We start from the raw sequence: 114,028 nt of genomic DNA, 5'->3' as shown, positions 1-114,028 counted from the left end.
GAACGTCGGCGCATCGCTCATCGGCGGTCGCGGCTCACGGGGCCGATGCGGGCGGAATGCCGATCTCGGTCAGCACCGGGCGCGTGCTGTCGGCGCGCAGGAAGGCGATGAACGCGCGGGCGGCGGCGGACTCTCGGCCGGCAGCGGTGATCACCGCGACATAGCGGGCCGGCGTGTACAGGCCAAGCGGCAGCGCGGTTCTGGAACCGGTGTTGCGGTAGGCGGGGGAGACCAGCAGCGGCACCGGAATCAGGCCGATGTCGACCTGCGCGGCTTTCACCGCAGCGGCGGCAGCGGCCTCGTCCGGAAACGGCCGGAATTTCTTTTCGGCGGTGTCCAGCACGGTCAGGCGTTCCATCACGCTGCGGATGATGCCGCCGAACGGCGAGGTGGCCGGATCGCCGATCGCGATGCCGGTGATGTAGTCGGCGATGAACAGCGGCGCGCCCCGGCCAGTGTTGATGCCCGGCGTGTTCGAGTAGATCGCCAGCAGGCCGTCGCCGAGCACCGTCAGGCTGTCGCCCGGCGCGCCTTGTGCCGCTACCAGCGATTCGGCGGAGGCGCGGCTGTCGAGCAGCAGCAGCTGCGGTGCGCCGGAGCCGGCATCGCCCGCCTTGACCAGCGTTGCCGCCGGCGCGATCTGCCGCGTGATCGCCACCTCCGGATACGCTTCGGCAAAGCGCTGCTGCAGCACCTCGGCGGCCGGCCCCAGGCTCGGCACCACGCCGATGACCAGCGCCTCCGGCGCCGCTGCCGCGATGCCGGCAAAGGCCAGCGACAGCGCGGCGACCAGCGTGCGGATCAGCGTCATCGGTCGGGCCTCGTGTGGATGTGGGCGCGGGGGTTCGGGCGGCGAGTGTGCCAGCGGCCACCGAGGTCGTCATCCAGACCAGTGCACGCGCCGTAAGCTGCGGCAATGCCTGCCGAAATCCGGATTGCCATGCGCCTGCTCGCCACCCTGTTGTCGACGCTGCTGATCGCCGCTGCCGCCCGGGGCGCTGCGCCCGCCCCGTCCGCCGCCGGGGATTCGCCGCTGCCGCCTGCCAACGCGGTCGCCACCTTCGCGGGCGGCTGCTTCTGGTGCATGGAGCCGCCGTTCCGGAAGCTGCCGGGCGTGCTGTCGGTGGTCTCCGGCTACAGCGGCGGCCACGTCGACCAGCCGAGCTACGAGCAGGTGTCGCGCGGCGATACCGGCCATGCCGAAGCGATCCAGGTGATCTACGACCCGGCGCGCATCGGCTACGCCGATCTGCTGGCGGTGTTCTGGCGCAACATCGACCCGACCACGCCGAAGCGGCAGTTCTGCGATCACGGCGACCAGTACCGCACCGCGATCTTTTTCCACGACGAGGCGCAGCGCAAAGCGGCGGCGGCATCGCGCGATGCGCTGGCGGCATCCGGTGTGCTGCGCGGCGCGCCGATCACCAGCGAAATCACCGCCTTCACGGCGTTCTGGCCGGCCGAGGCCTACCACCAGGATTACGCCCGCAAGCAGGCGCTGCGCTATCGCATCTACCGCAGCCAGTGCGGGCGCGACCAGCGGCTGCAGCAGTTGTACGGGCCGGCCGCCGGCAAGGACGAATAGCCTTCAGGCACGCGCGGCGGTCGACCCGCGTTCCACGCAGCGGCCGCTCAGCACCAGCTTGCGCACCGGCAGGTTCGGTGTCTGCAGGCGTTCGAACAGCAGCGCCATCGCCTGCCGGCCGATGTCCTCCACCGGCTGCTCGATCACCGTCAGCCCCGGCTCGACCAGTTCGGTCCAGACCTCGTTGTCGAAGCCGGCTAGTGCCAGATCGGCCGGCATCGCAAGGTTGGCCGCCCGCGCGGCGCGTAATGCCGCCGACAGGAACAGGCTGTTGCTGACCACCAGTGCCTCCGGCCGTGCCGGGCTTGCGAACCAGTCCGCCAGCGCCGCACGGGCGGCATCCGCGGATGGTGCGCAGAGCCGGAAATCGGCGGCCAGCCCGGCCGCCTGCATCGCCGCGACATAGCCGTCGCGGCGCTCCAGCCCAGTGACGCTGGCATTGCCGAACAGCCCGCCGATGCGCCGGTAGCCGCGGCCGATCAGATGCCGGACCAGCTCGGCCATCGCGGCGGCGTTGTCGAGCACCACGCAGTCGTACAGTCCGGCCGGGCTGGCGCGGTCGATCAGCACGGTCGGGAACTCCAGCCGGCGGCGGCCGAGCTGGTCCAGCGTGCTGCGCGTCGGCGCGAAGATCAGGCCGGTGATCCGCTCCTCCTGCATCAACTGCAGGTACAGGGCTTCGCGCGCCGGGTCTTCGTCGGTATTGCAGAGGATCACCCGCATGCCGGCGCGGTAGGCGCTGTCTTCCACCGCCCGCGACACCGCCGTGAAGAACGGATTGCGCAGATCGGCGACCACCAGGCCGATGGTGCCGCTCTGCTGCGAGCGCAGCCGCCGCGCCGCCAGGTTCGGCCGGTAGCCGGTGGCCTTCACCGCCGCCTCGACCTGGGCGCGCAGCTCCTCGCTGACCGGCCCGCCGGACAGTGCCCGCGACACCGTGGCCGGTGATACGCCGGCAGCTTTGGCGACGTCCTTGATCCCGACCGTCATGGCGCGTTTCAGAAATCGTTTTCAAAAATGAGCGACGGATTGTCGAACAATAATTCCTGAAAATGCAATGGGATGTTGATTTTTCGTTGAGACGTCGCTGGATCGTCGCTTGACAGTCGTTATGAAAACGATTTCATTAACGCCACAACGAGACGTGCACGGAGGAGTTCTGACATGTCCATTCACCTTACCGAAGGTCTGCTGTCCGGCGAACGGGTTCGCCTCGGCGCACGCCCGGCCGACAAGCAGCAGGCGATTGCCGAGGCCGCCCAGCTGCTGGTGGCCAGCGGCTGCGTCGATGCCGCCTATGCCGACAGCATGGTGCGCCGCGAAGCGGTGGCGAACACCTTCCTCGGCCACGGCGTGGCGATTCCGCACGGGCTCGGCGAAGACCGCCACCTGGTGCGCCGCAACGGCATCGCGATCCTGCAGGTGCCGGCCGGCGTCGAATGGAACCCCGGCCAGCGCGCCCATCTGGTGGTCGCGATCGCGGCGCAGTCCGACGCCCACATCGCGATCCTGCGGCGGCTGACCCGGCTGATCCAGGACGAAGCGACCCTGGCCCGGCTGGCCAGCACCGACGACGCCACCGCGCTGATCGCCGCGCTCGACGACCCGCCGGCCGCCGCCGATGCCGGCCGCGCGGCCGAGGCGGTGGACCTTGCCGAAACGGTCGAGTGGACCGTCGGCTATCCGGCCGGCCTGCATGCCCGGCCGGCGTCGCGCTGGGTCGAGGCCGCGCGGGCCCATGCCGCGCGGATGCAGGTCCGCCACGGCCACGAAGTGGCCGACGCCAAGAATCTGCTGGCGCTGCTGCAACTCGGCGCGCGGGCTGGTGACCGCCTGCACATCTCCGCCGAAGGCCGCGATGCCGCCGCCGCGCTGGCCCGCTTCCGCGCCGTCATCGACAGCCTCACCGCGCAGGAAAAGGCCGATGCCGCGCTGGCCGCGCAGCGCGCCGCCCAGCCGAAGGCCGCCGGCTGGACGCCGCCCGACGCGCCGGTCTGCATTGCCGGCATCGGCGCCAGCCCAGGGCTGGCGATCGGCGTCGTGCACCGGCTGGCGGCCGATGAAGCGCCGATTCCAGACCATCCGGTCGCGCTGTCCGAAGGCGGCACCCGGCTGCACGAAGCGCTGTGCGCGACCCGCCAGCAGTTGGAGGCGCTGGCCGACGACACCGCGCGCCGGCTCGGCGCTGCCGATGCCGCGATCTTCAAGGCCCACGGCGAGCCGCTCAACGACACCGACCTGATCACGCTGACCTGCCAGCTGATGGTCGAAGGCCACGGTGTCGCCTGGTCGTGGAACGCGGCGGTCGAGCGGCTGGCGGCGAAGCTGTCGGCGCTCGGCAACGCGGTGCTGGCCGGGCGGGCGGCGGACCTGCGCGATGTCGGCCGCCGGGTGCTCGCCAACATCGACCCGAGCCTGGTCCGCGACGCGCTCGGCAGCCTGCCGCAGCACTGCGTGCTGCTCGCCGCCGACCTGTCGCCGTCGGACACCGCCACGCTCGACACCACCAAGGTCATCGGCCTGGCCACTGCGCAGGGCGGGCCGACGTCGCACACCGCGATTCTGGCCCGCACGCTCGGCCTGCCGGCGCTGGTCGGCGCCGGTGCGGCGCTGCTCGACGTTGGCGACGGCACGCCGGCGATCGTCGATGGCGGCAGCGGCCGGCTGTATCTCGATCCGTCGCCGGCGGCGCTGGACTCGGCCCGCGCCAGCATCGCCGAGCAGGCCGCGACCCGCGCCCGCGAAGCCGAAGGCCGCCGCCAGCCGGCGCTGACCACGGACGGCCACGCGATCGACATCGGCGCCAACATCAACCTGCCGGAACAGGCCGCCACCGCGCTCGAACAGGGTGCGGAAGGCGTGGGCCTGATGCGCACCGAATTCCTGTTCCTGGAACGCGCCCGCACGCCGAGCGAGGACGAGCAGTTCGCGATCTACGTGGCGATGGCCGAGGCGATCGGCGGCCGGCCGCTGATCGTCCGCGCGCTCGACATCGGCGGCGACAAGCAGGTCGCCCATCTCGACCTGCCGCACGAGGACAACCCCTTCCTCGGCGTGCGCGGCGCGCGCCTGCTGCTGCGCCGTGCCGATCTGCTGGAACCGCAGCTGCGCGCGCTGTATCGCGCGGCGAAGGCGGGCGCGGCGCTGAAGATCATGTTTCCGATGATCACCTCGGTGCCGGAGATCCAGCGCTTGCGCGCGATCTGCGAGCGCATCCGCATCGAACTGGCGGCACCCATCGTGCCGCTCGGCATCATGATCGAGGTGCCGGCGGCGGCCATCGAAGCCGATGCGCTGGCCCGCCATGCCGATTTCTTCTCGATCGGCACCAACGACCTCACCCAGTACACCTTGGCGATCGACCGCCAGAACCCGGAGCTGGCTGCCGAGGCCGACAGCCTGCACCCGGCGGTGCTGCGGCTGATCCGGATGACCGTCGATGGCGCGGCCCGCCACGGCCGCTGGGTCGGCGTCTGCGGCGGGCTGGCCGGCGATCCCTTCGGCGCCGCGCTGCTGGCGGGCTTGGGCGTGCAGGAGCTGTCGATGACGCCGCGCGAGATCGCCGCCGTGAAATCACGACTGCGCGGCAGCCGCTTCGATGCGCTGAAAGGTCTGGCCGAGCAGGCGCTGGCCTGCGAAACCGCCGCCGAAGTCCGCGCGCTGGACCGGAGTGCCGCATGAGCGCGCCGGTCATCACCGTCACCCTGAATCCGGCGCTCGACCAGACCATCACGCTCGATCGCCTGCGCCTTGGCGAGGTACACCGCGCGCAGGCATCGCGGATCGAGGCGGCCGGCAAGGGCGTCAATGTCGCGTCTTGTCTCGCCGACTGGGGCATCGCCTGCACCGCCACCGGCCTGCTCGGCGCCGGCAACGCCGAGCCGTTCGCAAGCCTGTTCGCCGCCAAGGGCATCTGCGATGCCTTCGTGCGCTGCCCGGGCGACACCCGCACCAACGTCAAGCTGCTCGATCGGGAAGCCGCCGACACCACCGACATCAACCTGCCGGGCTTGCAGGTCGAGGCGGCAGCACTCGATGCGGTGCGCGCGCAGCTGGCCGCGCACGGCGGCGCTGGCAGCCTCGTGGTGCTGGCCGGCAGCCTGCCGGCCGGGCTGCCCGATGACAGCTACGCGCAGCTCACTGCCGACATCGCCCGGCGCGGTGGCCGCGTGCTGCTCGACACCAGCGGTGCGCCGCTGGCAGCGGCGCTGGCGGCGCAGGTACAGCCATACGCGATCAAGCCCAACCGCCACGAACTCGAAGCCTGGGCCGGCCACGCGCTGTGGACGCGGCGCGAGCTGATCGCCGCTGCGCAGGCATTGCTGGCACGCGGCATCCGGCTGGTCGCGATCTCGCTGGGTGCCGATGGCGCGCTGCTGCTGCGCGATGACGAGATCGTGCAGGCGCAGCCGCTGCCGGTCGCGGTCGGCAGCACCGTCGGGGCCGGGGACGCGATGGTCGCCGGCCTGGTCGCCGGGCTGCTCGCCGAGGCCTCGCTGGAAGACCTGGCGCGGCTGGCCACCGCGTTCGCTGCCGCCAAGCTCGGCGGCATCGGCGCCCATCTGCCCGCACGCGAAACCGTACGGGCATTGGCTGCCGAGGTTCGCGTCGATCGTCTGCAATCCACGCCGCACGGAGTCACGCCATGAGCACCACCATTGCCGTCATCGGCGCCGGGACCCGCAGCACCCATGCCGTGCTTGCCGCCGAGGCGCTGCGCCGCGCTGCGCAGCAGATCGGCGCGGCCTTCACCGTCGAGGTGCGCAGCCATCAGGGCGTGCTCAATGCGCTTGCCGATGCCGATATCGCCACCGCCGGCCGCGTGCTGCTGGTCGGCGACGAGGATCTCGATGCCGGCCGCTTCGCCAGCCTGCCGAGCCGCAGCGCCAGCATCGAAGAGGTGCTCGGCGATGCCTCCGGCGTGCTCGCGCAGCTGCCGGAGCCGGTCGCGAAAACCGTGGCGCGGCCGGCGCGGATCGTCGCCATCACCTCGTGCCCGACCGGCATCGCCCATACTTTCATGGCTGCCGAAGGCCTGCTGCAGGCGGCGAAGGCGCTGGGCCATGAGATCCGGGTCGAGACCCAGGGTTCGGTCGGCGCTCGCGATGGTCTGAGCGATGACGAGATCCGCGACGCCGATGTCGTGGTGATCGCCGCCGATCGCGAAGTGGACCTCGCGCGCTTCGTCGGCAAGCGGCTGCTGAAGTCGGCGACCAAGCCGGCGATCAACGATGGTCAGGCGCTGCTGGCGCGGGCGCTGGCCGAAGCGACGATCCATCACGGCCAGGCCACCGCTGCGAAGAAGGCCGACGCCGGCAGCCGCAGCGGCCCGTACAAGCATCTGATGACCGGCGTGTCGTTCATGCTGCCGTTCGTGGTGGCCGGCGGCCTGCTGATCGCGCTCGCCTTCGCCTTCGGTGGCATCTACGCCTACGACGACGCTCATCGCGGCACCTTGGCGCATGCGCTGTTCCAGATCGGCGGCAAGGCCGCGCTGGTGCTGATGGTGCCGGCGCTGGCCGGCTGGCTGGCCTATTCGATCGCCGACCGGCCGGGCATCGCGCCGGGGATGATCGGCGGGCTGGTGGCGGCCAATCTCGGCGCCGGCTTTCTCGGCGGCATCGCGGCCGGCTTCATCGCTGGCTACGGCACCGACTGGCTGAACCGGAAGATCCGGCTGCCGCGCAACCTCGAAGGTCTGAAGCCGGTGCTGATCCTGCCGGTGCTCGGCACTTTGCTGACCGGGCTGTCGATGATCTACGCGGTCGGCGGGCCGGTGGCCGAGGCGCTGGCGGCGCTGACCGCCTGGCTGCGTGGCATGCAGGGATCAAGCGCGCTGCTGCTGGGCCTGCTGCTCGGCGGCATGATGGCCTTCGACATGGGCGGGCCGGTCAACAAGGCGGCCTATGCGTTTTCCACCGGTCTGCTGGCCAGCGAGGTCTACAGCCCGATGGCGGCGGCGATGGTCGGCGGCATGACCGCACCGCTCGGCGTGGCGCTGGCCACCCGGCTGTTCGCCGACCGCTTCACCGCCGAGGAACGCGAGGCCGGCAGTGCTGCCGGCGTGCTGGGCCTGGCTTTCGTCACCGAAGGCGCGATCCCGTTCGCGGCCCGCGATCCGCTGCGGGTGATTCCGTCGCTGGTGCTGGGATCAGCCGTGGCCGGGGCGATCTCGATGGTCGTCGGCGCCGAACTGAAGGTGCCGCACGGCGGCGTGTTCGTGCTGCCGATTCCGAACGCGGTGACCCATCTCGGCGGCTATGTCGCGGCGCTGCTGGTTGGCACCGTGCTGACCGCAGTCGCGCTTCGCATCCTCAAGAAGCCGGCCGCCGTCGCCGCCTGATTCCTTCCTGACGGCGGGCCACGCCCGCCACGAGCGCATCCATGAACCTGTCATTCGGGCGCCGCCTGGCGGCGCTGCTGGCCCTGCTGTGCCCGCTGTCGGCGTTCGCCGGCCTTTACGAGGAACGCGGCTATGCGCTGCTGGCGAGTTACACCGGCGAATCGGCTTTTCTGGTCGATGGCGGCCAGCGGCGCGGCAGCGCCTATGCCGGTCAGTTCTTCGTCGGCGCCGAGGCCGACGCCGGCCGGCCGTTCGGCTGGACTGGTGCGAAGCTCAAGCTCTATGTCGCCAGCCGGCATGGCGACAATCTGGCGATTGACGAGATCGGCAACAGCGTGTCGGTGCAGGAAATCTGGGGCGCGCAGACCGAGCGGCTGGCCAATCTGACGATCGAGCAGCGGCTGTTCGACAACCGCCTGACCGTCGAGGCCGGGCGCACGGTGGCCAACATCCATTTCCTCGGTTCGGAGCTGTGCAGCTACTTCCAGACCAATTCGGCCTGCGGCAATCCGACCTTCGTGTTCCGCACCAGCGGCTTCACCTACTGGCCGGTGTCGAGCTGGGGCGGCTACGCCAAGGCCTTCATCACGCCGCAGGTCTATGTCCATGCCGGCGTCTTCGAGGTGAACCCGTTGCAGGCCCGCGACAACCAGCATGGCCTGAACTGGGGCATCGCCGATGCCACTGGCGTGATCGCACCACTTGCCATCGGCTATCGCAGTACCGCATCCACGGCGCGGCTGCCGGCGTTCTACGAAATCGGCGGCTGGCGCGACACTTCGCGCTATCTCGATCCGCTACGCGATGACTCGGGCAACGCGGCGATCCTCAGCGGCCAGCCGTATGCCTCGCGCAGCGAGCGGTCGGGGCTGTTCGCCCGCTTCGAGCAGCAGCTGACCCGCCCCGACCGGATGAGCCCGCGCGGCCTCGTGGTCTTCGGTGCGGCTTTGTGGGGCACGTCCGGCGAGCTGAGCCAGGATCGCTTCCTGGAACTGGGCTTCGTGCAGAAAGGCACCTTCGCCGGCCGCCCGCTGGACAGCCTCGCCTTCGTCATCAACCGCCAGCGCTACAGCGGCGCAGCACTCGAAAACCTGCGCCTGCAGCGGGCCGCGCTTGGCGGTGGCGATGGACCTGCCCAGGATCAGTATCTGATGGAGCTGAGCTACGGCGTGCAGCTGACCCAGCTGCTGAGAGTCGCGCCGAACCTGCACTACATCATTCACCCGGACGGTTTCAGCGCGCCGACGCGGACCCGCAACCTGGACGACGCGCTGGTGGTCGGCCTGCGCGTCGACCTGTCGCTGACGCCGGCGATCGAGGCGATCAGCCACTGATCGGGCGCTAGGTCCTCAGTGATTGCGGCCCTGGATTTCCAGCGCCAGCCAGCGCAGGCCGTCGGCCTTGTCGCCCAGCGCATCAAGCGCGGTGCGGGCGTCGGCAAAGGTCGATTCGGCCAGCGCCTTGGCGGTGTCGAAGCCGAGCAGGGCGGGGTAGGTCGACTTCTCCTGCGCCACGTCCTTGCCGGCGGTCTTGCCGAGCTGTTCGGTGGACTGGGTGATGTCGAGCACGTCGTCCTGGATCTGGTAGGCCAGCCCGAGCAGGCGGCCGTAGCTTTCCAGCGCCGTGGTCACGGCCGTGTCAGCTGCGGCCAGTGCCAGCGGCATCTTCAGGCAGGCGAGGATCAAGGCGCCGGTCTTGCGCGCGTGCAGCGACTTGAGCCGTTCCAGCGGGATGCGCTGGCCTTCCGATTCGATGTCCACGGCCTGGCCGCCGACCATGCCCATCGAGCCGGAGGCGTGGCCGAGTGCTGCAATCACGCCGAGCAGGCGCCGCGCGGCTTCGCCATCGGCCGGGATCTCGCGGGTCAGCGTTTCGAAGGCCAGCGTCTGCAGCGCATCGCCGACCAGCACGCCCATCGCGTCGTCCCAGACCTTGTGCACGGTCGGCTGGCCGCGCCGCAGGTCGTCGTCGTCCATCGCCGGCAGGTCGTCGTGAACCAGCGAATAGGCGTGGATCAGCTCGACCGCGACCGCCGGCGCATCAAGCTGCGCGGCATCAAGGCCGAGCGCTTCGCCGGCGGCATAGACCAGCAGCGCACGCAGGCGCTTGCCGCCGTTGCAGGTGTAGCGCATCGCTTCGTGCAGCGCGGCCGGGTCGGTGCCGAGCGGCGGCAGCGCGCGATCGAGCGCGGCATCGAGGCGGCTGCGGTAGGCGGGCAGGCGATCGGCGAAGCGGGCAGCGTGGTTCAAGTGCGGAACTCGGTGGTGGGGCGCCGGCCGCGTCGCTGACGGGGCTGCGCGAAGCTGCCAAACTTCCGGTCGAAGTCCGTCTGGCCAGCGTTTCAGGGGCGCGAAGTGTGAACCGAACGGACAAGCCCGAACAAGCATCCCGCCTCCGTACGCCATGACCGCTGCCGCGCAAGCCTCCGTCGAATCCGTTCTCCAGTCGCTGATCCGCGATGTGCCGGATTTCCCCAAGCCCGGCATCGTGTTCAAGGACATCACGCCGCTGCTGGAAGACGCCGTCGGTTTCCGCGCCTGCATCGATGCGCTGGCGGCGCGGGTGTCGGCGCATCGGCCGGATGCGCTGGTGGCGATCGAATCGCGCGGCTTCATCTTCGGCGCACCGCTGGCCCTGCATTTGGGTCTGCCGCTGATCGTGGTGCGCAAGCCGGGCAAGCTGCCGCGGGCGACCGAATCGGTCGCCTACCAGCTCGAATACGGCGAAGACCGGCTTGAGGTGCATGCCGATGCGATCCTCGCCGGCCGCCGCTACGCGCTGGTCGACGACGTGCTCGCCACTGGCGGCACGGCGGCCGCCGTGATCGGCCTGATTCGCCGGCTCGGCGGCCAGGTGGCCTGTGCGGCGTTTCCGCTGGAACTCGGCTTTCTCGATGGCCGGGCGCGGCTTCACGAGGTCGTCACCGAAAGCCTGGTCCGCTACGGCTGATGCCGTGTCCCCCGGGCGTGGTGTCACGCAGGCGAGACAGCCGGCCGCCGGGGTTTGGACGCATCGCGATGCAACATTGCTAGAATGCGGCGCAGAAATGATCGGCGGGCTTGCCTGTTTCGCATGAAGATCCACGCCGTGACTTGCACATGAACCGCTCGATTCGGCGCTGGGAACCGACATCGCGGCGCGCGCTCCGATCCGGCTGCCGGCCAACGCCTCGACTTTCTTGATGACGATTGAGCACACCACCACGGACGCGCTGCTGATCGCGTCCGCGTTCCAGGCCCACATCCTGCCCGGCGTGTCGCGCACCTTCGCGCTGACCATTCCGCAGCTGCCGCAGCCGCTCGGCGGCGTGGTGTCCAACGCCTACCTGCTGTGCCGGATTGCCGACACCATCGAAGACGAGCCGGCGCTGTCGTCGGACGACAAGGTGCGGCTGACCGAAGCCTTCGCCGATCTGGTCGGCGGCCGCGGTTCGGTGCCGGCCTTCGTCGAGGAACTCACCGCCAAGCTGTCGTCGGCCACGCTGCCGACCGAAGTCGAACTGGTCCGCAACACCCAGCTGGTGCTGACCATGACCAGCAGCTTCGAACCGGCCGCCCGCGCGGCGATCGAGCGCTGCGTGCGCATCATGTGCCGTGGCATGCACCGCTATTCGATGCAGGCCGGCCCGCAGGGGCTGCGCGATCTCGATGATCTCGGCCGCTATTGCTACTACGTGGCCGGCGTGGTCGGCGAAATGCTGCGCGACCTGTTCTGCGCCTATGCGCCGGACACCGCCCGCCGTCGCGATGATCTGGCGCGCTACGCCGTGGCCTTCGGCCAGGGCCTGCAGATGACCAACATCCTGAAGGACATCTGGGAAGACCGCGCCCGCGGCGTCAGCTGGATGCCGGCGCGCGAGTTCGCGCAGCACGGCATCGACCCGGGCCGGCTCGACCCCACGCGCCAGGACCCGGCGGTGACCCGCGCGCTGCACGAGCTGGTGGCGGTCACCCACGCGCAGCTCGGCTACGCGCTGGAATTCACCTTGGCGATCTCCGCCAATGACACCGGCATCCGCAAGTTCTGCGCATGGAACATCGGCATGGCGCTGCTGACCCTGCGCAAGATCGTCGCCACGCCGGGCTACCGCACGGCCAATGACGTCAAGATTTCGCGCAAGTCGGTGATGTGGACGATGGCGCTGACCTCGATCGGCATCCGCAGCAACACCTGGCTGCGCTTCCTGTTCAAGCGCGCCGCCAGCGGCCTGCCGCGCGTGGCGACCTTGCCGGCCCAGGCGCCGCTCGAAGCCTGAATCGGCGCGTGGCGGCTGCGGCCGTGCGCGCCTTTTGTTTCTTTCGCTGACCGAAGACCTTCCGAACGATGAACGCACCGACTGTCGTCCGTCTCCGACGCAATCCGCGCCAGCTCGCCGCCGAGGCCGAGAGCCGCCTGCACCAGGCGATCGACGCCGCCCGCGAGGCGCTGCTGAAGCTGCAGAAGCCGGACGGCGAGTGGTGCTTCGAGTTCGAGGCCGACTGCACGATTCCGGCCGAATACATCCTGATGATGCATTTCATGGATGAGATCGACGAGCCGCTGCAGGCCAAGATCGCGACCTTCATCCGCGCCCAGCAGGTGCTCGATGGCCCCGACGGCGGCCATGGCGGCTGGCCGCAGTACCGCAACTACGACCGGCCGGGCGCGATCGACCTGTCGTGCACGGTCAAGAGCTACTACGCGCTGAAGTGCGCCGGCGACGACGAGGACGCGCCGCACATGGTGCGCGCCCGCGCGGCGATCCTGGCGCTGGGCGGCGCAGCCAAGGCCAATGTCTTCACCCGCATCCTGCTGGCGATGTTCCAGCAGGTGCCGTGGACGGCCGCGCCGTACGTGCCGGTGGAAATCGTGCTGTTCCCGCGCTGGTTCCCGTTCGAGATCTACAAGGTTGCGACCTGGGCGCGCGCGGTGATGGTGCCGCTGTTCGTGCTGTGCAGCCTGAAGGCGACGGCCAAGAACCCCCGCGGCGTGCAGATCGCCGAGCTGTTCGTGCGGCCGCCGGAGCAGGAAACCCAGTGGTTCCGCAACGACACCCTGTTCGCCAAGGTTTTCCTCGGGCTCGACAAGTTCGGCCGGACGATGGACCGCTTCGCGCCGAAGAAGCTGCGCGAGCTGGCGATCAAGCGGGCCGAGAACTGGTTTGTCGCCCGCCTCAACGGCGAGGACGGCATCAACGGCATCTTCCCGGCGATGGTCAATGCCTACGAGGCGCTGGCGCTGCTCGGCTACCCGGCCGAACACCCGCTGCGCGCGACCTGCCTGAAGTCGATCCAGAAGCTGATCCAGTTCACGCCTGAGGGCAGCGCCTACGTGCAGCCGTGCCTGTCGCCGACTTGGGACACCGGCTGGGCGATGATGGCGCTGCTGCACGCCGATTCGCCGGACGGCAGCAGCCGTGCCAAGACCCGCGAAGCACTGAAGCGCGCCGAGAACTGGCTGCGGCCCCGGCAGATCCTCGACCACGTCGGCGACTGGATCGAAAGCGCGCCGGACAAGACGCTGCGGCCGGGCGGCTGGGCGTTCCAGTACTGGAACGAGTACTACCCGGATCTCGATGACACGGCGGTCGTCGCCGGCGTCATGCACCTGGTCGGCCGCGAGCCGAACGGCAGCAATCACAACGACGAGGCCGTGTCGCGCGCGGCCGAGTGGCTGCTCGGCCTGCAGTCGAAGAACGGCGGCTTCGGCGCCTACGACGCCGACAACACGCACTACTGGATCAACGAGATCCCGTTCGCCGACCACAAGGCGATGCTCGACCCGCCGACCGAGGACGTCACCGGCCGCGTGCTGGCCTATCTCGGCGTGCTGAAGCGGCCGCAGGATCGCCCGGCGATCAACCGCGCAATCCGTTACCTGAAGAAGGCGCAGCAGCCGGACGGCTCCTGGTGGGGCCGCTGGGGCACCAACTACATCTACGGCACCTGGTCGGCGCTGGCCGGCTTGGCGCTGGTCGGCGAAAAGCCGGACGCCCCGTACATCGCCCGGGCGATCCGCTATCTGGAATCGAAGCAGAACCCGGACGGCGGCTGGGGCGAGACCAACGACACCTATCTCGATCCGAAGCTGAGCGGCACCATGCCGCGCCCCGGTCCGAACGGCGGCGAGCTGATCTCGACCCCGAACAGCACCGCCTGGGCGCTGCTGGCGCTGATGGCCGTGCACGGCGTCGAGCATCCGGCGGTCGCTGCCGGCATCGACTGGCTGATCGCCAACCAGCATTCCGAAGGCCGCCACGAAGGCCTGTGGCATGACCCCGGCCACAACGCGCCGGGCTTCCCGCGTGTGTTCTACATGAAGTACTACGGCTACGACGCCTACTTCCCGCTGTGGGCGCTGGCGCGTTATCGCCAGCTGCGCGGCCGCCGCGCCACGGCGTGATCCGGCAGCCGCGGCGATGACGCAAGCTCGGGTTGGCGTCGTCGTGGCGCTGCTGTCGGAAGCCAAGGCACTCGGCCTGCGCCATCCGCAACCGGGTGCCAACGAGGTCGACGGCCTGCGGGTGTTCGTGTCCGGGATCGGCGAAGCCGCTGCCGCGATGGCCGCGCAGGCGCTGGCGGATGCTGGCTGCTGCGCGCTGCTGAGCTTCGGCACGGCTGGAGCGCTCGATGCCGCGCTGCAGCCCGGCGATGTCGTCTGTCCGACCACCGTGCTGTTCATGGATGGCCACCAGCTCGACACCGATGCCGGCTGGCGCGCCCGGCTCGCTGCCTGCTGCGCCGAGGCCGACATCAGCCTGGTTGACGGCCGCCTGCTGACCACCCGCCAGACCCTGCTGAACGCCGGCATCAAGTACCTGGCGCGCACCCAGAGCCAGGCGGTGGCGGTGGATCAGGAAAGCTCGGCGGTCGGCGACGTCGCCAAGGCGCGCGGCCTGCCGTTCCTGGTGCTGCGCGCGATCGTCGACGACGCCGAAGCCACCTTGCCGAACGCGGTGATCGACGGTGTCGACGCCTATGGCCGGCCGAAGCCGGCCAGCATGATCGGCGGCCTGCTGAAGGCGCCGTGGCAGATCGCCAAGCTGCCGGGGCTGGCGCGCTCGTTCAACGCCGCGCAATCCAGCCTGCGCGAGATCACCCGCGCCGCACCGGCGTTCGCCTTCCATTCCTGAATCGACGATGCCCCAGCTGCAGACCACTGCCCTTGTCACCGGCGCGACCGGCTTTGTCGGTTCCGCCGTCGCCCGCCGCCTGCTCGCCGAAGGCTTCACGCTGCGGCTGCTGAGCCGGCCGAACTCGGATCGCCGCAATCTGGCCGGCCTCGAGGCGACGGTCGTCGAGGGCGATCTGACCGATCCGGCTTCGCTGAAGAAGGCGGTGAAGGGCTGCGATGCGGTGTTTCACGTCGCCGCCGACTACCGGCTGTGGGCGCCGAATCCGGACGAGCTGTACCAGGCCAATGTCGACGGCTCGCGGGCGCTGGTAGCGGCGGCCCATGCGGCAGGCGTGCAGCGCATCGTCTACACCTCCAGTGTGGCCGTGCTCGGCATTCCGAAGGACGGCCGGCCGGGCGACGAGGACACGCCGGTCACCGTCGCCGACATGATCGGCCACTACAAGCGCTCCAAGTATCTGGCCGAGGAAGCGGTGCGCGAACTGGCCGCGAAGGGCGCGCCGGTGGTGATCGTCAACCCGTCCACACCGATTGGCCCGCGCGATGTGAAGCCGACGCCGACCGGCCGCGTGGTGCGCGATGCCGCCGCCGGCAAGATGCCGGCCTTCGTCGACACCGGCCTGAACGTCGCCCATGTCGACGACGTCGCCGAGGGCCACTGGCTGGCCTATACGCGCGGTGTGATCGGCCAGCGCTACGTGCTGGGCGGGGAGGACATGAGCCTCAAGCAGATTCTCGCCACCATCGCCGACATCACCGGCCGCCGTGCGCCGACGCTCCAGCTGCCGCATGCGGCGGTGATGCCGGTGGCGCGTGCGGCGGAATTCCTGGCCCGCTTCACCGGCCGCGCGCCGGTGGCGACAGTCGAGGAAATCCGCATGTCGAAGAAGCGCATGTACTTCTCCTGCGCGAAGGCCAGGCGCGAACTGGGCTACGCGCCGCGCCCGGCGCGCGCAGCACTCGAAGACGCCGTGGCCTGGTTCCGCGACAACGGTTATCTCTGATCGCCGGGCCGCTTGCGCCGCCACGCGCGGCGCAGCTCGGCCCACTGCCAGCTCAGCAGCGCCGGGATGCCGTAGCCGAGTTCCCGTGTCCGCTTGGCCAGCGACAGCGCTACTGCCGCATCGGGCGGCACGCCGAGCAGCCGGCCGAACAGCACGAAGCCCATTTCCTGCACGCCGAGCCCGGCCGGCACGAAGAAGGCGAAATGGCGTACCGACAGGCCCAGCGCTTCGAGTGCGATCGCCGCCAGCGGGCTGATCGGCTGGCCGAGCAGCTGCAGCGCCAGCCAGACCTCGAAGCTGCCGGCGACCATGCCGGCCAACTGCCACACGAGGCTGACCAGCAGGTCGCGCCGGCGCGCAAACAGGGCCAGCAGTTCAGTGTCCAGCCGCGCGGCATCGCCGAACAGCGCCGCCACGCGGCTCTCTTCGCCGAGCATGCCGATCATCGCCCGCTCGATCCGCGCGAACACCGCGCCGTGGCGCAGCAGCGCGTACAGCAGCAGCGGCACCGGCAGGGTGGCGGCCAGTCCGCCGAGCAGCGCGCCGGCCAGGTCGCCGCCGTCGAGCGCGATTGCCAGACACAGCCCGGCAGCGACGAACAGGTAGACATTGACGATGGTCAGCAGCGTTTCCATCACCACGCTGGCGGTCACCGCTGCGCCATCCGGCACCCGCCACAGGGTCAGCCGGATGCCGACCACTTCGCCGCCGACGCCGCCGACCGGCAGCAGCCGCCCCACCGCTTCGCGGACCGAGGCGATCCACCACAGGAACGGCAGATGCGCCCTGACCCCGGCATCGCGATGGCGCAGCAGCACGCGCCAGCCCTCGGCATCCAGCGCGATCGGCAGCGCATGGAACGGCACCAGCCACAGCAGCCCCCAGCCGGCGGTGGCCAGCAGCGCGAGGATTTCCGCGCTGCCGCCGTGCACCACCAGGCCGATCAGCAGCGCCAGCCCGAGCAGGCCGAACAGCGCCGGCAGCCAGCGGCCGATCACGGCGCGAGGAAGTCGGCCCAGCGGCCGGTGACGATGCCGCGCGCGGCGATCGCGTCGCGGACTCGGGGCGACAGCAGGGCCGCCAGTTCGTCGTCGTGCCGGTAGCCGGCCATCGTCGCGGTCAGGCCGCGGCGGGTCGCAGGATGCAGGTAGATCTCGTGCAGGCCGGGCGGCAGCCGGTCGATCGCCGACAGCAGCGCGGCTTCGTCGGTGGCGCCGGTCGAGGCCAGTCCGGCCAGCGTGTCGTTGCTGGCCACGCCAGCGCGGTGCAGCCGGCGCCGGGTCAGCGCGATCCACGGCGTCAGCCACGGCGCGCTGCCGGGCTCGTGCGGCAGGCGGACTGCCTGCAGGCCGAAGTCGCGGCCGATGTCGAGCATCAGGCCGAGCACCGTCGGGTGCAGGTGGAAATGCTTGTGGGTGTCGGCGTGGTCCAGCACCAGCCCGGTGGCGGCGAAGGCCTGGAACTGGGCCCGGATCTCGATCGCCAGCTGGCGGCGGATGCGGGGCAGGAAGAAGTAGCGGAAACCGTCGCGGACCATGTGGTCGCCGAAGCGGCCTTCGGCGTCGACCAGATCCGGAATCAGCCGTTTCGGCGACACCGCCCAACCGTCGGCCAGCACCAGGTGCAGGCCGACGCCGAGTGTCGGCAGCCGTCTGGCGATCGCCACCGCGCCGGCGGCGGCGGGCGCGCCGACCATCAGGCTGGCGCTGGTCAGTTCGCCGTCGACATGGGCCTGCTCGACGGCCTCGTTGACCGCGTCGTCGAGGCCGAAATCGTCGGCGGTGAGGATCAGCCGGATCACGCGCCGCTCGGGCCGCAGCGGAGTTACGGTCAGGCCGCGCGGGCGCGCAGGAAGCGGAAGAACTCGATCCCTTCGCGCAGCCGCCGCTTCATCATGTCCCAGTCGGTGAGCATCTCGCGGACGATTTCCCAGATCTTCGACGGCCGGAAGTAGAAGCGCCGGTAGAACACTTCCATCGCCGCGAAGATCTCGTCCTTCGACAGGTGCGGATAGCTGATCGCCGCCAGCTGCACGCCCTGCGAATTGACCAGGTTCACGGCCTCGTTCTCGGCCAGCCAGCCGTTGTCGACCGCCTGCCTGTACAGCGTGGTGCCGGGGTAGGGTGCGGCCAGCGAGACCTGGATGGTGTGCGGGTTGATCGCCTTCGCCCACTCGATGGTCTTTTCGATGGTGTCGCGCGTTTCGCCTGGCAGGCCGAGGATGAAGGTGCCGTGGATGACGATGCCGAGGCGCCGGCAATCTTCGGTGAAGCGCTCGGCGATGTCGGTCTTCAGGCCCTTCTTGATGTTGTGCAGGATCTGGTCGTCGCCGGATTCATAGCCGACCAGCAACAGCCGCAGGCCGTTCTCCTTCATCAGCTTCAGCGACGCGTACGGCACGTTGGCCTTGGCGTTGCAGCTCCAGGTCCAGCCCAGCTTGCCGAGGCCGATGGCGATCTCGTGGACACGCGCCATGTTCGAGGAATCGGTGAAGGTGTCGTCGTCGAACATCAGCTCCTTCACTTCCGGCATGTTTTCCTTGATCCAGGCCGCCTCGGCGATCACGTTGGCGGCTGAACGCACCCGGTAGCGGTGGCCGCCGACGGTCTGCGGCCACAGGCAGAACGTGCACTTGGAACGGCAGCCGCGGCCGGTGTACAGCGACACGTAGGGGTGCTGCAGGTAGCCGATGAAGTAGTTTCGGATGGTCAGATCGCGCTGGTAGACCGGCGCCACGAACGGCAGCGCGTCCATGTCCTCGATCGTCGCGCGCGGCGGGTTGTGGGCCAGCTGGCCATCGGGCCGTCGGTAGCTGATGCCGGTGATCTCGGCCCACGGCCGCTGGTTGGCGGCCAGTTCGGCGCAGGTGTAGTCGAACTCCTCGCGGGCGACGAAATCGATCGCCGTCGAAGCCTTCAGCGAGCCGGCCGGATCGACCGCGACCTTGGCGCCGACCAGCCCGATGAGGATGTCCGGGCAGCGCGCCTTCAGCAGTTCGGCGAATTTGGCGTCGGTCGGGAACGACGGCGTGGAGGTGTGGATGATGACCAGCGCGTAGTCGCTGGCCAGTGCCAGCGTGGCCTCGACCGACAGCTCATCGGCCGGCGCATCGACGACCCGGCTGCCGGGCACCAGCGCGGCCGGCTGGGCGAGCCAGGTCGGGTACCAGAAGCTCTTGATCTCCCGCTTGGCCTGGTAGCGCGAGCCGGCGCCGCCATCGAAGCCATCGAACGACGGTGCTTGCAGGAACAGCGTTTTCAGCGGAGCTGAATCGGGGGCAGGCATGCGGCGGTCCTTCAACTGCGGAGGCGGGGAGCGGAGGGCGCGATCTTCATCGGACGGCCTCGCCAGTGCACGCCGTTGCCGGCCAGCGCCAGCGCCCAGAGCAGCAGCGAAAGGCTGTCGCGCAGCGGCACCAGCAGCGCGCCGACCCGCTGTGCAGCCGGCGGGCGTCGGCCATCGAACCGTAGCATGAGGCGTGCCGCGAGCGCGGTCAGCGCCAACGCCGTGGCGGCCGTGCCGCCGCCGGCCAGCAGCCAGCCGGCGGCGGCTACCGGCGTCGTGAAGCAGATGAAGGTGAAGGCGTAGCCGAGCGGTTCGATGCGCCGGATCGAGCGCAGCCAGCGCAGTTCGCGGGCGGCGAGATCGGCGAACCGCACTTCGATCACGTCGGTGCTGACTTCGCATTCCGACAGCACGGTGCGATAGCCGGCGCGCCGGCTCAGTTCGCCCAGCCACCAGTCGTCGGCCACGTGGCGGGACAGCGCCTCGAAGCCGCCGCTGGCGACCAGCACGTCGCGGCGCAGCGCCAGCGTGGCGCCGAACGAATGCCGATGCGCGCCAAAGGCGCGGCCGACGCAGACGGCGGCGGCGAACCAGTCATCGATGAACTGGCTGCCGAGCCGCGACCACAGGCCGCCGACCGGATGCCCGCCATACAGGCAGGTGACCACGCCAACGCCGGGGTCGGCGAGCGGCGCCGTGGCCCGGCGCAGCAGGTCCGGCGGGGCATCGATGTCGCTGTCGGCCAGCAGCAGCCAGTCGTGGCGGGCATGCGGCAGCAGGTTGATCAGGTTGGCGACCTTCAGGTTGATGCCGTGGCAGCGCTCGTCGATGACGATGCCGATATCCAGCGCCGGGAATTCCCGCGCCAGTCGCGTGACCACCGCCAGCGCTGCGTCGCTGGCCGCATGCAGCCCGAACAGCACCTGGAATTGCGGATGGTCCTGCAGGCAGAAGCTGCGCAGGTTTTCATACAGGCGGGGCTCGCTGCCGGCCAGCGGCTTCAGCACGCTGATCGGGGCCCCGGCGGGCGGCGGCGGAATGGTGGCGGCGCGACGCCGCCACTGCTGGCGGGCGGCCAGCGCCAGCACCGCGTAGGCGGCGGTCGCCAGCAGCAATGCGTGGCCCAGCGTCGGAAGGATCGGCAAAACGGACAAGGGCCAGTGCAATTCGGGGAAGACCCATCGTACCGAAGGCCTCGGTCACTGGCCGTGACCGGCCGTGATCAGGATCACATTGGCCGCTGCGAGGGGTTCATGCCCCGAACCGGTGCACGATCGTGCGGCTGTTGATATGACCCCCAAGTCGCTGATTAAACGAATGTAAGCGGAGCTTCATAGGGGTCCCATATTCGTTCTTGTCGCCACCGTCCTGTAAACTTTCGGCCTGTTCACGACTGCTCCGATTGCCCTCCGTGCGCCGCTCCGTTCCGGACCGCGTCGCACTTCCGCCGGTTTTCCTGCCCCATGTACCACTCATGAGCGTCATGTCCACGACGCTTGACGCCGACCTTTGTGCTGCCGCCCAGGCACATCCCAACATCGCGCTGATCAAGTACTGGGGCAAGCGCGACGTGCCGCTGAACCTGCCGGTCGTCGGCTCGCTGTCGATCACGCTCGACACGCTGTGGACGCGCACGACGGTCCGCTTCGCAGCCGAGCTGCCCGCCGACCGCCTGCGCCTGAACGGCCGCGAGGACGCCAAGCAGCTGCGCAAGGTCAGCGCCTGTCTTGACCTGCTGCGCGCGCGCGCCGGGACCGGCCTGCGCGCCGAAGTCACCAGTTACAACAACTTCCCGACCGGCGCCGGGCTGGCGTCGTCGGCATCCGGTTTCGCCGCGCTGGTGCTGGCCGCCGATGCCGCACTGGGGCTGGGCCTGCCGCCGGCAACGCTGTCGGAATTCGCCAGACGCGGCTCCGGTTCGGCGTCGCGCTCGATCTTCGGCGGCTATGTCGAATGGGCGCTCGGTGACCGCGTCGATGGCGAGGATTCGGTCGCTCGTCCGATTGTCGACGCGGCGGCCTGGCCGCTGCGGGTCGCGGTGGCGATCACCTCGACGGCCGAAAAGGCCATCGGCTCGACCGAGGGCATGAACCGCACGGCCGACACCAGTCCGTACCAGCGGGCCTGGATCGACACCCAGGAAGCCGATCTGGCCGAAGCGCGCGCGGCAATTGCGGCGCGCGATTTCGAGCGGCTGGCGGCGATCTCGGAATTCAGCTGCCTGAAGATGCACGCGCTGGCGATGGCGGCCCGGCCGGGCCTGCTGTACTGGAATGCGGCGACCATGGCGGCGATGCACGAAGTGCGGCGGTTGCGGGCGACGGGCGTGCCGGTGTTCTTCACCGTCGATGCCGGCCCGCAGGTCAAGGCGATCTGCCTGCCGTCGGCAGCGACCCAGGTGGCGGCGGCGCTGCGCGAGATTCCCGGCGTGCTGAACGTGCTCGAAACCGGGCTCGGCGGCCCGGCGACGCGGATCGCGGTCGCCGACGCGGTTGCGGCATGACCCTCGTCGCCAGCGCGCCCGGCAAGCTGGTGCTGCTCGGCGAATACGCGGTGCTGGAAGGCGCGCCGGCCATCACCATGGCCGTCGACCGCCGGGCCACGGTGCAGGTCAAGCCGCGCACGGACGCCCGCTGCGAGGCGCGGGCGCCGGACGTGCTCGAGGCGCCGCTGCGCTTCGCCATCGGCGCCGACGGACTGCCCGACTGGTCGGCGGCTGGCGCTGCAGCAGCCCGGCTGAATCTGGTCGACGAGGTGCTGCGCGGGCTGGCTGCCGAGCAGCTCGGCGTGGCCGCCGGCAGCGGCTTCGACCTGGCGCTCGACACCTCGGCGTTCTTCGACGGCGGCGGCGCCAGCCGCGCCAAGCTCGGGCTCGGGTCGAGTGCCGCGCTGACCGTGGCGCTCGCCTCGGCGCTGGTCACGCATGCCGGTCATCACCAGGCGGCGCGCGATCGCGCCGTCTGGCTGCACCGGTTGCTTGCTCTGCACCGCCAGTTCCAGGGCGGGCAGGGCAGCGGCGTGGACGTGGCCACCAGTCTTTACGGCGGCGTGCTGGCCTACCGGCTGCCGGGCGGAGATGCCGCGCCGCTCACGCGGCCGCTGGCCTGGCCGGCGGCCGTGCACCGCGCCTTCATCTGGTCCGGCTGCTCGGCCTCGACGCCGAAGTTCCTGTCGATCCTGCGCGACTGGCGTCGCCAGAGCGCCGGCCACGAGGCCGAGTACCGCGCCCGCATGGGCACGTTGACCGCGACCGCCGAGGCCGCCGTCACGGCGATCGAACACGGCGACGCGGCCGCCTTCATCGACCATGCCGGCGGCTATGCCCGCGAGCTGCGCGCGCTCGGTGCAGCCAGCGGCGTCAGCATCTGGTCGACCGAACACGAGGCGATTGGCGCCATCGCCCACGCCCATGACGGCGTCGTCTACAAGCCTTGCGGGGCCGGCGGCGGCGACGTCGGCGTGGTGTTTGCAATGAACCCGGACGATCTCGCGGCCGCCGTCTCCCGGCTGGCGGCCGCCGGATTCGCCCATGTGCCGCTGACCGTCGATCCGACCGGTTTGCGGGTGACGTCCACGGAGAGTGAAGAAGCATGACTGCAGAAGCCCAGCCTGCCGCGCCCGGCGCGGTGCCGGCGTCGAACCCATCGCCCGACAAGTCGCGAATCCCGGAGTTCTACAAGCTGTCGGTCAGCGATCGCGTGCGGCTGATGCGCGAGCGCGGCTGGGTGTCGGAAGCCGACTACCAGCAGATGATCTCCGGCGATCACACCTTGTCGCTGCACCGCGCTGACAAGATGATCGAGAACGTCGTCGGCGTGATGGGCCTGCCGGTGGGCCTGGGCCTCAACTTCCTGATCAACGGCCGCGACTACGTGGTGCCGCTGGTGGTCGAGGAGCCGTCGATCGTGGCGGCCCTCTCGTCCTGCGCCAAGCTGGTCCGTGCCTCCGGCGGCTTCACCGCCGAGATGGACGAATCGCTGCTGATCGGCCAGATCCAGGTAGTCGACATTCCCAACGTGCCGCGCGCGCAGTCGGCGCTGCTGGCGCGCAAGGCGGAACTGCTGAACCTCGCCAATTCGCTGCATCCGCAGATGGTGGCGCGCGGCGGCGGCGCCCGCGACGTCGAACTGCACGTCTACCCGCGACCGGACGGCCACGGCGACATGCTGATCGTGCATCTGGTCGTCGACACCTGCGACGCGATGGGCGCGAACCTGGTCAACACCATGTGCGAAGGCCTGGCCGCGCTGGTCGAGCAGGTCACCGGCGGCAAGGTGTTTCTGCGCATCCTGTCGAACCTCACCGATCGCTCGCTGGTGCGCGCGCGCTGCGTGATTCCGGTCGACAAGCTGGCCGGCAAGGGCTTTTCCGGCGAGGAAGTGCGCGACGGCATCGTGCTGGCCACCGACTTCGCGAGCGTCGATCCGTATCGTGCGGCGACCCACAACAAGGGCGTGATGAACGGCATCGATGCCGTCGCGCTCGCCACGGGTAACGACTGGCGGGCGATCGAGGCCGGCGCCCACGCCTATGCTGCGCGCAGCGGCCGCTACACAAGCTTGACCCGCTGGTACAAGGGCGACGATGGCGCGCTGGTCGGCGAGATCGAGATCCCGATGAAGGTCGGTACCGTCGGTGGGCCGCTGCAGTCGAACCCGACGGTGGCGCTCAACCACCGCCTGCTCGGCGCCCGTTCGGCGCGCGAACTGGCGATGGTGATGGGCACGGTCGGTCTGGCGCAGAACTTCTCGGCGATCCGGGCGCTGGCCACCGAAGGCATCCAGCAGGGTCACATGACCCTGCACGCGCGCTCGGTGGCGCTGGCAGCCGGCGCGTCGCCGGAGATCTTCGAGACGGTGGTCGAGCGGCTGATCGAAGGCGGCGACATCAAGATCTGGAAAGCGCAGGAAATCGTCGTGCAGGTGCGCAAGGCCGCGCGCCAGGAAGCCGGCGAGCCGGAAGCGGCGTCGAATGCGCCGCGTTCGCAGGGCCACGGCAAGATCATCCTGCTCGGCGAGCACGCGGTGGTCTACGGCAGCCATGCCATCGCTGCGCCGGTGCCGCTGGCGATCGAGGCGTCCGTGCAGGACGGTGACCGCAACAGCGCCAATCCGGGCGTCGACCTGATCATTCCGCGCTGGGGCGTCGAGTCGCGCCTGCACAAGGACCCGGCGCACCGCGATTCCTTCCAGCGCAGCCTCGGCATCGTCTTCGACAAGCTCGGCCTGACCGAGAAGAGCCTGCGCATCGAGGTGTTCCCGAATGTGCCGCGCGGTATGGGCCTGGGCGGCTCGGCGGCGATGGCGGTGGCGGTGATCCGCGCGATCGACACCCATTTCAAGCTCGGCCATACCGACGAGGAGATCAACCAACTCGCCTTCGAATGCGAGAAGGTGGCCCACGGCACGCCGAGCGGCATCGACAACACGGTCGCTACCTACGGCAAGCCGCTGTTGTACCGGCGTGCCCATGAAGGCAAGCCGCTGCTGATGCAGACCCTGTCGCTGGCCCGGCCGATTCCGCTGGTGGTCGGCATTTCCGGCAAGGAAAGCCTGACCGCGAAGACCGTCGGCGGCGTGCGCACGGCCTGGCAGAAGAACCCGGAGCTGTACGAGAACATCTTCCGGCAGATCGATGCGCTGACGCTCCAGGGCGTCGAGGCGATCCAGAACTACCAGCTCGAACGGCTGGGCGATCTGATGAACGTCTGCCACGGCCTGCTCAATGCGCTGCGCGTGTCGAGCTGGGAAATCGAGGAAATGGTGCAGATCTGCCGCGAGCAGGGCGCGATCGGTGCCAAGCTGACTGGCGGCGGTGGTGGCGGTTCGATCATCGCGCTGGCCCCGGAACACCCCGAAAGAGTCATCGGCGCGCTGCGCGATGCCGGCTATTCGGGCATGGAGGTGCGCATTGGCTGACAACACGGCAGGCATGAAGAACACGACGCTGAATCCCGGACACCAGATCGTCTCGTTCGACGACGAGCCGCTGATCCTGGTCGACGAGCAGGACAACGAGGTCGGCTTCCTACCTAAGGCCGAGGCTCACGTCGGCCAGGGCACGCTGCACCGGGCGTTCTCGCTGTTCGTGTTCAACAGCGACGGCGAACTGCTGCTGCAGCGGCGCGCGGCCGGCAAGCGGCTGTGGGGCCAGTTCTGGTCGAACACCTGCTGCTCGCATCCGCGTCGCGGCGAGACCATGGACATCGCGATCCACCGGCGGCTGAAGGAGGAACTCGGTTTCGAGTGCCGCTTCGACTACCTGTTCAAGTTCCAGTACCAGGCGCAGTTCGACGAGACCGGCGCAGAGCACGAGCTGTGCTGGGTCTACGCCGGCCGCAGCGACGTGTCGCCGGTGGTCAACGCCAACGAGATCTCGGCGGTGCGCTACATCGCGCCGGACGCGCTCGATGCCGAGATCGAAACCCGGCCGGAGCAGTTCACGCCGTGGTTCAAGATCGAATGGGCGCGCATCCGGGCGCAGCATGCCGGCGTGTATGCGCGGCAGCCGGCGGCGTCTTTGGCATAAAATGCGCGATTCGCGGGCTGTTTCGAGTCGCACCTGAGCCGCAACATTGGCGCCGGTGAGCCTTGGCTCGCCGGCCTTCACCTGAAGCCTCGCAGCCACGCGAGTGCGCTACCGCAATTCGGAGAACACATGGGCGTTCCGCTTATCCAGCAGGTCACCGTCGCGCGCTACCTTCTCGGCAAGAAGCTGAAAGGCGAGAAACGCTACCCGCTGGTGCTGATGCTGGAGCCTCTGTTCCAGTGCAACCTGGCCTGCGCCGGTTGCGGCAAGATCGACTACGAGAAGGACATCCTGCAGCAGCGCGTCAGCGTCGAGCAGGCGCTGCGGGCCGCCGAGGAATGCGGCGCGCCGATGGTCTCGATCCCGGGCGGCGAGCCGCTGATTCACAAGGAAATGCCGCAGATCGTGGCCGGCCTCGTGAGGATGAAGAAGTTCGTCTACCTGTGCACCAACGCGATCCTGCTGAAGAAGCACATCGACGAGTACACCCCGAGCCCGTACCTGACCATGTCGATCCATCTCGACGGCATGGAAAAGCGCCATGACGAGTCGGTGTGCATGGAAGGCGTGTTCGTCAAGGCGGTCGAGGCGATCAAGATGTGCGTCGAGCGCGGCTTCCGCGTGACCATCAACTGCACGCTGTTCTCCGGCGAGCCGCCGCAGGAGATCGCCGATTTCTTCGACTACGCGATGAGCCTCGGCATCGAGGGCATCACCGTGTCGCCCGGCTACAGCTACCAGCACGCGCCGCGACAGGACGTGTTCCTGGGCCGCACCGCCTCGAAGCAGCTGTTCCGCGACGTGTTCAAGATCGGCCGCGAGCGCAAGAGCCAGTGGAAGTTCAACCAGTCGCCGATGTTCCTGGACTTCATCGCTGGCAACCAGGCCTACCAGTGCGAGCCCTGGGGCACGGTGACCTACAACGTCTTCGGCTGGCAGAAGCCCTGCTACCTGCTGGTCGATGAAGGCCATTGCAGCTCGTACAAGGAGCTGATGGAAACCACCAACTGGGAAGCCTACGGCGTCGGCCGCAACCCGAAGTGCGACAACTGCATGGCGCACTGCGGCTTCGAGGGCACGGCCGTCAACGACACCTTCGCCAACCCGCTCAAGGCGGCCAAGGTGGCGCTGCTCGGCCCGGACATCGATGGCCCGATGGCTCCCGACCTGCCGGTGCTGTACGGCAACCGCGCCGATGCCTCGGCGGTCAAGGTGCCGGTCAGCGCGATCACCGTGAAGAAGAAGGCCAAGCCGGCAACCGAAAAGGCCGGCCACTGAGCACGACGGCCGTCGTGCACTGCGCGGCGGCCGATGCTCGCTAGCAATCGCCATGGATTTCGCGTTCTGGTTGGCCGTTCCCGCGGCTGTCATGTGGTTCGGCCTGTGGCTGACGCCGTGGCGGCCGTGGAGCGTTCGCGAGCAGCTCGAGCCAGCCGCTCCCGGGCCGGCGTCGCGGCTGGGACCGGCGGAGCTGGACCAGGTCACCGTGCTGATTCCGGCACGCAACGAGGCCGAGGTCATCCAGCGCACGCTCGATAGCCTGCAGGCCCAGGGGGCGGGCCTGAAGATCGTCGTCATCGACGATCAGTCCGATGACGGCACCGGCGACATCGCCCGCCGCTATCCGAATGTCGAGGTCATTTCCGGTCAGCCGCTACCCAAGGGCTGGGCCGGCAAGCTGTGGGCGCTGGAGCAGGGCAAGGGTCGGGTGACCACCGCGATGACTCTGCTGCTCGATGCCGACATCGCGCTCGAACCCGGCATGCTGGCGGCGCTGCTGGCCCACAAGCGGGCGAGCGGCGCGCACTTCGTGTCCCTGATGGCCGATCTGCGCCGCACCTCGTTCTGGGATCGCCTGCTGCTGCCGGCCTTCGTCTACTACTTCAAGCTGATCTACCCGTTCGCGGTGTCGAATTCGCCGTCGAAGTGGGTGGCCGCCGCCGCTGGCGGCTGCGTACTGGTCGATACCGCCGCCCTGCACAAGGTCAACGCCTTCGAATGCCTGAAAGAGGCGCTGATCGACGACTGCACCTTGGCCCGGCGGATCAAGGATGGCGGCCACAAGACCTGGATCGGCCTGTCACGCGGCGTCATTTCCCTGCGCCCCTACGGCACCCTGAAGAGCGTGCACGACATGGTCGCTCGCTCGGCCTTCACCCAGCTGCGCTATTCGAACCTGCTGCTGCTGGTCGTCACCACGCTGTTCGCGATGGCTTACTGGCTGCCGCTGGTGGCGCTGGCGCAGGGCTCGTGGCTGGCGGCGGCGGCGCTGCTGGCGATGTGCGCGGCCTATGTGCCGACCCTGCGTTATTACGGCCTGTCGCCGGTCTGGGCGCTGGCCTCACCCCTGATCGGGGCGCTGTACCTCGCGATGACCTGGAGCTCCGCGCTGCGCAGCTGGCGCGGCGTGCGCTCCAAATGGAAAAACCGCACCTACGAAGTCCACTCGTGACCGACGTCGGGCGCCTGGAGAAGAGAGAAACAACATGAGCAAGGCAGAGTTCGGCATCAGCGCTTTCGCAGCCTACGTGCCGCCGTACCGTGTGGACCTCCGTGAATGGTGCGAGTGGACCGGCAACAGCTGGGACAAGACCCGCGCGGTGATCGGCGAAAGCTTCCGCGTGCCGGGTGTCGAGGAAGACGTCTACACGATGGCCGCCAATGCGGTGCTGGCGCTGATCGACCGCAATGCCGTCGACCCGGCCAAGATCGGTTATCTGGCGCTGGGCACCGAGTCGAGCGTCGACAACGCCACCGGCGCGGTGATCGTCCGCGGCCTCGTCGACCGCGCGCTGGCCGCCAACGGCAAGCCGCGCATCGCCCGCGACTGCGAGGTGCCGGAGTTCAAGCAGGCCTGCCTGGCCGGCGTCTACGGCATCAAGGGCGCGATCCGCTATCTCGCCCACGACGGCTACGACCGCCAGGCCGTGGTGGTTGCCGCCGACATCGCCGAGTACGAGCGTGGCTCGAGCGGTGAGCCGACGCAGGGTGCGGGTGCCGTGGCGATGCTGCTGGAGCGCGATCCGAAGATCGTCGCGCTCGACCTGCGCAACGCCGGCAGTGCCTCGACCTTCCGCGGGCTGGACTTCCGCAAGCCGTTCCAGCGCTACGCCGGTCAGACGCCGAGCGTCAGCGGCCGGCTGTCCGACTTCCCGGTGTTCAACGGCAAGTACTCGACGGCCTGCTACGTCGACGAGACCATGTCGGCGCTCGACCAGCTGCTGACCAAGCACGGCGGCGCGCGCGGCCGCTACTTCCGCGAACTGGAAGCGGTGTTCATGCACCGGCCGTACCACAAGATGCCGGTCACCGCCTGGGCGATGGGCTACCTGTTCGCGCTCGGCGCCGATGGCGCGCTGGGCGTCGACGAGCTGAACGACTACTGCGCGCGCGCCGGCGTCGACCCGGCCGCCGTCGCCGCCGAAATGGCCACCGTGCCGACCCGCGCCTTCGAGGCCGATTTCGACGGCACGGTCGCCGAGCCGTATCCGCTGACCGCCGCGCTGCTCAAGGCCTTCCGCGAAACGCCGACCTACAAGGCAGTGGTCGACGACAAGATGCGCCTGGGTGCCAAGCCGATGATGGCGATGGGCAACCTGTACTCGGCGGCGCTGCCGGGCTGGCTGGCGGCGGGGCTGGAGGAAGCCGCCAATGCCGGCCGCGATCTGGCCGGCCGGGAAATCCTGCTGATCGGCTACGGCAGCGGCGATGCCTCGGAAGCGATTCCGGCGCGCGTGGTGCCGGGCTGGCAGGACGCCGCCAAGCGCATCCACCTGGCCGGCGCGCTCGCCAGCCACGTGCCGCTGGCGCAGCCCCAGTACGAGGCGCTGCACGAAGGCCGTCCGGCGCCGGGCCTGTCGCCGGCCTGCACCGGTGTGCGCATCGACCACGTCGGCGAGCGCCGCACCGGCGCGCTGCAGGATTACGGCATCGCCTACTACACGCTGCCGGTCTGATTGCGCATCATCCAGGCCGGTCGCCGAAGCGCGCGCGGCTGTCACCGAACTGTCATTCGGCCGGTCCGTGTTGCGCAGGGGCGCGCCCGCAGCAGCCGCGAGATGCCTTGAAAGCGCCGTCCTTCAAGGCTTTCGCGGGCTTGTCATGATTCTGTCATCGAAGCGCGAAAGACTGCACCCATGCCGCGCTTGCACACGCTCGACGGCGCGCGCCGATTCGGGTGCGCTCGGGCGCAGGATCGTCGCCGCGGTGGCGATGGTCGGCGGCATGTCCCTCATATCCGGAGATACACCTTGAGATTCCCCCGCGCAGCCCTGCTGCCCAGCCTGATCGCCAGCCTGCTGACGATCGCCGCCTGCTCGAAGTCCGCCCCGACTGCTCCCGCCGCCGTTGCCTCGGGCGACAAGGACATCTCGGGCGCCGGCTCGACTTTCTTCTACCCGATCGCCTCGAAGTGGGCCGATACCTACAAGAAGGAAACCGGCACCGGTCTGAACTACCAGTCGATCGGCTCCGGTGGCGGCATCAAGCAGATCAAGTCGAAGACCGTCACCTTCGGTGCGTCCGACAAGCCGCTGAGCGTCGAGGAACTCAACGAAGCCGGCCTGATCCAGTTCCCGGCCATCATCGGTGGCGTGATTCCGGTGGTGAATCTTGAAGGCGTGACCCCGGGCCAGCTGGTGCTGGACGGCAAGACGCTGGCCGCGATCTTCGTCGGCAACATCAAGAAGTGGGATGACGCCGCGATCAAGGCGCTGAACCCGGACGTCAAGCTGCCGTCGGCCGACATCGCCATCGTCCACCGCTCGGACGGCTCGGGCACCACCTTCCTGTTCACCGACTATCTGTCGAAGGTCGACGACAACTGGAAGGCCAAGGTCGGCGCCAACTCGGCCGTCGAATGGCCGGCCGGCATCGGCGCCAAGGGCAACGAAGGTGTCGCCGGCGTGGTCAAGCAGACCGCCGCCTCCATCGGCTATGTCGAATACGCCTACGCCAAGCAGAACGCGATGTCGCACGTGCGCCTGAGCAACAAGGCCGGAAAGGTCGTCGAGCCGGGCATCGAGTCGTTCCAGGCCGCTGCCGCCAATGCCGACTGGGCCGCCGCCCCGGGCATGAACCTGGTGCTGACCAATGCCGAAGGCGATGCCAGCTGGCCGATCACCGGCGCCGTGTTCGTGTTCTTCCACAAGCAGCCGGAAAAGCCGGAGAACCTCGCCTCGGCGATCAAGTTCTTCGACTGGGCCTACGCCAAGGGTTCGGCCGAAGCCATCGCGCTGGACTATGTGCCGATGCCCGAAGCCGTCACCACGCTGGTGCGCCAGCTGTGGAAGGACAGCCTGAAGGATTCCGCCGGCCAGCCGCTGTATCGCTGAGCCCTGCGGTCGCGAAAGGGAGGCCGGTGCGAACCGGTCTCCCTTCTTTGTGTAAAGTCTCGCCCGGACCCCTCCGTGAACCAGGTCGCCTCAGTGGCAACGCCCGCCCCCGCGAATTCCATCACCGCGTCTGCGCTGCGTCGTCACACCCTCTGGGATGCGGTGCTGAAGCACGGCACCCGCTCTGCCGCGATCACCGTGCTGCTGCTGCTCGGCGGCGTCATCGCCACGCTGGTGCAGGGCTCCTGGTTGAGCCTGTCGACCTTCGGCCCCGGCTTCCTGACCACCGAGAAGTGGAACCCGGTGTCCGAGGAGTTCGGCGCGCTGGCGCCGATCTACGGGACCTTGCTGACCTCGCTGATCGCGATGCTGATCGGCATCCCGATCTCCATCGGCATCGCCATCTTCCTGACCGAACTCTGTCCGCCGCGCCTGAAGCGCGCGATTTCCACCGCCATCGAACTGCTGGCCGGCATCCCGTCGATCATCTACGGCATCTGGGGCCTGTTCGTGCTCGCGCCGTTCCTGCAGGCGCATGTCCAGCCGCTGATGATCGAAGCCTTCGCCGGCGTGCCGCTGCTTGGCAGCCTGTTCGCCGGGCCGCCGTACGGCATCGGCATCTTCACGGCCGGCATCATCCTGTCGATCATGGTGCTGCCGTACATCACCTCGGTGACCCGTGATGTCTTCGAGACCGTGCCGCCGACCCTGAAGGAATCGGCCTACGCGCTCGGCTGCACGACCTGGGAAGTGGTGCGCAAGATCGTGCTGCCGTTCACCTCCACAGGCGTCATCGGCGGCATCATGCTGGGCCTCGGCCGCGCGCTCGGCGAAACGATGGCGGTGACCTTCGTGATCGGCAATGCCCACAAGATCGCCGGCTCGATCCTGGCGCCGGGCACTACCATCTCGGCGTCGATCGCCAACGAATTCACCGAGGCCGAGACGGCGCTCTACACGTCAAGCCTGATCTCGCTCGGCCTGCTGCTGTTCCTGATCACCTTCACGGTGCTGGCGATCGCGCGGCTGATGCTGCTGCGCCTACAGCGACAGGCGGGGAAATAAGGCCATGCAGAACTTCGACATGGGCCGCTACCACCGCCGCCGCCGGCTCAGCAGCCTGCTGATGATCGGCTCCTGGTGCGCCGCCGTCGCCGGCCTGGCGATCCTCGGCCTGATCCTGTTCACCTTGTTCTGGCGCGGTGTCGGCGGCCTGAACCTGGCTGTGTTCACCGAATCGACGCCGCCGCCGGGCGCTGCCGGCGGCCTGCTGAACGCCATCTTCGGCTCGGTGATGATGACCGTGCTCGGCACCGCGCTCGGCACGCCGCTCGGCATCCTGGCCGGCACCTGGATGGCCGAGTACGGCCGCAACTCGCGGCTGGCGACCACCATCCGCTTCATCAACGACATCCTGCTGTCGGCGCCGTCGATCGTCATCGGCCTGTTCGTCTACGAGGTGATGGTGGTGACGATGGGCCACTTCTCGGCCTGGGCCGGCGGCTGCGCGCTGGCGCTGCTGGTGCTGCCGGTCGTGGTGCGGACCACCGAGGACATGCTGCTGCTGGTGCCGGACGGCCTGCGCGAAGCGGCCAGCGCGCTCGGGTCGCCGCGCTGGATGGTGATCTCCAAGGTCTGCTATCGCGCCGCCAAGGCCGGCATGATCACGGGCGTGCTGCTGGCCGTGGCCCGCGTCACCGGTGAAACCGCGCCGCTGCTGTTCACCGCGCTGAATAACCAGTTCATGTCGACCGACATGAACGCTCCGATGGCGAACCTGCCGGTCGTCATCTTCCAGTTCGCACTGAGTCCGTATCCTGAGTGGCAGCAACTGGCCTGGACGGCGGCCCTGCTGATCACCGTGACCGTGCTGATCCTGAACATCGTGGCGCGCGCGCTGTCGTCGACCCGCCTCAAGAAAGACTGAAAACGCCTGCCATGAACGAAAGCGCCCCGATGACCGTCGGCACCCAGAGACCGCACCTGCAGCCGCGCGATCCGATGGCCAACCGCGCGTCGCTGACCGAGAAGATCTCGGTGCGCGACGTGCGCTTCTACTACGGTGATTTCCTGGCGCTGAAAGGCATCTCGATGCCGATCTACGACAAGAAGGTCACCGCGCTGATCGGCCCCAGCGGCTGCGGCAAGTCGACCCTGCTGCGGATCTTCAACCGCATGTACGACCTCTACCCGAAGCAGCGCGCCGAGGGCGAGATCCTGTTCGAAGGCAAGAACCTGCTCGACCCGAAGCAGGACCTGAACCTGCTCCGCGCACGCGTCGGCATGGTGTTCCAGAAGCCCACGCCGTTCCCGATGTCGATCTACGACAACATTGCCTTCGGCATCCGCCTCTACGAACGGGTGCCGAAATCGGAACTCGACGATCGCGTCGAAACCGCGCTGAAGCGCGGCGCGCTATGGGACGAGGTGAAGGACAAGCTGAACCAGAGCGGGCTGGGCCTGTCTGGCGGCCAGCAGCAGCGCCTGTGCATCGCCCGTTCGATCGCCGTGCGGCCGGACGTGCTGCTGCTTGACGAGCCGACCTCGGCACTCGACCCGATCGCCACGGCGAAGGTCGAGGAGCTGATCTACCAGCTGAAGAGCGACTACACGATCTGCATCGTCACCCACAACATGCAGCAGGCGGCCCGCGTCGCCGACTTCACCGCCTTCATGTACCTCGGCGAGCTGATCGAGTTCGGCGAGACCAGCCAGGTCTTCACCAAGCCGAAGCAGCCGAAGACCGAGGACTACATCACCGGCCGTTTCGGCTGAGCGATCCGCGCGCGGCGCTCACCACAGCGCCGCATGTTCCTCGACCACGCCGTAGCCAGACACCTGCGCAGCGCCGATACGTCCTTCGAAGCGGCCGAACGGCTGCGCGAAGCGGCTCTTCAGCAGCAGCGCGTTCAGGTGCTCGGCGCGCTGGCCATCGGGCGTGAAGCGCAGGTCGACGACGCCGTCGACGGTGCTGACCCGCCACGGCCGGGTCAGGTCGCGGCGGTCGTAATCGAAGCAGGCCTGCGCCAGCGGCTGCAGTTCGCCGTCCAGCCACAGCGCGTTCTCCAGCCCGTTATTGAAATGGGCGACCAGGTTCAGGCCGACCCGGCTCCCATCGTCGGTGCGGCCGTCAAGGCTGGCCCAGTTCCAGATGGTGCTGCGCGGCGGGTAGCCGAGCGTGAAATCGACGGCGCTGCTCGACGGCGTTTCCAGCGTCTGGCCGTCGACCGTGAAGCGCAGCGTCGAATTCAGCGCGCACAGCTTCCAGGTGTGCGCGAACGGCCGGCCCGGCGCGCTGCTGACAGCGGTCAGGCCGTCGCCGCCGGCATCGACGTCCAGCTGCAGCTCCAGCTGCGGCCCGCTGTGCTGACAGCGCCAGCCGCCGTTGCCGCGCGGGCTGATCCGCCAGTGCCGGCCGCGCTGCGCCAGCTGCCAGTCGCCGCGCCAGTCCGGCGCGAAGCCGGCCGGAAAGCCGAACGGCACGGCGGCCTTTTCCTCGATCAGCCGTCCGGTATGGCGATCGAACAGGTAGACGAAGGCCGTGGCGACCAGCCCGGCGTCGACGATCGCGAAGCCGACCGCATGGCGCGGCGTGCTGGCCGACAGGTACATCCAGCCCTTGCGCTGCAGCCGGCGGCGGCCACCGCCATCCCAGGCGGCCGTCGACAGGTCGGCGATGGCGCCGCGATAGCGGCCGGACGGCACCGGCCGGCCCTCGCCGGCATCGAGCGCGGGCGGCGCGGCTGGCAGTTCGGTGGTCATCTTCAGTGGGTCTTGGCGACGATCGCCGCACGGATCGCCGGCACGGCGGCCAGCGCCGCCTTTTCGCCGGCCAGGATTGCCCGCTGCTTGGATTCGAAGTCGGCGGCCTTGATGCCGTGCACGTCGGGCGCGATCACCACGTCGGCGGCCGGCAGCTCGGCGCGGCGCAGGCTCGAACCCATGATGTCGAAGGCTTTCAGCACGGTGCCGAGCGTGGAGTCCTCGCGGGCTTCCTCGACCGGTGCGGAGACATCGACGGCGATCACCAGATCCGCACCGAGATCGCGGGCGAAGCGCACCGGCACCGGGCTGACGGTGCCGCCGTCGACGTACTCCTCGTTGTCGATCACCGCCGGCTGGAAGACGCCGGGAATCGCCGACGAGGCGCGCACCGCGAGGCCGACGTCGCCAGCGGTGAACACCGCCGCCTCGCCAGTGCGCAGCTTGGCGGCGACGGCGGCGAAGCGGCGCGGCAGCTGCTGGATCTTGCGCCGGCCGACCTGTTCGTTGACGAAGTTCTGCAGCTTCTCGCCCTTCAGCAGGCCGCGGCTGAACAGCTGCCAGTCGGCGAACGCGGCGCGTTCCAGATCGAAGGTCTTTTCCTGCAGCTCGAAGCCGTTGTAGCCGGCTGCGTACAGCGCGCCGACCACGCTGCCGGCGCTGGTGCCGATGATCAGATCGAACTTGATGCCCTGCGATTCCAGCATCTTGATGACGCCGACGTGGGCAAAGCCGCGCGCCGCGCCGCCGCCGAGCGCCAGCGCGATCTTCGGCGGTACCGGGGCCGGCGCGATCAGCGGGCCGCTCGGCACCTCGACGACCGGCGGCGGCGCGGCCGGCGGCGTGCTGCTGCAGGCGGTGGCGATCAGACTGCCGATGGCGATCAGGGCGGCAAGCAGGCGACGGCGAGGATTCATGGCAGGCGGGAGCGGGGCAGGGCTGCAGTGTAGACGCGCCGCGCGGCGTACCGGTTGCTGCGCGCGCCTGCAGCCGCAGTGGCTTGCGCCGCCGCAGCGCCCGTTCAGGGCAGGCCGAACACCCGCCGGGCGTTGGCAGTGGTCTGCGCGGCCACTGTTGCCGGTGGTTCGCCGCGCGCAGCGGCGACGGCGTCGAGCACGGCCGGCAGGAAGGCCGGCTCGTTGCGGCGATCCTTCGGCTTCGGTTTCAGCGTGCGCGGCAGCAAGTACGGGGCATCGGTCTCGATCAGCAGCCGCGGCGCCGGAATCTGCCGCACGACGTCCTGCAGGTGGCTGCCGCGCCGCTCGTCGCAGATCCAGCCGGTGATGCCGATGTGGCAGTCGAGCGCCAGGTAGTCGGCGCAGGCCTCGGCGCTGTCGGTGAAGCAGTGGACGATGGCGTCGGGCAGCGCCGCGCGGTGTTCGCGGAGGATGGCCAGGAAATCGGCATGCGCCTCGCGCTGGTGCAAGAACACCGGCTTGCCGGCGGCGATCGCCAGTTCCAGCTGGGCGACGAAGGCCTGGCGCTGGGCGGCGCGCGGCGACAGGTCGCGGAAGTAGTCGAGCCCGCATTCGCCGACCGCCACCACGCCCGGTGTCCGCGCCAGCTCGGCGATGCGGGCGCCGAGCGCGTCGTTCCAGTCCGCCGCATGGTGCGGGTGCAGGCCGGCGGTCGCCTGCAGGCGCGGGCCGCCACCGTGGTCGCGGCCGGCGAGGCGGGCCGCCACCTCGTTGCTGGCCACGCAGGAGCCGGTGACGACGATCGCCTCGACCCCGGCGGCCGCGGCGCGCGCCAGCACGGCGTCGAGATCGGTGGCGAAGCTGTCGTGCGCCAGATTGGCGCCGATGTCGATCAGCGCCATGGGCAGCGCGCGCCGGCTGTCTCCGGGGCGGCACAGCGAGCCATCGCCGGGCTCATTTGCCGTCGCTGGGAACAGCGAAGCAGCCGTGCCGCCACAGCACGTTCTGCTCCACCTTCGGCGTCTCGCCCGGCGGCACCGAGCGCTCGAGCATGTAGATGATCTTGAAGGTGTCGAGCTGCTGGCCGTCGCCGTGCGTGCTGTTCCAGTTGCGGCACAGGTAGCGGCCGTAGTGCAGCCGGTTGTTGGCGAACTGCGCCGACCAGATCCGCTCCAGGTACTTGTGCCAGCGGATGTTCCGCCACTCCAGGTTGACCTGCGCCGGCTTGTCATAGCTGACGCCGCTGCGCTCCGGATGCAGCAGGTCGAATTCGGTGCCGTCGCGGAGCCGCGCCGGGATCACGAACCAGCCGTCCTCGCGCGACGGGAACGGCGCGAACATGTCCCAGTACTGGTCGAGCCGCACGGCACGCAGCGGCGGCGTCAGAAACGCGTAGAGCCGCTCCGGCAGCCAGTGGATGGTGCAGAAGTTCCAGGTGCCGAGCACCACCAGCGCGAAGCCGGCCATGAACTGGGCGACCGGGCCGGTCTCGAACGGCCGGTCGTGGAACGGCAGCAGTGCACCGCTGAGCTTGCCGAAGCCGCCCCGGTTGCGACCGACGAAGTCGTAGACGGCATTGCCCGGCGGCACCGCCCATTGCCCGGACAACAGCAGGCCCAGCGGCGCGAACAGCGGCGAGCGCTTCAGCAGGATCACGAAGGCCGGCCACTTGAGGTAGGCGCGGTCGTCGTGATCGATGATCACCCAGGAATAGTTGTCCTCCAGCAGCTTGCGGGCGCGCGGCGTGTCCTGCGCCGGCGCGATCCCGGCCCGGCCGAGCAGCAGCAGTTGCTTGAGGATCAGCACGCTCTTCAGGCAGAAGCCGCAGTCGCGGTCGTAGTAGATGCGCAGGCCATGCGGGCCACGGCGCGCATCGCGGCGGGCGCGCCAGTCGCCGAGGCTGTCCCAGATCCAGCCGCCGGCCAGGGTGGTCAGCGAGGTCAGGCTGATGTACGGGAACGGCCCGAGTTCGAGGCAGAAGATGAAGCCGGTGTGCATCAGCATCAGCTGCAGCATCACCGCGAAACGCAGCGTCCGGCTGAACACCGGCAGGAACACCAGGATCGGGCCGAGCAGTTCCAGCCAGTACACCCAGTGGCTCAGCGCGGTCGTCAGCAGCGGATAGCCCTTCAGCCACTGGCCGAGCGCGGTGGAATAGCCGTCGATCGACAGCGCGTAGTAGACCGCCATGCCGTTGTGCCAGTCCGCACCGCTCTTCAGGATGGCGCTGAAGAAGTAGACCGACATCACCTGCAGCAGCACGCCGGCCGAGGCCCAGGAGCGGTGCCGGTTGTCGACCGGCGGCGGTGTCTGCGACAGCGCGGCGTCGAGGCTGTGGCGCGCCGCCACCGGCAGGAAGATGGCCCAGAACAGCAGGCAGGTCAGCAGGATGTCGCCGCCCAGCAGCACCATCGGGTTGCGGTTCAGCAGGCTGGCGTTGAGCACGAAGGCGACCACCAGGGCCATCCGTGTCCGCCAGCCGACCAGGATCGCCAGCGCCGCCAGCATTTCCGCTGCGAACAGGGCGGCGATGAACCAGGTCTCGCCGTTGGCCGAGTGGAAGCTGATCCGCCACAGGCCGTTGACCGCCAGCAGCCAGTCGCGCGGCATCACGCCGACGTCGGTGTAGAAAGTCCGCAGGTCGACGGCGCGGTTGCAGAGATCGACGAACAGCACGCCGCCGAGCAGCACGCGGAACAGCGCCAGGGAGCGCAGGTCGACGCTGAAGAGCGAGTCGAGTCGTGCTTTGAGCCAGTCGGAAATCATCGGAAAGTCTTGCGAGGCGCAGGTTCGGTGGGGGAAACGAAAAGGGAGCCTTGCGGCTCCCTTTTGCTCAGCTTGCCATCACAGCGGCGCAGCGGATGACCGATCAGGGATTCAGGTCGCCCATCTGGCCGGTGCCGCCATCGAGCCAGCGCTGGCGCTCGAGGTCGTTCTCGCCCGGGATCTGGCCCTGGGCGCCGGCGAAGCCGCCGCCGCCCAGCAGACCGCCGAGCAGGCCACCCAGCAGACCGCCGGTGGTGCCGCCGGTCGTGCCGCTGGTGGTCGCGCCCGGACCCGGGTCGCGGCTTTCGTCGTTCTTCGACACTTCGTAGATCAGGTAGCCGAGGCCGGCGACGCCGACGCCGAGCAGCGCCACGTCGAAGAACTCGATGCCGCCCGAGCCGCCGGCTGCCGGCGCGTCGCCGCCGCCTTCACCGTCGTTCTGCTTCATCGGCGGGCGGATGCGGGCCATGAACGGCACGCCGCCAACGGCGCCGACGCGGTTGCCGCGGGCATCGAAGTCGAGCTGCGCGAGCGGCGGCAGCGCGTTGCCGGTGGCCGACAGCAGGCGGTTGTCGTACGACATCCGCAGGCCGTAGTGCAGCGGCGAGAACGTGGCCTTGGTCGGGTTCGGATGGCCGAAATCGAGGCTGAGGTAGGCGTTCGCCGAGGGCTGCGTGCTGATTCCATCGTTCTGGCCGGCGATTGCGGTCCAGGTACCGGTGAGCAGCAGAGCGGCTCCCGAGATCACGGCGAGCTTGCGCATTGCATCCTTCTCCCTGTCTGGTTTGATTTGTGTGAGCGAGAAACGGAAGGCTCCTAGGCCATTCCGACCGGCGGACTATAGGTTTGCGGTCCGGGGGCTGCAAGTTTGTCGCGGCTGCGCTGCAGCTGCCGTGCGGTTCATGAAGGGAAGGCCGGAGCCGGATCCGCGTCGACGCTGTGCAGCGGCCCGACTGTGGTCGGCGCCTGGTCTAGACTTTCGGCCATGCAAGTCATCCCCGAAGCTGCCCTGAAACCCGGCGCCAGCGCCGACCTCATGCTGTCTGGCCCGGCCGGACGCCTCGAAGCCCTGATCGCCTCGCCGAAGGATCGGCTGCGCGGCGTCTGCGTGGTCTGTCACCCGCATCCGCTGTTCGGCGGCACGATGACCAACAAGGTCGTCTGGACGCTGTCGAACGCGGCGCTGAAGTGCGGCTTGCGCACGGTGCGCTTCAATTTTCGCGGGGTCGGCCGCAGCGAAGGGCTGTTCGACGACACGCTCGGCGAAACCGCCGACGCCTGCGCCGTGGCCGAACAGCTGCAGGCCACGGCGCCCGGTCTTCCGCTGGTCATGGCCGGCTTCTCGTTCGGCGGCCACGTGGCACTGAAGGCGGCGGCGCAGCTGGATACTGCGGCTCTCGTGACGATCGCACCGCCGATGGGCCGCTACCTGAAAACCACCGAACCGCCTGCCCATCCGGGTGTGCCCTGGCTGGCCGTGCACAGCGCCGACGACGATGTCGTGTCGTACGCCGAAACCCGGGCGGCGCTGGCGACCTACGACCCGCCGCCGCAGTTCGTCCATTTCGATGATGCCGGCCACTTCTTCCACGGCCGGCTCGGCGAGGTGGAAGCGGCGGTGCGCGACTTCCTCACGCCCTTGCTGGCCGCCCCCTGAGCAGGAGCCGTTCCCGGTGCTGAACCGTCTGAAGAACCTGCTGGCCGCGCCATCGGCGCCACAGCCGCCGTCCGAAGCCCTGTCGACCGCACTGCTGCTGCTGGAACTCGGGCGCGCCGATTTCTCGTTCGACGACATCGAAATGGCCCGCATCCGCGAGGTGCTGCAGGCGCACTTCGCGCTCGATGCGGCGGCGCTCGATGCGCTGCTGGACGAGGCCCGCAGCCGCGCCCGCGAATCGGTATCGCTGCATGCCTATGTCGGCACGCTCAACGAACGGCTCGATGCCGACGGCAAGCGGGCGCTGATCACCATGCTCTGGCAGGTGGCCTGGGCCGATGGCCGGGTCGACAAGTACGAAGAGCATCTGCTGCGCCGGCTCGTCGACCTGCTGTACATCCCGATGGCCGACTACATCCGCGCCCGCGAAGCCGTGGCGGCAGCGGCCGCAGCGCGCGACGAGCCCGGCGCGTGAGCTCGCAGGCGGCGGCGCCCGCGCTCCGTCGCCGGATCCGGCGGCTGGCCGACTGGCCGATCGCCGCCAAGCTCGGCCTCGGCTTCGGCCTGGTCACCGCGCTGCTGGTGATCAACGCCGCCTCGTTCTTCGTGATCCAGCACAACGAGGAAATCCAGCGCGACTGGACCGGCCACAGCTACGAAGTGATCGAGGCGCTGCGCGATCTCGAAGTGCAGACCCTCAACCAGCAGACCGGCGTGCGCGGCTTCCAGCTCACCGGCGATGCGGCGTTCCTGAAGCCGTACACCGATGGCAGCGAGGCCTACCGCACGGTGCTGCTGCGGCTGCGCGGGCTGGTGGTCGACAATCCGGCGCAGCAGACCCAGCTGGACCGCATCGATGCGGTGATGACCACCTGGAACCAGCAGATTGCCGAGCCGGTGATCGCGCTGGTCCGCAGCCAGGGACCCGGACCGGCCTCGGTGGCGCTGACCATCAAGGGCAAGGCCTATCGCGACGAGCTGCGGGCGATCATCGCCGAGACCCAGGTCACCGAACGCCTGCTGCTCGGCCAGCGCAGCGCCAGCCTGCGCGACAGCGTCGAACTGGCGCGCCGTCTGACCCTGCTGCTGCTGATCCTCGCGGTGCTGATCGCCGCCTACGCCATCCGCAAGGTGCGATCGCTGATCGCCGCGCCGATCGAGACGCTCACCGGCCTGATGACGCGGCTGGCCGACGGCGATCACACCATCGTCGTGCCCGACCAGCAGCGCGGCGACGAGATCGGCAACATTGCCCGCGCGCTCGCCGTGTTCAAGGGCATGGTCGTCGCCACCCACCGGCAGACCTGGGTCAAGACGGCGGTCGGCGAGATTGCGGCCGCGCTGCAGCAAGCGCGCGACGGCGGCGAATTCGCCCGCGTGCTGACCGATGCGCTGGCGCCCCGGCTGGGCGCCGTCGCGGCAGCGATGTACGGCCACGACGCCGGCGACCCGCGTCTGCAGTGCCTTGGCGGTCACGGCCTGCCGGCGGCATTCGCCGGCCGCCGCGACATCCGCGCCGACGACGGCCTGATCGGCCAGTGCCTGCGCAGCCTGAAGCCGCTGCAGATCCACCCGCTGCCGGCCGGCTATCTGAACATCGGCTCCGGCCTCGGTGCCGCCGCGCCGGCCGCCCTGCTGCTGCAGCCGCTGCTGCTCAAGGGGCAGCCGCTGGCGGTGCTGGAAATCGCTTCGTTCGCGCCATTCACCGACGAGCAGCAGCAGTTGCTGGACGAACTGCTGCCGATCGCCGCGCTGTCGTTCGACAACCTGCGCCGGGCGCTGCGCACCCAGGAACTGCTGGCCGAAACCCAGGCGCAATCCGAGGAGCTGCAGGCCTCGGAGGAATCGCTGCGCGTGCAGCAGGAAGAACTGCGCGCCACCAACGAGGCCCTGGAAGCCAAGACCCGCCTGCTGGAAGAACAGTCGACGCGGCTGCGCGCATCGGAAGAGGAGCTGCGGCTGCAGTCCGAGGAACTCAAGGTCACCAACGAATCGCTGGTCAATCGCGGCGCCACGCTGCAGGAACAGCAGCTGATCCTGCAGGAGCTGCAGCGGGAGACGCAGGACAAGGCCGATGCGCTGGCCCGGGCCAGTCAGTACAAGAGCGAGTTCCTGGCCAACATGTCGCACGAGCTGCGCACGCCGCTCAACAGCCTGCTGATCCTGTCGCGCAGCCTGGCCGACAACGACGACGGCCACCTGTCGCCGGACGAGGTGGAATCGGCCAACGTCATCCATGAAAGCGGCACCAAGCTGCTGCAGCTGATCAACGACATCCTCGACCTGTCCAAGGTCGAGGCCGGCAAGCTGGAAGTGGTGATCGATCCGCTGGAACTCGGCGCGCTGGCGCAGACGCTGCGCCGCAACTTCCGCCACGTGGCCCGCGACAAGGGCCTCGCGTTCGAGGTGCGCATCGACGACGGGCTGCCGGGCGTGATCCGCACCGATGGCAGCCGCCTGGAGCAGATCGCCAACAACCTGCTGGGCAACGCCTTCAAGTTCACCCGCAGCGGCAGCGTCGACGTGCAGATCGGCCGGCCGGCGCCAGCCCTTCCGCTGCCGCCGGGGCTGGCGCGCGAGCGCAGCATCGCGATCGCCGTCACCGACACCGGCATCGGCATCCCGGAAGACAAGTTCCACAAGCTGTTCCAGAACTTCCAGCAGATCGACGCCGGCACCAGCCGCCAGTTCGGCGGCACCGGGCTGGGCTTGTCGATCGCCCGCGGCATGGCCCGCCGGCTGGGTGGCGACATCGTCATGAGCAGCCAGTTCGGCAGCGGCAGCACGTTCACCGTGGTGATGCCGGAAACGCCGCCGGCCGAGCCCGCCAGCACCGACGACCGTCGCGCTGCGCCACCGGCCGGGCTGCTGCCGGAAGTGGCGCCGCCGGCGGCAGCGATCCCGCCTGCCGCTCATGCCGCCGCGCCGACACCGGCACAGACCCTGGGGCTGGCGCCGACGCCGACCATCGTCGATGACCGCGAGCTGATCCGCGACGGCGACACTACGATCCTGATCGTCGAGGACGATCCGGCGTTCGCGCGGATCCTGGCCGAGCTGATCCGCCGCCGGGGCTACCGGGTGCTGGCTGCCGGCGATGGCGAAACCGGCCTGCAGCTGGCGCGCGCATTCCGGCCGACCGGCGTACTGCTGGACGTCATGCTGCCCGGCATGGACGGCTGGGCGGTGATCGACCGGATGAAGGCTGATCCGTCGCTGTCGGGCATCCCGGTGCATTTCATCTCGGCTACCGACGACGCCGCGCGCGGGCTGGAAGCGGGCGCCATCGGTTTCCTGACCAAGCCGGTATCGAAGGCTGCGTTGCTGTCGGCCTTCGATCGACTGCTGCACCCGCAGGCCGACGCCTCCGCGCCGGCCCTGCGCCGCGTGCTGCTGATCGACGACGACGAGGCTTCGCGCCGCGCGATGCACACGCTGCTGCACGATGCCGGCGTCGAACTGGTCGACGCGGCCAGCGCCGAAGCGGGCCTCGACGAACTGGCGCGTGGCCGGATCGACGGCATCGTCCTCGACCTGGGCCTGCCCGGCATGTCCGGCCAGGAGTTCCTCGAGGCGGCATCGCGGCGCGGCACGCTGCCGCCGGTGGTGATCCATTCCGGGCGCGAGCTGTCGCGCGAGGAATCCCTGAGCTTGCGGCAGTACACCGATGCGATCGTCATCAAGGGTGCCCGCTCGCCGGAACGCCTGCTCGACGAGGTCAGCCTGTTCCTGCACTCGCTGAAGCCGGCAGCCGCGCCGCCGGTGCGCGAGGTCGACGCCAGCCTGAACGGCCGCACGGTGCTGATCGTCGATGACGACATGCGCAACATCTTCGCGCTGTCGAAAGCCCTGCGCGCCCGGGGCCTGAAGGTGCTGATGGCCCAGGACGGCCAGAAGGCGCTGCGCCAGATCGACGACAACCCGAGGATCGATCTGGTGCTGATGGACATCATGATGCCGGGCATGGACGGCTACGAAACCACCCGCGAGATCCGCACGCGGCCGGCGCTGCGGACGCTGCCGATCATCGCGCTGACCGCCAAGGCGATGCGCGGCGACCGCGAGAAATGCCTCGAGGCCGGCGCCAGCGATTACCTGTCGAAGCCGATCGACGTCGACAAGCTGCTGTCGATGATGCGGGTCTGGATGAGTGCGCGTGCGTAGCGAACATTGCTTGCCACGAGCGCGAATGACGGGCCATGGATGGTCAGGCCGATCTCTCCGAACGCGGCGACCGTCGCGCCGGGGATGGCCGCGCACCTTCGGCAGAACAAACGAGCACCGCTTGCGGCGCGGCTCGCCGCGCATGCAGGTGCCGACGGCAGGGGCGGATGCCGGATGCCGCTGAGCCGCCCTGCCGCCGACGACATCGAGCTGGAGCTGTTCATCCAGGCGCTGCAGCTGCGCCACGGCTACGACTTCAGCGGCTATGCCCGGGCCTCGCTGAAGCGGCGGGTGCAGGCGGTGGCGGCGGCGCGGCAATGCCGGACCATCGGCGAGCTGACCACCCGCGTGGTGCACGACGACAGCCTGCTGCCGGCGGTGATCGCCGGGCTGTCGGTGCCGGTGTCGGAGATGTTCCGCAATCCCTCGGTGTTCAAGGCGCTGGCGGCCGAGGTGCTGCCGGTGCTGGCTTCGTACCCGCACATCAACATCTGGCAGGCTGGCTGCGCCCGCGGCGAGGAGGTCTACACGCTGGCGATCCTGCTCGAGGAAGCCGGGCTCTACGCCCGCTGCCAGATCTACGCCACCGACTTCAACGACGCCGCGCTGGCGCAGGCGCAGGAAGGCATCTTTCCGCTCGCCGAGGCGCGCACCTGGTCGGCCAACTATCTCGCCGCCGGCGGCCAGCATTCGCTCGGCGATTACTGGCATGCCCGCTACGAACACCTGAAGCTCGACGAGCGGCTGAAGCGCAACATCACCTTCGCCAACCACAACCTGGTGGCCGATGGCGTGTTCTGCGAAGCGCAGCTGATCCTGTGCCGCAACGTGCTGATCTATTTCACCAACGCCCTGCAGGATCGGGTGCTCGGGCTGTTTCGCGACAGCCTGGTACGCGGCGGCTACCTGGTGCTGGGCAACAAGGAAAGCATCGCCTTCGCGCCCAGCGCTGCGGAATTCACCGAACTCGATGCCCAGGCCCGGATCTACCGGCTCGGGCCGGCGGCGGCCTGAGCGCCCGCGATGCCGGCGCCCAGCACGGCGGTCGTGATCGGCTGTTCCACCGGCGGCCTACAGGCGCTGTCGACCGTGCTGGCCGGCCTGCGCGGCGATCTCGGCGCGCCGGTGATCGTCGTTTGCCATCGCGGCCAGGACGATGACGGCGCACTGCTCGTCGAACTGCTGGCGCGGGCTTCGACGCTGCCGGTGCGCGAGGCGGTGGAACGGCAGCCGGCGGAAGCCGGCGTGGTGCATGTCGCGCCGCCGGGCTATCACCTGCTGGTCGATGCCGGCGGCTGCTTCATGCTGTCCGCTGATCCGCGCGTCCGCCACGTCCGTCCGTCCGTCGATGTGCTGTTCGAGGCGGCGGCCGATGTCTATGGCGATGGCCTGCTGGCCGTGGTACTGACCGGCGCCAACGACGACGGTGCCGACGGCCTGGCTGCCGTCCGCCGCGCCGGGGGCTACGCGCTGGTGCAGGAACCGGCCGAGGCCGTCGCGCCGCAGATGCCGCTGGCCGCGCTCGGGCGCGCCGGCGCCGACGCCGTGACCGGGCTTGTCAGCCTTGCCACCCGAATCAACGACCGCTGCCCATGACCGACCTCGACGCCCCGCCTGCCGGATCGCCGGCCCTGCCGAAGATCCTGATCGTCGACGACCATGCGCCGAACCGGCTGGCGCTGCGCCGGCTGCTGGCCCGCTCCGGCGCCGAGCTGATCGAGGCCGATTCCGGCAACCAGGCGCTGGCCGCCTGCCTCGATCACGACTTCGCGCTGATCCTGCTCGACGTCAACATGCCGGAGATGGACGGCTTCGAAGTCGCCGAACTGCTGGGCGACGACGAGGGCAGCCGCGACACACCGATCATCTTCATCAGCGCCGCCTACGACGACCTGCACCGGCTGCGCGGCTACGGCTCCGGCGCGGTGGACTACATCGCCAAGCCGGTCAACGAAACGATCCTGAAATCCAAGGTCGCCGTGTTCCTGGAGCTATACCGGCGCAAGTCGGAACTGCAGGACGCGCTGGAGCAGCTGTCGCAGCACATGCGGGCGCTGGAGCGCGAGGTGGCACTGCGCCGGGAAACCGAGAAACTTGCCTGGCACCGCGCCAGCCACGATGTGCTGACCGACCTGCCGAACCGCATGCTGTTCATGGATCGGCTCGACAGCGCCATCGAGCGCAGCCGCCGGCACCAGCGCAAGTTCGGCCTGGCCTACATCGACATCGATGGTTTCAAGCCGGTCAACGACACCCACGGCCATCCGGTCGGCGACGAACTGCTGAAAGCGATCGCCGACCGCTTGCGCGGGCTGCTGCGCACCGAGGACACCGTGGCGCGGCTCGGCGGCGACGAGTTCGCGGTGATTCTCGAAAGCCTCGATGAAGGCGAGGCGGCCGGCCTGCGGGTCTGCGAGGTGATCGTTCACGACCTGCGCCGCCCGTACCGGCTGGACAGCGCGCTCGGGCCGGTGACGGTGACCATCGGTGCCAGTGTCGGGCTGGCGATGTTCCCGCCGCACGGCGACAACCGCGAGCAGCTGATCCGCGCCGCCGATGAAGCGATGTACGCCGCCAAGCGCGCCGGCCGCAACCGCTGCCTGCTGGCCGTGCCGGGCTGAGGCTTTAAGTCAGCGCCTCAGCCCGGCAGGCGCAGCTTGTACAGCGCGATCTCGCAGAACAGGTTCGGCGCGATGCGGATGCTGGCGCCGGCGCGGTGGCTGCGGTCGAGCAGCGCGCGTTCCAGTACCTGCCAGCGCGATTCGCGGCACAGCGCATCGAAATCGGCCAGCGTGCACAGGTGGATGTTCTCGGTGTCGTACCAGTTCGCCGGCAGCGCTGGCGTGTGCGGCATGTGGCCGCCGAGCAGCGCCACGCGGACCCGCCAATGGCCGAAGTTCGGGAAGGTGACGATTACTTCGCGCCCCACCCGCAGCATTTCCGCCAGCACCTGGTCCGGCCGCACCAGCGCCTGCAGCGCCTGGGTCATCACCACGTAGTCGAACGAGCGGTCGGCAAACGCCGCCAGGCCGTCGTCGACGTCGGCCTGGATCACGTTGATGCCGGCGGCGACGCAGGCGGCGACGTTGTCGTCGTCGATCTCCAGCCCGTAGCCACGGACCTGCCGGGTGCGGGCCAGGTGCGCGAGCAGGGCGCCATCGCCGCAGCCGAGATCGAGTATCCGTGAGCCGGGCGCGATCCAGCCGGAAATCAGCTGCAGGTCGGGACGCAGCGGCGTGCTCATGAGGCGCTCTCCACCGCGACCCGGTCGAGGTAGTTGCGCAGCACCGCGTGGTACTGCGGGATCGGCATGAGGAAGTCGTCGTGGCCGAGCTGCGAATCGATCATCGCGTACGACACGTCGCGGCCGGCGGCGATCAGCGCATTGACGATTTCGCGCGAGCGGGCCGGGGAGAAGCGCCAGTCGACCGAGAAACTGATCACCAGGAAACGGGCGGTGGCGGTGCGGAAGGCGCCGGCCAGATCGTCGCCGTACTCGCGCGCCGGATCGAAGTAGTCCAGCGCCTTGGTCATCAGCAGGTAGGTGTTGCCGTCGAAGCGGTCGACGAAGGAATTGCCCTGGTGGCGCAGGTAACTTTCGACTTCGAACTCGACGTCGTAGTTGAAGTTGTACTGGCCATCGCCGTCGCGCAGCATGCGGCCGAAGCGGGCGCGCATCGCGGTGTCGGACAGGTAGGTGATGTGGCCGAGCATCCGCGCCAGCTTGAGCCCGCGTTCCGGTCGCACGCCGGCCTCGATATAGCGGCCGCCGTGGAAATCGGGATCAGACAGGATCGCCTGCCGGGCGATCTCGTTGAAGGCGATGTTCTGGGCCGAGATCCTGGGAGCTGCGGCGATCACCAGCGCGTGGCGCACGCGGTTCGGGCAATCGATCGTCCACTGCATGACCTGCATGCCGCCGAGGCTGCCGCCGATCACCGCTGCCCAGACGTCGATGCCCAGGTGGTCGGCCAGCAGCGCCTGCGATGCCACCCAGTCGCGCACGGTGACGATCGGGAAGTCCGGCCCCCACAGCGCGCCGGTTTCCGGGTTGATCGTCGTCGGGCCGGTCGAGCCGCGACAGCCGCCGAGGTTGTTCAGGCAGACGACGAAGAACTTGTTGGTGTCGATCGGCTTGCCAGGGCCGATCGCCGAATCCCACCAGCCGGGCTTGCGGTCGTCGGCGGAATGGAAGCCGGCGGCGTGATGGTCGCCGGACAGCGCGTGGCAGATCAGCACGGCGTTGGAGCGCGCCGCGTTGAGCGTGCCGTAGGTTTCCACCATCAGCTCGAAGCCCGGCAGCACGCGGCCGCAGGCCAGCAGCAGCGGCGTGGCGATGGCGATCCTGCGGGGCGTGACGACGCCGACCGAATCCGCAGCCACGGCCATCAGTGGAACAGGCCCAGCAGCGCGCGCATCCAAGTGTCCAGCGCCTGGAACAGGATCATTACCGGGATCGGCGACAGGTCCAGGCCGGCGACCAGCGGAATCACCCGGCGCACCGGCTTCAGCACCGGCTCGGTCAGGCTCCACAGCACGTTGGCTGCCGGGTTCGACACGCCCGGCCCGACCCAGGACAGGATCGTCACCACCAGCAGACTCAAGGTGAAGATGCGCAGGCCGAGGCTGATCACCTTCAGCGCCGCCAGCCCGGCGATGGTCGACAACGCCAGCGACTGGCCGTACAGGCTGGCGACGATCCAGATGTCGAGCAGCGCCACCACCGCCAGCACCAGCACGGCCGGCGTGTCGATATTGCGGATGCGCGGCACGAAGCGCACCAGCGGCATCGTCACCGGCTGGGTGACCTTCCAGATCAGCTGGGAGATCGGGTTGTAGAAGTTGGCCTTGACCAGCTGCAGCAGCACGCGCAGCAGGAACGCACAGATCACCAGATCCAGCAGGGTGGTGAACAGGCTGTAGATGACGTTGATGATGGCGCGGTCCTCGTCGGATCGTGGGTCAGATCGTGGCGGCGAGTTCGTCGCCGAGCTGCGCGCCCCGGCGGTCGGCAGCCTGCAGCGCGTCGCCAAGGATGCGGCGGAATCCGGCCGCTTCAAGGCTTTCCAGCGCCGCCTGCGTGGTGCCGCCCTTCGAGGTCACCTGCGCCCGCAGCGTGGCGACGTCGGTCCCGGTGCCCTCGGCCATCTTCGCGGCACCGATGAAGGTCTGCAGCGCCAGCGCCTTCGCATCGGCCGGCGTCAGGCCCAGCGCCACGCCGGCCTCGGCCATCGCTTCGGTCAGCAGGAAGAAGTACGCCGGGCCGCTGCCGGAGACGGCGGTCACCGCATCCATCAGCTGTTCGGTGTCGACCCAGCAGACCTGGCCGGCCGCCTTCAGCACCGTTTCCGCCTGCATCCGCGCACGCGGTGCCGCACCTTCGGAGGCATGCAGACCGGTGATGCCGGCGCCGAACAGCGCCGGCGTGTTCGGCATTGCGCGAACGATCGCGCCGCTCCAGCCGCCGGTGCCGATCAGCGCCCGGAGACTCGCGATGCGGACGCCGGCGCAGATCGAGATCAGCGTGGCGTCGACGGACAGCGCGAGCCCGCGGATCGCGTCCGCGACCTGCTGCGGCTTGGTCGCCAGCACGATGATGTCGGCACCGCCGACGGCGGCCGCGTTGTCGGTGGCGATGACCAGCCCGAAGCGGGCCTGCAGCGCGGCGGCGCGGTCGGCATCCGGCTCGGAGACACGGATCGAGGCGGCCGGATGGCCGGCCGCGACGAGGCCGCCGATCAGGCTGGCAGCCATGTTGCCGCCGCCGATGAAGGCGATGGTGTCGGCGGCCGCGGCAGGCGCGGGCGCAGGGGAGGGCGTCTGGGACATCGGGCTCGCGGGGGAAGGGCACGAAAGAGCGGACGGTATGATACGCGACCCCCGACCCCGATCCGCCCGTCTCCCGCTGGTGTCCGGCCGCGATCCAAGCCGCACCCGGGCGCCGTCTGGCCCCTCGTCATCCAGAGCTTCGAACGCCGTGACCGATTCCGCCGCGCCCGCGTCTCCGCCTTCCGCCGCCAAGTCCGGCCGTTTCGACCGCGAGCGCCTGCTCGCCGACTACAGGGCACGCATCGAACGCGCCCGGGTCTACGACGTGGCGATCGTCTCGGCGCTGGAATTCGCCCCGAAGCTGTCGGCCCGGCTGGCCAACAAGCTGTGGCTGAAGCGCGAGGACACCCAGAGCGTCCGCTCGTTCAAGCTTCGCGGCGCCTACAACAAGATCGTCCAGCTGCCGGATGCGGCGCGCGCGCGCGGCGTCATCTGCGCCAGTGCCGGCAACCACGCCCAGGGCGTGGCGCTGGCCGGCAAACGGCTGGGCATCCCGGCCTGGATCGTGATGCCGCGCACCACGCCTTCGGTGAAGGTCGATTCGGTGCGTGCGCTCGGCGGCAAGATCGTGCTGCATGGCGATGCCTTCGACGATGCCGCCGCCCATGCCGCCGAGCTGGCCGAGACCAAGGGCCTGACCATGATTCCGCCGTACGACGATGCCGATGTCATCGCCGGCCAGGGCACGGTGGCCAAGGAAATTCTCGAGCAGATCGGCGACGGCCCCTGCGATGCGATCTTCGTCTGCACCGGCGGCGGCGGCCTGCTGGCCGGCATCGCCGCCTGGGTGAAGAGCGTGCGCCCCGGCATCAAGGTGATCAGCGTCGAGCCGGACGATTCCGACTGCATGGCGCAGGCGCTGGAAGCCGGCCGCCGGGTCAAGCTGCCGCAGGTCGGCCTGTTCGCCGATGGCGTTGCCGTGCGCCAGGCGGGCGCGGAGCCGTTCAAGGTCTGCAAGGACACCGTCGACGCCTGCCTGCGGGTGTCGGCCGACGAGATCTGCGCGGCGATCCGCGATGTCTTCGCCGAAAACCGCAGCCTGCCCGAGCCGGCCGGCGCGCTGGCTGTTGCCGGCATCAAGAAGTGGGTTGCCGAGACTGGCGATACCGGCAAGACCTTCGTCGCCACGATCAGCGGCGCCAACCTGAATTTCGACCGCCTGCGCCACATCGCCGAGCGCGCCGAGCTGGGCGACGGCCGTGAGACGCTGCTCGCGGTGACCATTCCCGAAAAGCCCGGCAGCTTCCGCAAGTTCCTGAAGCTGCTCGGCCGCCGCGCGATCACCGAATTCAACTACCGCTACGGCTCGGCCGCCGAGGCTCACGTGTTCGCCGGCGTGCATTTCGATGACCGCGCGGCGCGCGACGCGACCATCGAGGCGCTGCGCGGCGAGGGCATGGCGGTCGCCGATCTGACCGACGACGAGATGGCCAAGGTCCATATCCGCTACATGGTCGGTGGCCGCGCGCCGGGACTTGCCGACGAGCGCCTGTTCCGCTTCGAGTTCCCGGAACGGCCAGGCGCGCTGGCCGATTTCCTGTCGGCGATCGGCGCGCGCTGGAACATCTCGCTGTTCCACTACCGCAACCACGGCGCCGCTTATGGCCGCGTGCTGTGCGGCCTGCAGGTGCCGAAGAAGGAACGCAGCGAATGCCGCCGCGCGCTCGACGCGCTCGGCTACGAGTACCACGACGAAAGCGAGAACCCGGCCTACCGGCTGTTCATTGCCGGCGGTTGACGACTGGATTCAGGGCGCGGCGGGCGGCTGACGGGCGGCCCGCCGCAGCACGGTCATTCCAGCGCCAGGATGTGCTCCCAGTGCTCCTTTCGCACCGGAATGATCGACAGCCGGTTGCCCTTCATCAGCAGCTGGAAGCCGGGCAGCTCGGCCTCGCGGGCCTTCAGCTCGGCGAGGGAAATCGTCCGCTTGAGCTTGCGCTTGAACTTGACGTCGACCAGCAGCCAGCGCGGCTCGTCGGGCTTGGCGGTTGGGTCGTAGTGTTCGTGATCCTTGATGAACTGGGTCGGATCGGGATAGGCGGTGGAGGCGATCGTCGCGAGGCCGACGATGCCGGGAATCTCGCAGTTGGAGTGGTAGAAGAACACGCCGTCGCCGACCTTCATGCCGTCGCGCATGAAGTTGCGTGCCTGGTAGTTGCGCACGCCGTCCCAGGCTTCGGTCTTGTTCGGGCGGCCGGCAAGATCGTCGATCGAGAAGCAGTCCGGTTCGGACTTCATCAGCCAGTAGTTCATCGTCAGGTTCGGGGTTTCGGGAATCGGGTCCAGCCGCGTTCGGTGACCACGGCGTCGAGGCGGACATCGAAGGCTTCCATCGGCAGCGCCTCGACCGCCTGGGCGGCGTAAGCGTAGCCGATGCGCTGCGGCCGCCGGCCGACGCGCGGCGCCGCCAGTGCGCGGTCGTAGTAGCCGCCACCGTTGCCGAGCCGGCCACCGTCGGCATCGAAGCCAAGCAGCGGCACCAGGATCAGATCGAAGTGACGCGCGCCGTGCATCGGCCGCCGCGTCACCGGTTCCGGTAGCCGCAACGGGCCGCTGCGGCGCAGGGCGGTCCCGGCGTGGAACGGCACGAAACGCATCCGCCAGTTGCGCAGCGTGACCGGCACCGACAGGCGATGGCCGGCGCGCAGCAGCGCCCGGCGCAGCGGCAGTGTCGAGAGTTCGGAATGCACCGACAGGTAGATGGCGATCCGGCAGCGGCGCGGCAGGCGCTGGACCAGTGCCCGTGCGGCGAGCCGTGCCGCCTTGCGGCGCTCGGCTTCAGGAAGGCGGCTGCGGCGGCTGCGCAGAACGCGCCGCAGCGCTGACTTCTGCGCTGCGGAGGAAAGTGGAAAGGTGTCTCCCGCCTGTGCCGTCATCCGTCTTCGACCTTGAGACGGAGGTCTCAAGTGGGCACCGCACAATACATTCGGGCTTCCCGCTACGGGGCGGGCCTGCACACCCTGCGTCGTTATGGTTCCCGTTGCTGTGAATTAGGCTCAAGGGTTCCTGACGAACATCGAACACCGCAGGAGACACGCGGCAAACATTAGCACGAACCGCCTTGTTTCAAGGCCGGCGGACGCTGCCTTCAGTCGGCCGAATCGAGCGTCTGGTCGATATCGAAGGCCATCTGCTGAAGCTTGTCGACGACTTCCTGGTCGGGCCGTGACAGCGCCGGATCGCCCTTCAGCGCCAGCAGCTCGCGGGCCAGGTTCAGCGCCGTCATCACGGCGATGCGCTCGGCGCCGAGCGCCTTGCCGCGCCGGCGGATCGCGGTCATCCGCTCGTTGAGATAGTCGGCCGATGCCACCAGGCCCTCATGCTCGTCCGGCGGGCAGGTCACCGTGTATTCGCGCGACATGATGCGCACCGTCACGGTTCTCAGGTCCGGCTTGTCGGCGTCGCGGCTCATCGGGCTGGCTCCAGGCTCAGACGTTCGGATCGGCTTCCAGCAGCCGGATACGCTCGACCACCGCCTCGATGCGCCGCTTCAGTTCGGCGTTCAGCGCCAGCAGGCGGTCGCGTTCCTGGATCGCCCGCTTGCGCTCCAGACGCTCCTGGCGGAAGGCGGCGATCAGTCGCTGCACGCGTTCATCGAGATGGGCGACTTCGCTGTGGAGCATGGGCGTACGGTGATGGACGGCGAAAAGTATAACGCGGGCCTGTCTGTCGACAGGCCCGCGTCATGACCGCGAACCGCGTTGCGGATTCGTAAGCGGCCCGCTTACGGCTCCAGGATCACGAAGAACGCGCCCTGGCCGCGCAGCACCTGCAGCAGCAGCTGGCCTTCCTTCTGGGCCGCCAGCCGCTCGAACTCGGCGACGGTGGCGACCGGGCGGCGGTTGACGCTCAGCACGATGTCGTTCGGGCGCAGGCCGTTCTTGGCGGCCACCGAGCGCGGGTCGACCTGGGTGATCATCACGCCCTTCACGCCGGCGGTCTTCGCGGCTTCCGCCGCCGGGCCGGCGAGCGGGCCGAAGGTCGCGCCCTTCAGCGCCGGGTGCAGCGTGTCGGCGGCGGCGGTGCGCTCGTTGTCGGTGTTCTTGCCGACGGTCACGGTCACATCCTTCTGCTTGCCGTCACGCAGGATCTTGAGGTTGACCTTGTCGCCGACCCGCAGCAGGCCAACCAGGTAGCGCAGCTGGCCGAAATCCTTGATCGCCTTGCCATTGGCTTCGATGACGATGTCGCCATCCTGCAGGCCACCCTTGGCCGCCGGCGAGTCCGGCACCACCTTGCCGATCAGCGCGCCCTTGCCGCCCGGCACGTTGAAGGCCTTGGCCAGTTCCGGCGTCAGTTCCTGGCCGCCCTGGATGCCGATGCGGCCGCGCACGACGCTGCCGTTCTCGATCAGCTGCGTCATCACGCTCTTGACCAGGTTGGTCGGGATCGCGAAGCCGATGCCGATGTTGCCGCCGGAGCGCGACAGGATCTGGCTGTTGATGCCGATCAGCTCGCCTCTGAGGTTGATCAGCGCGCCGCCCGAGTTGCCAGGGTTGATCGAGGCGTCGGTCTGGATGAAGTCTTCGTAGCCTTCGCCGAGGCCCTGGCGGCCGAGGCCGGAGACGATGCCCGAGGTCACCGTCTGGCGCAGGCCGAACGGCGAGCCGATGGCGACCACGAAATCGCCCACTTCAAGCTTGTCGGAATCCGAGATCACCAGCGCGGTGAGGTTCTTCGGCTCGATCTTCAGCACCGCCAGATCGGTGTCCGGATCGGTGCCGACCAGCTTGGCGTCGAGTTCGCGGTCGTCGCTCAGGCGCACCTTGATGGTTTCGGCGTCGGCGACCACGTGGTTGTTGGTGATCACGTAGCCCTTGGCGGCGTCGACGATCACGCCGGAGCCGATGCCCTGCGGCGCTTCACGCGGCTGCTGTTGCTGCTGGTTTTCCGGCACATCGAAGAAGCGGCGGAAGAACGGATCGTTGAGCAGCGGGTTCTGCTGCTGCGGCTGGGCCTTGCCGATCACCGCGATATTGACGACGGCCGGCAGCACGCCCTTCAGCATCGGCGCCAGCGACGGAATCTGGCCGGTGGCCGTCGGTGCGGCGAGCAGGCTGGTCGGCACGTCGGCGTGCAGCGGCGCCGGGGCGGTGGTCGACAGGCTCAAGGTGGCGACCGTGGCCAGCACACCGGCAACGCTGGCCACCGCTGCTGTTTTCATGAAAGCGCGAAGGTTCATCATGACTGTCCTGGAAGGTTCCGTTCTGTTGGTCGTTCGGGGGGAACGTGGCGGTGTGACCGTGGCGTACGCGGCAAGTTTCACCTGCGTTTCACGGTATTTTCGTCCTACTGCGGCGGATTCAAGCGCGAGGCATCGAGCCCCGGCATCGCCTGCATCCGCGCTGCCGGTCGCCATGCCGCACGCAGTCCGGCGCCGGCCAGCCGGGTCAGCGAGCCGATCAGCTGCTCGCGCAGGCCGCGCTTGACCCGGAAGTGGATTTCGTAGATCTCGCGCTGCTTGACGGCGTCGAGCAGCAGGTCGTCGCTGGTCTGCAGGCGGTCGACGAGCCCCAGCGCCAGCGCCTGCGTGCCGTACCAGTGTTCGCCGGTGGCGACGCGGTCGATCGCCAGCTGCTGGCGATGGTCGGCGACGAACGATTTGAACAACACGTGGATCTCGTCCAGCTCCTGCTTGAACTTGGCGCGCGCGGCGTCGGTGTTTTCGCCGAACATCGTCAAGGTGCGCTTGTACTCGCCGGCGGTATGCAGTTCGACGTCGATGGCGTTCTTGTCGAGCAGGCGGTGGAAGTTCGGCATCTGCGCCACCACGCCGATCGAGCCGATCACCGCGAACGGCGCGGCGACGATCTCGTCGGCGACGCAGGCCATCATGTAGCCGCCGCTGGCGGCGACCTTGTCGATCGACACCACCAGCCGCAGCCCGCGATCGCGGATGCGCTTGAGCTGCGAGGCCGCCAGACCGTAGGCGTGGACGATGCCGCCGCCGCTGTCGAGCCGCACCAGCACGGCGTCGTCGGGACGGGCGACCTGCAGCAGCGCGCTGATTTCCTCGCGCAATGCGCCGACCTGCGAGGCCTCGATGTCGCCATCGAAATCGAGCACGAACAGGCGCGGCTTCGGCGCGGGTGCTTCGCCGCGCTTGGCGGCCTTGCGTTCCGCCTTCGCTTCCGCCTTGCGCTGCTTGGCCAGCGCCTTGTGTTCGTCGTCGTCGAGCAGGTCGAGGTTCAGCACCTCGGCCATGTCCTTGTAGCGTTCATTCAGATGTTTGACTTCCAGCCGCTCGCCGACCTGGCCGCGGCTCTCGCGGACCACGTTGGCGACCAGCGCGACCACCGCCACGATGGCAACGACCCAGGTCAGGGTCTTGGCGAGGAACAGGCCGTACTGCAGCAGCAGATCTTGCATGGCGTTTCCAGACGCTTGGTTTAAGGAGAACCGGCGGTCACGCGAACGGCGTCAGGCGGGCGGCGACCGGGCAGGCGAGGCGCACCGCCATTTTTCGTCCACTGGGAATGGGGACGATGATCGCGCATTCAATGAAGGGGCATTCGGACGAAGGTTGGGCGCGGCGGCTGCCGGCCGGGCACTGATAAAGTGTCGTCATGAACGAACCCGCCCGACGACTGCTGCCGCTGCACGCCAAGGTTTCCAGCGCGCTGACCCGTGAGGCGCGTTACGAAGGCGCGCTGCCGGTGGCGCGACTCGAACGCCTGCGCGCGGTGACCGCCGATGCCGACGGCAGCCTGCAGGTCGAACTGCAGCTGCTGCGCGACAAGACCCGGGTGCCGAAGCTGGAAGGCCGCGTTCGCGGCGAGCTGTCGATGATCTGCCAGCGCTGCCTGCAGCCGTTCCGCTGGCCGCTTGATGCCGCCATCGACCTGCGTCTGGTGTTCAACGAAGAAGAAGAGAGCCGGGTGCTGAAGGATTCCGAGCCGCTGCTGATCGAAGACGACCAGCTGCCGTTCCACGCCGTGGTCGAGGAAGAGGTGCTGCTGGCGCTGCCGTACGCGCCGCGCTGCGATCGCGACGACTGCGAACCGGGCTGATCGGCGGGCGCAGAATTTTCCTGCCTTTTTCCAGGCAATCAGGGTAGACTGCGCGCCCCTGGGCGTACCCTGAGCCCACCGGAGTTCCCCATGGCAGTCGCAAAATCAAAGAAATCCCGTTCCCGCCGCGGCATGCGCCGCGCCCACGATGCCCTGAGCGCGCCGACCCTTTCGGTCGATTCGACCTCGGGTGAGACGCATCTCCGCCATCACGTCACCGCCGACGGTTTCTACCGCGGCAAGCGCGTGATCGAGCTGAAGACGGCTGAAGTCGCTGACGAAGCCTGAGCTTCGCTGGCAGCGCGCTGAACGGACCTCTCCGCTTCCGCCCGCTGCCCCGGCGCAGTCATGACGGCGCCTGTCCTGCTGGCCCTTGACGCGATGAGCGGTGACCACGGTCACCGTATCGTCGTGGACGCGGCGCTGAGGGCACTGGACGAACACCCGCAGCTGAGCCTGATCCTCGTCGGCGACGAGGCAGTCTTGGCGCGCGAGCTGGCGGCCCACCGGCGCAGCCAGGAATCCCGCATCCGCCTCCAGCACGCGACCCAGGTCGTGGCGATGGACGAGTTGCCGTCGAAGGCGCTGCGCGGCAAGAAGGATTCGTCGATGCGGGTCGCCGTCGACCTGGTCAAGTCGGGCCAGGCGCAGGCAGCGGTGTCGGCCGGCAACACCGGCGCGCTGATGGCGATCGCCAAATTCGTGCTCAAGACGCTGCCGGGCATCGACCGGCCGGCAATCATCTCGCCGATGCCGACGGTCAGCGGCGCCACCCATGTGCTGGATCTCGGGGCCAATGCCTCGTGTTCGGCCGAGCAGCTCTTCCAGTTCGCGGTCATGGGCTCGGCGCTGGTCACGGCGCTGCATGGCGTCGAGCGGCCCAAGGTCGCCTTGCTGAACATCGGCGAGGAAGAGATCAAGGGCAACGAGATCATCAAGCAGGCGGCGGTGCTGATTGCCGGTTCGAAACTGCATTACACCGGCTTCATCGAAGGCGATGGCATCTTCCTGCATCCGGTCGACGTGGTGGTCTGCGACGGCTTCGTTGGCAATGTCGCGCTGAAGGCCGGCGAGGGCGTGGCCAAGCTGGTCACCCATTTCATGCGCGAGGAATTCACTCGCGACTGGCTGACCAAGGCCGTGGCGCTGATCGCCCGCTCGGTGCTGCGCCAGCTGGCCCGGCGCATGGACCCGCGCCGCTACAACGGCGCCAGCCTGGTCGGCCTCAACGGCACGGTGATCAAGAGCCACGGCGGCGCCGATGCGCTGGCCTTCGCCAATGCCATCGAAGTTGCGCTGCGGGCGGTGCAGAACAATGTGCCGGCCCGCATCGCCTCGCTCCTGGCCGAATCGCTGGGCGCGCCGCCGACGACATCCGCGGCCGTCTAGGCGCGCACCGTGAACCGCTTCCGCGCCAACCCCCGGCTGCTGGCGCCGCTGCTGGCCGGCATGGCGATGCTTGGCCCGTTCTCGATCGACGCCTTCTTCCCGGCGTTTCCGACCATGGAAGCCGAGTTCGCGGTGACCCGGGTGGCGATGCAGCAGAGCTTGAGCGTCTATCTGCTGTCGTTCGCAGCGATGTCGCTGGTCCACGGACCGCTGTCCGATGCCTACGGCCGGCGCGGCGTGATTCTCTGGTCGATGCTGCTGTTCGCAGTGGCCTGCGCCGGCTGCGCGCTGGCCGATTCCTACCGGATGCTGCTGGCGTTCCGCGCCATGCAGGGCGTCTGCGCCGGCGCCGGCATGATCGTCGGCCGGGCGATGATCCGCGACCGCCACGATGGTGCCGATGCCCAGCGGCTGATGTCGCAGGTCAGCTTCATCTTCGGCTTCGCGCCGGCCGTGGCGCCGATCATCGGCGGTCTGGTACTCGGGCTGGCCGGCTGGCGGGCGATCTTCTGGCTGCTGGGCGGCTTCACCTTAGCGCTGGTCGTGGCCTCGCTGGCGGCGCTGCCGGAAACCCATCCGCGCGAGCGCCGCACCCGTTTCGCGCTGCGGCCGCTGCTGCGCACCTACCGCAGCGTGCTCGGCGATCGCCGCTTCCTGCTGCTCGGCTTCGCCGCCAGCCTGAATTTCGGCGCGCTGTTCATCTATATCGCCTCGGCGCCGTCGGTGGTGCTGGACCTGCTGAAGCTGTCGGAAACCCAGTTCGCGTGGCTGTTCGTGCCGGTGATCGCCGGGATGATGCTCGGCTCGGCGACCTCCGCGCGGATGGCCGGCCGGATGAGCCCGCTGCGCACGGTCCGCGTCGGCTTCAGCCTGATGGCGATCGGCACGCTGCTGAACCTGGCCGGCAGCATCGGCCTGCGGCCGCAGGTGCCGTGGTTCGTGCTGCCGGTCGGCCTCATCGGCACCGGCGTGACCCTGGCCTTCCCGACGCTGACCCTGCTGATGCTCGACCGCTTCCCGGCCGTTCGCGGCGCGGCCGCCTCGGTGCAGGCCACCATCAGCCTCGGCGTCTCGGCGCTGGTGTCCGGCCTGGTCGCGCCGCTGGTCGATGCCTCGCCGGTGCTGCTGGCCTCGGCGGCAGCGGCGATGACGGTGACCGGCTACCTGCTGTGGACCGGCTACCGGCGGATCACGCCGGACATCGGCCCGCAGGTGCTGTCGGCGGCGCTGGAACCGGCGGTGGCACCGACGCCGTCATCGGCGCACGTCCAGCGCTGAGACGGGCGCTGCGTCGCCGCGCCGGCTCAGTCGCCGCTGAGCAGCAGTTGTCCGTTTAGCGTTGCCGAGCGGCTGCCGTCGGCGCTGCGCAACGGGGTGCCGATCAGCGATAGCGTCCTGCCACCCCGCAGGTCCGGAGGTGAAAAGCTGGCGCCGGCACAGGCGGCAGCGGCGCAACGCAGCGTGTCACCGGCCGCCGCGTCTGACATTTCGACGCTGCGGATGCGGCCGTCCCGATCGGTGCGCAGCCTGATCACGCCGCCGTCGACGTTGCTGAAGCTGTACACCGGCATGCCGTCTTCGCCCTGCGCATAACCATTGCCGCCGTAAGCGCAGAAACGCGTGTAGCTGTTGTCGCTGAAATTCAGGGTGACGCCGGTATCGCAGACGGCGCCGACATTGCCCAGCGCGCCGAGTCGCGCCGTGAGGGTCACCGGTCCGTCCTGCGCGCCATCGTCGACCGGCGCTTCCCGCGCCAGCCGCGTGCCGTCGAGCGTGATCTCCTGCCGGCCGTTGAAATCGGGCCTGCCGAAGCTCAGGCCCGAACAGGCCTCGGCATCGCAGCCGTATTCCGGGCTGCGATGGCCATACTCCACGCGAACGGTGGCGCCGGCCGTGGTGTCGATCAGCAGGTAGGCATCGCGCCCCAGCGAAAACCGGTAGCGGCGCCGGTTGCCGGTCTGGCTGGCCAGCGCCGAATCGGCACAGTGGTGCTCGGTCTTGCCGGCAGATGAGGTGAGCCGTACCTCGCCCTCGCGGCAGGCCTGATCCGGGTCTGGCGGCCCGGCCGGCAGCGTCGGCGCTGGTGCTGGCAACGGCGCCGCCGCTGGCCTTGCGGTCGCTGCGGTCGTCGGGGGCGCAGCCCCCCCGACGGCCGTCAGCGGTTCCGGCGCCGCCGTCCACCAACGAAACGCCGCGACCAGCACGGCAACGGCCAGCAGGGCCGCAACGGTCGATCGCTTCATGGTGGCGTCGGCCTGCGCGTTCGCTGGACGATCAGGGCCGCAGGCCGCTGACCGGCACCAGGAACCGACACTGGCCTTCCTCGCCCCCCTGACGGACGCCGATGGTGTTGGCGACCGCGGTGGTCCTCGGCGGTGTGGTCAGGCGCGCTGCGACGAAATACCAGGCCGAGGTGGCGACGCTGGTGCCGTCCGGATCATCGAAGTTGATGTCGCTGCGGAAGCTGACGTAGTCGTTGTTGCGCGCCGGGTTCAGGCCTTCCGGCGAGCCCGGGTACTGATTGAGTCCTTGCGCAGTGCGGCCGGCCAGCCAGATGCCTTCGTCGGCGCCGTCGAGCCGGTAGGCGATCGAGGTGGCGACGCCGTTGAAGCCGAGGCGGCCGAGGTCGTTGACCTCGAAGAAGTCCGGATCTTCCGCGCCGCAGGTGGCCAGCGGCGGCTGCCAGCGGCGGTTGTTCAGCGTGATGCGGATGCCGAACACGTAGTCGGTGCTGGTGCCGCGCCGCCAGATGCGGTCATCGAGCCGGCCGATCTCGGTGCCGTTGGCGATCACTGCCTGACTGTTGTTCGACGCATACAGCGCCCAGGTATTGCCGCCGAGGCCCGGGAAGGTGCGGACGCCGTTGGTGGTCGTCGGGAAGGCGCCGGTGACCTGGCAGACACCGGCGGTCGGATTGCGATTGGACTCGGTGCCCTGACAGACCTTCAGCACCGGCGTGCCGGCGGTGGTCAGCACTTCAAAGCCGGCGAACGACGGTGCCGCCGCCAGGCTCAGCCCGAGACCCGCGCCGAGGTTCAGCAAACTGCGCACATGCTGTTTCATGACATCTCTCCTGTTGCAGGACGGAAGTCGACCAGGCTCCGGATGAGCGGCCACCCTTTCCGTCGGTAATCGAATGCAGGCTTGGCACTGCGGCCTCGCGGTCGGCAACGGCTGCCGTCGCCGATCGGCCCGCCGCAGCCGCTACCGCTGCCGGGCAGAATCCTCAATCCGGCTTCATGGCTTCAGGCCGTTGAGGTTCACCGAGAACTGGCACTGGCCTTCCTCGCCGCCCTGCCGGAGCCGGATGGCGTTGGCGACGGCGCTGCTGCTCGGCGGGGTCGACAGGATCACGCGGACGAACATCCACGAGGAATTGGCATTGCTCTGGGAATCCGGATCGTCGATGTTGACGTCGGTGCGGAAGTCGACCCAGTCGTTGGCGCGCGTCGGACTCAGGCCGTCCGGGGAACCGGCGTACTGGTTCAGCCCCTGACTGGTCCGTCCGGAAAACCAGGCGCCTTCTTCGGCCGTGCCCTGGCGATAGGCGATCTGCAGGCCGGTCAGGCCGCTGAAGCCGTTGCGGAACATGTCGTTGACTTCGAAGTAGTCCGGCGTGGTGACGGCACAGGCCGGCGAAGGCGGCGTCCACAGCGTGTTGACCATCTGCAGCCGGAAGCCGAACACGTATTCGGTGGTGCTGCCGCGACGCCAGATCCGGTCATCCAGGTTGCCGATCGTGGTGCCGTTGGCGATCACGGCCTGGTTGTTGTTGGTCGCGTAGACCGCCCAGTTGCTGCCGCTCAGGCCCGGGAAGGTGCCGGTGCCGCTGCCGGTCGGAAAATTGCCGGTGACCTTGCAGACGCCGGTGGTCGGATTGCGGTTCGCTTCGGTGCCCTGACACAGCTTGAGCACCGTGGTGCCGCTGTCGGTGATCGTTTCGAAGGCCGCCTGCGCCGGCATTGCCGCCGCAGCCAGGCCGATGCCCGTCAGCGCCAGTCTGGCGCCCAACCCTTGCTGGTTCGTCATCGTCTTCTCCTCGTTTCACGCTCAGGTCTGTCGACGCCGTTCTGGATGAACGGCATCCGCCGTTGGGAAGCTCTTTCAGGATTCATTGGCCGAGCTGGTACGAAACGCCGCCGAAGAACCCGCGCGGCGCACCGGGACCGACAAAGGTGGTGTTCTGGTGTTCGTTCGAGTTGTAGTTGTAGCCACCGGGGCCGATCGCGCCGTTGACACTCGGCGTTTATGGCGTCACCCCGAGCCGGCCGGCGCTGAAGTAGGTCTGGTCGAGCAGGTTGGTGATCCGGGCGAACACCGTGAAACCGCGCGGCAGGCGGTACGAAGCATCGAAGTTGATGACCGCGTAACCCGGCACGTAGCCCTTCTCGGTGAACGGTCGGCCGCCGGTGAAGATGCTGCCGACGCGCGGCACCGGTCCGAAGCCATCGGTGATCTGGTCGCTGCCTTCCGGCTGGTGGGCGTTGTTCTCGTTGCCGCGGACGAAGGAACGCGAGTGGGCGATCGCGCTCAGGCCGAGCTTGAACGACCGGGTCAGCCGCCAGTCGATGCCGGCCGTGAGGTTGTGCAGCGGCACGCCCGGCAGCAAGGCACCGGGATCGACGCGGATCGCTCTGAACGTGCCGCGGCCGTCGTTGGCATCGGCGGTCGGCGACAGCACGTTGCCGGGCACCGAGTTCTGGTTGAAGTCGGCACTCGAGTTGTTCGGGCTCAGCACGTAGAACTCGGACTCGAAGGTGGCCGAGGTCAGCGAATAGCTGGCACGCAGATCGAACGCGCCGGCGCTGCCCTTGATGCCCAGCTCGAAGCCTTCGCGGCGGGTCTTGTCGATGGTGTCGAAGAAGCTGCGCGTCGGCGAGGCACCGGCGAAGTAGATGTCGTCCTTCAGGTCGGTGCGAAACACGCTGGCATTCCATTCCCAGGCGCCGAACAGTTGTCCGCGCGCGCCGACTTCGGCCGACAGCGAACGGATCTGCGGCAGGTAGGGATCACCGGACAGGGCGGTGGGCAGCGCGCAGGTCGGGCCGACCTGGCTGCGCGGCGCGGTCTGCGGCGGCACATAGACGCCGGTGACTGGATCGATGAAGCCGGGTGCGGTCTGTACCGGCGTCGGGTCGTAGGCGCAGCCCAGTTCGATCACCGACGGCGCCCGCGCACCGCGGCTCAGGTTGACGTACAGGTTCACCGTCGGGATCGGCAGCCAGTTCAGGCCGAACGAAGGATTAAACGAGTAGAAGCCGAACTTCTCCCGCGTAACGTCCTGGGCTTCGCGCGCCAGGTTGTTGGGGATGATCGGTCCGAGCGTGTCCGGGCAGGAGGCCAGGTCGTTGCTCGGGCAGAGGATGAACGTCGGCTCGCGGTTGAGGACTTCGTGGATGTCCTCGCCGATCCGCGCGGTGACCTGGTTGTCGACCTTGTTGATGTTGTAGCGGGCCGACAGGGTCACGAACAGATTGTCGCGGGCGCTCCAGGTCTCGCTGAAATAGGCGCTCCAGGTCCGCGACGTGCCGTTGAAGGCGTTGATGGTCAGCGGATTGGCGGCCGCGTAGTAGAGCGGATCGATATTGTCCGGATCGAGGTAGACGCGGCGGTTGTCGTCGATCAGCGCCAGTTGCTGGGTGGCGCGGTAGCGGGCCCGGCTGTCGTCGTACGAGGCTCCGACCAGCAGCTTGTGATCGGCCAGGTTCAGGTTCCACTGCAGCGCGCCGCCGTAGGTCAGCTGGCCGATCCGGGTGCGGGTGTAGACGCCGTTCGGCGTGCCTTCGACGACCCCGGCGGCATCTCCGAGAACGCCGTTGCTGCCGAAGCCGTAGGCCCCGTTGCGTGCCGTGCCGAGGCGGCTGACGTTCCGGCACAGACCTTCCAGGAACGGATCGTTCAGCGGTGGCTGCAGGCCGCCGCCGGTGACCGTGTCGCGCAAGCCGTCGCCATCGACATCGGCATAGCGGCAGACCGGGTCGTCCGGATTGGTGATGACGCGATTGGCCTGGTTGCCGCTGAAGAAGAACTCGTCGAAATCGTCGTAGGCATCGCCGTTCAGGCTCTTGCGGCGGCTGTCGCGGCGATACAGCTGGGCGGTCAGGCTGGACCGGTCGGTGAGATCGAACAGGCCGGACAGATTGATCTGAGACGCGCGATTGCGGGTTTCGTCCGGCGAGGTGAATACGGCTGAACGGTCGTTCCGGAACATCTCGATCGGCACCAGGCCGTTGCCGATCAGACGGTTCCCGGACACCAGCGCGCTGGCGGTGACCGTGCCGACATCGAGCCGGTAGTCGGCGCGGCCGAAGCCCTGCACCAGCCGGCTTGGCGAGTTGTCGCGCCAGCCGTCCTCATCGAAGTAGTGGACGGCACCGAAGCCGGCCAGCGGCCCCTGGCTGCCGCCGGCGGCGACCTGCAGCTGGCGTCGCCCGAACGAGCCGGCCAGCGCATCGGCTTCGATGCCCTTGGCGGTGAAGCCGCTCTTCGAGCGCAGGCTGATCGCGCCGCCCAGCGTGTTCAGGCCGAACACCGGGTTCGAGCCGGGAAACAGATCGAGCCGCTCGATCGCGTTGGTCGGCAGCAGATCCCAGTTGACGATGTCGCCGAACGGTTCGTTGACCCGTACGCCATCGAAGAACACCGACAGGCCCTGCGGCGTGCCGAGCTGCGGGCCGGCGGTGAAGCCGCGGAAGGTGACGTCGACCTGAAACGGATTGCCCTGGTAATCGTTGACGGTGACCGACTGCAGGCGGTTGTTGAAGAAATCGGCGATGCCGATCGAATGCGAGGCGCGAATCTCCTCGGCGGTGGCGCTCTGGATGGCGCTGGGAATCTGGTCGCGCGTCAGGTTCAGGCCGGGCAGCGGGCCGACCGCGACCGGCGGCCGTTCACCTTTGACGTCGACCGGGCCCAGTTCGATCTTCGCCGGGTCTTTCGGGCCGTCGGTGGCCGGCGGCGGCGCGTCGGCCTGGTCCCGAGCCTCAGCCTGGGCCTCGGCATCGGCGACGAACATCAGCAGGCCGGCCGCGAACAGACGGGCCGCAGGGTGCTGGCGGAAACGGCGGATGGTGCGCCTGTCGTTCATTCGAGGAAGCTGCGATCCGGTGCGCTGAGCAGCTGGCCTTGCAGGCTGACCCGGCGATCGCCCGGCCGGTCGCCGAGCAGCACTTCCGGCACCGTGACCGGCGCGATGCGCACCGCGTGCGCGCTCTGGGCATTGGCCGGGCCGATGCTCACGGCCGACAGGCAGGCGGTATCGGTGCAGGCGAAGCTTTCGCCCTGTGCGCGGTCGTACTGGAGCCTGCGGACCAGACCGGAAGGGCTGGCGACGATCGTCAGGTAGGACTCGCTGCGTGGCTGGCGGTTGGCGAAGCTGTAGGCGTAGTCGCCGAGCTGGGCGCCGGGGAACCGGCCGATGTTGCCGTCGCGGATCACGAAGCCGGCGACCGTGCCTTCGTCGAGGTCATACGGCGGGCACAGATCCCAGGCGTCGGCTTCTCCCTCGACGCGCACGCGCACCGTTTCGCTGGCCGGGGCGGTCGTGCAGTCGGGCGGGATACGGTCGATGCGATTGCCGAGATTGATGCCGCCGTCGAGCGTCACCGGGCTGCCGCCGCCCAGGCTGGGCAGCACGGTGCCGGTCAGGCTCAGCGTCCGCTCGGCATTGGTGAGGTTGCCGAGCGTCACGAAGTCGCCCAGCACGGCGCCATTGCAGGCGTCGCCGACGCATTCGTACAGCGGCACCAGCGCCAGGTCGTCCTCGTTCTGCTGGAACAGCGTGATGCTCAGCAGGCGGTTGCCGTCCACCCGCACTTCCGGCACCGGGAGGACATCGATGGCGGCGCGATAGACATAGCGCGCGCTGGCCACCGCCTCGAAGCGGACATTGGCGCTGGCGCACTGCGCCGTCGCGCTGCCATCGGCCGAGGCGACGAACAGCGGCAATCCCTCGGCGCCATCGCAGTTGATCGCCGGCCGGCCGGGCACGCCGCCGATCGCGGTGCCGACCAGCAGCGCGGTGCTGCCGTCGGCGGCCGTCAGCACGGTGTTGGAGAAGCTCAGCGGCCGCGAGCGATCGCTGACCTCGCCGCCGACCGTCACCAGGCTGCAGTCCGCGTCGACGCAGCGGTACGGCGGCAGGCCCGAGCGGCGCAGTTCGATGCCGATCACCGTGTTGTCGCGCAGCCGCAGGCTCAGCGTGTTGCCGCGGATGTCGAACAGGCGGAACACCAGCACCGACGCATCGGCCTCGTCCGGCAGCGCGTCGCGAGTGGCCGGACAGAACGCGTAGAACTCCGGGCCCACGGTGATGCCGATCTGCTCGCGGGCGCAGCGCGCCAGTTCGCCGACGCGGTTGTTCGGATAGCTGCCGGGCACGAACTGGTTGCGGGCGATGCTGGCACTCAGGCGGGCCAGCGTGTCGTGCATCGGGTCGCCCGCCACCGGGACGAACGGCGTGGTCACCCAGTCATCCGTGGCGACCGACGCTGGCACGACGATGCCGAGTTCCTGGCGCAGCAGGCGCACCACGGTGGCCTGGGCGTTGGCGATCGCGTCATCGGTGAACGGCGCGAAGTCGGCGATCCGGGCAAAGACCGGGATCGAAGACGGCGTCAGCAGCCGGTTGAAGTAGGTCGCCGGCTCCTGGCGGGCCAGTTCCAGCACCACCAGCCGGGTCAGCGGCGTGACATTGATGGTGCCGCTGCTGGCCCGTGTGACTGCCGCGACCTCGAGCGGAACGGCATCCGGGTTGTCGAGCGGATCGGCCGAGCCAAGCACCAGGTACGGCGCCGTCAACGCCGCCAGCGGCACGATGAAGCGGCCGTTCGACGAGAAGCGGCCATCGCGGGGAAAGGTGCCGTTGCTGGCCACCTGCACTTCGGTGCGCGAGGCCGGCTGACCGATGCTGACGATGCCGGAGAAGGTCGGCAGCACCGGCGGCGGAGCGGCGATGCGGCCGTCATCGCGGCCGCAGCCGGCCAGCAGTGCCGCAGCCAGCAGTGCGGAAAGGCGGTACGAGCGGAGGTTCATCGGCACCGCCGACGCCGCGGCGCCACCAGCATCAGCAGCCACAGAGGATTGACGGCGCCACCGCCTCCCGATGACGGCGTCGGACCCGGGCCTGGGCCGGGCCCTGGTCCCGGATCGATGGCGGCAGCCGTCGTGGTCCGGAACTGGGCGCTCAGGTTGCCGATGGTCACGGTCGTCACCGTCGTGGTGCCGGGACGATCGGAACTGGTGTGGCGCACCCGCAGGCTGTCGCCGTTGGCGATGATGCCGACCGGGGTCACGAACGGCCCGCCGTTGATCGAGTACTCGCCGTTGATCACCGAGATCAGGGTCGGCACCTCGATGCCGCTGACGGTGATCGCGTTGGAAACCTGCGCGGCCAGCAGCGCGGTCCCGTCGACCGCCGTGAATGCGTAGGCATCCGGCGAGGTATCGGCGGCGCGGGTGGTGACCACGAAGTCGCCGGATACGCCGCCGATGGTCAGGGTCGCCCGGCTGGTGGTGGTGAAGCCGGCGGCGGCGATGTGCTCGACCCGCACCGCCGCGCCGTTGCCGACCAGTCCCGGCGTAGCCGTGAACGCGGCACCGTTGACCGAATAGCGGCCGTTGGCGACGGTGATCGGCACCGGCGCCTCGATGCCGGCCACGAACACGGTGGCCGAGATCACCGCGTCGCCGGGTGTCGCGCCGCTGGCGGCGGCGATCGTGAAGGCATCGGGAATCACGTCGGCGTCGCGCGTGGTGACATCGAACCCGGCCGAGACGCCGCCGATGTTCAGCGTCGCCGTCGTCGTGGTCGCGAAGTCGTTGCTGGCGGTCTGCTGCACACGGACGTTGTCGCCGTTGGCGATCGTGCCGGTGACCGCCGTGGCGGCGCCGCCGTTGATCGAGTACTGGCCGTTGACCACGCTGATCGTGGCTGGCGCTTCGATGCCGCTGACGATCACCGCGCCGCTGCTGATCACCGCACCGGGCGAGGCGTTGTTGAACGGCGCGAAGCTGAAGCCATTCGGCACCGTGTCGGCACCCCGGGTGGTGACGCTGAAGCTGCCGGTGACGCCGCCCAGGTCGACCGTTGCCGTCGTCGTCGTCGCGGGTTGGTTCGCGGCCGTCAGCTGCAGGCGCAGGGTGTCGTTGTTGCTGACCACGCCGGCGAGCGCGGTGAACGGGCCGTCGTTGATCGAATACAGGCCGCCGGACACCGTGATCGCGACCGGCACTTCGATGCCGCTGACGATGCTGGCCGCCGAGGTCACCCGCGCGCCGGGCTCGGCCCCGGTCACCGGGGCGAAGCTCGGCGGATCGGCGCTGGCGTCGCCGGCGCGGGTGGTGACCGTGAACGAGCCCTGCCGGCTGCCGATGCGCAGGGTGGCGGTGACCGGCGTCGAGAACTGCGTCGAGGCGGTCAGCCGCACACGCACCCTGCTGCCGTTGCCGACCGTGCCCGGCGTCGCGGTGAAGGGGGCGCCGTCGATCGAATACAGGCCGCCGCTGACGCTGATCGCTTCCGGCCCGGCCAGATCGGAAACGGTGAACGCGGCCGACGTCACGGTGGCACCGGGTTCGGCATCGGTGACCGGCGGGAAGTTCGCGCTGCCCGGCGTGCCGTCGGCAGTTCGGGTGGTGATCCTGAAGTCGCCGCTGACGCCGCCGATGGTCAGGATCGCCGTCGTCGTGGTCGCCGCCAGATTGGAAGCGGTGCCCTGCACGCGGACCGAGTCGCCTGCATTGACCAGGCCGGCGCCGCTGGTGAACGCGCCGCCGTTGACCGAGTACAGGCCGCCGCGGATCGAGATCGGTGCTGGCGAATTGATGCCGGCCACGGTGATCGCATCGGAGATCACCAGGCTGTTCGGTTCCGCGCCGGTGACGGCGGTGAACGTGAACGGCGTCGGCGTGGTGTCGGGGGCGTCGACGGTGGTGACGCTGAACGGGATCGCCAGGCCACCGATGTTCAGCGTGGTGACGGTGGTGGTCGAGAAGGCGGTCGAGGCCGATTGCTGCACGCGCACCGTATTGCCGTTGTTGACGGTGCCGATCATCGCGCTGGTGAACGGTCCGCCGTCGATCGAGTACAGACCGTTGCTGACGCTGATCGAAGCCGCCGCCTCCAGCCCGGAGACGGTGATCGGCGCCGATGTCACGGTGGCGCCGGGCGTGGCGCCGGTGACCGGCGGGAACGCCACCGGATCCGGCGTGGTGTCGACGGCGCGGGTGGTGACGCTGTAGCGACCGCTGACGCCGCCGATGACCACGGTGGCGACGGTGGTGGTTTCGAAGGCCGTCGATGCCGTCTGCTGCACGCGCACGGCATCGAGGTTGGAGACGCTGCCGGCCGCTGCGGTGAACGGCCCGCCATTGATCGAGTAGCGGCCGCCGCTGACGGTGATCGGCGACGGCGACTGCAGCCCGGTGATCACCGCGCTGTCGGACACCACCACCGCGCCCGGTTCGGCATTGCCGAGTGCCGGAAAGCTGAACGGCAGCGGCACGGTGTTGCCGTCGCGCGTGCGGACGGTGAAGTCACCCGACACGCCACTGATGGTCAGGGTCGCGGTGACCGTGGTCGAGAAATTCGCCGAGGCCCGGGTACGGACGCGAATGCGCTCGCCGCCGTACACCTGGGTCGGATCGCTGACGAAGTCGCCGCCGTCGATGTTGTAGCTGCCGTTGACGATCGACAGGTTCGCCGAGGTGTCGATGCCGGCGACGACGATTTCGTTGCTGGTCTGCGTGCTGCCGGGCTCCACGCCGGCGACCGGCGTGAACGAGAAGGGATCGACCGTGAAGTCGCCCTCGCGCGCAGTGATGGTGACGGGGACGTCGGTGACGCCGGTGGCGCCGTCGTTGTCGGTCACCGTGAGCCGGAAATTCAGCACCGAGGTCGCGTCAAGCTCGGGGGTGGTGAAGCTGGCGTTGGCCGAGAAGGCGTTGTCGATGCTGACTTCGGGCCCGCTGGTCTGGCGCCAGCTGAACTGGGCCACCGCGCCGTCGCTGTCGCTGCTGCCGTCGTCGAGCAGGCTGATGCCATTGCCCGGGCCGGAGACGGTCGGATCGGCCAGGGCGCGGGCGACGGGGGCCGCGTTCGGTGACAGCGGCAGCGAGGCCAGCACCGCATCGCGATCGGCGGCGCGGTCGGCGTACTCGCTGTTGAAGTGCACGTACTGCAGCTCGACGGCCGGATCGTTCAGTGCGTCGCTGACCAGGATGTGATCGCTGGCGCGCGCGTTGCCGGCGACGATCTGCGTGTAGCGCTCGGCGGCGTCCGTCACCCGCAGCGTGCCGAGATTGACCAGCGCCGGCAGCGTGCCTTCGCTGTCGCCGGCCCCGAGCGGGCCGTTGCGCAGGATGCGCAGCGGCGGCCGGAAATCATCGGCGTTGAAATCGCCGAGCACGATCACCCGCAGCCGCGCATCCAGCGCCACCGCGTTGCGGACGAAGGCATGGATCGCCGTCGCCTGCAGTCGTCTCTGGACCTCGCTGGCAAGCTGCGCCGGCTGGTTCAGGCCGGTGAGGCTGTCGTCGCCGTCGGTCTCGACGAGATGGCTGCCGACCAGCAGCAGGTTGCGACCGTTGAAACGGTAGCCGGCGACCAGCGGCTTGCGGCTGTTGGCGAACGCCGGGATTTCCGGACGCAGCAGCGCCGGCGACAGGTTCGGCGTAACCGGGCCGATGGCCGGGCCGGACAGCAGCGCGATGAAGCTGCCGGGCCCGCCGGCGCCAAAGGCGCCCGGGTTCGGGCTGACCCGCGCCGGGTTGTACAGCTGCACGATGCGGCCATTGACGCCACGCGGGCCGCCGTCGGCGTTGTTGCCCGGATCGATCTGCACGGCGACGTAGGCCGGGCCGCCGGCCGAGCGGATCGCGTTCAGCAGGCCCTGGATCGTCGCCATGGCGGTGACGATGCCGTCGTCGGCGGTACCACTGTCGTCCCCGATGCCACTCAGGTTGACGAGATCCGGTGCGCCGAGGCGACTGACGATCTGGCTGGCGATGCGCGCCATGCGCGCGGTCTCCGCCGGGCCCAGAGCGCCGAGGGCGTAGGTGGCCACGCTCAGGCGATTGCCGCCGGGCGCGATCCGGCTGCTGTCCACCGGCAGGGCGTTGCGGGTGACGGCCGGGGTGGCGGTCAGGCGCAATGCGTAGCTGCCGTTGTCGTAGCTCAGCACGCCGCGCGCCAGCGGCAGGCTGTCGCCGACGTCGGCGACCGGGCCCGCGATGCCGGGCAGGCCGCCGCTGAGGCGGACGCGCTCGGGGTTGTCATCGATGACGCCGGGGCTGCGCTCGGTCGCCGTCAGGCCGCCACGGGCGTTGCTGCCGGTGGCGTTGGCGCCATTGTCGCCGACCACCCAGAGATTGCCGGCGCCGTCGCTGGGGCCGATGACCCGGGCGTTGTCGACCTGCACCCGCATGCCTTCGAGGCTTTCGAAGAAATCGAGGCCGTCCTGGGCCGGATCGAACAGCGCTGTGGAACTGGTCTCGAGATTGCCGGCGCTGTCGTTGTCGATGACCTCGGCCGGCGGCACTCGGCCGCCGCTGCCGATGAGGGTGGCCGCCACCGTGCCGTTGGTGAACGGGAAGGCGCTGGCCGCCACCGTGCTGGCCACCACTTCGGTGACCGACAGATTGTTCAGGCCGTTCAGCCCGCCCGGACGGAACTCGTTGACCCGGCCGCTGACCGCCACCTGGCTGCCGACCGTGACCGTCGGCACGCCTGCGGTGCGGACGAATACCGCGTCGGAAGTGGCCGGGTTGCCGTCGCCATCCGGGTCTTGCAGGTAGAAGCCGTCGGCGGCGACTGCGGTGACGATGCCCGGCACCTCGGTGACCGTCTGGCCGACCAGCGGCGAGCGATGGGCAGCGCCCTGGATCTGGTAGATGCGCGCGCCGGCGACGGTCGGCACGGCTTCGTTGTCGACGAGGGTCACGCCGACGCGGTCCGGCGCACCGCGCACGGCGTTGTCCAGGGTATCGAGCAGCACAGCGATCGTTTCCGCGCCTTCGAACACGCTGTCTTCGCGGGCGGTCAGCGTGATGCTGCCGGTGGTGGCGCCGGGCGCGATGCGGATCGTGCTTGCCGATGGCGAGTAGTCGACGCCGTTCCGGGCGAATTCGGCGAACCGCAGGCCGATGGTGACGGGATCGGTGAACGCGGCCGACAAGGTGGCGGTGATGGTGGCGACGCCGCCGCCTTCGCTGATCGTCGCAGCGCTGGTCGACAAGGACACGGCCGGACGTGGCGTAGCCGCCGGGGCGGCAGGGCTGGCGAGGTTGCGCGGGTTCGCGGCGATCGCCTCGCCCGGGAAATCGACGGCGTTGTCGTCGCTGTCCTGCGGCTGGCCGCCGACCACGCGGCGGTAGTAGGCGAGGTCGGCCACGCCAGTATTGACGGTCGCCCGTCCGGCGCCTTCGCGGCAATGGCTGCCGGCCGGCTGGGCGACGGAGACCGGCGAGCCGATGCCGTCACGCACGGCGCCGGTCGCGTCGAGAATCTGGATCCCGGAGCGGCCCGCAAACGCGGTGGTCAGAAATTCCCCGAACTGGTTGATCGGGGCATCGGCGGGCGTGCTGCGGGCGTAGCCCGGCCCGCCGAGCAGGAAGTACCGACGTGGCGGCAGCATTACGCTGCCTTCGATGGTGCCCAGCAGGTTGAAGCTGGCCGCAGTGCTGCCGAAGCAGCTGCGGATGGTCCAGCCGTTCAGGTCGACCGGTGTGGTGCCGGCGTTGAACAGTTCGATGAAATCGTCGCTGGGGCTTCCGGGTCCGCGCGTCGCGAACTGGCTGATCACCACGCCACGGGCGTCCTGCGCCGACGCCGGCAGCGCCGGGCTCGACAGCAACGTTGCCAGCACGGTCAACGACAGCGATCGCGACATCATCGGTGGCTCCCTCCCCTCAGCCGGCACGAACGTTTCTTGTGCGCCTGCCGCCGGGGACCGTCGTCGCGGTGCCGCCGTGCCGGCAGACTTTATGTTTCCGGCAGCCGAAGCTTCGGCTGTCGGTGTCGAGGCGGTGAAATTACCGTCCGGGGTGCGTGCCGAGTAGGTGAAAACTTCCCGATGTCGTCCGCGCGAGGGCCGCCGGTCGGGGCGGGGATCGGGACGGCGTCGGGCAACGGCGGCGAGCGTCGCGACTGCACGCACCGGGCACGGCGGGGCCCAAGCGCCCGGCAAGGAGCGCTCCGAACGAGGGCGGGGTTACTGGACCAGCTGGTTCAGGTTGAAGATCGGCAGCAGGATGGCCAGCACGATCAGCAGCACCACCGAGCCCATGGTCAGGATCAGGATCGGTTCGAACAGGCTCATCAGCGCGGCGATCAGCGTTTCCAGCTCGCGCTCCTGGTTTTCGGCGGCGCGGTCGAGCATCTCGTCGAGCTTGCCGGAGGCTTCACCGCTGCCGATCAGGTGCATGGTGATCGGCGGGAACAGCCGGCTTTCGGCCAGCGACTTGTTGAGGCTGGCGCCTTCGCGGACGCGCTTGGCGGCGGCGTCGATCGCTTCCTTCATCGGCAGGTTCTCGACCACCTGGCTGCCGATCCGCATGGCATCGAGGATCGGCACGCCGGAACCGAACAGGATGCCCAGCGTGCGCATGAAGCGGCCGGTGTTGGCGCCGCGGGCGAGGCGGCCGATCAGCGGCAGGCGCAGCACCCAGAGGTGGAACTTGCGGCGGAAGTTGTCGCTCTTCAGTGCCTGCTTGAAGACCAGGAAGCCGAGGATCAGCGCCATGAAGATGCCGAGGCCCCAGGCCTGCAGGAAGTCGCTGGTGGCGATCAGGCCCTTGGTCAGCGGCGGCAGATCGGCGCCGATGGAGTCGAACACGCCGACCACCTTCGGCACCACGTAGGCCATCAGCAGCGCGATCACACCGATCGCGACGAAGGTCAGGATCGCCGGATAGAAGGTGGCGAGCATCACCTTGCTGCGGATCGCCTGCGAGCGTTCGGCGTAGTCGGCCAGACGTTCCAGCACCGAATCCAGCTTGCCGGCCGATTCGCCGGCCTCGATCGTGGCGCGGAACAGCGGTGGGAATGCAGCCGGGAAATCGCCGAGCGCCTTGGCCAGACTGTTGCCTTCGGTGACCCGCGAGCGCACGCCGAGCGTGACCCGCTGCACGCGCTTGGATTCGCTCTGCTGGGACACCGCCGCCAGCGCCTCGTCCAGCGGCAGGCCGGAGCGGATCAGGGTCGCCAGCTGGCGGGTGAACAGCGACAGCTCGGTGGAATTGAAGCTGCCGCCACGGTTCATCGAGAAGCCGCCGGCGCTCGCGGCCTTGACCGCCTTGTCGGCGACTTCGCGGATTTCCAGCGGTGTCAGGCCGCGCTCGCGCAGGCTTTGCCGGACCTGGCGCTGGGTGTCGCCCTCGATCAGGCCCTTGACCTGTTTGCCGCGGGCATCGAGGGCGCTGTATTCGTAGGCGGACATGGCTCAGGGCGCGGGCGGCGGCGGGAAGCGGAAGGCGGAAAGCGAGGCGCGGCAGCCGGCACGGACCGCCGCGATCATTCCTCGATGGTGACGCGCAGCACTTCGCTCAGCGTGGTTTCGCCGGCGATCACCTTGTTGCGCCCGGACTGCAGGATGCCCGGCGTGCGCTCGCGGGCAGCGGCCTCGAGAATCTGCTCCGACGCGTTGTCGTGGATCAGCGACTCTAGCCGGCGATCGACTTCGATGATCTCGTGGATGCCGCTGCGGCCGGCGTAGCCGGTATGCCGGCACAGCGGACAGCCGACCGGCTTGTACAGCACCAGATCGGTCCGCTCCGGCACGCCGAGCTGCTCCAGTTCCGCCTGCTTGGGCGTGTACGGCGTCTTGCAGTGCTTGCACAGTGTGCGCACCAGGCGCTGTGCCATCAGGCCGACCAGCGATGACGACAGCTGGTACGGCTCCACGCCCATGTCGCGCAGGCGGGTCACGGCGCCGACGGCGGTGTTGGTGTGCAAGGTCGACATCACCAGATGGCCGGTCTGCGAGGCCTGCACGGCGATCTGCGCGGTGTCGAGATCGCGGATTTCGCCGACCATCACCACGTCCGGGTCCTGACGCAGGATCGCGCGCAGGCCCTTGGCGAAGGTCATCTCGACCCTGAGGTTGACCTGGGTCTGGCCGACGCCGTCGATGTAGTACTCGATCGGGTCCTCGACGGTCATGATGTTGCGGCTGCGGTCGTTCAGGGTCGACAGCGCCGAGTACAGCGTGGTGGTCTTGCCGGAGCCGGTCGGGCCGGTGACCAGCATGATGCCGTACGGCCGGTTGATGATCCGCTTCAGGGTCGCGGTCTGCACCGGACCCAAGCCCAGCTGTTCGAGATCCAGGCGCTCGGCCTGCTTGTCGAGAATACGCATGACCACGCGCTCGGCATTGGCGCCGGTCGGAATGGTCGACACACGCACGTCGACCTTGCGGCCGCCGAACGCGCGGCTGATGCGGCCGTCCTGCGGCAGGCGCTTTTCGGCGATGTCCAGCTTGGCCATGATCTTGACGCGCGAAATGATCTTCGGCGCCAGCGAACGCGGCGGGTTGAGGATTTCGCGCAGCACGCCGTCGATGCGGAAGCGCACCGTCACCCGGGTCTCGAAGGTCTCGATGTGGATGTCGGAGGCGTTGTCCTTGATCGCCTCGACCAGCAGGCCGTTGATGAACTTGATGATCGGCGCGTCGTCGTCGGACTCCAGCAGGTCCTGCGCTTCGGCCAGCGCGGCCGACAGCGAATCGAGATCGGCCTTGTCTTCTTCCAGGCCGTCGGCCAGCGCCGCGCTGGCGCCGGTCTGGCCTTCGTAGGTGCGCTGCAGCAGCGCGTCGAATTCCTCGAGGCTGACAGCCTTCAGCTTCACCGGGCGACGCACGAAGCGCCGCGCTTCCTGCACGGCATCGAGGCTGACGCCGGGCCGGCAGACGAGTTCGACGGTGTCGCCGAGATCGGTCGACACGATCAGCCCGTGGCGCTTGGCGAACGCGAACGGCGGTCGGCGCAGGGCGTTGCTGACAGCATCCATGGCCATCGTTCCGGCGGGCTTACGGGGTCGGCGCGGTGGCGTCAGCCGGTGCCGGCGGCACCACCTCCAGCGGCGGCGTCTCGGCCGGCTTGGCGTACGGCTCGTAGCTGTCGAACTGCGGCAGCACCGGCCGGGCGCCGCCGATCAGCGGCACCGCGCCCTGGGCGGCCCGCACCTCGGCGTTGCGCACGCCGTCGTAGCGCTTGCGGGTGTAGTAGTCGGCCTCGGTGCGGTCGTCGAGGATCACCGGATGGATGAAGATCATCAGGTTGGTCTTGGCCTTGCGGACCGAGCGCGACTTGAACAGGTTGCCGAGCACCGGAATGCTCGACAGCAGCGGGATGCGGCTCTGCGAGTCGGTCAGCTGGTTATCGATCAGGCCGCCGATGAACAGGATCTGGTCGCCTTCCACCGACACCGAATTGGTCACCGTGCGCTTGTTGGTGATCAGGCTGGCGGTGCCGGCGCCGCCGCTGGCGATGCCGGAGCTTTCGAGGTCGATCTTCAGCTTCAGGCCGCTGTTCTCGTTGATCGTCGGGGTGATGCCCAGCTTCAGGCCGACTTCCTTGCGTTCGATGGTCTGGAACGGGTTGACCGCGCCATTGGTGGCGCCGCCGCCGGTATTCGAGAAGCTGCCGGTCAGGAACGGCACTTCCTGGCCGACGCTGAGCTTGGCTTCCTCGTTGTCGAGCGTGGTCAGTTGCGGCGTCGACAGGATGTTGGTGTCGCCATCCGAGGCCAGCGCCCGCAGCAGCACGCCGAAGAACGAGCCGCCCTTGGTGAAGCCGCCACCACCGGCGGTGGCGCCGGAGCCGATCAGCGAGGCGGCGGCCGACAGGATGGTGCTGGTGCCGCCGGTGGCGGCGGTCGTCGCGGCGCTGGCGCCAGCGCTGGCCAGCGTCGACAGCGCGCCCTGCGTCGACTGGTTGAGGATGCCGGTGATCGCGCCGACCTTCGGGTTGTAGGCGGCGTAGTCGAGGCCCAGTTCGCTGGCCTTGGTCTGGCTGACCTCAGCGATGATCGCTTCGACCAGCACCTGGCGGCGGCGGATGTCGAGCTGGTTGATGACGTTGCGGATCGCCAGCATTTCCTTCGGGCCGGCGGTCACGACCAGCGAATTGGTGTCCTTGTCGGCGATCACCCGGGTGCCGTTGGCGCCACCACCGGACGAGGCTGCGGCGGCCGGCGCGGCACCGCCGGCGGCGCTGGCGGCGGCCGGCGTCCGGGCGGTGGCGGCCGCAGCCTGGGCATAGCCTTCGAGAATCGGCGCAAGGTTCTCGGCGCTGGCGTAGTTCAGGTAGAACACTTGGGTGTCGCCGCCGCTCGGTCCCGGCATGTCGAGCCGGCGGACGATGTCGGCCATGCGGCCGCGCTCGCTCTTCTCGCCGCTGATCAGCACGCTGTTGCTGCGTTCGTCGGCGATCACCGAACCCGCCTGCGCGGTCGGATCGGCCTGCTTGGCCGCCTGGGCCAGCGTGGTGAGGATGCGCACGACATCGCCGGCGGCCGCGTTCTCGAGCTTGATGACGTCGATCTCGCGGTCACCGCTCTGGTCGATCTGGGCGATCAGCCGTTCGATGCGGGTGACGTTGGCCGCGCGGTCGGAAATGATCAGCGAGTTGTTGCCTGCGTAGGCCGCGAAGTGACCGCTCTGCGAAATCAGCGGCCGCAGGATCGCCACCAGCTGCGAGGCCGACACGTTCTGCACCGAATAGACGTGGGTGACGATCTCGTCGAGCGGCACGCCGCGACCGCTGGAGATCAGGCCGCCGCCGTCGGTACGGGCGTTGGTTTCCGGCACGATCTTGATCGCATCGCCAGCCGGGATCGCCGCGAAGCCCTGCACCTGCAGCACGGCGAGGAAGGTTTCATAGACGCCGGCCGCATCCATCGGGCTCGACGACACCACGGTGACCTTGCCGCGCACGCGCGGGTCGACGATGAAGTTCTTGCCGGTGACCTCGCTGACGGTGGCGATCAGCGTGGAGATTTCCGCGTCCTTCAGGTTCAGCGTCACCTCGGCGCCGCGGCTGCGGGCCGCCTGTGCGATCGAGGCCGCGCCGGTGGCGGCGACCAGCGCCGCGATGGCGCTGCTCAGCACGGCGCGTTTCAGGGTCTTGCGTGAGTTCATGTCGAGGTCGAACGGGCTTCGGGTGCGGCTGCCGCAAGGCGCGCCATGGAGTCGGGGACAGCTATTCGAGATTGATGCTGAAGCTTTGCGGCTGGCCGCCGCGATCGACCGTGAGATTGATCTGGCTGCTCTGGCTCAGCTCGTTCAGCATCTGCAGCGAGCGCGCCGGATCGTTCAGCGCCATGCCGTTGACGGCGGTCACGACATCGCCCGGACGCAGGCCGGCGGCCGCGAACACCGAGCGGTCGCGGCCCGGGTAGATGCGGTAGCCGGTCAGCCCGTTGCCGCTGTTGACCGGCTGCACGCGGATGTAATCGGCCACTTTCGACGGGTCTTCAAGCAGCTGCGAACGGATCTGCGACAGCGATTCGGCGGCGCTGCCGTCGACGTTCTGCTCGGGCGCTGTCTGCAACTGGTCGATCGGCGCGCCGGTCAGGCTGCTGGTGCTGTCCTTGTCCAGCCGCAGCGTTTCCAGCTTGCCGTTGCGGTTGAGGATGACGCGGTCGGGGAAGATCGCAGTGAGCTGCACGCCGCGCGACACGTCATCGCCAACGGCGTACGGCTGTTCGTCGCCACCCTGCGAGGCGATCAGCGCTCGCGAGCGGCTGTCCTTGTCGTTGCGGCCGTTCGACAGGATGCCGAGCAGGGTCAGATTCAGCTGGGTGTCCGGTGCGGCGGCCAGGTCGGCGAGCGCCGGTGCCGCAGGCGCGGTGTACTGGCCGAACAGGTGGGCATTGCCGATCGCATTGAGGTCGACGCCGCGCCGGGTTGCCGTGACTGCAGCCTGCGCCGGCGGCGGTTGCCAGGCCGCATCGGCCGGCGCCGGAACCAGCGCCCAGACCAGCTCGGCCGCCAGCTTCGCGATCACCACGACCAGCACCACGCTGGCCAGTTCCGGCAGCCGTCGACCATAACGGGCAGTCAAGGCCGGCACGCGGCCGGGCAGCGCTTGGAGTCTTGACGGGGAAAATGTAGCCATTGCCAGCATGATAACGGGGCTTTGTGACCGGCGGGAGCAATCCGGCAAGCGGGTCCGATGCCGGTTCAACGCGCCGTCCTGGCGGCTCCGTCGGCGGTCGATCGACGGTCGGGACGGGCAGCGGCCACTGTCCGCAATTCGGTACACTGCGCCGCATGGCTGATCGAAACTCACGTCCTGATTCGGATTCCGGCACCGGACTCGTCGTCGACGAGGCCAAGCCGCGGCTGCAGCAGCCGCCGTTGTACAAGGTGGTGATGATCAACGACGACTTCACGCCGATGGAATTCGTCGTGCAGGTACTGCAAACGTTCTTTCATCATTCCCGCGAGCAGGCCGTGCAGATCATGCTGCAGGTGCACCAGGCCGGACGCGGCACCGCCGGCATCTTCCCGGCGGAGATCGCCGAGACCAAGGTTGCCCAGGTCAACAGCTTCGCGCGCAAGAGCCACCACCCGCTGCTGACGGTGATGGAAAAGGTCTGAGCGCCAGATTGCGGGCCCTGGTTGCTGTCCCGTCGCCTTCGTCGACGTTGCTCTCTCTTCTTCAGCTCGTTCGATAGCCGCCTTACCGGCTGGCCCCGTCGGCGTCGCCTGCGTCCGACATCAATCTGACGCCCGCATGGCGACGGATTTCCGTCGCCCGCTGCTGTTCAGTCAGCACCGGGGTGGTTGATTTGCATCACATCGACGTCCCGTGAGCGCCGGATCGATGCACTGCCGGCGCACTCGCCACCGCCAGCAATACCGTTTGACGGCCGCATCCGGCGACGGTCACCGCCGGCCGCAGCAAAGGCGTCGGAGTCGGCTTTCTGCGATGGATCGTGGTGCGGGTTTTGCGTGTTCCAAATTCGTGCAGAGACGATGCATGATGGTCTGGTAAAGCCTTGAGTCCGGCCCCAGAGTACCGTTCAGCCCTTTTCAGGAAGTGACCATGCTCAGCGACGAATTGCAGAAAGCCCTTGATGCAGCGTTCCTCGCAGCCCGCAGTGACGGCCATGAATTGTTGACCGTCGAACACCTGCTGCTGGCCCTGTTGTCCGACTCCAACGTCAGCGAAGTGCTGACCGCCAGCGGCGGCGACCTCGACAAGCTCGAGGGCGGCCTGCGCGAGTACATCGCGCAGAACATCCACTCGAACAAGGACGCCGGCGGCAACCAGGAAGTGCAGCCGACGCTGTCGTTCCAGCGCGTGCTGCAGCGGGCCATCTATCACGTCCAGGCGTCGGGCAAGAAGCGTGTGTCGACTCTGAACGTGCTGGTCGCGCTGTTCGCCGAGAAGGACACCCACGCGGTGTTCCTGCTCAACGAGCAGGGCGTGACGCGGCTGGACGTCGTCAACTACATCAGCCACGGCATCGCCAAGAACAACCAGCCGGCGGCGCCGCAGGAACAGCAGAACGAGGTCGACGACAAGGACGACACCGGCAAGGGTGCGGGCAAGTCGGCGCTCGAGCAGTTCGCGGTCAACCTCAACCAACGTGCGCAGAAGGGCCAGATCGATCCGCTGATCGGCCGCGCGCACGAGATGGAGCGCGTCATGCAGACGCTCTGCCGTCGGCGCAAGAACAACCCGCTGCTGGTCGGCGAAGCCGGCGTCGGCAAGACCGCGATTGCCGAAGGCCTCGCCTGGCTGATCACCGAAGGCAAGGTGCCGGAACTGCTGAAGGACGGCATCGTGTTCAGCCTCGACCTCGGCTCCCTGATCGCCGGCACCAAGTACCGCGGCGATTTCGAGAAGCGCTTCAAGAGCGTGATCCAGGAACTGGCCCGCACGCCGGGCGCGATCCTGTTCATCGACGAGATTCACATGATCATCGGCGCCGGTGCGGCCTCCGGTGGCGTGATGGATGCTTCCAACCTGCTGAAGCCGATGCTGGCCAACGGCGAGCTGCGCTGCATCGGCTCGACCACCTACCAGGAATACCGCGGCATCTTCGAGAAGGATCGCGCGCTGTCGCGGCGCTTCCAGAAGGTCGACGTGCCGGAACCGAGCGTGCCGGAAACCATCCAGATCCTCGAAGGCCTGCGGGCGCGTTTCGAAGAGCACCACCAGGTGCACTTCACCAGCGGCGCAATCAAGAGCGCAGTGGAACTGGCGGCGAAGCACATCACCGACCGCCACCTGCCGGACAAGGCGATCGACGTCATCGACGAGGCCGCCGCTCGGCTGCGCCTGCTGCCGGAAGCCAAGCGCCGCAAGACCGTGCAGGTCCGCGACATCGAGGAAACCGTCGCCAAGATCGCGCGCATCCCGCCGAAGTCGGTGTCGAGCAACGACAAGGATCGCCTGGCCACGCTCGAACGCGATCTGAAGCTGGTGATCTTCGGCCAGGACAACGCGGTCGAAACCCTGGCTTCGTGCATCAAGCTGTCGCGCTCGGGTTTGGGCAATCCCGACAAGCCGATCGGCAACTTCCTGCTTGCCGGTCCGACCGGTGTCGGCAAGACCGAGGTCACGCGCCAGCTGGCCAGCCAGCTCGGCATCGAACTGATCCGCTTCGACATGTCCGAGTACATGGAGCGGCACACGGTGTCGCGCCTGATCGGTGCACCTCCGGGTTATGTCGGCTTCGATCAGGGCGGTCTGCTGACGGAAGCGGTCATCAAGCATCCGCATTCGGTGGTCCTGCTCGATGAAATCGAGAAGGCGCATCCGGATGTCTTCAACCTGCTGCTGCAGGTTATGGATCACGGCACGCTGACCGACAACAACGGCCGCGCGGCGGATTTCCGCAACGTGATCCTGATCATGACCACCAACGCCGGTGCCGAGGAATCGTCGCGGCGCGGCATCGGCTTCACCGAGCAGAACCACACGACTGACGCGCTGGAAGTGATCCGCCGCGGCTTCTCGCCAGAGTTCCGCAACCGCCTCGACGCGATCATCCCGTTCGCGCCGCTCGGCAAGACGGAAATCACCCGAGTGGTCGACAAGTTCCTGATGCAGCTCGAGGAACAGCTGGCGGCCAAGCACGTGACGATGGAAGTCGAGCCGGAAGCCCGCGACTGGCTGTGCGAGCACGGCTACGACGTGAAGATGGGCGCCCGGCCGATGGCGCGCGTGATCCAGGAAAACATCAAGCGCCCGCTGGCCGAGGAGCTGCTGTTCGGCAAGCTCGCCCATGGTGGCCGCGTCACCGTCAATGTCACCGACGACGGCAAGATCGGTTTCGAGATCGAAGCGCGCGAGAAGGCGGCACCGACGGCCGAGCCGGCCTGAGAACCCGGCGCTGAAACGAAAAAGCCCGCGAAAGCGGGCTTTTTCTTGGCCGCCGTCTCCGGCTGGGTCGTCGGCGACGGGGCTGCGTTAGTCAGTCGACATGGGGCTCACTGGAGCCCGATTTTTGCCGGGATGACCGCACGGCGAAGCGTTGCGGTCACTTGTCGCGGAAGGTGATCCGGCCCTTGGTCAGGTCGTAAGGCGTGAGCTGCACGGTGACCTTGTCGCCGGTCAGGATGCGGATGTAGTTCTTACGCATGCGCCCCGAGATGTGCGCGGTGACGATGTGACCGTTTTCGAGTTTGACGCGGAACGTCGTGTTCGGAAGTGTTTCGGCGACGATGCCGGGCATCTCGATGTGATCTTCTTTTGCCATCAGGTTGACAACCAGGGGGGTCTTGAAAGGACGCGGCATTATCCGGGAACGTCCTCAGAGTAGCAATGCAAGGATTTCATTCATTTTCCAGACGCTGCCAATGTCCGCCGCGCAGCACCTCCAGCGGCTGGAAGCGGCGCTTGTAATCCATCTTGGCGCTGCCGGACACCCAGTAGCCGAGATAGACGTGCGGCAGGGATTCGGCGCGGGCACGGTCGATCTGGCTCAGGATCGCGTAGGTGCCGAGGCCGCGCGATGTCCGGTTCGGGTCGAAGAACGTGTAGACCGCCGACAAGCCTTGCGGAACCCGGTCGATGACGGCCACCGCGACCAGCTCCTGGGCGAGGCGGAACTCCCAGAATTCGGTCGCCCCCCAGCCGCAGGCAAGGAATTCGCGGAAGGCATCGGCGTCTTCCGGGTCCATGCCGCCATTCTGGTGGCGGGCCGCCAGATAGCGCCTATACAGCGCGTAGTGCTCGTCGGTCAGGCGCAGCGTGATCGACAGTTGCAGATCCTGGTTGCGTTGCCAGCAGCGACGCTGGGCACGATCGGGAACGAATTCCTGACTGAGGATGCGTGCCGACTGGCACGCCCGGCAGTTCATGCACATCGGTCGGTAGGCGTAATCGCCGCTGCGCCGGAAACCCTGGTCGAGCAGCGCGCCGTAGACGCCGGGGTCGAGCGGAAACGCCGGGTCGACGAAAGCGCTGCGGGCGTGCCGATCTTCGAGATAACCGCAGGCGTGGGCGCTGCCCATCAGTAGCCGGAGACTCTGCATGGTCATGCCTCGACCATCCCGCTGCGATGCAGCGGATCGCTCGGCACTGCGATCTCGTAGCACCAGCTGCCGGTTCGCGACGGCTGCTGTACCGACGCGCGCAGCCGGGACAGGAAACGGTCGCGCGGGATTTCGGTAGCCCCCAGCGTTCGCAGATGCTGGGAAGCGATCTGGCAGTCGATCAGTTCGAACGACCAGGCCTTCAGCTGCTGGCACAGCCAGTACAGCGCCAGCTTCGAGCAATCGGTTTCCACCGAAAACATCGATTCGCCGAAGAAGGTCCGGCCGAGCGCCACGCCATACAAGCCGCCGACCAGACGCCCGTGCCGCCAGACTTCCGCCGAATGGGCGTGCCCGGCTTCGAACAGCTCGCGGTAGGCGCGCTTCATGTCCGGTCCGAGCCAGGTCCCCTGGCTGCCGCGACGGCTGGCCGTACAGCCGTCGAGCACATCGGAAAAGGCACGATCGAGGCTCACCGCGTAGTCCGGCTTGCGAATGCGCTTTTCCAGCGAATGAGACACGTGGAAGGACTCGGGCTCCAGCACGGCGCGCGGGTCTGGACACCACCAGAGGATCGGCTCGTTCGGGTTGTACCAGGGGAAGATGCCGGTGGCGTAGGCGCGCAGCAGGCGCGTCACCGACAAGTCGCCGCCGATCGCCAGCAGGCCGTTCGGATCGCGCATGGCGCGATGCGGCGCGGGGAACGCCTGGTTCGGATCGTCCGGATCGAGCCAGTGCAGGCGGACGGGATTATCCATGCCTCAGACTTCCGGAACGTCGGCGCGGCGGTCGCGCTTGTACGGCGAATGGGCGTCGAGCAGCGCTTCGCGCTCGCCGACGTAGTCTCGCTCGCGCTGCAGATGGTCGCTGACTGCGTCGAACAATCGAGTGTCGGCCAGCCAGTGCGCCGAACGGGTGATCTGCGGAATGAAGCCGCGCGCCAGCTTGTGTTCGCCCTGCGCGCCGGCGTCGAAATGCCGAAGCCCCTCGCGAATGCAGTAGTCGATGCCCTGGTAGTAGCAGGTCTCGAAATGCAGACCGTTGTAGTGCTCGGCCGCACCCCAGTGACGCCCGTAGAGCGTGTCGCCACCGCGCAGCAGGATCGCGACTGCCACCATCTCCGCCCCCGTGTATGCCAACACGAGTCTAACGGCGGTGTCGGGCTGTCGCCCGTAGTCGAGAAAGAAATCCTGTGTCAGGTACGGGTACTGGCCGCGCTCGGCATAGGTGTTGGCGTACAGGCGATAGACCTGCCGCCAGCCGGACTCGTCCAGTTCATGGCCGGCGCGGTGCTCGAAGCGGATGCCGGCTTCGACGATCCGCCGTCGCTCGCGCAGGATTTTCTTGCGTTTGTCGCTGCTGAAGGTGGCGAGGAAGGCCCCGAAATCCGCATAGCCGGCGTTGTACCAATGGAACTGCACGTCATGGCGCTCGACCATGCCGGCGGCGGCGCAAGCCGCGAAATCGCGGTCATCGACGAACAGCGCGTGGATGCCCGACAGGCCGCCGCTGCCGGCCAGTGCCGGCAATTGCTTGGCCATCCACTGCCGCGCGGACTCGTCGCGCGCGCCGATCCTGGGGCCGGTGCACGGCGTGAACGGAATGGCCGAGATCAGCTTCGGATAATACGGCCGGCCGATGCGCCGGCTGGCATCGGCCCAGGCGAAGTCGAACACGAACTCGCCGTAGGAGTGGGACTTCAGGTACAGCGGCACCGCCGCCGCGATCCCCTGCTCATCGCTCAGCACCGCGTGGCAGGGCGTCCAGCCTTGTTCGGCGCCGACGCAGCGATGCGCCTCCAGCGCCGCCAGAAAGGCGTGGCGCGTGAACGGATAGCCGGACGGGAACAGCGCGTCCCATTGTGCGGCCGGCAAGGCGGCAGCACTGTCGAGATGCCGGACGCGCATGACGCGGCGGGCGGCGGATGACAGCCGGAAGCGGAGTCCGTCTAGTGGAACGTCAGCGACGCCACCTCGGCCCCGCGCAGCGCCCACTGCACGCAGGTGTCGTGCTCGAAGCGGGAGATCTTTTCCTCTTCCGACGGCGGCGCCGCTTCGGCCAGCCGGCCGTCGGCATCGAACTTGATCGCCGCGCCGGCCGTCTGGATCTTCATCTCGGCGGCGGCCTCGTCGTCCCACGACACCTGCAGGTAGCGGACGCGCCGCTCCGCGAATTCCGGCAACTTGTTCGAGCCGGCGGCGATCAGCGCCGCTTCCTCGGGCGAAAACTCGCGAATGGCGCCGTCAGGGGCGAGCACGAAATGACGCACTTCCATCGTCATGACCAAGCCTCTCGATAAGTGATTGAACTGTCGTAAGAGTGACGCTTCCATCCACGTTTTCAAGTGCGTCCGGGTGGTGATTCCTGCCCTCTCGTCGGTGCCCGGAAGGCGCGGAGGCGGCTGGTATACTCAAACCACCCCCGACGCCTGTTTGCCGTGCCCTCGATCGCTCGATTCTTTCGCTTCGGAAGCAAGAAGCAAGCCGCGCAGCCGCTGCCGCGCAAGGGCGCTGCGGGTGCACCCGCAGCCGATGCCACCTGGATCGAACGCCTGCCGAACGAAGCGGCCCTGCTGGGCAGCGTTGGCGTATCGCTGTTCCTGCTGGTCGCGCTGCTGAGCTTCAGCGCTGACGATCCCGGCCTGTCGTCGTCCGGCGTCGGCAGCAGCACGCGCAATCTGGTCGGCATGGCAGGCGCCTGGATCGCCAACGGTCTGCTCAGCAGCGTCGGCCTGGTCGCCTACCTGTCGCCATTCGCCGTGCTGTGGCTGGGATCGCGCGCCTACCGCGGCTTCGATGCGCCGCTGCACCTGCCGCTGGGCGTGCGGGTGACGGCCTGGTTTGTATCGGCGCTGAGTCTGGCCGGCCTTGCCGCGCTGTACGGCGGCGTCAGCCTGGGCTTGCCGCAAGGCGGTGGCGGGATCGCCGGCAGCCTGCTCGGCCAGGGGCTGACCAGTGTGCTTAATCCGCTCGGCGCAACGCTGCTGCTGCTGACCCTGTTCGTCGTGGCGCTGCCGCTGGCGATGATCTTTTCCTGGCTCAGCGTGCTCGATGCAATCGGCAGCCGCACGCTGGCCCTGTTCGGGCGCTTCGGCCGCCGCGACGATGCCGACGAGTTGCCGCCGGCCGATCCGGACCAGTCGCTGGCCGAGCCGCCGCGCGAAGCCCGCCGGCGCAAGCCGAAGGTGGAACTGGCGCGTACCACGCCGGATCTGGATCTGCCGCTCGACCTGCCGCCGGACCGTCAGCCCTCGCTGATCGGTGCGGCATTGCCTGCAGCCGATGCCGCTGCCGAGCATGACGAGGCCCATGCCCGCTTCGCCGCCGACTTCGGTCATCCGCTGCCGCCGGCGGCCGATGCGGCCGGCGATGATGATATCGACGACGTTGATGGCATCGACACGCCGGCGCCAGCCGTGCGGATCGCGCCTGCAGACGCGAGCGACAGCCCGCCTTGGCTGGCGGATGCGCCGGCGGCGGTCGACATGGCACCGAAGCCGCCCGGCATGGCTCCGGCCGTCGCCGACACCACGCTGGTGATGGTCAAGCCGAAGAAGCCGGCCAAGCCGGATGCCGTGCCGCCGCCGGTGTTCAACGGCGAACCGCTGCCACCGCTGTACCTGCTCGACCCGCCGAAGCCCGGCGGTCGCCGCTATACCGCTGACGAGATCGACCGGCTGTCGCGCGAACTGGAGCGCCATCTGGCCAGCTTCGGCGTCAAGGGCACTGTTGTCGATGCGATGCCGGGCCCGGTGATTACCCGCTTCGAGCTGCAGCCGGCGTCTGGCGTCAAGGGTTCGCAGATCACCAACCTTTCGCGCGATCTGGCGCGCGTGATGTCGGTGGCCTCGGTGCGCGTCGTCGAAGTCATCGAAGGCAAGAGCGTCATCGGCCTGGAGATCCCGAACCAGAAGCGAGAGATGGTCAGCCTGTCGGAAATCCTCGCGTCGACCGCCTACACCAGCGCGCCGTCGCCGCTGACCATGGGCATGGGCAAGGACATTGCCGGCAATCCGGTCGCGGTCGACATGGCCAAGATGCCGCACCTGCTGGTCGCCGGCACCACCGGCTCGGGCAAGTCGGTGGCGATCAACGCGATGATCCTGTCGATGCTGTTCAAGGCCACGGCCGACCAGCTGCGCCTGATCCTGATCGATCCGAAGATGCTCGAGCTGTCGGTCTACGAAGGGATTCCGCACCTGCTGACGCCAGTGGTCACCGACATGAAGGACGCCGCCAACGCCTTGCGCTGGTGCGTCAACGAGATGGAGCGGCGCTATCGGCTGATGTCGGCGCTCGGCGTGCGCAACCTCGCCGGCATGAACAAGAAGGTGCAGGACGGCATCGACGCCGGCGAGCCGATCACCGACCCGCTGTCGAACCTTCCCGACCTGTTCGCCGATGCCGAGCTGGATGGCCCGGTGCTGGGCCCGGCGCTGGAGCCGATGCCGCACATCGTCATCGTCATCGACGAGCTGGCGGACATGATGATGGTGGTCGGCAAGAAGGTCGAAGAGCTGATCGCCCGCATCGCGCAGAAGGCGCGCGCCGCCGGCATCCACCTGATCGTGGCGACGCAGCGGCCAAGCGTCGACGTCATCACCGGCCTGATCAAGGCCAACATCCCGAGCCGCGTTGCCTTCCAGGTGGCCAGCCGCATCGACAGCCGCACGATCCTCGACGAGATGGGCGCCGAAACCCTGCTCGGTCACGGCGACATGCTGTATCGCCCGGTCGGCGCCAGCCGCATCCAGCGTCTGCACGGCGCCTTCGTCGACGACCACGAGGTGCACAAGGTCGTGGCCTACCTCAAGCAGGTCGGCGAGCCGAACTATATCCCGGACATCACCGCCGGCGAGCCGGAAGAGCGCGCCGCACCCGAGCCTTCGGCTGGCGATGCCGAGGCGGACCCGCTGTACGACAAGGCCGTGCAGGTGGTCATGGAGACCCGCAAGGCCAGTGTGTCCTGGGTTCAGCGGCGGCTGTCGATCGGCTACAACCGCGCTGCGCGGATGGTCGAGCAGATGGAAGCGGCCGGCATCGTCGGCCCCAGCGGCCCCGGTGGCAATCGCGAAATCCTGATCCCCGGCGGCCGCGACTGAGGCGCGCCGGCGCCGCGGCAGCCGGGCGTTCGTCCTGCTACCGCAGCACCGACTGCTATGTCAGATTACGGCGCGCTGCGCAACCGGCAGGCCCGGATCGCGCCGTCATCCTGCAGACCACAGAACCGTCACAAGGCTCGAGAGGAGGCATCCATGAAGTCGATTCAGATCGCTGCTGCCGTCACGCTGGTTTCCGTTTTCGCTGCTGGCTGCAAGCCGTCACCGGCCCCGGAAGCGGCCGCACCGGCCGAAGCTGCCGCTGCAGCACCCGCTGCCGCGCCGGCCGAAGCCGCTGTGCTGACGGTGATCAAGTCGGTGGCCATCGATGCGCCGGCCGACGCGGTGTGGATGAAAGCGCGCGACTTCAACAACCTGAACGGCTGGCACCCGGCCGTCGCCAAGACCGAAATCGTCGAAGGCAGCAACAACACCGTCGGCGCCGTGCGCCTGCTGACCCTGGCCGGTGACGCGCCGGCGACGATCAAGGAAAAGCTCACCGCCTTCGATGAGGCCGGCAAGACCTACCGTTACGAGATCGTCGAGGGTGTGCTGCCGGTGACGGCCTACAGCTCGACGTTCGCGGTGACCACCGACGCCAGCGGTAAGGCGATCGCCACCTGGTCGAGCACCTTCAAGCGTGCCGATACCAGCCCGACGCCGGCAGCCGGCAAGGACGACGCGGCGGCAACCACGACCATCGAAGGCGTCTACACCGCGGGTCTCGACAACCTCAAGAAAATCCTCGAGGCGAAGTAAGGCGCACGGCACCGTCCCTGTGCATCTGAAAAGGCCCGCTCGCGGGCCTTTTCTCGTTGGAGCGCCGCGACTCCGATGCCCGCGCTCAGCGGCGCTTCAGCATCCAAGCGATAATTTCCGCACGTCGCGCCGCAACGGCGCCTGGGTTGCTCGGGCCATGTCCAGACTGTCGAGATTGCTGCTGTCGATTCCCTTCTGCACGGCGCTGGCTGTGCAGGCCGATACCGTGCAGGACACGCTGAAGCGTTTCGTCGATGGCGTGCAGACCTTCGAGGCGCGCTTCGACCAGACCCAGACCGACGAGCATGGCGCGGTCACGGCCCGCTCCAGCGGCCGTTTCCTGCTGTCGCGCCCGACCGCCGGCGCCAAGACCGATATCGGCCGGTTCCGCTGGGCCTATGAGAAGCCCTACGAGCAGTTGTCGATCTGCGATGGCGCCAAGCTCTGGGCCTACGATCCGGATCTCAACCAGGCCACGGTCCGCAACGCGAAATCGGCGCTGGCCGGCACGCCGGCGGCGCTGCTGTCGCAGCGTGGGGGGCTGACCGAGGCTTTCGTCGTGCAGGACGGCGGCGGCGACGGTGAAGCGCGCGTCGTGCGCCTGCTGCCGAAGGCGAAGGACGGCGATTTCAAATCGATCGAGCTGTCGATCGACAAGGCCGGCGCACCGCTGCGGATGCGTTTCCAGGACCCGATCGGCGGATCGTCGGAAGTGAAGTTCAGCAATGTCGCGACCAACAAGCCGATCGACGCCGCGCAGTTCCAGTTCACGCCGCCGAAGGGCACCGAGATCGTCGATGGCGATGGTGCGCCGGCGCTGCGCTGATCCCGGCTGGCGCCGCGAACGCCGGTGAATGCCTATGCGCCACTGGCCGAGCGGATGCGGCCACGCACGCTTGATGAGGTCGTCGGCCAGGCCCATGTGCTCGGCCCCGGTTCGCCGCTGCGGGTGGCGATGGAATCCGGGCGCATTCCGTCGATCGTGTTCTGGGGGCCGCCCGGGGTCGGCAAGACCACGCTGGCGCGGCTGATCGCCAACCACTCGGAAGCGCAGTTCCTGACGCTTTCCGCAGTGATGGCCGGCGTGAAGGACATCCGCGAGGCGATGGTCAACGCCCAGATGGAGCGCAATGCGAAGCCGCCGCGACGCACCGTGCTGTTCATCGACGAGATCCACCGCTTCAACAAGAGCCAGCAGGACGCGCTGCTGCCCTATGTCGAGGACGGCACCGTCACCTTGATCGGCGCCACCACCGAGAACCCGAGCTTCGAACTGAACGGTGCACTGCTCAGCCGGCTGCGCGTGTTCGTGCTGCGCTCGCTTGATGCCGCAGCGATCGGTGACTTGCTGAAGCGGGCGCTGACCGACCCTGAGCGCGGCATGGGCGAGGCAGCGGATGCGATTCCCGAGGCCTGGTTCGAACGCATCGCCGACAGCGCCGATGGCGACGCTCGCCGCGCGCTGATCCTGCTCGAGACGGCTGTCGAACTGAGCCGCGCCGCCGGCCGTCAGGACGACACGCTGCTCGATCAGCTGATCGGCCGCGGCCTGCGCCGCTTCGACAAGCAGGGCGAGAACTTCTACGACCAGATCAGCGCGCTGCATAAATCCGTGCGCGGCAGCGATCCGGACGCCGCGCTGTACTGGTTCGCGCGAATGCTCGATGGCGGCGTCGATCCCGGCTATCTGGCGCGGCGCATCCTGCGCATGAGCGTCGAGGACATCGGCCTGGCCGATCCGCGCGCGCAGCGCATGTGCCTCGACGCCTGGGACAGCTACGAGCGCCTCGGCAGCCCGGAAGGCGAATTGGCGCTGGCGCAGGCGGTGGTGTTCCTGTCGGTGGCACCGAAGAGCAATTCGGTTTATCGCGCTTACAAGAACGTGCGCGCGGCGGTCGAGAAGCACGGCTCGCTGGAGGTGCCGATGCACATCCGCAACGCGCCGACCAAGCTGATGAAGGGCCTCGGCTACGGCGAGGGCTATCGCTACGACCACGACGAGGAAGACGGCGTGGCCGCCGGCCAGCAGTTCCTGCCGGATGCGCTGCTCGGCAGCGAGTTCTACAGCCCGAAGCCGCGAGGCCTGGAGATCAAGATCGGCGAGCGGCTGGCGCAACTGCGGACGGTGGCGCGGGGCAAGCCGTCGCGCTGATCGCAGGTGCTGATCACGGCCGGCGAGGGCAGACGGCACGCATCGGCGGCTGGCCGGCGTCATCGGGCCGAGCGCCGCTTCTGGGCCCATCACGCTCGAATGTGTATGATTGCGACGATTCATGCACATGAGGTTTCGCCATGCGAACCAACATCGACATCGACGACGACTTGATGGCCGAAGCGATGGCCGCGACCGGCGCGCGCACCAAGAAGCAGGCCGTCGAAGACGGCTTGCGCCTGCTGGTGCGCATGCAGCGGCAGCAGGAATTGCGCAGCCTGCGTGGCAAGGTGGTCTGGGAAGGCAACCTCGAGGTCAGCCGCCTGTCGGTGCACGAGCCGTCGCGGTGATCGTCGCCGACAGCTCGGTCTGGATCGACTTCCTGAACGGCATCGACGGCCCGCAGGTCGAGCTGCTCGATCGCCTGCTCGATCGCGACACCGTCGCCACAGGCGATTTGATCCTGACCGAAGTGCTGCAGGGCATCCGCGAGGATCGGGAGTTCCGCAGAGTCGCCAGCCTGATGGCGGCGCTGCCGAGCCACGAGATGGCCGGCTACGAGATCGCCCGGCGCAGCGCCGAGAACTACCGGAAGCTGCGTGCCCAGGGCTACACCGTGCGCAAGACCATCGACTTGCTGATCGGTACCTACTGCATCGAGCACGGCCTGACCCTGCTGCATCGGGATCGCGATTTCGAGGTCATGGAGCGCGGGCTGGGCCTCAAGGTCCTGAGGGCGCACGCGGCATGAATCCGTCCATCTTGCTGGCCGTTGCCGCTGGTGGCGCGCTGGGCTCGGTCACGCGTTACGCGCTGTCCGGCCTGCTGCGCAGTGCCGCGCCGGGCTTTCCTTGGGGCACCCTGGCGGTGAACGTGGTGGGCGGCCTGGCGATGGGGCTGATTACTGCCTATGCGATGAGCCGGCCGGCGGCATTGTCCGACACGCTGCGCATCGGCCTGACCACCGGCATTCTCGGCGGCTTCACGACGTTCTCGGCGTTCTCGATCGAAACCTTGCTTTTGTGGCGTGATGGCCAGCCGGGGCTGGCGTTCGCCAATCTTGCCGCCAACGTGGCGTTCAGCCTCGGCGCCTGCGCGCTCGGCTTCTGGCTGGCGCGGCAGCTGGGCTGAGATCAGGGCCGGCGCGGCTATACTTCGCGCCACTTTTCGCTGCCGGAAAACCCCTGCGATGCTTGATCCCAAACGCCTGCGCAGCGACGCCGCTGCCGTTGCCGCCCAGCTCGCCCGGCGCGGCTACGTGTTCGATCTGGCGCGCTTCAACACGTTGGAAGCGCAGCGCAAGCAGCTGCAGACCGAAACCGAAAACCTGCAGGCCGAGCGCAACGCCGGCTCCAAGCGCATCGGTCAGGCGAAGGCGAAAGGCGAAGAGGTGACGCCGATCTTTGCTGACATGGAACGCATCAAGGCGCAGCTGGCCAGCAACGAAAGCGCGCTATCGGCGTTGCAGGCCGAATTCGACGACTTCGCTGGCAGCCTGCCGAACGTGCCGCATGCTTCGGTGCCCGATGGCAAGAGCGAGGCCGACAATGTCGAGATCCGCCGCTGGGGCACGCCGCGAGCCAGCGAGGGGGCCAAGGATCACGCCGATCTCGGCGAGGCGATCGGCCTGATGGATTTCGCCGCCGCCGCCAAGCTCACCGGCGCCCGCTTCACCGTGCTGCGCGGCGGGCTGGCGCGGCTGCATCGCGCGCTCGGCCAGTTCATGCTCGATGTCCACGTCAACGAGCACGGTTATGAAGAGCTGTACGTGCCGTTCGTCGTCAACGGCGCCAGCTTTCGCGGCACCGGCCAGATGCCGAAGTTCGGCGACGACCTGTTCTGGCTCAACAACGTGCCAGGCGAAGGCCAGCAGTGGGGCCTGATTCCGACCGCCGAAGTGCCGGTCACCAATCTGCTGCGCGACGAGATTCTCGACGCGGGCAGCCTGCCGAAGAAGTGGGTTGCCCACACGCCGTGCTTCCGCGCCGAGGCCGGCTCGGCCGGTCGCGACACCCGCGGCATGATCCGCCAGCATCAGTTCGAGAAGGTCGAGCTGGTCATGGCGACGACGCCAGACGCCTCGTACGCCGCGCACGAGGAACTGACCGCGCACGCCGAAAATATCCTGAAGAAGCTGGAGCTGCCGTTCCGCACCGTCGTGCTGTGTACCGGCGACATGGGCGCGAATGCGGCCAAGACCTACGACATCGAGGTCTGGCTGCCGAGCCAGAACCGGTACCGCGAGATCAGCTCCTGCTCGAACTTCGAAGACTTCCAGGCGCGGCGCATGCTGGCCCGCTACCGGCATCCGGAGACCAAGAAGACCGAACTGCTGCACACGCTGAACGGCTCCGGTCTGGCCGTGGGCCGCACGCTGGTGGCGATCCTCGAGAACTACCAGAACGCCGACGGCTCGATCACCGTGCCGGCCGCGCTGCGCAGCTACATGGGCGGTCTCGAACGCATTGGCTGATTTCCGGCAGCCGCCGTCGCCGCCGGAACTGCCGACCCGGCTGACGCTCGTGTGTCCGCTGTGCCGCGCGCCGCTGATGCGGGCGCCGAAGACCTGGGCCTGCGCCAGCCGCCACAGTTTCGACGTGGCCCGCGAAGGCTATGTGAACCTGCTGCCGGTGCAGCAGAAGGCCAGCCGATCGCCCGGCGACAGCGCCGAGTCGCTGGCCGCCCGCCGGGCATTTCTCGGCGCCGGCCACTACGCGCCGCTGCGCACGGCGGTCACCGCAATGCTGGCACCGCTCGATGCCGACACCGTGCTCGACATCGGCTGCGGCGAAGGCTGGTACACCAGCGCGTTTCCGGACGCCGCCCGCGAAGTGATCGGCATCGACATCGCCAAGCCGGCGATCCGGATGGCGGCCAAGGCCTATGGCCTGTCGTGCCCGGACATCACCTGGCTGGTCGGCAGCGGCGCCAGCCTGCCGGTCGAGGATGCGGCCGTCGACGCCATCGCCTGCCTGTTCACGCAGCTGCACGTCGCCGAAATGGACCGCGTGCTGAAACCGGGCGGCCATGTCGTGGTGGTGACGCCAGCGGCCGACCATCTGGCGGCGCTGCGCCGCCGGCTGTTCGAGACGCTGGTCGAGCATCAGCCGGACAAGTTCATCGCCGGCTTCGAGCCGCGCTTCGAGCTGGTCCGGCGCGATGATCTCCGTACCGAGCTGTCGCTGGACAACAGCGCGCTGCGCCAGCTGCTGGCGATGACGCCGTATGTCTGGAAGGCCAAGCCGGAGCGGCGCGCCGCGCTGGAAGCCAGCCCCCGGCTCGATACCGCCGCCGCCTTCAGCCTGCTGCTGTTCCGCAAGCTCGGCTGAGCCGGCCGTTCACGGCACCCAGCGGATCGGCTCCAGCGCCTTCAGCAGGAACGGCATCATCCGGTCGGCCTGATCCCAGCCCCAGCGGAATGCGCGATCGAAATCGGCATCCGACGGCAGCAGGTTGACGGGCGACAGGGTTGGCTCGAAGCGCATCAGCCAGTCGAAGTACGGCCGCTGGCTCGGCAGCTGCAGCTGGATCGCCTGGGTGACCGGCCACAGCCACAGGTGACGGGCATCGAACTGCGGATGGAAGCAGTCGAGCGCCAGATAGAACGCGTTGCGGGTGCCGATGCGGCCGGCCTGCACGCCTTCCCAGGCGATCCGCGCCGGCACGTTGGCAGCCACGCCGCCATCGGCGAACAGCGCCACGTCGTACTGGCGGCGCAGGTCGGCCAGCACTGCGTCGCTGCTGGCATCACGGGCCTTCGGTTCGTACTGCAGCACGGCCGGAATCGCCGCCGACAGGCCGACCGCATCGATCACCCGCAGCTCGCGCGTCGCGGCTTCGCGGCCGAGCACGATCGCCTTGACCACCTTCGGGTTGAAGAAGGTGCCGACCAGCAGCATGCGTTCGGCCAGCAGCCGCGACAGCGAGCGATGCCGCACGCGCGCGCCGACCAGCTCGCGCAAGGTCGCCGGCATGTGGTCGTAGACGCTCTTGCGGACGCCGGCGATCACCGCCTCGTACGGAATCTCCAGGTCTTTCAGGCGCAGCGGCGTGCCGTCCGGGTGGCGCATGTGGCGGGCCATGCCTTCCAGGTGCAGGCGCATCAGGCCGGGCAGGGTATGGGTAGCACCGACATGCGGCGGCGCGAAGATGTCGCGAGTCTTCAGGCTCTTGGCCCAGGCCAGGATCGCGTCGATATCGAGTTCGCGCGAGCGGGTCAGGAAGGCGCCGATCAGCGCGCCGATCGATGAGCCGACCAGGTAGTCGGACGCCTTCTGCTCGGCGCGCAGCCGTGCCGCAGCGCCGATGTAGACATAGCCGGCCCCGCCGCCGCCGCCCATGATCGTGACCAGCGCCTTGCGGCCGACCTCGGCATCCAGTTCGGCTTCGGAGAAATCGTTCTGGTGGCGACGCAGCAGCTGGCGGCGCGCGGTGACCAGGGCCGGATACAGCGCGCGCAGCGCATCGACGGCGCCGCCCAGCCGCTTCTCGGTGATCGCTTCGCGGCGCAGCGGCTTGTAGAGCAGCTTCAGCACCTGCTCGCGCAGCGGCGCGATCAGATCCTGCGCCAGTTCGACATCGGCCCGTCGCGGCGCGCCGTCGATGCCGCCGGGCGCGAACACGTGCAGGCGCGCGAAGCTCAGCAGATAGCGCAGCTGCTGGTACTCCTTCGGTACCAGGAACATCTGCTTGATCAGCACGGCGCGGACCAGCGTCATTTCCATGCGCTGGAGGGTCAGCAGCTGCTTGTCGGTCGGGGCGGTCATGAGGACGAATACAGCAGGATGAGTTCAGCGCCGTTCGACCGGCCAGCCGTCCGATTCCGGCCAGTGCCGGAACGGCCGCACCGCACCGTGTTCGCGGACTTCGGCGACCTTCGCAGGGTCGATCTCGGCATACAGCCAGCGCGGTTCGTTGAGCGGGCCGAGGGCGATCACGCCGTCGTCCGGGAAGCCGCGATCGGGCGGGCCGTAGACGCCGGCCGCGCCGATGTTGACGTCGACCGCTGGCGACCACGCGGCCTCGCCGACGATCGGCGACTGCACGACATAGCACTGGTTTTCCAGCGCCCGCGCCTGCGCGCCGACCTTGACCCGGTAATAGCCGGCCAGCGTGTCGGTGCAGCTCGGCACCAGCAGTACTTCGGCACCAGCCGCGCAGGCGGCACGCGCCAGCAGCGGGAATTCGGAGTCGTAGCAGATCAGCACGGCGAGCTTGCCGAGCGCGGTATCGAACACCTTCAGCGGCGCGGCCGACGAGATGTTCCACTGCTCGCGCTCGAAGCGGGTCATCACGCATTTGTCCTGGTGCTCGATCTCACCTTTGGGCAGGCACAGGAAAGCGCGATTCACATAGCGGCCGTCATCCAGCCACCACGGAAAGCTGCCGGCCAGGATGGTCACGCCGTGCGCCACCGCCAGCCGCGCATGCAGCGCGCGCCAGGCTTCGCGATGGACCTGCATCGCTGCGATTTGGCCATGCAGGTCGGACCGTGTGGCAGCGTCGAGGTGGGCCAGCGACATCGCGCCGTACTCGGGAAACACCAGCAACTGCGCCCCTTGCGCAGCGGCGTCGGCGACCCAGCGCGTCACCAGCGCCTCGACCTCGTCCCACGAGTCGGGCGAGAACACCGGGAACTGCGCGGCGGCCACCGTGAACGCGCGATTGCTCATGGCAGGCGCTTGAGCCAGAAAGTCATCGGCTTGGCCGTCGACTCGGTCTCGCCGATGTCCGGCCAGGAAAAGGTGGTGACGATTTCCGGCGCCTTCGCATACCCACGCTTGCCCCAGAAACGGTCGTTCGGCACGTAGCCGGCCGGCTTCAATGGGTGATCGTCCGGCCGCTGCACGGCGCAGAACGCGCAGACCTTGAGCCCCAGTTCGGCGGCATGCGCTTCGCGCAGCTCGAAGAATTTCACGCCGAGGCCGAAGCCGCGGTATTCGGGCAACAGCACCGATTCGCCGAAGTAGTCGATCTCCTCGACCCGGTGGCCGCCAGCAATGAACGGCGCCTGCGCGTCAGCGCCGGCATCGACCAGCGGCAGCGCCGTCGACGCACCGATGCAGCGGTCACCGTCCCAGACCAGGATAGCCAGACTGCGCGGGCAGTCGATATAGGTCTGCAGGTAGTGCCGCTCGTAGTCGAGCGAGCCTTCGTAGAGATACGGGAAAGCGCGGAACACCTTGATGCGAACATCGGCCAGCGCGTCGAGCTGGCTGGCGATCGCCGCGCCCCGCAGGGATTCGATTCGAAGCTCTGCCATGCCGCGCTCCCGAGCGTTGCAGGCCGCGCCCGAAGCGCGGCAAAAGGTCGATTACGCGCCGACCTGCTTCAGCCAGTCGTTCAGGTTGTAGTAGTTGGTGACGCGGGCGACCTTGCCGCCGCGGATGTCGAAGAACGCGCCGGCCGGCAGGCGGTAGGTCTGGCCGTTCGCTTCCGGCAAGCCTTCGTCGGTCTTCAGGTACTTGCCGAGCACCAGGAACTCCACGGCCGCGCGCGAGCCATCGACATTGACGTTGATCGAGATGTCGACGATCTCTTCCGAGTACGAGCGATTCATCTTGTCCATGAACGCCTCGAACGCGGCCTTGCCGATCTCCCGGCCGCCCTGGTTGACGTCGTGGATCACGTCGTCGGTCAGCAAGCCTAGGAAGGTCGGCCAGTCACGGCGGTTGAAGGCGCCGTAGTAGTCAGCGAGCAGCTTGCGGGTGGCATCGACGGACATGGTCTTGATCCTTAGGTGGAACGCGCCTCAGGCGCGCAGGAAATCGCCGGATTTGCCGCCGGTCTTCTTCAGCAGCAGGACGTCGCGGATGCGCAGATCGGTGCCGGCATGCGGCTTCAACATGTCGTACAGGCACAGGGACGCGATGCTGGCGGCCGTCAGCGCTTCCATCTCGATGCCGGTGCGGGCGTGGGTGGCGACCTCGACCAGCACGGTGACGCTGGAGGCCGTGAACTGATAGCTGAGGTCCAGACGTTCGACCGGAATCGGGTGGCACAGCGGCAGCAGTTCCCAGGTGCGCTTGGCCGCGAGGATGCCGGCGGCGCGGGAGATCTCCAGCGCATCGCCCTTGTCGAGCGTCCTTTCGCGCAGGCGGACCAGCACCTCGGCCGGCACGTCGACCACGGCCTGGGCCACGGCGACACGCAGGGTGATTTCTTTCGGGCTTACATCGCGCATCGTTCAGGGGTGCTCAAGGTGATTCGACAGGCTGGATCGGCGTGCCTTCCAGAAAGCGCGCCTGGCCGTCGACGTAGTGCTCTTCCTTCCAGATCGGCACCGCCTGCTTGATCGTGTCGATCGCCCAGCGGCAGGCCTCGAAGCCTTCGGCGCGATGGCCGCCGCGGATCACGACGATGACGCTGATCTCGCCAATCGCAAGCGCACCGACCGCATGGGCAACGACGGCGCGGACGCCGAAGCGGGCTTCGGTGGCCGACTCGATCTCGCGCAGCCGCGCTTCGGCCAGCCCGCGATGAGCGTGATAGGTCATGCCGCGCACGGCCTGTCCTTCGTGGATGTTGCGCACCGTGCCGGCAAACAGGTTCAGCGCGCCGGCGGTGGCCGGCTGCGGCTCTGTGAGCCAGTCGGCGAGGTTCAGCGCGCCGTCGCGCAGACGGGGCAGGGTCTTGAGATCGACCATCGCTCAGCCCGCCGAAACCGGCGGAATCAGCGCGATCACATCGCCATCTGCGAGCGGCGCGGTCGGCGAGGCGATGGCGTCACCGGCGGCGATCGCGACCGTGTCGCGGCGGGAAGCGAAATCCGGGTAGCGCGCGGCCAGCGCATCAAGCGCGTCGTTGCCGGTTGCGCCATCGGCAAGATCGAGCGTGATCGCGTCCGACCCGCACCAGCGCGCGCTTGCGCCGTAGCACTCGATGGTCACGCGCATGGCTTATCCGGCCCTCGCGCCAGCGCTCGGGCGTTCGCCGATGCAGCAATCAGTGAATGCAAAACGCATCGGCTCACCCACCCAGCGAGTTCATCGCGATCGGCCGATCCGAATAGCCCGGATTGGCCGCGTAGCCGGCGTCCTTGTTCCAGACCGTGGTGCGGATCAGTGCCGACAGCGCCGCGTCGTCGGCGCCGGCGCGCATCGGGTCGCGCAGGCTGATGCCGTGCTGGGAAAACAGGCAGGGATACAGCGAGCCGTCGGCGGTGATCCGCAGGCGGTCGCAGCTGGCGCAGAACGGGTTCGAGACCGTGGCGATGACGCCGACATCAGGGCCGCCGTCCAGCTGGTAGTAGGCCGCGGGATCGTTGGAGCGCGGCAGAGCGGTGACTGCGTACTCGGCGCGCAGTGCATCGAGGATGTCGGCTTGCGGCACCACGCGGTCGCGGCTCCATTCGCCACGTCCGTCGAGCGGCATGAATTCGATGTAGCGCAGCGGCAGCTGCTCGCGGGCGGCGTAGCGCGCCAGCGGCAGGATCTCGCTTTCGTTGATGCCGCGGATGATCACCGCATTCAGCTTGATCGGGATGCCGGCGTCGCGGGCCGCGCCGATGCCGGCCAGCACCGGGCGGATGCCGCGGCCGCCGGAGAGTTTCGCGAAGATCGCCGGGTCGATCGCGTCGAGGCTGATGTTGAGATCGTCAACGCCGGCGGCCTTCAGGCTCGCGGCGCGCTTTTCCAGCAGCGCGGCATTGCTGGTCAGGCTGATCCGTTCCAGGCCAAAGGGCCGCAGCGCCTGCGCGTCTTCGATGATGCCTTCAAGGTCGCGGCGCAGCAGTGGCTCGCCACCGGTCAGCCGCAGCCGATTCACGCCGAGTTCGGCGACGAACAGCATCAGGATGCGAGACAGCTCCGCACGGCTCAGGCGATCGGCCCGGTCCATGAATTCCGGGCGTTCCGGCATGCAGTACGGGCACCGGAAATTGCAGCGATCCGTCAGCGATATCCGCAGCTTGCGCTTGATCCGGCCGAATCGGTCGGCAATCGGGCTGGGCGGCGCGGTGGTCGGGCGGGGCAGCAAGGTCATGCCGCATTGTACGGCCTGCCACCGGCCGGATGGCGGCCGCGATTTATGCTGCTTTCAGCCGATTAGGCGCGGCGGCGCAGGAATACCGGTTCGGCGTGATCGGCGGCCTGCTGGTAGGCCACGCTGAACTCGTGGATCGCCGCCAGACAGGCCGCCGGGTTCTGGCCTTCGCGCAGTTCGAAGCTGGTGAAGCCGCAGCGAACCATGAAGCCGATCTGGTCGCGGACCACGGCCTTGCCAGTCGCGCGCAGCTCGCCCTTGTAGGCGAAGCGCTCGGCGAGCAGACGGGCCTGCGAGTATGCGCGGCCATCCGGGAAGGCCGGGAAATCGAGCGCGATCAGCGGCCGGTCGGCGATCTCCGGCAGCACGCCGGCGATGTCGATCGTGTTCGGAATCTTCACGCCGATCGCCCGCCCGGACGCCAACAGCGCGTCGCGCTCGGCCTGCCAGCGGCTGTAGCTGACGATCAGCTTGCCGGTCGCCGGCAGCGGTGCGTCATCGGCCAGCAGCGTGTAGTCGTCGGCCTCGACGCGCTGGTTGCGCAGCAGCGTGGTGCTCATGCTTCGGCCTCGACCTTCGCGTACAACCGGGTCTTGAACGGCGCCATGCCGACGCGGCGGTAGCAGTCGAGGAAGGATTCGTCCTCGCTGTGGCGTTCGGCTAGATAGGTTTCGATCAGGTTCTGCACGGCGCCGGCGATGTCGGCGCGCGACACGCTGGGACCGGTGCGGTCGCCGAGGCTGGCGTCGTTGCTGGACGAACCGCCGAGGGTGATCTGGTACCACTCCTCGCCCTTTTTATCGACGCCGAGAATGCCGATGTGGCCGACGCTGTGGTGGCCGCAGCCGTTCATGCAGCCGGACATGTTCAGCTTGATGTCGCCGATGTCGTGCTGATCGTCGAGGTTCTCGAAGCGCTCGAAGATTTCCTCGGCAACGGCGATCGAGCTGGCGTTGCTCAAGCTGCAGAAATCGAGCCCCGGGCAGCAGATGACGTCGGTCAGCAGGCCGATGTTCGGCGTTGCCAGACCGATGCCGGCCAGCGCCTGCCACAGCGGATACAGATCCTTTTGGGCAACGTCGGCGAATACCAGGTTCTGGGTGTGGGTCACCCGCACTTCGCCGAACGAGTAGCGATCGGCGAGATCGGCCACCGCGTCGAGCTGGGCGGCATCGATGTCACCGGGGGCCACGCCCTTGGCTTTCAGCGACGCGAACACGGCCGAGTAGCCGGGCACCCGGTGCGCTTTCAGGTTGCGGCGCGTCCAGGCGGCGAACGCCGGGTGGGCGGCGATCTGGGCGGCGTAGCTGCTGTCGTTCGCGGCCGTTTCGTCGTAGCGCGGCTGCGAGAAATGCTGCTTGACCCGGTCGAGATCGGCCTGCGTCAGCTTCAGGTAGGAATCCTTGATCTGCGCCCATTCGGCTTCGACCATCTCGGCGAACTTGGCGGCGCCGGTTTCCTTGACCAGGATCTTGATCCGCGCTTTGTAGATGTTGTCGCGTCGGCCGAGGCGGTTGTAGACGCGCAGCACCGCTTCGCAGTAGCTCAGCAGGTCGGCTTCGGGCAGGAAGTCGCGCAGCTTGACGCCGATGATCGGCGTCCGGCCGAGGCCGCCGCCGACGTACATCGTGTAGCCGAGTTCGCCGTGCTCGTTGCGCACGATGTGGACGCCGATGTCGTGCACGCGGGTCGCGGCGCGATCGGTGGTCGACGAGCTGATCGCGATCTTGAACTTGCGCGGCAGCCAGTTGAATTCCGGGTGCAGGGTCGCCCACTGGCGGGCGATCTCGCAGTACGGGCGCGGGTCGACCAGCTCGTCGGCGGCAACACCGGCGAGGTGATCCGAGGTGAAATTGCGGATGCAGTTGCCGCTGGTCTGGATCGCGTGCATCTGCACTCTGGCGAGATCGGCCAGGATGTCGGGCACCGATTCCAGGGTCGGCCAGTTGAACTGGATGTTCTGCCGCGTCGTCAGGTGGCCGTAGCCCTTGTCGTAGGTGCGGGCGATGTGACCGAGCATCCGCACCTGCTTCGACGACAGCAGGCCGTAGGGAATCGCCACCCGCAGCATCGGCGCAAACCGCTGCACGTACAGGCCGTTGCGCAAGCGGAGCATCCGGTACTCGTCGTCCGGCAATTCGCCGGCGAGGTAGCGCCGGGTCTGGTCGCGGAACTGCGCGACCCGTTCGTCGACCAGTTTCTGGTCGTATTCGTCGTACTGGTACATGGCGCCACTGCTCGCAGGCCCGCCGGGACATGGCGGGTGCGCACTGTAAGGCTCGGGTTGGGGAATATCCTAATAACTTTCCGAAAGTTGACCGTGCGCCCGCCGGCCGCGCCGCCTCACATCATCTGCAGCCGGGCGACGATTTCCTGCACCCGTCGCTGGCGCGCATCGGGCTCGAGGATTTCTGCCACTTCCTGCACCGTTTCGCGGCTCAGGTGAGGCGCGAAGCGCGTGATGAAATCGACCATGTAGCCGCGCAGGAACTTGCCCTGCCGGAAGCCGATGTGGGTGGTGCTGGGCTCGAACAGGTGCTCGGCGGAAATCTGCACCAGGTCGTGGTCGATCGCCGGGTCCCAGGCCATCGACGCGACGATGCCGACGCCCAGCCCGAGCCGCACATAGGTCTTGATGACGTCGGCATCGACGGCGGTCAGCACCACATCCGGCTTCAGGCCGTGGGCGGCAAACGCCTGGTCGAGCTTGGAGCGGCCGGTGAAGCCGAAGGTGTAGGTGATCACCGGATGCGCCGCGATGTCGGCCAGGCTCAGCTTGCCCTTGTTGGCAGCGCCACCGAAGGCCTTGGCCAGCGGATGGTCCGGCAGCACCAGCACGCTGCGGTTCCAGTGGTAGCAGGGCAGCATCACCAGCGGCGCGAAGTGTTCGAGCGCTTCGGTGGCCACCGCGAAATCGGCGGTGCCGTCGACCGCCATCTTGGCGATCTGCTGCGGGCTGCCCTGGTGCAGGTGCAGGGTGACCTGCGGCCAGGCCTTGCGGAATCCCTGGATCACCTTCGGCAGCGCGTAGCGGGCCTGCGTGTGGGTGGTGGCCAGGGTCAGTTCGCCGCGGTGCGTTTCGCGGAACTCCTCGGCCACGTTGCGGATGTTGTCGGCCTCCAGCAGCAGGCGCTCGGTGTATTCGATGATCCGCTTGCCGGCCGGCGTGATTTCTACCAGGTGCTTGCCGTTGCGGACGAAGATGTCGACGCCCAGTTCATCCTCCAGCAGCCGGACCTGCTTCGACACGCCGGGCTGCGAGGTGAACAGCGCATCGGCGGCGGCCGTGACGTTCAGACCGCGCTTGGCGACCTCGAGAATGTAGTGCAGTTGTCGAAGCTTCATGGACCATCATTTATAGCTAAATATTATTTAAGAGTATCAATTTATCGACCTCCCGATCCTTCGTGCCCCGTCGCGCGGTGATCGCCGCCTGAACGGCGGCGATCCTGCGGCGGACCGCAGCCGCCGGCCGCGCGCGTCATCGGCCGTCGCCGACCGGGGATAATGCGGCGTCCCGCCCTGCCTGCCCCCATGTCCGACCAGCCTGCCGCCACGCCCCGCTATTTTCCGGTCACGCTGCGGCTCGACGATGCCCGCGTGGTGGTGGTCGGCGGCGGCGAGGTGGCGGCCCGCAAGATTCGCCTGCTGCTGCGCGCCGGCCCGCAGATCGAGGTGCTGGCGCTGGCGCTGAATCCGGAACTGGAGCAGTGGTGCCGCGACGGCGTGGTCCGCCACCGAGCCGCCACCTTCGATGCCGCCTGTCTCGACGGCGCCCGGCTGGTGATCGCGGCGACCGACGACCGCGCGCTGAACCGGCAGGTGGCCGCCGCGGCACGGGCGCGCAACATTCCGGTCAATGTCGTCGACGACCCGGAGCCGAGCACCTTCATCACGCCGGCGATCATCGACCGCGCGCCGCTGACCGTCGCGATCTCCAGCGGCGGCGCGGCGCCGGTCGTCGCCCGTCGCCTGCGCGAGCGGCTGGAAGCGGAATTGCCGCAGACCTACGGCGCGCTGGCCCGCTACACCCAGCTCCGGCGCGACCGGGTCAAGGCCGCGCTCGAAGGCCCGGCGCGGCGTGCGCTGTGGGAGCGTTTCCTCGACAGCCCCGGCGCCGAAGCGGTGCTGCGGGGCGACGAGGCGGCGGCCGACGCGGTGCTCGACCAGTTGCTGGCCGATGGTCGGCCGCTCGGCGAGGTTTATCTGGTCGGCGCCGGTCCCGGCGATCCGGACCTGCTGACCTTCCGCGCGCTGCGCCTGATGCAGCAGGCGGACGTGGTGCTCTACGACCGCCTGATCGGCCCCGGCATCCTCGATCTGGTGCGCCGTGACGCCGAGCGCATCTTCGTCGGCAAGCGCCGCCACCAGCACACCGTGCCGCAGGACGAGATCAACGAGGAGCTGGTGCGGCTGGCGCGGCAGGGCAAGCGCGTGCTGCGCCTGAAAGGCGGCGATCCCTTCGTCTTCGGACGCGGCGGCGAGGAGATCGAGCGGCTGGCCCAGGCCGGCATTCCGTTCCAGGTGGTGCCCGGCATCACCGCCGCCAGCGGCTGCTCGACCTATGCCGGCATTCCGCTGACCCACCGCGACTACGCGCAGGCCTGCATCTTCGTCACCGGCCACCCGCGCGCCGATGGCCAGCTGACCCTGCCGTGGGACGCGCTGGCCCGGCCCGGCCAGACGATCGCCATCTACATGGGCCTGGGTTCGCTGCCGATGCTCAGTGCCCAGCTGATGGCCCATGGCCTGCCCGGCGACTGGCCGGCGGCGCTGATCGTCGAAGGCACGCAGGCCACCCAGCGGGTGATCGCCTCGACCCTGGCCGCGCTGCCGGGCGAAGTCGCCGCTGCCGAGATCAAGGGCGCCAGCCTGGTGATCGTCGGTGAAGTCGTGAAGCTGCGCGATCGGCTGGCCTGGCGCTGAGCCGGCCGGCCGGCGCCTTCAGGGAACCAGCACGGCCTTGCCGGTCACCTTGCGCGCCTGCATGTCGAGCATCGCCTGCGTCGCCTCGGCCAGCGGATAGGTCTTGGAGATAAACGGCTTGAGTCTGCCTTCGCCGTGCCAGGCGAACAGCTGGGCGAAGTTCTCGGCATTCAGTGCCGCTTCGCGGACGATGAACGCGCCCCAGAACACGCCGATCGCCGACGCGCCCTTCAGCAGCAGGCGGTTCAGGGCGATTTCCGGAATGGTGCCGGCGGCGAAGCCAACCACCAGATAGCGGCCGTTCCAGTTGATCGCCGAGAAGCAGTCCTGGGCCAGATCACCGCCGACCGGATCGTAGATCACGTCGGCGCCCTGGCCCTTTGTCAGCTTCTTGACCGCTTCCTTCAGGCTTTCTTTCGAGTAGTCGATGACCTCGTCGGCACCCTGCGCCCGGCACAGCGCCAGCTTTTCCGGGCTCGACGCTGCGGCGATGACGCGCGCGCCCATCAGCTTGCCGATCTGGATCGCCGACAGGCCGACGCCGCCGGCCGCGCCCAGCACCAGCAGCGTTTCGCCCGCTTTCAGCTGGCCGCGCTGCTTCAGCGCGTGGAGGGTGGTGCCGTAGACCAGCGTGAAGCCGGCCGCTTCGATCAGGTCGAAACCCTCCGGCAGTTTCAGCACGCCGTCGGCCGCCGCGTTGACTTCCTCGGCGTAGCCGCCGATCGGGATCAGCGTCGCGACCCGGTCGCCGACTGCCAGCCGCGTGACCTTGGCGCCGACGGCGGTGATCACGCCCGACACCTCGGCGCCCGGCGTGAACGGCGGGTTGGCCTTGAACTGGTACTTGCCCTGGATCTGCAGGATGTCCGGGAAATTGACGCCGGCACCGGCCACCTTGATCCGGACCTCGTTGGGGCCGGGCGGCGGCAGCGTCACCTCGCCGAACACCAGTTTTTCCGGGCCGCCGAGTTCAGTGCAGAGGATGGCTTTCATGGTGAGGGCAGATGTGGCGATGAACGGGACGCTAGTGCGCGTGCGGCCGCGAGTGGTCGTGACCGTGATGGCGCAGCTGGTAGTTGCGCAGATGGGCCAGTGCCAGCAACACGGCGCCGATGATGGTCAGCAGCCGCTCGCCTTCGGCATCGAGCAGGCCGAACTGGATGCCGAACGCGGCGAACACCATGAACGCCATGCCGGCCAGTCCGAGCGCCGCTACCGGACTGCTGCGATGTCGCCGCCAGCCCCAGCCCAGCGCGATCAGGCTAGTCGGCACGGCGGCCAGCAGCAGCCACTGGTGGAAGCGTTCATCGGTGACCAGGCTCGAAGCCGCCAGCGGCAGCGCGGCTACCAGCACCGGCAGCGCCAGACAGTGCACCAGACACAGCGCCGACAGCAGCATGGCAAGGCCGTCGAGGCCCCGGATCGGGGTCTCCTCGGCGGCAGCGGAAAGTGGGGGGGGAGGCTTCATCGGGGCGGAAGATTAGCATTGACCCGCCCCGCCTGAACCGGGCGGGGCCGCCCTTGCGGTTGCGGGGATGGCGGCCGCGGCGCGCCGGCCGGCGGGGCCGGCAACGGCGATGGCGGCAACCGCCGGAGGGTCTGCCGTAGGCATGCCCTCCAGCGGTCGCCGCCGTTAGATCGCCGCTGGCGTGCGCTCAGATCGCCAGACGGAAGCCGACGTAGACCGAAGCGCCGGGCGCCGGCGCGAAGTCCTTGAGGAACGAGGTGGCGCGGCGGATGTCGTCGTCCAGCACGTTGCGGGCGCGCAGGAACAGTTCGCTGTCGGCGTTCGCGTCGGCTGCCAGCTTGAAGCGATAGGCCGCCTCGATGTTCAGCAGGTTGTAGCCGGCGGTCCGGGTTTCCAGCGACGTGAAATCGTTCTGAGCGAACACCCGTGTGTAGCTCAGCGAGGCATGGAACGGCCCGTACTGCGGATCGATGCCGACGCCGGCCCGTGCCGGCGTCACGCGCGGCAGGTTGCCGCCGCTGCGCAGCTCGCCGATCACCCGGTCGCCGAACAGCCGCAGCGACAGGCCCAGCGGCCCGTCGCGCAGCAGCCGGTAGGCGGCCTGGCCCTCGAAGCCGTAGAAGCGGGCGTTGGCCTGCCGGTAGTTGACCAGCAGCAGATCGCCGTCCGGATCGAAGTTGCCGTCCTCGTCGACGCGGTCGGCGATGCCGTCGCGGCTGACCGCCGCATCGACCTCGGCCGCCGCCACGCGGGCCGGCGCCCGGGCCGTCGCCTGCTCGCCCTGATGGCCGCCGCTGCTGCCATCGGCGTTCAGGCCGGCGTCGACCTCGTCGAGGAACAGGTAGTTGCGGATGCTGTTCAGGTACAGCGTGCCCTCCACCGACAGCCGGTCATCGTGGTGATCGAAGCCGACCTCGATGTTGTTGGCGGTCTCGATCGACGCGTCCTGGAGCCCGCGTTCGAAAGTGCCGGTGGCCAGATGCGGGCCGAACGCGAACAGTTCTTCCGCTGCGGCCGAGCGCTGCGCGCGGCTGAAGTTGACCTTCAGGTGATCGTGCGGGCTCAGGTTATAGATGCTGCCGAGCGAGAAGCTGACCGGCGTGAAGTCGCGGTTCGGGCCGGGCAGCGTGCCGTCGTCGGCGAAGTTCGGCTTCACCGTGTCGCGGTTGACGCGCACGCCGGCCTCGAACTTGCCGCGCGCCCACGGCCGTTCCTCGATCAGGAACACGCCGACTTGCGTGGTCCGGGTCGACGGCACGAAAGCTTCCTCGCCGATCGCCGAGAAGCGGCGGAAATCATGCTGCACGCCGAACACGCCCCGGAAGCCGAACAGCGGCGCGTGGACGATTTCCAGGCGGCTCTGGTTCTGGCTGTTGCGGAACAGGGTGCCGGGCTCTTCCGGCGCTTCGAACTCGGTGTGGTCGTAGGCGTTGAACGCGCCGCGGAACTTCACCGATTCGATGCCCGGAGCGGGGCGGTCGAGAATGCCCTGCAGGTCGTAGCGGGTCTGGTCGAGGTTGATGAATGCGGTCTCTTCCTGCGGCAGACCGTAGACCGCGCCGAAGGTCGACACCGCGAAGCTCAAGGAGCTGCCGCCGCTGACGTAGCCGTACGAGAAGCCGGTGGAATTGGTCTGTGTGCGGCTGTTGACGAGCCGTCCCTCGCTGCCTTCACCATCGACGCGGGCATTGCCGGGGATGTCGTAGTCACTGGCCTTGCGGCCGGCGGCGTCGACATGGAACTGGTGGTGGCCGATGCCGTAGTCGAGTTCCAGCGCGCCGTTGCGGTCATCGGCGTTGCTGCCGAACTGGCCTTCGAGCACACCGTGGAAGCCGTCGTCGACGCTGGTCGGCAGCCGGCCGTTGAGCACGTTGACCACCCCGCCGAGCGCCCGGCTGCCGTAGATCAGCGTCGCCGGGCCGCGGAGCACTTCGATCGCCCGGGCGTTGCCGACATCGATGCCGACCGCATGGTCCGGGCTGACGTCGGAAACATCGAGCGAGCTGATGCCGTTCTCCAGCACCTCGACGCGCGGCCCGGCCTGGCCCCGGATCACCGGGCGACCGGCGCCGGCGCCGAAATCGGTGGTCGAGATGCCGGGCTCGTTCTCCAGCGTTTCGCCGATCGTGCCTCGGCGCTTGCGGTTCAGCTCGTCGCCGTCGACCACCGTGGTCGGCTGCACCAGTTCATCGGAGGTCTTGCCCAGCGGGTTGGCGCGGACGGTGATGGTGTCGAGTTCGACGGCGGCCTCGTCGGCCATGGACAGCAACGGGAAACTGGCGGCGGCGGCCACCAGCGGCAGCAGACGGGTGGCACGACGGACAACGGATGCAGGACGGCCCTGCGGAAGGACGGAATTCATGGGGTTCCTCGATACAGACGATGCGACGCGAGCAGACAAGGGCTCGCGCACGAAGGATCAGCAGTTCGTCAGACGAGGCGAGAGGGCGGGCCGCGCGACGGCGGCGTCCGCAGGCTGGGGCGCGTTGTGGGGGCCAGCCGCGCAGCCGGCGGGCCTTCCAGCGCGAGCGGCGGCAAGGACGGCGCCAGGCTGGCCGGCGGCGGCCCGGCCGAGGCATGACCGACCGCGCACAGCTCGCAGGCCACCAGCTGTTCGCCGGCGTTGAGCTCGTGCTGGATGCCGTGCACCACGGCCAGCCACTGGCCGACCACAAGGGTCAGCACCAGCAGCCAGAGATGGCGGGGTCGGATCGGGGTCATGTCGGGGATGCGGCAGGCTGCGAATCGTACGACATTCGAACCGTGGCTCCGTTCCGGCCGGAGCGGAGCGCTAGACCTCAAGCTTGTAGCCGACGCCGTAGATCGAGCGGATCAGCTCCTGCTCGGGGCTGGCGGCATCGAGCTTGCGGCGCAGGTTCTTGATGTGGCTGTCGACCGTGCGGTCGGTGACGATGCGGTGATCGGTGTAGAGCCGGTCGAGCAGCTGGTCGCGCGAGAACACCCGGCCCGGCGCATCGGCCAGCGTCTTCAGCAGTCGGAACTCGACCGGCGTCAGCGCCAGCGGCTGGCCGCGGAACTCGGCGCTGTAGCGGGACTCGTCGATCTGCAGCGCGCTGCGCGGCGTGCTGTCGTCGGCGGCAGTGGTCGTACCGGCCCGGCTGCGGCGCAGGATGGCGCGCACCCGCGCCACGACTTCGCGCGGGCTGAACGGTTTGCAGATGTAGTCGTCGGCGCCCAGTTCCAGCCCCAGCAGGCGATCGATCTCCTCGACCCGGGCGGTGACCATCACGATCGGCACCTCGCTGAAGCGGCGCAGCGTGCGGCAGACATCGAGGCCGTCCTTGCCGGGCAGCATCAGGTCGAGCAGCACCAGGGCCGGCGCCAGCTGCCGCACCTGGGCCTCGACCTCGCGGCCGTCGGCGCAGACCCCGGTGCGATAGCCGGCCGCCTTCAGGTAGTCGGCCAGCAGCGCGGCGAGCTTCGGCTCGTCCTCGACAATCAGGATCAGCGCGGCCTCGTCGCTCATCGCTCAGCGTCCGGCGGCTGCCAGCGGCAGGCGCAGTTCCACGCGCAGGCCACCCAACGGCGAGGCGGCCGCCTGCAGGTTGCCGCCGTGGGCCTCGGCGATCTTCAGGCTGATCGCCAGCCCCAGGCCGGCGCCACCGGTGGCGCGGTTGCGCGAGCTTTCGACGCGGAAGAAGCGGTCGAACAGCTGCGGCAGCGCTGCGTCGGCAACGCCGGGCGCGCTGTCATCGAAGCGCAGCAGCAGAACGGCGTCGGCGACCGTGGCGCTGATCCGTAGCCGGCCGCCGGCATCGGTGTAGCGCAGGCTGTTCTCCAGCAGGTTGCCGAACAGCTGGCCGAGCCGACCTTCGTCGGCGATCACCTGCAGCGGCGCGTCGGGCAGCGCCAGATCCAGCGCCAGCGCGCGCGCGGCATAGCGTTCACGCCAGGGCTGCACGGTTTCGCGCAGCAGATCGGCGGCGTCGAGTGCAGCCATCCGGTAGCGCAGCGCGCCGACATCGGCGAGCGAGAGCTCGTAGAGATCGTCGACCAGCTTGCCGAGGGTCGCCGTTTCCGCCTGCAGCGAGCGGATCGATGCCGGCGTCACCGCGCGGACGCCGTCCTCCAGCGCTTCCAGTTCGCCGCGCAGCACCGCCAGCGGCGTGCGCAGCTCGTGCGAGACATCGGCGATGAACGCCCGGCGCAGGCCTTCGTTCCGCTGCAGCGCCAGGGCCAGGCGGTTGAAGTCTTCGGCGAGCTGGCCGAGTTCATCGCTGGAGCCGGCTTCGATGCGGGTGTCGTACTGGCCGGCAGCCAGCGCATGGGTGCCGCGAGCGATGCGGGTCAGCGGCGCGATAAAGCGCCGCGCCAGCAGCATCGCGACGGCTGCCGCCAGTGCGACGGTCAGGCCGCCGATCACCCAGCTGGCCCAGAGCTGCTGTTCGGCGAAGCGCTGGGCGGCTGCCGTGCTGACGTTCTGGAACGGCACCAGCGCCACCCAGCCGACGGTGCGGCCGTCGACCTGCACCGGCCGCAGCAGCGCGCCTTCACCGACGCGGGTGCCGATCTGGGGATTGCCGGCGATGAAGCCGCGCTGTTCGTCGAGCAGGGCCAGGCGCAGGTTGACGCCGGTCAGATCCGATTCGGGCGGCGCCGGTGGTCGCGCGGCAGCTGTTGCCGCGGCGGGCGGCGGGGACGGCGGCCGCTCGCGGTCGTCGGCGCGCTCGCAGTCGGCGTCGGTGCCGCTGATCCGGTCCGGCCCGCCTGGCCGCAGCAGTCGAAACCACTGGCGCGGGTTGTCCTTGAAGCAGTGCCAGCCGCCCTGCTGCTGCCAGGTGGCCGCCAGCACCGGCAGCAGCGCGTCCATCCGTTCGACACCCTGGTCGTTGAGATAGCCGAGGAAGCCGCGGTTGAAGGTCAGCCGCGACGCCAGGCCCATGGCCACCGCCACCAGCACGCTGCTGGCGAGGATGGCGAGGAACAGCTTGGCGGTGATACCCGGCTTGAACATGGGCGCAGCGTGGCAGGGAAGGCGGCCTATTTCCGCTGCTGCGCGTGCGGATCACAAGGCCTGCCCGGCCGATTCCACGAGAACTCCACGATTGGCCGGCCCGGCGGCAGGTGGCTTCCACCCAGCCTGCATCGTCTCTGCACATTCGCCGCGCACAGTGCCGCCCAGACCGGTTGCCATTTCTGCGACCGCCCATTCTCCCCACGTCTTTCAGGGCTGGCCCGACACCATGAGTGCATCCATCACCGTCCCGGCGCGTCGCCGCCTTCGTCGCTGGAGCCTCGCGGCTGTTGCGTTGCTGCTGGTGCTGGCGGCGGTGGCCGCGGTCTGGCAACGCACGAAGACGGCCGATCCCGCCGCCAGCCTGCGTTTTGCCACCGTCGAACGCGGCAACCTGGAAAAGACCGTCACGGCGGTCGGCTCGCTGAAAGCCAAGAACTATGTCGACGTCGGCACCCAGGTCTCTGGCCGGGTGCTGAAGATCCACGTCGAGATCGGCGACAAGGTGGCCAAGGGTGAGCTGATCGCCGAGATCGACCCGACCGTCTACGCCTCGACGGTCGCCAAGGACCGCGCCAACCTCGACAACCTGCGCGCCCAGCTGGCCCAGCGGCAGGCCGAGCAGCTGCTGGCCGATCAGCAGGCCGCCCGCAATGGCCGGCTGGCGCTCGGCAATGCGGTCAGCCAGGACGTGGTGCAGCAGGCCGAGGCGGCGGCGCGGGTCGCGGCGGCTTCGGTGAACTCTGTCAAGGCCCAGATCAAGGCCGCCGAAGCCACGCTCGAAGGCGATCTCGCCAATCTCGGCTTCACCAAGATCTACGCGCCGATGGACGGCACCGTGGTGGTCCAGGACACCCGCGAAGGACAGACCGTGAACTCGGTGCAGTCGGTCGCGGTGATCGCCCAGGTCGCCAATCTCGACGTGATGACGGTCTGGGCGCAGGTGGCCGAAGCCGATGTCGGCAGCATCCGGCCGGAGATGCCGGCCTACTTCACCACGCTCGGCGCGCCGGAGCGGCGCTGGCAGGGCACGGTGCGCCAGGTGCAGCCGACGCCGACCACCACCAACGATGTGGTGCTCTACAACGTGCTGGTCGATGTCGACAACCGCGAGCGCGCGCTGCTGCCGGCGATGACCGTGCAGGCCTTCTTCGTGCTGGCCGAGGCGAAGGACGCGATCCTGGTGCCGCTCGGCGCGCTGAAGCCGGACCCGGACGCGCGCCGCCCGAACGGCGCGCCTGGCGCTTCCGGCCCGGAAGCGGCCAGCAGCGGCGATCGCCCGCGCCGCAGCAGGGAAGACGGCGAACGGCCCCGGCGCCGCCAGCCGGCGACCGGCGACGGCGCTGCGCCGATGACCGCAGAGGCAGCGCCCGTCGCCGATGGCGAGCACGGCGCGGCGGCCGGCGAGGGCGGTGCTGGCGCCGATGCGCCGCGCGGCCCGCGTCGCGGCCGGCCGTGGCGGGTGCAGGTCAAGGCCGCCGACGGCAGCCTCG

The 114,028-nt window shown here is 68.7% G+C and carries 101 protein-coding genes and 1 other RNA gene (1 of these 102 cut by a window edge); 45 read left to right on the top strand and 57 right to left on the bottom strand.

The window, feature by feature from the left end; genetic code table 11:
• Together modB and ACTIGJ_RS15105 are read right to left on the bottom strand one after the other, a co-directional pair.
• On the bottom strand, positions 1–21 hold the 5' portion of the coding sequence (gene modB / locus ACTIGJ_RS15110) for a molybdate ABC transporter permease subunit (protein WP_439641155.1). The gene continues 696 nt to the left of window position 1, outside the view; 21 of the gene's 717 nt are visible here — the first part of the coding sequence; it begins with the start codon at positions 19–21; its stop codon lies off the left edge, out of view.
• Between the two features lie 13 nt (positions 22–34).
• Positions 35–811, bottom strand: a complete 777-nt coding sequence (locus tag ACTIGJ_RS15105; RefSeq protein ID WP_439641154.1) for a molybdate ABC transporter substrate-binding protein — start codon at positions 809–811, stop codon at positions 35–37.
• A 129-nt stretch (positions 812–940) separates the two neighbouring features.
• Here ACTIGJ_RS15105 and msrA point away from each other — a divergent pair, with 129 nt between their 5' ends.
• Complete coding sequence (msrA, locus tag ACTIGJ_RS15100; RefSeq protein ID WP_439641153.1) at positions 941–1,585, top strand: peptide-methionine (S)-S-oxide reductase MsrA; 645 nt, start codon at positions 941–943, stop codon at positions 1,583–1,585.
• 3 nt (positions 1,586–1,588) lie between these two features.
• Here the strand turns inward: msrA and ACTIGJ_RS15095 are convergent, their stop codons facing one another.
• Positions 1,589–2,575, bottom strand: coding sequence for a LacI family DNA-binding transcriptional regulator (locus ACTIGJ_RS15095; RefSeq protein WP_439641152.1), 987 nt, complete (start codon positions 2,573–2,575; stop codon positions 1,589–1,591).
• Between the two features lie 174 nt (positions 2,576–2,749).
• Here ACTIGJ_RS15095 and ptsP point away from each other — a divergent pair, with 174 nt between their 5' ends.
• The 4 genes from ptsP to ACTIGJ_RS15075 are packed head-to-tail and all read left to right on the top strand — an operon-like array spanning position 2,750 to position 9,262.
• Entirely contained in the window at positions 2,750–5,266 is a 2,517-nt protein-coding gene (gene ptsP / locus ACTIGJ_RS15090; RefSeq protein ID WP_439641151.1) for a phosphoenolpyruvate--protein phosphotransferase, read from the top strand.
• Positions 5,263–6,234: a 1-phosphofructokinase gene (gene pfkB / locus ACTIGJ_RS15085; RefSeq protein ID WP_439641150.1), complete on the top strand. Its 972-nt coding sequence runs from the start codon at positions 5,263–5,265 to the stop codon at positions 6,232–6,234. Before ptsP ends, pfkB begins: the two co-directional genes overlap by 4 nt.
• A complete protein-coding gene (locus tag ACTIGJ_RS15080) occupies positions 6,231–7,928 on the top strand; it encodes a PTS fructose transporter subunit IIC (RefSeq protein WP_439641149.1) in 1,698 nt (565 codons plus the stop codon). Before pfkB ends, ACTIGJ_RS15080 begins: the two co-directional genes overlap by 4 nt.
• Positions 7,929–7,969: 41 nt before the next feature.
• On the top strand, positions 7,970–9,262 hold the full coding sequence (locus tag ACTIGJ_RS15075) for a carbohydrate porin (RefSeq protein ID WP_439641148.1): 1,293 nt from the start codon (positions 7,970–7,972) through the stop codon (positions 9,260–9,262).
• A gap of 15 nt (positions 9,263–9,277) precedes the next feature.
• On the opposite strand, the gene ACTIGJ_RS15070 is transcribed toward ACTIGJ_RS15075, so the two are convergent.
• Positions 9,278–10,177 (bottom strand): polyprenyl synthetase family protein, encoded by a 900-nt coding sequence (locus tag ACTIGJ_RS15070; protein WP_439641147.1) that lies wholly within the window; start codon positions 10,175–10,177, stop codon positions 9,278–9,280.
• A gap of 154 nt (positions 10,178–10,331) precedes the next feature.
• Here ACTIGJ_RS15070 and ACTIGJ_RS15065 point away from each other — a divergent pair, with 154 nt between their 5' ends.
• The 5 genes from ACTIGJ_RS15065 to hpnA all read left to right on the top strand — a co-directional run bounded on the left by ACTIGJ_RS15065 (position 10,332) and on the right by hpnA (position 16,045).
• Positions 10,332–10,877, top strand: coding sequence for an adenine phosphoribosyltransferase (locus ACTIGJ_RS15065; RefSeq protein ID WP_439641146.1), 546 nt, complete (start codon positions 10,332–10,334; stop codon positions 10,875–10,877).
• Positions 10,878–11,109: 232 nt separating this feature from the next.
• The gene (locus ACTIGJ_RS15060; RefSeq protein ID WP_439641145.1) at positions 11,110–12,183 is read left to right on the top strand and encodes a squalene/phytoene synthase family protein; all 1,074 of its coding nucleotides are present in this window, start codon (positions 11,110–11,112) and stop codon (positions 12,181–12,183) included.
• A gap of 68 nt (positions 12,184–12,251) precedes the next feature.
• A complete protein-coding gene (shc, locus tag ACTIGJ_RS15055) occupies positions 12,252–14,309 on the top strand; it encodes a squalene--hopene cyclase (protein ID WP_439641144.1) in 2,058 nt (685 codons plus the stop codon).
• Positions 14,310–14,325: 16 nt separating this feature from the next.
• Entirely contained in the window at positions 14,326–15,039 is a 714-nt protein-coding gene (locus ACTIGJ_RS15050; RefSeq protein ID WP_439641143.1) for a phosphorylase family protein, read from the top strand.
• Between the two features lie 7 nt (positions 15,040–15,046).
• Positions 15,047–16,045: a hopanoid-associated sugar epimerase gene (gene hpnA, locus ACTIGJ_RS15045; RefSeq protein ID WP_439641142.1), complete on the top strand. Its 999-nt coding sequence runs from the start codon at positions 15,047–15,049 to the stop codon at positions 16,043–16,045.
• On the opposite strand, the gene ACTIGJ_RS15040 is transcribed toward hpnA, so the two are convergent.
• The 4 genes from ACTIGJ_RS15040 to hpnI are packed head-to-tail and all read right to left on the bottom strand — an operon-like array spanning position 16,036 to position 20,475.
• Complete coding sequence (locus ACTIGJ_RS15040) at positions 16,036–17,040, bottom strand: lysylphosphatidylglycerol synthase domain-containing protein (protein ID WP_439641162.1); 1,005 nt, start codon at positions 17,038–17,040, stop codon at positions 16,036–16,038. The two genes, hpnA and ACTIGJ_RS15040, sit on opposite strands and share 10 nt — an antisense overlap.
• A complete protein-coding gene (hpnK, locus tag ACTIGJ_RS15035; RefSeq protein ID WP_439641141.1) occupies positions 17,040–17,846 on the bottom strand; it encodes a hopanoid biosynthesis-associated protein HpnK in 807 nt (268 codons plus the stop codon). The genes ACTIGJ_RS15040 and hpnK overlap by 1 nt, the downstream gene beginning before the upstream one ends.
• Before the next feature lie 29 nt (positions 17,847–17,875).
• Positions 17,876–19,330 carry a hopanoid biosynthesis associated radical SAM protein HpnJ gene (gene hpnJ, locus ACTIGJ_RS15030; protein WP_439641140.1) on the bottom strand — a complete coding sequence of 485 codons (1,455 nt, stop codon included), beginning with the start codon at positions 19,328–19,330 and terminating at the stop codon, positions 17,876–17,878.
• Between the two features lie 11 nt (positions 19,331–19,341).
• Positions 19,342–20,475 (bottom strand): bacteriohopanetetrol glucosamine biosynthesis glycosyltransferase HpnI, encoded by a 1,134-nt coding sequence (hpnI, locus tag ACTIGJ_RS15025; protein ID WP_439641139.1) that lies wholly within the window; start codon positions 20,473–20,475, stop codon positions 19,342–19,344.
• 329 nt (positions 20,476–20,804) lie between these two features.
• Here hpnI and mvaD point away from each other — a divergent pair, with 329 nt between their 5' ends.
• The 11 genes from mvaD to pstB all read left to right on the top strand — a co-directional run bounded on the left by mvaD (position 20,805) and on the right by pstB (position 33,966).
• Entirely contained in the window at positions 20,805–21,833 is a 1,029-nt protein-coding gene (gene mvaD, locus ACTIGJ_RS15020; RefSeq protein WP_439641138.1) for a diphosphomevalonate decarboxylase, read from the top strand.
• Entirely contained in the window at positions 21,830–22,924 is a 1,095-nt protein-coding gene (locus ACTIGJ_RS15015) for a mevalonate kinase family protein (protein ID WP_439641137.1), read from the top strand. The genes mvaD and ACTIGJ_RS15015 overlap by 4 nt, the downstream gene beginning before the upstream one ends.
• Complete coding sequence (locus tag ACTIGJ_RS15010) at positions 22,921–25,248, top strand: hydroxymethylglutaryl-CoA reductase, degradative (RefSeq protein WP_439641136.1); 2,328 nt, start codon at positions 22,921–22,923, stop codon at positions 25,246–25,248. Before ACTIGJ_RS15015 ends, ACTIGJ_RS15010 begins: the two co-directional genes overlap by 4 nt.
• Before the next feature lie 13 nt (positions 25,249–25,261).
• On the top strand, positions 25,262–25,858 hold the full coding sequence (gene idi / locus ACTIGJ_RS15005) for an isopentenyl-diphosphate Delta-isomerase (RefSeq protein WP_439641135.1): 597 nt from the start codon (positions 25,262–25,264) through the stop codon (positions 25,856–25,858).
• A 129-nt stretch (positions 25,859–25,987) separates the two neighbouring features.
• Positions 25,988–27,136 carry an adenosyl-hopene transferase HpnH gene (hpnH, locus tag ACTIGJ_RS15000; protein WP_439641134.1) on the top strand — a complete coding sequence of 383 codons (1,149 nt, stop codon included), beginning with the start codon at positions 25,988–25,990 and terminating at the stop codon, positions 27,134–27,136.
• 91 nt (positions 27,137–27,227) lie between these two features.
• Positions 27,228–28,310: a glycosyltransferase gene (locus ACTIGJ_RS14995; protein ID WP_439641133.1), complete on the top strand. Its 1,083-nt coding sequence runs from the start codon at positions 27,228–27,230 to the stop codon at positions 28,308–28,310.
• 34 nt (positions 28,311–28,344) lie between these two features.
• Positions 28,345–29,814 (top strand): hydroxymethylglutaryl-CoA synthase, encoded by a 1,470-nt coding sequence (locus ACTIGJ_RS14990; protein ID WP_439641132.1) that lies wholly within the window; start codon positions 28,345–28,347, stop codon positions 29,812–29,814.
• Positions 29,815–30,108: 294 nt separating this feature from the next.
• On the top strand, positions 30,109–31,191 hold the full coding sequence (gene pstS / locus ACTIGJ_RS14985) for a phosphate ABC transporter substrate-binding protein PstS (protein WP_439641131.1): 1,083 nt from the start codon (positions 30,109–30,111) through the stop codon (positions 31,189–31,191).
• Between the two features lie 75 nt (positions 31,192–31,266).
• Positions 31,267–32,256 (top strand): phosphate ABC transporter permease subunit PstC, encoded by a 990-nt coding sequence (pstC, locus tag ACTIGJ_RS14980; RefSeq protein ID WP_439641130.1) that lies wholly within the window; start codon positions 31,267–31,269, stop codon positions 32,254–32,256.
• A gap of 19 nt (positions 32,257–32,275) precedes the next feature.
• On the top strand, positions 32,276–33,118 hold the full coding sequence (gene pstA, locus ACTIGJ_RS14975; protein ID WP_439641161.1) for a phosphate ABC transporter permease PstA: 843 nt from the start codon (positions 32,276–32,278) through the stop codon (positions 33,116–33,118).
• Between the two features lie 74 nt (positions 33,119–33,192).
• Positions 33,193–33,966, top strand: coding sequence for a phosphate ABC transporter ATP-binding protein PstB (pstB, locus tag ACTIGJ_RS14970; RefSeq protein ID WP_439641160.1), 774 nt, complete (start codon positions 33,193–33,195; stop codon positions 33,964–33,966).
• An 18-nt stretch (positions 33,967–33,984) separates the two neighbouring features.
• Here the strand turns inward: pstB and ACTIGJ_RS14965 are convergent, their stop codons facing one another.
• The 5 genes from ACTIGJ_RS14965 to ACTIGJ_RS14945 form a co-directional block, all read right to left on the bottom strand.
• A complete protein-coding gene (locus ACTIGJ_RS14965) occupies positions 33,985–34,953 on the bottom strand; it encodes a DUF2804 domain-containing protein (protein ID WP_439641129.1) in 969 nt (322 codons plus the stop codon).
• A 2-nt stretch (positions 34,954–34,955) separates the two neighbouring features.
• Entirely contained in the window at positions 34,956–35,870 is a 915-nt protein-coding gene (locus ACTIGJ_RS14960) for a patatin-like phospholipase family protein (RefSeq protein WP_439641128.1), read from the bottom strand.
• Positions 35,871–35,974: 104 nt separating this feature from the next.
• Positions 35,975–36,772 (bottom strand): TatD family hydrolase, encoded by a 798-nt coding sequence (locus ACTIGJ_RS14955; RefSeq protein WP_439641127.1) that lies wholly within the window; start codon positions 36,770–36,772, stop codon positions 35,975–35,977.
• A gap of 52 nt (positions 36,773–36,824) precedes the next feature.
• Positions 36,825–38,636, bottom strand: a complete 1,812-nt coding sequence (locus tag ACTIGJ_RS14950) for an HTTM domain-containing protein (RefSeq protein WP_439641126.1) — start codon at positions 38,634–38,636, stop codon at positions 36,825–36,827.
• A 103-nt stretch (positions 38,637–38,739) separates the two neighbouring features.
• The gene (locus ACTIGJ_RS14945) at positions 38,740–39,399 is read right to left on the bottom strand and encodes a hypothetical protein (protein ID WP_439641125.1); all 660 of its coding nucleotides are present in this window, start codon (positions 39,397–39,399) and stop codon (positions 38,740–38,742) included.
• 222 nt (positions 39,400–39,621) lie between these two features.
• Between ACTIGJ_RS14945 and ACTIGJ_RS14940 the strand changes: the two genes are divergently transcribed.
• From ACTIGJ_RS14940 to ACTIGJ_RS14915, 6 genes are all read left to right on the top strand, one after another.
• Positions 39,622–40,293: an alpha/beta hydrolase gene (locus ACTIGJ_RS14940; protein WP_439641124.1), complete on the top strand. Its 672-nt coding sequence runs from the start codon at positions 39,622–39,624 to the stop codon at positions 40,291–40,293.
• Positions 40,294–40,309: 16 nt separating this feature from the next.
• On the top strand, positions 40,310–40,768 hold the full coding sequence (locus ACTIGJ_RS14935; RefSeq protein WP_439641123.1) for a TerB family tellurite resistance protein: 459 nt from the start codon (positions 40,310–40,312) through the stop codon (positions 40,766–40,768).
• On the top strand, positions 40,765–44,457 hold the full coding sequence (locus ACTIGJ_RS14930; protein WP_439641122.1) for a response regulator: 3,693 nt from the start codon (positions 40,765–40,767) through the stop codon (positions 44,455–44,457). Before ACTIGJ_RS14935 ends, ACTIGJ_RS14930 begins: the two co-directional genes overlap by 4 nt.
• Positions 44,458–44,631: 174 nt before the next feature.
• Positions 44,632–45,471, top strand: coding sequence for a CheR family methyltransferase (locus ACTIGJ_RS14925; protein ID WP_439641121.1), 840 nt, complete (start codon positions 44,632–44,634; stop codon positions 45,469–45,471).
• Between the two features lie 9 nt (positions 45,472–45,480).
• Positions 45,481–46,053, top strand: coding sequence for a chemotaxis protein CheB (locus tag ACTIGJ_RS14920; RefSeq protein WP_439641120.1), 573 nt, complete (start codon positions 45,481–45,483; stop codon positions 46,051–46,053).
• Complete coding sequence (locus ACTIGJ_RS14915) at positions 46,050–47,078, top strand: diguanylate cyclase domain-containing protein (RefSeq protein WP_439641119.1); 1,029 nt, start codon at positions 46,050–46,052, stop codon at positions 47,076–47,078. Before ACTIGJ_RS14920 ends, ACTIGJ_RS14915 begins: the two co-directional genes overlap by 4 nt.
• Before the next feature lie 17 nt (positions 47,079–47,095).
• Here the strand turns inward: ACTIGJ_RS14915 and metW are convergent, their stop codons facing one another.
• Genes metW through proC form a run of 4 tightly spaced genes read right to left on the bottom strand, consistent with a single transcriptional unit; the run spans position 47,096 to position 50,286 of the window.
• Positions 47,096–47,701, bottom strand: coding sequence for a methionine biosynthesis protein MetW (gene metW / locus ACTIGJ_RS14910; RefSeq protein WP_439641118.1), 606 nt, complete (start codon positions 47,699–47,701; stop codon positions 47,096–47,098).
• Entirely contained in the window at positions 47,698–48,846 is a 1,149-nt protein-coding gene (metX, locus tag ACTIGJ_RS14905) for a homoserine O-succinyltransferase MetX (protein WP_439641117.1), read from the bottom strand. The genes metW and metX overlap by 4 nt, the downstream gene beginning before the upstream one ends.
• Positions 48,846–49,490: a YggT family protein gene (locus ACTIGJ_RS14900; RefSeq protein ID WP_439641116.1), complete on the bottom strand. Its 645-nt coding sequence runs from the start codon at positions 49,488–49,490 to the stop codon at positions 48,846–48,848. The genes metX and ACTIGJ_RS14900 overlap by 1 nt, the downstream gene beginning before the upstream one ends.
• Positions 49,420–50,286: a pyrroline-5-carboxylate reductase gene (proC, locus tag ACTIGJ_RS14895; RefSeq protein ID WP_439641115.1), complete on the bottom strand. Its 867-nt coding sequence runs from the start codon at positions 50,284–50,286 to the stop codon at positions 49,420–49,422. Before proC ends, ACTIGJ_RS14900 begins: the two co-directional genes overlap by 71 nt.
• A gap of 148 nt (positions 50,287–50,434) precedes the next feature.
• Between proC and ilvA the strand changes: the two genes are divergently transcribed.
• The gene (gene ilvA, locus ACTIGJ_RS14890; RefSeq protein WP_439641114.1) at positions 50,435–52,024 is read left to right on the top strand and encodes a threonine ammonia-lyase, biosynthetic; all 1,590 of its coding nucleotides are present in this window, start codon (positions 50,435–50,437) and stop codon (positions 52,022–52,024) included.
• A gap of 53 nt (positions 52,025–52,077) precedes the next feature.
• On the opposite strand, the gene ACTIGJ_RS14885 is transcribed toward ilvA, so the two are convergent.
• The 8 genes from ACTIGJ_RS14885 to ACTIGJ_RS14850 form a co-directional block, all read right to left on the bottom strand.
• Complete coding sequence (locus tag ACTIGJ_RS14885; RefSeq protein WP_439641113.1) at positions 52,078–52,539, bottom strand: EVE domain-containing protein; 462 nt, start codon at positions 52,537–52,539, stop codon at positions 52,078–52,080.
• 2 nt (positions 52,540–52,541) lie between these two features.
• Complete coding sequence (locus ACTIGJ_RS14880) at positions 52,542–53,093, bottom strand: 5-formyltetrahydrofolate cyclo-ligase (RefSeq protein ID WP_439641159.1); 552 nt, start codon at positions 53,091–53,093, stop codon at positions 52,542–52,544.
• Positions 53,094–53,139: 46 nt separating this feature from the next.
• Positions 53,140–53,321, bottom strand: a non-coding RNA gene (ssrS, locus tag ACTIGJ_RS14875) — 6S RNA.
• Between the two features lie 53 nt (positions 53,322–53,374).
• Positions 53,375–53,698 carry a cell division protein ZapA gene (locus ACTIGJ_RS14870; protein WP_439641112.1) on the bottom strand — a complete coding sequence of 108 codons (324 nt, stop codon included), beginning with the start codon at positions 53,696–53,698 and terminating at the stop codon, positions 53,375–53,377.
• Between the two features lie 16 nt (positions 53,699–53,714).
• On the bottom strand, positions 53,715–53,909 hold the full coding sequence (locus ACTIGJ_RS14865; RefSeq protein WP_439641111.1) for a hypothetical protein: 195 nt from the start codon (positions 53,907–53,909) through the stop codon (positions 53,715–53,717).
• A 101-nt stretch (positions 53,910–54,010) separates the two neighbouring features.
• Entirely contained in the window at positions 54,011–55,468 is a 1,458-nt protein-coding gene (locus ACTIGJ_RS14860) for a DegQ family serine endoprotease (RefSeq protein WP_439641110.1), read from the bottom strand.
• 107 nt (positions 55,469–55,575) lie between these two features.
• The gene (gene sohB / locus ACTIGJ_RS14855) at positions 55,576–56,655 is read right to left on the bottom strand and encodes a protease SohB (protein ID WP_439641109.1); all 1,080 of its coding nucleotides are present in this window, start codon (positions 56,653–56,655) and stop codon (positions 55,576–55,578) included.
• Between the two features lie 37 nt (positions 56,656–56,692).
• A complete protein-coding gene (locus ACTIGJ_RS14850) occupies positions 56,693–56,854 on the bottom strand; it encodes a hypothetical protein (protein ID WP_439641108.1) in 162 nt (53 codons plus the stop codon).
• Here ACTIGJ_RS14850 and ACTIGJ_RS14845 point away from each other — a divergent pair.
• The 4 genes from ACTIGJ_RS14845 (at position 56,853) to ACTIGJ_RS14830 (ending at position 59,963) form a co-directional block, all read left to right on the top strand.
• Positions 56,853–57,296 carry a YceD family protein gene (locus ACTIGJ_RS14845; RefSeq protein ID WP_439641107.1) on the top strand — a complete coding sequence of 148 codons (444 nt, stop codon included), beginning with the start codon at positions 56,853–56,855 and terminating at the stop codon, positions 57,294–57,296. The genes ACTIGJ_RS14850 and ACTIGJ_RS14845 overlap by 2 nt on opposite strands.
• Before the next feature lie 90 nt (positions 57,297–57,386).
• Positions 57,387–57,584, top strand: coding sequence for a 50S ribosomal protein L32 (gene rpmF, locus ACTIGJ_RS14840; protein WP_439641106.1), 198 nt, complete (start codon positions 57,387–57,389; stop codon positions 57,582–57,584).
• A 60-nt stretch (positions 57,585–57,644) separates the two neighbouring features.
• Positions 57,645–58,685 (top strand): phosphate acyltransferase PlsX, encoded by a 1,041-nt coding sequence (gene plsX / locus ACTIGJ_RS14835; RefSeq protein ID WP_439641105.1) that lies wholly within the window; start codon positions 57,645–57,647, stop codon positions 58,683–58,685.
• Positions 58,686–58,694: 9 nt separating this feature from the next.
• Entirely contained in the window at positions 58,695–59,963 is a 1,269-nt protein-coding gene (locus ACTIGJ_RS14830; RefSeq protein WP_439641104.1) for a multidrug effflux MFS transporter, read from the top strand.
• A 26-nt stretch (positions 59,964–59,989) separates the two neighbouring features.
• On the opposite strand, the gene ACTIGJ_RS14825 is transcribed toward ACTIGJ_RS14830, so the two are convergent.
• The 10 genes from ACTIGJ_RS14825 to gspC form a co-directional block, all read right to left on the bottom strand.
• Positions 59,990–60,928: a hypothetical protein gene (locus ACTIGJ_RS14825; RefSeq protein WP_439641103.1), complete on the bottom strand. Its 939-nt coding sequence runs from the start codon at positions 60,926–60,928 to the stop codon at positions 59,990–59,992.
• 31 nt (positions 60,929–60,959) lie between these two features.
• The gene (locus ACTIGJ_RS14820) at positions 60,960–61,748 is read right to left on the bottom strand and encodes a hypothetical protein (RefSeq protein WP_439641102.1); all 789 of its coding nucleotides are present in this window, start codon (positions 61,746–61,748) and stop codon (positions 60,960–60,962) included.
• A 174-nt stretch (positions 61,749–61,922) separates the two neighbouring features.
• The gene (locus ACTIGJ_RS14815) at positions 61,923–62,714 is read right to left on the bottom strand and encodes a hypothetical protein (protein WP_439641101.1); all 792 of its coding nucleotides are present in this window, start codon (positions 62,712–62,714) and stop codon (positions 61,923–61,925) included.
• 217 nt (positions 62,715–62,931) lie between these two features.
• Positions 62,932–65,772: a TonB-dependent receptor gene (locus ACTIGJ_RS14810; RefSeq protein ID WP_439641100.1), complete on the bottom strand. Its 2,841-nt coding sequence runs from the start codon at positions 65,770–65,772 to the stop codon at positions 62,932–62,934.
• On the bottom strand, positions 65,769–67,718 hold the full coding sequence (locus ACTIGJ_RS14805; protein ID WP_439641099.1) for a hypothetical protein: 1,950 nt from the start codon (positions 67,716–67,718) through the stop codon (positions 65,769–65,771). The genes ACTIGJ_RS14810 and ACTIGJ_RS14805 overlap by 4 nt, the downstream gene beginning before the upstream one ends.
• On the bottom strand, positions 67,715–73,576 hold the full coding sequence (locus ACTIGJ_RS14800; RefSeq protein ID WP_439641098.1) for a PKD domain-containing protein: 5,862 nt from the start codon (positions 73,574–73,576) through the stop codon (positions 67,715–67,717). The genes ACTIGJ_RS14805 and ACTIGJ_RS14800 overlap by 4 nt, the downstream gene beginning before the upstream one ends.
• Positions 73,577–73,894: 318 nt before the next feature.
• Complete coding sequence (gene gspF / locus ACTIGJ_RS14795; protein ID WP_439641097.1) at positions 73,895–75,121, bottom strand: type II secretion system inner membrane protein GspF; 1,227 nt, start codon at positions 75,119–75,121, stop codon at positions 73,895–73,897.
• 74 nt (positions 75,122–75,195) lie between these two features.
• On the bottom strand, positions 75,196–76,695 hold the full coding sequence (gspE, locus tag ACTIGJ_RS14790) for a type II secretion system ATPase GspE (protein WP_439641096.1): 1,500 nt from the start codon (positions 76,693–76,695) through the stop codon (positions 75,196–75,198).
• A gap of 13 nt (positions 76,696–76,708) precedes the next feature.
• Positions 76,709–78,820 (bottom strand): type II secretion system secretin GspD, encoded by a 2,112-nt coding sequence (gene gspD, locus ACTIGJ_RS14785; RefSeq protein ID WP_439641095.1) that lies wholly within the window; start codon positions 78,818–78,820, stop codon positions 76,709–76,711.
• A gap of 61 nt (positions 78,821–78,881) precedes the next feature.
• Positions 78,882–79,745 (bottom strand): type II secretion system protein GspC, encoded by an 864-nt coding sequence (gene gspC / locus ACTIGJ_RS14780; protein WP_439641094.1) that lies wholly within the window; start codon positions 79,743–79,745, stop codon positions 78,882–78,884.
• Positions 79,746–79,954: 209 nt separating this feature from the next.
• Here gspC and clpS point away from each other — a divergent pair, with 209 nt between their 5' ends.
• On the top strand, positions 79,955–80,284 hold the full coding sequence (gene clpS / locus ACTIGJ_RS14775; RefSeq protein WP_439641093.1) for an ATP-dependent Clp protease adapter ClpS: 330 nt from the start codon (positions 79,955–79,957) through the stop codon (positions 80,282–80,284).
• Positions 80,285–80,732: 448 nt separating this feature from the next.
• The gene (clpA, locus tag ACTIGJ_RS14770; protein WP_439641092.1) at positions 80,733–83,021 is read left to right on the top strand and encodes an ATP-dependent Clp protease ATP-binding subunit ClpA; all 2,289 of its coding nucleotides are present in this window, start codon (positions 80,733–80,735) and stop codon (positions 83,019–83,021) included.
• A gap of 157 nt (positions 83,022–83,178) precedes the next feature.
• Here the strand turns inward: clpA and infA are convergent, their stop codons facing one another.
• From infA to ACTIGJ_RS14745, 5 genes are all read right to left on the bottom strand, one after another.
• Complete coding sequence (gene infA, locus ACTIGJ_RS14765) at positions 83,179–83,397, bottom strand: translation initiation factor IF-1 (RefSeq protein ID WP_022977766.1); 219 nt, start codon at positions 83,395–83,397, stop codon at positions 83,179–83,181.
• 76 nt (positions 83,398–83,473) lie between these two features.
• Positions 83,474–84,181, bottom strand: a complete 708-nt coding sequence (locus ACTIGJ_RS14760) for an arginyltransferase (protein ID WP_439641091.1) — start codon at positions 84,179–84,181, stop codon at positions 83,474–83,476.
• Positions 84,178–84,933, bottom strand: coding sequence for a leucyl/phenylalanyl-tRNA--protein transferase (gene aat / locus ACTIGJ_RS14755; protein ID WP_439641090.1), 756 nt, complete (start codon positions 84,931–84,933; stop codon positions 84,178–84,180). The genes ACTIGJ_RS14760 and aat overlap by 4 nt, the downstream gene beginning before the upstream one ends.
• 3 nt (positions 84,934–84,936) lie before the next feature.
• The gene (locus ACTIGJ_RS14750; RefSeq protein WP_439641089.1) at positions 84,937–86,082 is read right to left on the bottom strand and encodes a GNAT family N-acetyltransferase; all 1,146 of its coding nucleotides are present in this window, start codon (positions 86,080–86,082) and stop codon (positions 84,937–84,939) included.
• A gap of 41 nt (positions 86,083–86,123) precedes the next feature.
• Positions 86,124–86,456, bottom strand: coding sequence for a hypothetical protein (locus ACTIGJ_RS14745; RefSeq protein ID WP_439641088.1), 333 nt, complete (start codon positions 86,454–86,456; stop codon positions 86,124–86,126).
• A 156-nt stretch (positions 86,457–86,612) separates the two neighbouring features.
• On the opposite strand from ACTIGJ_RS14745, the gene ACTIGJ_RS14740 reads away from it, so the two are divergent.
• The 9 genes from ACTIGJ_RS14740 to ACTIGJ_RS14700 all read left to right on the top strand — a co-directional run bounded on the left by ACTIGJ_RS14740 (position 86,613) and on the right by ACTIGJ_RS14700 (position 95,513).
• On the top strand, positions 86,613–89,276 hold the full coding sequence (locus ACTIGJ_RS14740; protein WP_439641087.1) for a DNA translocase FtsK 4TM domain-containing protein: 2,664 nt from the start codon (positions 86,613–86,615) through the stop codon (positions 89,274–89,276).
• Positions 89,277–89,429: 153 nt separating this feature from the next.
• On the top strand, positions 89,430–90,032 hold the full coding sequence (locus ACTIGJ_RS14735) for an SRPBCC family protein (RefSeq protein WP_439641086.1): 603 nt from the start codon (positions 89,430–89,432) through the stop codon (positions 90,030–90,032).
• Positions 90,033–90,189: 157 nt separating this feature from the next.
• Positions 90,190–90,858, top strand: coding sequence for an outer membrane lipoprotein chaperone LolA (gene lolA, locus ACTIGJ_RS14730; RefSeq protein WP_439641085.1), 669 nt, complete (start codon positions 90,190–90,192; stop codon positions 90,856–90,858).
• Positions 90,859–90,912: 54 nt separating this feature from the next.
• Positions 90,913–92,184: a replication-associated recombination protein A gene (locus ACTIGJ_RS14725; RefSeq protein ID WP_439641158.1), complete on the top strand. Its 1,272-nt coding sequence runs from the start codon at positions 90,913–90,915 to the stop codon at positions 92,182–92,184.
• Positions 92,185–92,324: 140 nt separating this feature from the next.
• Positions 92,325–92,534, top strand: a complete 210-nt coding sequence (locus ACTIGJ_RS14720) for a type II toxin-antitoxin system VapB family antitoxin (protein WP_439641084.1) — start codon at positions 92,325–92,327, stop codon at positions 92,532–92,534.
• Positions 92,531–92,935 carry a type II toxin-antitoxin system VapC family toxin gene (gene vapC, locus ACTIGJ_RS14715; RefSeq protein WP_439641083.1) on the top strand — a complete coding sequence of 135 codons (405 nt, stop codon included), beginning with the start codon at positions 92,531–92,533 and terminating at the stop codon, positions 92,933–92,935. The genes ACTIGJ_RS14720 and vapC overlap by 4 nt, the downstream gene beginning before the upstream one ends.
• The gene (gene crcB / locus ACTIGJ_RS14710; RefSeq protein WP_439641082.1) at positions 92,932–93,315 is read left to right on the top strand and encodes a fluoride efflux transporter CrcB; all 384 of its coding nucleotides are present in this window, start codon (positions 92,932–92,934) and stop codon (positions 93,313–93,315) included. Before vapC ends, crcB begins: the two co-directional genes overlap by 4 nt.
• 58 nt (positions 93,316–93,373) lie before the next feature.
• Positions 93,374–94,657 carry a serine--tRNA ligase gene (gene serS / locus ACTIGJ_RS14705; protein ID WP_439641081.1) on the top strand — a complete coding sequence of 428 codons (1,284 nt, stop codon included), beginning with the start codon at positions 93,374–93,376 and terminating at the stop codon, positions 94,655–94,657.
• Positions 94,650–95,513, top strand: a complete 864-nt coding sequence (locus ACTIGJ_RS14700) for a putative RNA methyltransferase (RefSeq protein WP_439641080.1) — start codon at positions 94,650–94,652, stop codon at positions 95,511–95,513. The genes serS and ACTIGJ_RS14700 overlap by 8 nt, the downstream gene beginning before the upstream one ends.
• Positions 95,514–95,522: 9 nt before the next feature.
• Here the strand turns inward: ACTIGJ_RS14700 and ACTIGJ_RS14695 are convergent, their stop codons facing one another.
• From ACTIGJ_RS14695 to cysB, 11 genes are all read right to left on the bottom strand, one after another.
• Positions 95,523–96,950, bottom strand: coding sequence for a patatin-like phospholipase family protein (locus ACTIGJ_RS14695; protein WP_439641079.1), 1,428 nt, complete (start codon positions 96,948–96,950; stop codon positions 95,523–95,525).
• A gap of 24 nt (positions 96,951–96,974) precedes the next feature.
• Positions 96,975–97,856, bottom strand: coding sequence for a carbon-nitrogen hydrolase family protein (locus tag ACTIGJ_RS14690; protein ID WP_439641078.1), 882 nt, complete (start codon positions 97,854–97,856; stop codon positions 96,975–96,977).
• Positions 97,853–98,446: a GNAT family N-acetyltransferase gene (locus tag ACTIGJ_RS14685; protein WP_439641077.1), complete on the bottom strand. Its 594-nt coding sequence runs from the start codon at positions 98,444–98,446 to the stop codon at positions 97,853–97,855. Before ACTIGJ_RS14685 ends, ACTIGJ_RS14690 begins: the two co-directional genes overlap by 4 nt.
• Positions 98,447–98,497: 51 nt before the next feature.
• Entirely contained in the window at positions 98,498–98,908 is a 411-nt protein-coding gene (locus ACTIGJ_RS14680; RefSeq protein ID WP_439641076.1) for a ketosteroid isomerase-related protein, read from the bottom strand.
• Positions 98,909–98,935: 27 nt separating this feature from the next.
• Positions 98,936–99,367: a cyclic pyranopterin monophosphate synthase MoaC gene (moaC, locus tag ACTIGJ_RS14675; protein WP_439641075.1), complete on the bottom strand. Its 432-nt coding sequence runs from the start codon at positions 99,365–99,367 to the stop codon at positions 98,936–98,938.
• Positions 99,368–99,380: 13 nt separating this feature from the next.
• Positions 99,381–99,830: a molybdenum cofactor biosynthesis protein MoaE gene (locus tag ACTIGJ_RS14670; RefSeq protein ID WP_439641074.1), complete on the bottom strand. Its 450-nt coding sequence runs from the start codon at positions 99,828–99,830 to the stop codon at positions 99,381–99,383.
• A 3-nt stretch (positions 99,831–99,833) separates the two neighbouring features.
• Positions 99,834–100,079 (bottom strand): MoaD/ThiS family protein, encoded by a 246-nt coding sequence (locus ACTIGJ_RS14665; protein ID WP_439641073.1) that lies wholly within the window; start codon positions 100,077–100,079, stop codon positions 99,834–99,836.
• A gap of 73 nt (positions 100,080–100,152) precedes the next feature.
• Positions 100,153–101,166: a GTP 3',8-cyclase MoaA gene (gene moaA, locus ACTIGJ_RS14660; protein ID WP_439641072.1), complete on the bottom strand. Its 1,014-nt coding sequence runs from the start codon at positions 101,164–101,166 to the stop codon at positions 100,153–100,155.
• A 62-nt stretch (positions 101,167–101,228) separates the two neighbouring features.
• Positions 101,229–101,726 (bottom strand): DUF934 domain-containing protein, encoded by a 498-nt coding sequence (locus ACTIGJ_RS14655; RefSeq protein ID WP_439641071.1) that lies wholly within the window; start codon positions 101,724–101,726, stop codon positions 101,229–101,231.
• Positions 101,723–103,393: a nitrite/sulfite reductase gene (locus ACTIGJ_RS14650; RefSeq protein WP_439641070.1), complete on the bottom strand. Its 1,671-nt coding sequence runs from the start codon at positions 103,391–103,393 to the stop codon at positions 101,723–101,725. The genes ACTIGJ_RS14655 and ACTIGJ_RS14650 overlap by 4 nt, the downstream gene beginning before the upstream one ends.
• 116 nt (positions 103,394–103,509) lie before the next feature.
• A complete protein-coding gene (cysB, locus tag ACTIGJ_RS14645; protein ID WP_439641069.1) occupies positions 103,510–104,511 on the bottom strand; it encodes an HTH-type transcriptional regulator CysB in 1,002 nt (333 codons plus the stop codon).
• Between the two features lie 189 nt (positions 104,512–104,700).
• On the opposite strand from cysB, the gene cysG reads away from it, so the two are divergent.
• Positions 104,701–106,092 (top strand): siroheme synthase CysG, encoded by a 1,392-nt coding sequence (cysG, locus tag ACTIGJ_RS14640; protein WP_439641068.1) that lies wholly within the window; start codon positions 104,701–104,703, stop codon positions 106,090–106,092.
• An 18-nt stretch (positions 106,093–106,110) separates the two neighbouring features.
• Here cysG and ACTIGJ_RS14635 read toward each other — a convergent pair whose 3' ends face one another.
• The 6 genes from ACTIGJ_RS14635 to baeS all read right to left on the bottom strand — a co-directional run bounded on the left by ACTIGJ_RS14635 (position 106,111) and on the right by baeS (position 112,535).
• Positions 106,111–107,085, bottom strand: a complete 975-nt coding sequence (locus tag ACTIGJ_RS14635; RefSeq protein WP_439641067.1) for an NADPH:quinone oxidoreductase family protein — start codon at positions 107,083–107,085, stop codon at positions 106,111–106,113.
• Positions 107,086–107,116: 31 nt separating this feature from the next.
• Entirely contained in the window at positions 107,117–107,560 is a 444-nt protein-coding gene (locus ACTIGJ_RS14630) for a MerC domain-containing protein (protein WP_439641066.1), read from the bottom strand.
• 187 nt (positions 107,561–107,747) lie between these two features.
• Positions 107,748–109,922, bottom strand: a complete 2,175-nt coding sequence (locus tag ACTIGJ_RS14625) for a TonB-dependent receptor (protein ID WP_439641065.1) — start codon at positions 109,920–109,922, stop codon at positions 107,748–107,750.
• 68 nt (positions 109,923–109,990) lie between these two features.
• On the bottom strand, positions 109,991–110,281 hold the full coding sequence (locus tag ACTIGJ_RS14620) for a hypothetical protein (RefSeq protein ID WP_439641064.1): 291 nt from the start codon (positions 110,279–110,281) through the stop codon (positions 109,991–109,993).
• 70 nt (positions 110,282–110,351) lie between these two features.
• A complete protein-coding gene (locus tag ACTIGJ_RS14615; RefSeq protein ID WP_439641063.1) occupies positions 110,352–111,047 on the bottom strand; it encodes a response regulator in 696 nt (231 codons plus the stop codon).
• 3 nt (positions 111,048–111,050) lie between these two features.
• On the bottom strand, positions 111,051–112,535 hold the full coding sequence (gene baeS / locus ACTIGJ_RS14610; RefSeq protein WP_439641062.1) for a sensor histidine kinase efflux regulator BaeS: 1,485 nt from the start codon (positions 112,533–112,535) through the stop codon (positions 111,051–111,053).
• A 229-nt stretch (positions 112,536–112,764) separates the two neighbouring features.
• Here baeS and ACTIGJ_RS14605 point away from each other — a divergent pair.
• Positions 112,765–114,028, top strand: a 1,264-nt coding sequence (locus tag ACTIGJ_RS14605; protein WP_439641061.1) for an efflux RND transporter periplasmic adaptor subunit, incomplete at its 3' end; no start/stop codon positions are given.

The sequence above is a fragment of the Nevskia sp. genome, from assembly GCF_051860985.1.
Lineage (GTDB): Bacteria > Pseudomonadota > Gammaproteobacteria > Nevskiales > Nevskiaceae > Nevskia.
Note: the sequence above shows the minus strand (reverse complement) of the source record. Positions and strands in the feature narration are given on the sequence as shown.

Coding starts and splice junctions, on each gene's coding strand:
- gspF (WP_439641097.1), bottom strand. CDS start 75,121: ATGTCCGCCTACGAATACAGCGCCCTCGATGCCCGCGGCAAACAGGTC.
- ACTIGJ_RS14680 (WP_439641076.1), bottom strand. CDS start 98,908: ATGTCCGTCGATGCCACCCGCAAGCTGCTCGCTGACTACTACGGCGCC.
- plsX (WP_439641105.1), top strand. CDS start 57,645: ATGACGGCGCCTGTCCTGCTGGCCCTTGACGCGATGAGCGGTGACCAC.
- ACTIGJ_RS15105 (WP_439641154.1), bottom strand. CDS start 811: ATGACGCTGATCCGCACGCTGGTCGCCGCGCTGTCGCTGGCCTTTGCC.
- ACTIGJ_RS14965 (WP_439641129.1), bottom strand. CDS start 34,953: ATGACCACCGAACTGCCAGCCGCGCCGCCCGCGCTCGATGCCGGCGAG.
- hpnH (WP_439641134.1), top strand. CDS start 25,988: ATGGGCGTTCCGCTTATCCAGCAGGTCACCGTCGCGCGCTACCTTCTC.
- ACTIGJ_RS15060 (WP_439641145.1), top strand. CDS start 11,110: ATGACGATTGAGCACACCACCACGGACGCGCTGCTGATCGCGTCCGCG.
- ACTIGJ_RS14960 (WP_439641128.1), bottom strand. CDS start 35,870: ATGAATCCTCGCCGTCGCCTGCTTGCCGCCCTGATCGCCATCGGCAGT.
- ACTIGJ_RS14620 (WP_439641064.1), bottom strand. CDS start 110,281: ATGACCCCGATCCGACCCCGCCATCTCTGGCTGCTGGTGCTGACCCTT.
- ACTIGJ_RS14725 (WP_439641158.1), top strand. CDS start 90,913: ATGCGGCCACGCACGCTTGATGAGGTCGTCGGCCAGGCCCATGTGCTC.
- cysB (WP_439641069.1), bottom strand. CDS start 104,511: ATGAAGCTTCGACAACTGCACTACATTCTCGAGGTCGCCAAGCGCGGT.
- ACTIGJ_RS14995 (WP_439641133.1), top strand. CDS start 27,228: ATGTGGTTCGGCCTGTGGCTGACGCCGTGGCGGCCGTGGAGCGTTCGC.
- ACTIGJ_RS14860 (WP_439641110.1), bottom strand. CDS start 55,468: ATGAACCTTCGCGCTTTCATGAAAACAGCAGCGGTGGCCAGCGTTGCC.
- ACTIGJ_RS15050 (WP_439641143.1), top strand. CDS start 14,326: ATGACGCAAGCTCGGGTTGGCGTCGTCGTGGCGCTGCTGTCGGAAGCC.
- metW (WP_439641118.1), bottom strand. CDS start 47,701: ATGAGCACGCCGCTGCGTCCCGACCTGCAGCTGATTTCCGGCTGGATC.
- ACTIGJ_RS14810 (WP_439641100.1), bottom strand. CDS start 65,772: ATGAACGACAGGCGCACCATCCGCCGTTTCCGCCAGCACCCTGCGGCC.
- ACTIGJ_RS14635 (WP_439641067.1), bottom strand. CDS start 107,085: ATGAAAGCCATCCTCTGCACTGAACTCGGCGGCCCGGAAAAACTGGTG.
- ACTIGJ_RS14815 (WP_439641101.1), bottom strand. CDS start 62,714: ATGACGAACCAGCAAGGGTTGGGCGCCAGACTGGCGCTGACGGGCATC.
- pstB (WP_439641160.1), top strand. CDS start 33,193: ATGGCCAACCGCGCGTCGCTGACCGAGAAGATCTCGGTGCGCGACGTG.
- ACTIGJ_RS14915 (WP_439641119.1), top strand. CDS start 46,050: ATGACCGACCTCGACGCCCCGCCTGCCGGATCGCCGGCCCTGCCGAAG.
- ACTIGJ_RS14630 (WP_439641066.1), bottom strand. CDS start 107,560: ATGAAGCCTCCCCCCCCACTTTCCGCTGCCGCCGAGGAGACCCCGATC.
- ptsP (WP_439641151.1), top strand. CDS start 2,750: ATGTCCATTCACCTTACCGAAGGTCTGCTGTCCGGCGAACGGGTTCGC.
- ACTIGJ_RS14655 (WP_439641071.1), bottom strand. CDS start 101,726: ATGAGCACCACGCTGCTGCGCAACCAGCGCGTCGAGGCCGACGACTAC.
- ACTIGJ_RS14955 (WP_439641127.1), bottom strand. CDS start 36,772: ATGGCGCTGATCGACATCGGCGCCAATCTGGCGCACGACAGCTTCGCC.
- serS (WP_439641081.1), top strand. CDS start 93,374: ATGCTTGATCCCAAACGCCTGCGCAGCGACGCCGCTGCCGTTGCCGCC.
- ACTIGJ_RS14720 (WP_439641084.1), top strand. CDS start 92,325: ATGCGAACCAACATCGACATCGACGACGACTTGATGGCCGAAGCGATG.
- ACTIGJ_RS15075 (WP_439641148.1), top strand. CDS start 7,970: ATGAACCTGTCATTCGGGCGCCGCCTGGCGGCGCTGCTGGCCCTGCTG.
- hpnJ (WP_439641140.1), bottom strand. CDS start 19,330: ATGCCTGCCCCCGATTCAGCTCCGCTGAAAACGCTGTTCCTGCAAGCA.
- ACTIGJ_RS14760 (WP_439641091.1), bottom strand. CDS start 84,181: ATGACCATGCAGAGTCTCCGGCTACTGATGGGCAGCGCCCACGCCTGC.
- ACTIGJ_RS14625 (WP_439641065.1), bottom strand. CDS start 109,922: ATGAATTCCGTCCTTCCGCAGGGCCGTCCTGCATCCGTTGTCCGTCGT.
- ACTIGJ_RS14685 (WP_439641077.1), bottom strand. CDS start 98,446: ATGGCAGAGCTTCGAATCGAATCCCTGCGGGGCGCGGCGATCGCCAGC.
- ACTIGJ_RS14670 (WP_439641074.1), bottom strand. CDS start 99,830: ATGGTCGATCTCAAGACCCTGCCCCGTCTGCGCGACGGCGCGCTGAAC.
- clpS (WP_439641093.1), top strand. CDS start 79,955: ATGGCTGATCGAAACTCACGTCCTGATTCGGATTCCGGCACCGGACTC.
- ACTIGJ_RS14865 (WP_439641111.1), bottom strand. CDS start 53,909: ATGCTCCACAGCGAAGTCGCCCATCTCGATGAACGCGTGCAGCGACTG.
- baeS (WP_439641062.1), bottom strand. CDS start 112,535: ATGTTCAAGCCGGGTATCACCGCCAAGCTGTTCCTCGCCATCCTCGCC.
- ACTIGJ_RS15010 (WP_439641136.1), top strand. CDS start 22,921: ATGACTGCAGAAGCCCAGCCTGCCGCGCCCGGCGCGGTGCCGGCGTCG.
- ACTIGJ_RS14925 (WP_439641121.1), top strand. CDS start 44,632: ATGCCGCTGAGCCGCCCTGCCGCCGACGACATCGAGCTGGAGCTGTTC.
- ACTIGJ_RS14940 (WP_439641124.1), top strand. CDS start 39,622: ATGCAAGTCATCCCCGAAGCTGCCCTGAAACCCGGCGCCAGCGCCGAC.
- ACTIGJ_RS14825 (WP_439641103.1), bottom strand. CDS start 60,928: ATGAAGCGATCGACCGTTGCGGCCCTGCTGGCCGTTGCCGTGCTGGTC.
- pfkB (WP_439641150.1), top strand. CDS start 5,263: ATGAGCGCGCCGGTCATCACCGTCACCCTGAATCCGGCGCTCGACCAG.
- ACTIGJ_RS15065 (WP_439641146.1), top strand. CDS start 10,332: ATGACCGCTGCCGCGCAAGCCTCCGTCGAATCCGTTCTCCAGTCGCTG.
- ACTIGJ_RS14885 (WP_439641113.1), bottom strand. CDS start 52,539: ATGAACTACTGGCTGATGAAGTCCGAACCGGACTGCTTCTCGATCGAC.
- clpA (WP_439641092.1), top strand. CDS start 80,733: ATGCTCAGCGACGAATTGCAGAAAGCCCTTGATGCAGCGTTCCTCGCA.
- aat (WP_439641090.1), bottom strand. CDS start 84,933: ATGGATAATCCCGTCCGCCTGCACTGGCTCGATCCGGACGATCCGAAC.
- moaC (WP_439641075.1), bottom strand. CDS start 99,367: ATGCGCGATGTAAGCCCGAAAGAAATCACCCTGCGTGTCGCCGTGGCC.
- crcB (WP_439641082.1), top strand. CDS start 92,932: ATGAATCCGTCCATCTTGCTGGCCGTTGCCGCTGGTGGCGCGCTGGGC.
- mvaD (WP_439641138.1), top strand. CDS start 20,805: ATGAGCGTCATGTCCACGACGCTTGACGCCGACCTTTGTGCTGCCGCC.
- ACTIGJ_RS14650 (WP_439641070.1), bottom strand. CDS start 103,393: ATGTACCAGTACGACGAATACGACCAGAAACTGGTCGACGAACGGGTC.
- ACTIGJ_RS14950 (WP_439641126.1), bottom strand. CDS start 38,636: ATGATTTCCGACTGGCTCAAAGCACGACTCGACTCGCTCTTCAGCGTC.
- ACTIGJ_RS14805 (WP_439641099.1), bottom strand. CDS start 67,718: ATGAACCTCCGCTCGTACCGCCTTTCCGCACTGCTGGCTGCGGCACTG.
- ACTIGJ_RS14745 (WP_439641088.1), bottom strand. CDS start 86,456: ATGACGATGGAAGTGCGTCATTTCGTGCTCGCCCCTGACGGCGCCATT.
- lolA (WP_439641085.1), top strand. CDS start 90,190: ATGTCCAGACTGTCGAGATTGCTGCTGTCGATTCCCTTCTGCACGGCG.
- infA (WP_022977766.1), bottom strand. CDS start 83,397: ATGGCAAAAGAAGATCACATCGAGATGCCCGGCATCGTCGCCGAAACA.
- pstA (WP_439641161.1), top strand. CDS start 32,276: ATGGGCCGCTACCACCGCCGCCGCCGGCTCAGCAGCCTGCTGATGATC.
- proC (WP_439641115.1), bottom strand. CDS start 50,286: ATGTCCCAGACGCCCTCCCCTGCGCCCGCGCCTGCCGCGGCCGCCGAC.
- idi (WP_439641135.1), top strand. CDS start 25,262: ATGAAGAACACGACGCTGAATCCCGGACACCAGATCGTCTCGTTCGAC.
- ACTIGJ_RS14690 (WP_439641078.1), bottom strand. CDS start 97,856: ATGAGCAATCGCGCGTTCACGGTGGCCGCCGCGCAGTTCCCGGTGTTC.
- ACTIGJ_RS14920 (WP_439641120.1), top strand. CDS start 45,481: ATGCCGGCGCCCAGCACGGCGGTCGTGATCGGCTGTTCCACCGGCGGC.
- rpmF (WP_439641106.1), top strand. CDS start 57,387: ATGGCAGTCGCAAAATCAAAGAAATCCCGTTCCCGCCGCGGCATGCGC.
- gspD (WP_439641095.1), bottom strand. CDS start 78,820: ATGAACTCACGCAAGACCCTGAAACGCGCCGTGCTGAGCAGCGCCATC.
- ACTIGJ_RS15095 (WP_439641152.1), bottom strand. CDS start 2,575: ATGACGGTCGGGATCAAGGACGTCGCCAAAGCTGCCGGCGTATCACCG.
- sohB (WP_439641109.1), bottom strand. CDS start 56,655: ATGCAAGATCTGCTGCTGCAGTACGGCCTGTTCCTCGCCAAGACCCTG.
- ACTIGJ_RS15080 (WP_439641149.1), top strand. CDS start 6,231: ATGAGCACCACCATTGCCGTCATCGGCGCCGGGACCCGCAGCACCCAT.
- ACTIGJ_RS14850 (WP_439641108.1), bottom strand. CDS start 56,854: ATGACGACACTTTATCAGTGCCCGGCCGGCAGCCGCCGCGCCCAACCT.
- ACTIGJ_RS14800 (WP_439641098.1), bottom strand. CDS start 73,576: ATGATGTCGCGATCGCTGTCGTTGACCGTGCTGGCAACGTTGCTGTCG.
- moaA (WP_439641072.1), bottom strand. CDS start 101,166: ATGACCTTGCTGCCCCGCCCGACCACCGCGCCGCCCAGCCCGATTGCC.
- metX (WP_439641117.1), bottom strand. CDS start 48,846: ATGGCCGTGGCTGCGGATTCGGTCGGCGTCGTCACGCCCCGCAGGATC.
- ACTIGJ_RS14870 (WP_439641112.1), bottom strand. CDS start 53,698: ATGAGCCGCGACGCCGACAAGCCGGACCTGAGAACCGTGACGGTGCGC.
- ACTIGJ_RS14615 (WP_439641063.1), bottom strand. CDS start 111,047: ATGAGCGACGAGGCCGCGCTGATCCTGATTGTCGAGGACGAGCCGAAG.
- hpnA (WP_439641142.1), top strand. CDS start 15,047: ATGCCCCAGCTGCAGACCACTGCCCTTGTCACCGGCGCGACCGGCTTT.
- ACTIGJ_RS14845 (WP_439641107.1), top strand. CDS start 56,853: ATGAACGAACCCGCCCGACGACTGCTGCCGCTGCACGCCAAGGTTTCC.
- cysG (WP_439641068.1), top strand. CDS start 104,701: ATGTCCGACCAGCCTGCCGCCACGCCCCGCTATTTTCCGGTCACGCTG.
- ACTIGJ_RS14945 (WP_439641125.1), bottom strand. CDS start 39,399: ATGCGCAAGCTCGCCGTGATCTCGGGAGCCGCTCTGCTGCTCACCGGT.
- ACTIGJ_RS14990 (WP_439641132.1), top strand. CDS start 28,345: ATGAGCAAGGCAGAGTTCGGCATCAGCGCTTTCGCAGCCTACGTGCCG.
- msrA (WP_439641153.1), top strand. CDS start 941: ATGCGCCTGCTCGCCACCCTGTTGTCGACGCTGCTGATCGCCGCTGCC.
- ACTIGJ_RS14735 (WP_439641086.1), top strand. CDS start 89,430: ATGAAGTCGATTCAGATCGCTGCTGCCGTCACGCTGGTTTCCGTTTTC.
- ACTIGJ_RS14820 (WP_439641102.1), bottom strand. CDS start 61,748: ATGAAACAGCATGTGCGCAGTTTGCTGAACCTCGGCGCGGGTCTCGGG.
- ACTIGJ_RS15015 (WP_439641137.1), top strand. CDS start 21,830: ATGACCCTCGTCGCCAGCGCGCCCGGCAAGCTGGTGCTGCTCGGCGAA.
- shc (WP_439641144.1), top strand. CDS start 12,252: ATGAACGCACCGACTGTCGTCCGTCTCCGACGCAATCCGCGCCAGCTC.
- gspE (WP_439641096.1), bottom strand. CDS start 76,695: ATGGCCATGGATGCTGTCAGCAACGCCCTGCGCCGACCGCCGTTCGCG.
- ACTIGJ_RS14750 (WP_439641089.1), bottom strand. CDS start 86,082: ATGCGCGTCCGGCATCTCGACAGTGCTGCCGCCTTGCCGGCCGCACAA.
- ACTIGJ_RS14665 (WP_439641073.1), bottom strand. CDS start 100,079: ATGCGCGTGACCATCGAGTGCTACGGCGCAAGCGCGCGCTGGTGCGGG.
- ACTIGJ_RS14695 (WP_439641079.1), bottom strand. CDS start 96,950: ATGACCGCCCCGACCGACAAGCAGCTGCTGACCCTCCAGCGCATGGAA.